102 protein-coding genes, 2 pseudogenes and 1 riboswitch (2 of these 105 only partly in view) are annotated in these 112,601 nt (G+C 71.0%); of the genes and pseudogenes, 57 read left to right on the top strand and 47 right to left on the bottom strand.

From position 1 onward, the window contains the following. From rsrA to ACIRVK_RS01405, 7 genes are all read left to right on the top strand, one after another. Positions 1-81: the 3' end of a mycothiol system anti-sigma-R factor gene (rsrA, locus tag ACIRVK_RS01375; RefSeq protein WP_404242723.1), read on the top strand. 231 nt of this gene lie to the left of the window's left edge; only the last 81 of its 312 coding nucleotides appear in the window; the start codon falls outside the window, past its left edge; the stop codon is at positions 79-81. Positions 82-238: 157 nt separating this feature from the next. Continuing rightward, the gene (locus tag ACIRVK_RS01380) at positions 239-1,552 is read left to right on the top strand and encodes an HD-GYP domain-containing protein (RefSeq protein WP_404242725.1); all 1,314 of its coding nucleotides are present in this window, start codon (positions 239-241) and stop codon (positions 1,550-1,552) included. 32 nt (positions 1,553-1,584) lie between these two features. Beyond that, a complete protein-coding gene (locus ACIRVK_RS01385) occupies positions 1,585-2,841 on the top strand; it encodes an HD-GYP domain-containing protein (protein WP_404243135.1) in 1,257 nt (418 codons plus the stop codon). 107 nt (positions 2,842-2,948) lie between these two features. Next, positions 2,949-3,929, top strand: a complete 981-nt coding sequence (locus ACIRVK_RS01390; protein ID WP_404242727.1) for a tetratricopeptide repeat protein — start codon at positions 2,949-2,951, stop codon at positions 3,927-3,929. A 100-nt stretch (positions 3,930-4,029) separates the two neighbouring features. Continuing rightward, positions 4,030-4,680 carry a peptide deformylase gene (gene def / locus ACIRVK_RS01395; protein WP_404242729.1) on the top strand — a complete coding sequence of 217 codons (651 nt, stop codon included), beginning with the start codon at positions 4,030-4,032 and terminating at the stop codon, positions 4,678-4,680. A 300-nt stretch (positions 4,681-4,980) separates the two neighbouring features. Then, positions 4,981-6,066 (top strand): epi-isozizaene synthase, encoded by a 1,086-nt coding sequence (gene cyc1, locus ACIRVK_RS01400; RefSeq protein WP_404242731.1) that lies wholly within the window; start codon positions 4,981-4,983, stop codon positions 6,064-6,066. Continuing rightward, positions 6,063-7,445 carry a cytochrome P450 gene (locus ACIRVK_RS01405; RefSeq protein WP_404242733.1) on the top strand — a complete coding sequence of 461 codons (1,383 nt, stop codon included), beginning with the start codon at positions 6,063-6,065 and terminating at the stop codon, positions 7,443-7,445. Before cyc1 ends, ACIRVK_RS01405 begins: the two co-directional genes overlap by 4 nt. A gap of 3 nt (positions 7,446-7,448) precedes the next feature. Here ACIRVK_RS01405 and ACIRVK_RS01410 read toward each other — a convergent pair whose 3' ends face one another. Next, a complete protein-coding gene (locus ACIRVK_RS01410; RefSeq protein WP_404242735.1) occupies positions 7,449-8,414 on the bottom strand; it encodes a GlxA family transcriptional regulator in 966 nt (321 codons plus the stop codon). Positions 8,415-8,507: 93 nt separating this feature from the next. Between ACIRVK_RS01410 and ACIRVK_RS01415 the strand changes: the two genes are divergently transcribed. Beyond that, positions 8,508-8,732: a hypothetical protein gene (locus ACIRVK_RS01415; RefSeq protein ID WP_404242737.1), complete on the top strand. Its 225-nt coding sequence runs from the start codon at positions 8,508-8,510 to the stop codon at positions 8,730-8,732. Here the strand turns inward: ACIRVK_RS01415 and ACIRVK_RS01420 are convergent. The 8 genes and pseudogenes from ACIRVK_RS01420 to ACIRVK_RS01455 form a co-directional block, all read right to left on the bottom strand. Beyond that, a complete protein-coding gene (locus ACIRVK_RS01420) occupies positions 8,699-9,178 on the bottom strand; it encodes a hypothetical protein (RefSeq protein WP_404242739.1) in 480 nt (159 codons plus the stop codon). The two genes, ACIRVK_RS01415 and ACIRVK_RS01420, sit on opposite strands and share 34 nt — an antisense overlap. 122 nt (positions 9,179-9,300) lie before the next feature. Further along, complete coding sequence (locus ACIRVK_RS01425; protein WP_404242741.1) at positions 9,301-11,373, bottom strand: putative Ig domain-containing protein; 2,073 nt, start codon at positions 11,371-11,373, stop codon at positions 9,301-9,303. 259 nt (positions 11,374-11,632) lie between these two features. Next, positions 11,633-11,898 (bottom strand): annotated as a pseudogene (locus ACIRVK_RS01430) (nucleotidyltransferase family protein); the annotation flags it as partial. An 18-nt stretch (positions 11,899-11,916) separates the two neighbouring features. After that, on the bottom strand, positions 11,917-12,927 hold the full coding sequence (locus ACIRVK_RS01435) for a ribonucleotide-diphosphate reductase subunit beta (RefSeq protein ID WP_404242743.1): 1,011 nt from the start codon (positions 12,925-12,927) through the stop codon (positions 11,917-11,919). After that, positions 12,927-15,296 carry a ribonucleoside-diphosphate reductase subunit alpha gene (locus ACIRVK_RS01440; protein ID WP_404242745.1) on the bottom strand — a complete coding sequence of 790 codons (2,370 nt, stop codon included), beginning with the start codon at positions 15,294-15,296 and terminating at the stop codon, positions 12,927-12,929. The genes ACIRVK_RS01435 and ACIRVK_RS01440 overlap by 1 nt, the downstream gene beginning before the upstream one ends. A 116-nt stretch (positions 15,297-15,412) precedes the next feature. Continuing rightward, positions 15,413-15,553: riboswitch (cobalamin riboswitch) on the bottom strand. Between the two features lie 159 nt (positions 15,554-15,712). Further along, a complete protein-coding gene (mctP, locus tag ACIRVK_RS01445) occupies positions 15,713-17,341 on the bottom strand; it encodes a monocarboxylate uptake permease MctP (RefSeq protein ID WP_404242747.1) in 1,629 nt (542 codons plus the stop codon). After that, entirely contained in the window at positions 17,338-17,592 is a 255-nt protein-coding gene (locus ACIRVK_RS01450) for a DUF3311 domain-containing protein (RefSeq protein WP_404242750.1), read from the bottom strand. The genes mctP and ACIRVK_RS01450 overlap by 4 nt, the downstream gene beginning before the upstream one ends. A 159-nt stretch (positions 17,593-17,751) precedes the next feature. Further along, positions 17,752-18,516, bottom strand: a complete 765-nt coding sequence (locus ACIRVK_RS01455) for a GntR family transcriptional regulator (RefSeq protein WP_404242752.1) — start codon at positions 18,514-18,516, stop codon at positions 17,752-17,754. 308 nt (positions 18,517-18,824) lie between these two features. Here ACIRVK_RS01455 and ACIRVK_RS01460 point away from each other — a divergent pair, with 308 nt between their 5' ends. From ACIRVK_RS01460 to ACIRVK_RS01475, 4 genes are all read left to right on the top strand, one after another. After that, positions 18,825-20,105, top strand: coding sequence for an extracellular solute-binding protein (locus ACIRVK_RS01460; protein WP_404242754.1), 1,281 nt, complete (start codon positions 18,825-18,827; stop codon positions 20,103-20,105). 105 nt (positions 20,106-20,210) lie between these two features. Continuing rightward, positions 20,211-21,203, top strand: coding sequence for a carbohydrate ABC transporter permease (locus ACIRVK_RS01465; RefSeq protein ID WP_404242756.1), 993 nt, complete (start codon positions 20,211-20,213; stop codon positions 21,201-21,203). Then, a complete protein-coding gene (locus tag ACIRVK_RS01470; protein WP_404242758.1) occupies positions 21,200-22,045 on the top strand; it encodes a carbohydrate ABC transporter permease in 846 nt (281 codons plus the stop codon). The genes ACIRVK_RS01465 and ACIRVK_RS01470 overlap by 4 nt, the downstream gene beginning before the upstream one ends. 9 nt (positions 22,046-22,054) lie before the next feature. Continuing rightward, positions 22,055-23,542 carry a glycoside hydrolase family 3 protein gene (locus ACIRVK_RS01475; RefSeq protein WP_404242760.1) on the top strand — a complete coding sequence of 496 codons (1,488 nt, stop codon included), beginning with the start codon at positions 22,055-22,057 and terminating at the stop codon, positions 23,540-23,542. Between the two features lie 146 nt (positions 23,543-23,688). On the opposite strand, the gene nagB is transcribed toward ACIRVK_RS01475, so the two are convergent. Continuing rightward, positions 23,689-24,474 (bottom strand): glucosamine-6-phosphate deaminase, encoded by a 786-nt coding sequence (gene nagB, locus ACIRVK_RS01480; RefSeq protein WP_404242762.1) that lies wholly within the window; start codon positions 24,472-24,474, stop codon positions 23,689-23,691. Positions 24,475-24,673: 199 nt separating this feature from the next. Between nagB and ACIRVK_RS01485 the strand changes: the two genes are divergently transcribed. Then, positions 24,674-25,744 (top strand): SIS domain-containing protein, encoded by a 1,071-nt coding sequence (locus ACIRVK_RS01485; protein WP_404242764.1) that lies wholly within the window; start codon positions 24,674-24,676, stop codon positions 25,742-25,744. 408 nt (positions 25,745-26,152) lie between these two features. Further along, positions 26,153-27,619: a sensor histidine kinase gene (locus ACIRVK_RS01490; RefSeq protein ID WP_404243137.1), complete on the top strand. Its 1,467-nt coding sequence runs from the start codon at positions 26,153-26,155 to the stop codon at positions 27,617-27,619. A gap of 183 nt (positions 27,620-27,802) precedes the next feature. Here ACIRVK_RS01490 and ACIRVK_RS01495 read toward each other — a convergent pair whose 3' ends face one another. Together ACIRVK_RS01495 and ACIRVK_RS01500 are read right to left on the bottom strand one after the other, a co-directional pair. After that, complete coding sequence (locus ACIRVK_RS01495) at positions 27,803-28,060, bottom strand: WhiB family transcriptional regulator (protein ID WP_006142322.1); 258 nt, start codon at positions 28,058-28,060, stop codon at positions 27,803-27,805. A 321-nt stretch (positions 28,061-28,381) separates the two neighbouring features. Continuing rightward, positions 28,382-29,350: a diacylglycerol/lipid kinase family protein gene (locus tag ACIRVK_RS01500; RefSeq protein ID WP_404242766.1), complete on the bottom strand. Its 969-nt coding sequence runs from the start codon at positions 29,348-29,350 to the stop codon at positions 28,382-28,384. Between the two features lie 181 nt (positions 29,351-29,531). Between ACIRVK_RS01500 and ACIRVK_RS01505 the strand changes: the two genes are divergently transcribed. Beyond that, positions 29,532-29,984 (top strand): hypothetical protein, encoded by a 453-nt coding sequence (locus ACIRVK_RS01505; RefSeq protein ID WP_404242768.1) that lies wholly within the window; start codon positions 29,532-29,534, stop codon positions 29,982-29,984. 606 nt (positions 29,985-30,590) lie between these two features. Here the strand turns inward: ACIRVK_RS01505 and ACIRVK_RS01510 are convergent. The 3 genes from ACIRVK_RS01510 to ACIRVK_RS01520 all read right to left on the bottom strand — a co-directional run bounded on the left by ACIRVK_RS01510 (position 30,591) and on the right by ACIRVK_RS01520 (position 32,616). After that, positions 30,591-31,667: an RNA polymerase sigma factor SigF gene (locus ACIRVK_RS01510; RefSeq protein WP_404242770.1), complete on the bottom strand. Its 1,077-nt coding sequence runs from the start codon at positions 31,665-31,667 to the stop codon at positions 30,591-30,593. A gap of 17 nt (positions 31,668-31,684) precedes the next feature. Continuing rightward, positions 31,685-32,098: an anti-sigma regulatory factor gene (locus ACIRVK_RS01515; RefSeq protein WP_004925829.1), complete on the bottom strand. Its 414-nt coding sequence runs from the start codon at positions 32,096-32,098 to the stop codon at positions 31,685-31,687. 257 nt (positions 32,099-32,355) lie between these two features. After that, a complete protein-coding gene (locus ACIRVK_RS01520) occupies positions 32,356-32,616 on the bottom strand; it encodes a UBP-type zinc finger domain-containing protein (RefSeq protein WP_404242772.1) in 261 nt (86 codons plus the stop codon). Between the two features lie 62 nt (positions 32,617-32,678). Here ACIRVK_RS01520 and ACIRVK_RS01525 point away from each other — a divergent pair, with 62 nt between their 5' ends. Then, a complete protein-coding gene (locus ACIRVK_RS01525) occupies positions 32,679-34,274 on the top strand; it encodes a Na+/H+ antiporter (RefSeq protein ID WP_404242774.1) in 1,596 nt (531 codons plus the stop codon). A 183-nt stretch (positions 34,275-34,457) separates the two neighbouring features. On the opposite strand, the gene ACIRVK_RS01530 is transcribed toward ACIRVK_RS01525, so the two are convergent. Continuing rightward, positions 34,458-35,351, bottom strand: coding sequence for a 1-aminocyclopropane-1-carboxylate deaminase/D-cysteine desulfhydrase (locus ACIRVK_RS01530; RefSeq protein WP_404242776.1), 894 nt, complete (start codon positions 35,349-35,351; stop codon positions 34,458-34,460). Between the two features lie 204 nt (positions 35,352-35,555). Between ACIRVK_RS01530 and ACIRVK_RS01535 the strand changes: the two genes are divergently transcribed. The 5 genes from ACIRVK_RS01535 (at position 35,556) to ACIRVK_RS01555 (ending at position 39,706) form a co-directional block, all read left to right on the top strand. After that, positions 35,556-36,962, top strand: coding sequence for a family 2B encapsulin nanocompartment shell protein (locus ACIRVK_RS01535; RefSeq protein WP_404242778.1), 1,407 nt, complete (start codon positions 35,556-35,558; stop codon positions 36,960-36,962). A gap of 116 nt (positions 36,963-37,078) precedes the next feature. Continuing rightward, on the top strand, positions 37,079-38,176 hold the full coding sequence (locus tag ACIRVK_RS01540) for a family 2 encapsulin nanocompartment cargo protein polyprenyl transferase (protein WP_404242780.1): 1,098 nt from the start codon (positions 37,079-37,081) through the stop codon (positions 38,174-38,176). 298 nt (positions 38,177-38,474) lie between these two features. Then, positions 38,475-39,143 carry a GNAT family N-acetyltransferase gene (locus ACIRVK_RS01545; RefSeq protein WP_404242782.1) on the top strand — a complete coding sequence of 223 codons (669 nt, stop codon included), beginning with the start codon at positions 38,475-38,477 and terminating at the stop codon, positions 39,141-39,143. Between the two features lie 9 nt (positions 39,144-39,152). Beyond that, positions 39,153-39,467 (top strand): DUF952 domain-containing protein, encoded by a 315-nt coding sequence (locus ACIRVK_RS01550; protein WP_404242784.1) that lies wholly within the window; start codon positions 39,153-39,155, stop codon positions 39,465-39,467. Beyond that, positions 39,464-39,706: a hypothetical protein gene (locus ACIRVK_RS01555; protein ID WP_404242786.1), complete on the top strand. Its 243-nt coding sequence runs from the start codon at positions 39,464-39,466 to the stop codon at positions 39,704-39,706. The genes ACIRVK_RS01550 and ACIRVK_RS01555 overlap by 4 nt, the downstream gene beginning before the upstream one ends. On the opposite strand, the gene ACIRVK_RS01560 is transcribed toward ACIRVK_RS01555, so the two are convergent. From ACIRVK_RS01560 to ACIRVK_RS01570, 3 genes are read right to left on the bottom strand one after another with little or no spacing between them, the layout of a single operon-like run. Then, positions 39,693-40,454: a VOC family protein gene (locus tag ACIRVK_RS01560; protein WP_404242788.1), complete on the bottom strand. Its 762-nt coding sequence runs from the start codon at positions 40,452-40,454 to the stop codon at positions 39,693-39,695. The two genes, ACIRVK_RS01555 and ACIRVK_RS01560, sit on opposite strands and share 14 nt — an antisense overlap. Beyond that, entirely contained in the window at positions 40,451-40,864 is a 414-nt protein-coding gene (locus ACIRVK_RS01565) for a VOC family protein (RefSeq protein ID WP_404242790.1), read from the bottom strand. Before ACIRVK_RS01565 ends, ACIRVK_RS01560 begins: the two co-directional genes overlap by 4 nt. A gap of 15 nt (positions 40,865-40,879) precedes the next feature. Continuing rightward, positions 40,880-41,284, bottom strand: coding sequence for a helix-turn-helix transcriptional regulator (locus tag ACIRVK_RS01570; protein ID WP_404242792.1), 405 nt, complete (start codon positions 41,282-41,284; stop codon positions 40,880-40,882). Between the two features lie 102 nt (positions 41,285-41,386). On the opposite strand from ACIRVK_RS01570, the gene ACIRVK_RS01575 reads away from it, so the two are divergent. Genes ACIRVK_RS01575 through ppk2 form a run of 3 tightly spaced genes read left to right on the top strand, consistent with a single transcriptional unit; the run spans position 41,387 to position 43,732 of the window. Further along, positions 41,387-42,541, top strand: a complete 1,155-nt coding sequence (locus ACIRVK_RS01575) for an anion permease (RefSeq protein ID WP_404242794.1) — start codon at positions 41,387-41,389, stop codon at positions 42,539-42,541. A 39-nt stretch (positions 42,542-42,580) separates the two neighbouring features. Then, positions 42,581-42,811, top strand: coding sequence for a hypothetical protein (locus ACIRVK_RS01580; protein WP_404242796.1), 231 nt, complete (start codon positions 42,581-42,583; stop codon positions 42,809-42,811). A gap of 18 nt (positions 42,812-42,829) precedes the next feature. After that, positions 42,830-43,732, top strand: a complete 903-nt coding sequence (ppk2, locus tag ACIRVK_RS01585) for a polyphosphate kinase 2 (protein ID WP_404242798.1) — start codon at positions 42,830-42,832, stop codon at positions 43,730-43,732. A 451-nt stretch (positions 43,733-44,183) separates the two neighbouring features. Here the strand turns inward: ppk2 and ACIRVK_RS01590 are convergent, their stop codons facing one another. After that, positions 44,184-45,140: a hypothetical protein gene (locus ACIRVK_RS01590; protein ID WP_404242800.1), complete on the bottom strand. Its 957-nt coding sequence runs from the start codon at positions 45,138-45,140 to the stop codon at positions 44,184-44,186. A 192-nt stretch (positions 45,141-45,332) separates the two neighbouring features. Beyond that, on the bottom strand, positions 45,333-46,784 hold the full coding sequence (locus ACIRVK_RS01595; RefSeq protein WP_404242802.1) for an amino acid permease: 1,452 nt from the start codon (positions 46,782-46,784) through the stop codon (positions 45,333-45,335). 204 nt (positions 46,785-46,988) lie between these two features. On the opposite strand from ACIRVK_RS01595, the gene ACIRVK_RS01600 reads away from it, so the two are divergent. The 3 genes and pseudogenes from ACIRVK_RS01600 to ACIRVK_RS01610 form a co-directional block, all read left to right on the top strand. Then, positions 46,989-47,699: a FadR/GntR family transcriptional regulator gene (locus tag ACIRVK_RS01600; protein WP_404242804.1), complete on the top strand. Its 711-nt coding sequence runs from the start codon at positions 46,989-46,991 to the stop codon at positions 47,697-47,699. A 75-nt stretch (positions 47,700-47,774) separates the two neighbouring features. After that, entirely contained in the window at positions 47,775-49,247 is a 1,473-nt protein-coding gene (locus tag ACIRVK_RS01605) for an APC family permease (RefSeq protein ID WP_404242806.1), read from the top strand. Between the two features lie 325 nt (positions 49,248-49,572). Continuing rightward, positions 49,573-50,638 (top strand): annotated as a pseudogene (locus ACIRVK_RS01610) (tyrosine-type recombinase/integrase); the annotation flags it as partial. A 7-nt stretch (positions 50,639-50,645) separates the two neighbouring features. Here ACIRVK_RS01610 and sodN read toward each other — a convergent pair. After that, entirely contained in the window at positions 50,646-51,041 is a 396-nt protein-coding gene (sodN, locus tag ACIRVK_RS01615) for a superoxide dismutase, Ni (protein ID WP_037937753.1), read from the bottom strand. 145 nt (positions 51,042-51,186) lie between these two features. Between sodN and sodX the strand changes: the two genes are divergently transcribed. After that, a complete protein-coding gene (sodX, locus tag ACIRVK_RS01620) occupies positions 51,187-51,618 on the top strand; it encodes a nickel-type superoxide dismutase maturation protease (protein WP_404243139.1) in 432 nt (143 codons plus the stop codon). Here sodX and ACIRVK_RS01625 read toward each other — a convergent pair. Beyond that, entirely contained in the window at positions 51,522-52,151 is a 630-nt protein-coding gene (locus tag ACIRVK_RS01625; RefSeq protein WP_404242808.1) for a CGNR zinc finger domain-containing protein, read from the bottom strand. The genes sodX and ACIRVK_RS01625 overlap by 97 nt on opposite strands. Positions 52,152-52,280: 129 nt before the next feature. Between ACIRVK_RS01625 and ACIRVK_RS01630 the strand changes: the two genes are divergently transcribed. Further along, positions 52,281-53,054 (top strand): class I SAM-dependent methyltransferase, encoded by a 774-nt coding sequence (locus ACIRVK_RS01630; RefSeq protein ID WP_404242810.1) that lies wholly within the window; start codon positions 52,281-52,283, stop codon positions 53,052-53,054. Between the two features lie 121 nt (positions 53,055-53,175). Here the strand turns inward: ACIRVK_RS01630 and ACIRVK_RS01635 are convergent, their stop codons facing one another. The 3 genes from ACIRVK_RS01635 to ACIRVK_RS01645 are packed head-to-tail and all read right to left on the bottom strand — an operon-like array spanning position 53,176 to position 55,876. Then, positions 53,176-53,964 carry an amino acid ABC transporter ATP-binding protein gene (locus ACIRVK_RS01635; protein WP_404242812.1) on the bottom strand — a complete coding sequence of 263 codons (789 nt, stop codon included), beginning with the start codon at positions 53,962-53,964 and terminating at the stop codon, positions 53,176-53,178. Continuing rightward, the gene (locus tag ACIRVK_RS01640) at positions 53,961-54,887 is read right to left on the bottom strand and encodes an amino acid ABC transporter permease (protein ID WP_404242814.1); all 927 of its coding nucleotides are present in this window, start codon (positions 54,885-54,887) and stop codon (positions 53,961-53,963) included. Before ACIRVK_RS01640 ends, ACIRVK_RS01635 begins: the two co-directional genes overlap by 4 nt. A 29-nt stretch (positions 54,888-54,916) precedes the next feature. Then, a complete protein-coding gene (locus ACIRVK_RS01645) occupies positions 54,917-55,876 on the bottom strand; it encodes an ABC transporter substrate-binding protein (RefSeq protein ID WP_404243141.1) in 960 nt (319 codons plus the stop codon). Between the two features lie 592 nt (positions 55,877-56,468). Here ACIRVK_RS01645 and ACIRVK_RS01650 point away from each other — a divergent pair. The 4 genes from ACIRVK_RS01650 to ACIRVK_RS01665 all read left to right on the top strand — a co-directional run bounded on the left by ACIRVK_RS01650 (position 56,469) and on the right by ACIRVK_RS01665 (position 59,740). Further along, positions 56,469-57,692, top strand: coding sequence for an NADP-dependent malic enzyme (locus tag ACIRVK_RS01650; protein ID WP_404242816.1), 1,224 nt, complete (start codon positions 56,469-56,471; stop codon positions 57,690-57,692). A 195-nt stretch (positions 57,693-57,887) separates the two neighbouring features. Beyond that, a complete protein-coding gene (locus tag ACIRVK_RS01655; RefSeq protein ID WP_404242818.1) occupies positions 57,888-58,853 on the top strand; it encodes a zinc-binding dehydrogenase in 966 nt (321 codons plus the stop codon). A gap of 108 nt (positions 58,854-58,961) precedes the next feature. Beyond that, a complete protein-coding gene (locus ACIRVK_RS01660) occupies positions 58,962-59,171 on the top strand; it encodes a helix-turn-helix domain-containing protein (protein ID WP_404242820.1) in 210 nt (69 codons plus the stop codon). Next, complete coding sequence (locus ACIRVK_RS01665; protein ID WP_404242822.1) at positions 59,171-59,740, top strand: Clp protease N-terminal domain-containing protein; 570 nt, start codon at positions 59,171-59,173, stop codon at positions 59,738-59,740. Before ACIRVK_RS01660 ends, ACIRVK_RS01665 begins: the two co-directional genes overlap by 1 nt. Positions 59,741-59,797: 57 nt before the next feature. Here ACIRVK_RS01665 and ACIRVK_RS01670 read toward each other — a convergent pair whose 3' ends face one another. Then, positions 59,798-60,850, bottom strand: coding sequence for a helix-turn-helix transcriptional regulator (locus tag ACIRVK_RS01670; RefSeq protein WP_404242824.1), 1,053 nt, complete (start codon positions 60,848-60,850; stop codon positions 59,798-59,800). Position 60,851: 1 nt separating this feature from the next. Further along, positions 60,852-61,820: a DUF4097 family beta strand repeat-containing protein gene (locus tag ACIRVK_RS01675; RefSeq protein WP_404242826.1), complete on the bottom strand. Its 969-nt coding sequence runs from the start codon at positions 61,818-61,820 to the stop codon at positions 60,852-60,854. A 54-nt stretch (positions 61,821-61,874) separates the two neighbouring features. Here ACIRVK_RS01675 and ACIRVK_RS01680 point away from each other — a divergent pair, with 54 nt between their 5' ends. After that, the gene (locus ACIRVK_RS01680) at positions 61,875-62,735 is read left to right on the top strand and encodes a hypothetical protein (protein WP_404243143.1); all 861 of its coding nucleotides are present in this window, start codon (positions 61,875-61,877) and stop codon (positions 62,733-62,735) included. A 9-nt stretch (positions 62,736-62,744) separates the two neighbouring features. Here ACIRVK_RS01680 and ACIRVK_RS01685 read toward each other — a convergent pair whose 3' ends face one another. Next, on the bottom strand, positions 62,745-62,924 hold the full coding sequence (locus ACIRVK_RS01685) for a DUF6104 family protein (RefSeq protein ID WP_028420339.1): 180 nt from the start codon (positions 62,922-62,924) through the stop codon (positions 62,745-62,747). A gap of 178 nt (positions 62,925-63,102) precedes the next feature. Between ACIRVK_RS01685 and ACIRVK_RS01690 the strand changes: the two genes are divergently transcribed. The 8 genes from ACIRVK_RS01690 (at position 63,103) to fxsT (ending at position 75,885) form a co-directional block, all read left to right on the top strand. Further along, positions 63,103-63,495: a CU044_2847 family protein gene (locus ACIRVK_RS01690; protein ID WP_404242828.1), complete on the top strand. Its 393-nt coding sequence runs from the start codon at positions 63,103-63,105 to the stop codon at positions 63,493-63,495. Beyond that, positions 63,495-65,582: a trypsin-like peptidase domain-containing protein gene (locus ACIRVK_RS01695; protein ID WP_404242830.1), complete on the top strand. Its 2,088-nt coding sequence runs from the start codon at positions 63,495-63,497 to the stop codon at positions 65,580-65,582. Before ACIRVK_RS01690 ends, ACIRVK_RS01695 begins: the two co-directional genes overlap by 1 nt. A gap of 61 nt (positions 65,583-65,643) precedes the next feature. Next, positions 65,644-66,675: an AAA family ATPase gene (locus ACIRVK_RS01700; protein ID WP_404242832.1), complete on the top strand. Its 1,032-nt coding sequence runs from the start codon at positions 65,644-65,646 to the stop codon at positions 66,673-66,675. Positions 66,676-66,742: 67 nt separating this feature from the next. Then, positions 66,743-69,967, top strand: a complete 3,225-nt coding sequence (locus ACIRVK_RS01705) for an SAV_2336 N-terminal domain-related protein (protein WP_404242834.1) — start codon at positions 66,743-66,745, stop codon at positions 69,965-69,967. Positions 69,968-70,050: 83 nt separating this feature from the next. After that, positions 70,051-70,251 (top strand): FxSxx-COOH cyclophane-containing RiPP peptide, encoded by a 201-nt coding sequence (gene fxsA / locus ACIRVK_RS01710; RefSeq protein ID WP_404242836.1) that lies wholly within the window; start codon positions 70,051-70,053, stop codon positions 70,249-70,251. Positions 70,252-70,313: 62 nt separating this feature from the next. Beyond that, on the top strand, positions 70,314-71,573 hold the full coding sequence (locus tag ACIRVK_RS01715) for an FxsB family cyclophane-forming radical SAM/SPASM peptide maturase (protein WP_404242838.1): 1,260 nt from the start codon (positions 70,314-70,316) through the stop codon (positions 71,571-71,573). After that, positions 71,567-72,826, top strand: coding sequence for an aKG-HExxH-type peptide beta-hydroxylase (locus ACIRVK_RS01720; RefSeq protein ID WP_404242840.1), 1,260 nt, complete (start codon positions 71,567-71,569; stop codon positions 72,824-72,826). The genes ACIRVK_RS01715 and ACIRVK_RS01720 overlap by 7 nt, the downstream gene beginning before the upstream one ends. Positions 72,827-72,891: 65 nt before the next feature. Continuing rightward, complete coding sequence (gene fxsT, locus ACIRVK_RS01725) at positions 72,892-75,885, top strand: FxSxx-COOH system tetratricopeptide repeat protein (protein ID WP_404242842.1); 2,994 nt, start codon at positions 72,892-72,894, stop codon at positions 75,883-75,885. Between the two features lie 80 nt (positions 75,886-75,965). Here the strand turns inward: fxsT and ACIRVK_RS01730 are convergent, their stop codons facing one another. The 4 genes from ACIRVK_RS01730 to ACIRVK_RS01745 all read right to left on the bottom strand — a co-directional run bounded on the left by ACIRVK_RS01730 (position 75,966) and on the right by ACIRVK_RS01745 (position 82,700). Next, positions 75,966-79,745, bottom strand: coding sequence for a multifunctional oxoglutarate decarboxylase/oxoglutarate dehydrogenase thiamine pyrophosphate-binding subunit/dihydrolipoyllysine-residue succinyltransferase subunit (locus ACIRVK_RS01730; protein WP_404242844.1), 3,780 nt, complete (start codon positions 79,743-79,745; stop codon positions 75,966-75,968). A gap of 301 nt (positions 79,746-80,046) precedes the next feature. Then, the gene (locus ACIRVK_RS01735) at positions 80,047-81,156 is read right to left on the bottom strand and encodes an ATP-binding protein (RefSeq protein ID WP_404242845.1); all 1,110 of its coding nucleotides are present in this window, start codon (positions 81,154-81,156) and stop codon (positions 80,047-80,049) included. After that, a complete protein-coding gene (locus ACIRVK_RS01740) occupies positions 81,153-81,890 on the bottom strand; it encodes a response regulator transcription factor (RefSeq protein WP_404242847.1) in 738 nt (245 codons plus the stop codon). The genes ACIRVK_RS01735 and ACIRVK_RS01740 overlap by 4 nt, the downstream gene beginning before the upstream one ends. Before the next feature lie 132 nt (positions 81,891-82,022). Continuing rightward, complete coding sequence (locus ACIRVK_RS01745; protein WP_404242849.1) at positions 82,023-82,700, bottom strand: spermidine synthase; 678 nt, start codon at positions 82,698-82,700, stop codon at positions 82,023-82,025. Positions 82,701-82,897: 197 nt separating this feature from the next. Between ACIRVK_RS01745 and ACIRVK_RS01750 the strand changes: the two genes are divergently transcribed. From ACIRVK_RS01750 to ACIRVK_RS01765, 4 genes are all read left to right on the top strand, one after another. After that, the gene (locus ACIRVK_RS01750; RefSeq protein WP_404242851.1) at positions 82,898-83,674 is read left to right on the top strand and encodes a rhomboid-like protein; all 777 of its coding nucleotides are present in this window, start codon (positions 82,898-82,900) and stop codon (positions 83,672-83,674) included. A 410-nt stretch (positions 83,675-84,084) separates the two neighbouring features. Next, positions 84,085-86,499 carry an endopeptidase La gene (gene lon, locus ACIRVK_RS01755; RefSeq protein ID WP_404242853.1) on the top strand — a complete coding sequence of 805 codons (2,415 nt, stop codon included), beginning with the start codon at positions 84,085-84,087 and terminating at the stop codon, positions 86,497-86,499. 155 nt (positions 86,500-86,654) lie between these two features. Continuing rightward, complete coding sequence (locus ACIRVK_RS01760) at positions 86,655-87,146, top strand: MarR family winged helix-turn-helix transcriptional regulator (protein WP_404242855.1); 492 nt, start codon at positions 86,655-86,657, stop codon at positions 87,144-87,146. A gap of 127 nt (positions 87,147-87,273) precedes the next feature. After that, the gene (locus ACIRVK_RS01765) at positions 87,274-87,801 is read left to right on the top strand and encodes a hypothetical protein (RefSeq protein ID WP_404242857.1); all 528 of its coding nucleotides are present in this window, start codon (positions 87,274-87,276) and stop codon (positions 87,799-87,801) included. A gap of 1 nt (position 87,802) precedes the next feature. Here the strand turns inward: ACIRVK_RS01765 and ACIRVK_RS01770 are convergent, their stop codons facing one another. Continuing rightward, positions 87,803-88,591 (bottom strand): hypothetical protein, encoded by a 789-nt coding sequence (locus ACIRVK_RS01770; RefSeq protein ID WP_404242859.1) that lies wholly within the window; start codon positions 88,589-88,591, stop codon positions 87,803-87,805. A 379-nt stretch (positions 88,592-88,970) separates the two neighbouring features. Between ACIRVK_RS01770 and ACIRVK_RS01775 the strand changes: the two genes are divergently transcribed. Genes ACIRVK_RS01775 through ACIRVK_RS01795 form a run of 5 tightly spaced genes read left to right on the top strand, consistent with a single transcriptional unit; the run spans position 88,971 to position 94,504 of the window. Further along, positions 88,971-91,697, top strand: coding sequence for a nitrate- and nitrite sensing domain-containing protein (locus ACIRVK_RS01775; protein WP_404242861.1), 2,727 nt, complete (start codon positions 88,971-88,973; stop codon positions 91,695-91,697). Then, positions 91,694-92,191, top strand: coding sequence for a roadblock/LC7 domain-containing protein (locus ACIRVK_RS01780; RefSeq protein WP_404242863.1), 498 nt, complete (start codon positions 91,694-91,696; stop codon positions 92,189-92,191). Before ACIRVK_RS01775 ends, ACIRVK_RS01780 begins: the two co-directional genes overlap by 4 nt. Continuing rightward, positions 92,188-92,607, top strand: a complete 420-nt coding sequence (locus ACIRVK_RS01785; protein ID WP_404242865.1) for a DUF742 domain-containing protein — start codon at positions 92,188-92,190, stop codon at positions 92,605-92,607. Before ACIRVK_RS01780 ends, ACIRVK_RS01785 begins: the two co-directional genes overlap by 4 nt. Continuing rightward, positions 92,588-93,223, top strand: a complete 636-nt coding sequence (locus ACIRVK_RS01790) for a GTP-binding protein (protein WP_404242867.1) — start codon at positions 92,588-92,590, stop codon at positions 93,221-93,223. The genes ACIRVK_RS01785 and ACIRVK_RS01790 overlap by 20 nt, the downstream gene beginning before the upstream one ends. Before the next feature lie 27 nt (positions 93,224-93,250). Continuing rightward, the gene (locus ACIRVK_RS01795; protein ID WP_404242869.1) at positions 93,251-94,504 is read left to right on the top strand and encodes a styrene monooxygenase/indole monooxygenase family protein; all 1,254 of its coding nucleotides are present in this window, start codon (positions 93,251-93,253) and stop codon (positions 94,502-94,504) included. Here the strand turns inward: ACIRVK_RS01795 and ACIRVK_RS01800 are convergent. The 4 genes from ACIRVK_RS01800 to ACIRVK_RS01815 all read right to left on the bottom strand — a co-directional run bounded on the left by ACIRVK_RS01800 (position 94,477) and on the right by ACIRVK_RS01815 (position 97,618). Beyond that, positions 94,477-95,544, bottom strand: a complete 1,068-nt coding sequence (locus ACIRVK_RS01800) for an NlpC/P60 family protein (protein WP_404242871.1) — start codon at positions 95,542-95,544, stop codon at positions 94,477-94,479. The genes ACIRVK_RS01795 and ACIRVK_RS01800 overlap by 28 nt on opposite strands. Positions 95,545-95,650: 106 nt before the next feature. Then, on the bottom strand, positions 95,651-95,971 hold the full coding sequence (locus tag ACIRVK_RS01805) for a hypothetical protein (protein ID WP_404242872.1): 321 nt from the start codon (positions 95,969-95,971) through the stop codon (positions 95,651-95,653). Beyond that, positions 95,964-96,611, bottom strand: coding sequence for a TetR/AcrR family transcriptional regulator (locus tag ACIRVK_RS01810; protein ID WP_404242874.1), 648 nt, complete (start codon positions 96,609-96,611; stop codon positions 95,964-95,966). The genes ACIRVK_RS01805 and ACIRVK_RS01810 overlap by 8 nt, the downstream gene beginning before the upstream one ends. A 68-nt stretch (positions 96,612-96,679) precedes the next feature. Then, a complete protein-coding gene (locus tag ACIRVK_RS01815; RefSeq protein WP_404242876.1) occupies positions 96,680-97,618 on the bottom strand; it encodes a diiron oxygenase in 939 nt (312 codons plus the stop codon). An 87-nt stretch (positions 97,619-97,705) separates the two neighbouring features. Between ACIRVK_RS01815 and ACIRVK_RS01820 the strand changes: the two genes are divergently transcribed. Continuing rightward, the gene (locus ACIRVK_RS01820; protein ID WP_404242878.1) at positions 97,706-98,854 is read left to right on the top strand and encodes a ferritin-like domain-containing protein; all 1,149 of its coding nucleotides are present in this window, start codon (positions 97,706-97,708) and stop codon (positions 98,852-98,854) included. Here ACIRVK_RS01820 and ACIRVK_RS01825 read toward each other — a convergent pair. The 6 genes from ACIRVK_RS01825 to ACIRVK_RS01850 form a co-directional block, all read right to left on the bottom strand. Next, a complete protein-coding gene (locus tag ACIRVK_RS01825; protein WP_404242880.1) occupies positions 98,851-100,308 on the bottom strand; it encodes a peptidoglycan D,D-transpeptidase FtsI family protein in 1,458 nt (485 codons plus the stop codon). The genes ACIRVK_RS01820 and ACIRVK_RS01825 overlap by 4 nt on opposite strands. Next, positions 100,305-101,666, bottom strand: a complete 1,362-nt coding sequence (locus ACIRVK_RS01830; RefSeq protein ID WP_404242882.1) for an FtsW/RodA/SpoVE family cell cycle protein — start codon at positions 101,664-101,666, stop codon at positions 100,305-100,307. The genes ACIRVK_RS01825 and ACIRVK_RS01830 overlap by 4 nt, the downstream gene beginning before the upstream one ends. 43 nt (positions 101,667-101,709) lie before the next feature. Next, positions 101,710-102,132 carry an SH3 domain-containing protein gene (locus ACIRVK_RS01835; protein ID WP_404242884.1) on the bottom strand — a complete coding sequence of 141 codons (423 nt, stop codon included), beginning with the start codon at positions 102,130-102,132 and terminating at the stop codon, positions 101,710-101,712. Between the two features lie 111 nt (positions 102,133-102,243). Next, a complete protein-coding gene (locus ACIRVK_RS01840; RefSeq protein WP_404242886.1) occupies positions 102,244-103,482 on the bottom strand; it encodes an ATP-binding protein in 1,239 nt (412 codons plus the stop codon). Then, complete coding sequence (locus ACIRVK_RS01845) at positions 103,479-104,198, bottom strand: hypothetical protein (protein WP_404242888.1); 720 nt, start codon at positions 104,196-104,198, stop codon at positions 103,479-103,481. The genes ACIRVK_RS01840 and ACIRVK_RS01845 overlap by 4 nt, the downstream gene beginning before the upstream one ends. A 109-nt stretch (positions 104,199-104,307) precedes the next feature. Further along, positions 104,308-104,814, bottom strand: a complete 507-nt coding sequence (locus tag ACIRVK_RS01850) for a dual specificity protein phosphatase family protein (protein WP_404242890.1) — start codon at positions 104,812-104,814, stop codon at positions 104,308-104,310. 107 nt (positions 104,815-104,921) lie between these two features. Here ACIRVK_RS01850 and ACIRVK_RS01855 point away from each other — a divergent pair, with 107 nt between their 5' ends. Continuing rightward, complete coding sequence (locus ACIRVK_RS01855; RefSeq protein ID WP_404242892.1) at positions 104,922-105,725, top strand: nuclease-related domain-containing protein; 804 nt, start codon at positions 104,922-104,924, stop codon at positions 105,723-105,725. Between the two features lie 81 nt (positions 105,726-105,806). On the opposite strand, the gene ligD is transcribed toward ACIRVK_RS01855, so the two are convergent. Continuing rightward, positions 105,807-106,688: a non-homologous end-joining DNA ligase gene (gene ligD, locus ACIRVK_RS01860; protein ID WP_404242894.1), complete on the bottom strand. Its 882-nt coding sequence runs from the start codon at positions 106,686-106,688 to the stop codon at positions 105,807-105,809. A gap of 72 nt (positions 106,689-106,760) precedes the next feature. Between ligD and ACIRVK_RS01865 the strand changes: the two genes are divergently transcribed. Next, positions 106,761-107,846: a Ku protein gene (locus ACIRVK_RS01865; protein ID WP_404242896.1), complete on the top strand. Its 1,086-nt coding sequence runs from the start codon at positions 106,761-106,763 to the stop codon at positions 107,844-107,846. 65 nt (positions 107,847-107,911) lie between these two features. Here ACIRVK_RS01865 and ACIRVK_RS01870 read toward each other — a convergent pair whose 3' ends face one another. Next, entirely contained in the window at positions 107,912-108,067 is a 156-nt protein-coding gene (locus ACIRVK_RS01870; protein ID WP_404242898.1) for a DUF6131 family protein, read from the bottom strand. Positions 108,068-108,153: 86 nt separating this feature from the next. Further along, the gene (locus ACIRVK_RS01875; protein WP_404242900.1) at positions 108,154-109,773 is read right to left on the bottom strand and encodes a serine/threonine-protein kinase; all 1,620 of its coding nucleotides are present in this window, start codon (positions 109,771-109,773) and stop codon (positions 108,154-108,156) included. 263 nt (positions 109,774-110,036) lie between these two features. Between ACIRVK_RS01875 and ACIRVK_RS01880 the strand changes: the two genes are divergently transcribed. From ACIRVK_RS01880 to ACIRVK_RS01890, 3 genes are all read left to right on the top strand, one after another. Continuing rightward, positions 110,037-111,584 (top strand): hypothetical protein, encoded by a 1,548-nt coding sequence (locus ACIRVK_RS01880; RefSeq protein WP_404242902.1) that lies wholly within the window; start codon positions 110,037-110,039, stop codon positions 111,582-111,584. 339 nt (positions 111,585-111,923) lie between these two features. Beyond that, complete coding sequence (locus ACIRVK_RS01885; protein WP_404242904.1) at positions 111,924-112,178, top strand: hypothetical protein; 255 nt, start codon at positions 111,924-111,926, stop codon at positions 112,176-112,178. 271 nt (positions 112,179-112,449) lie between these two features. Then, positions 112,450-112,601: the beginning of a hypothetical protein gene (locus ACIRVK_RS01890; RefSeq protein ID WP_404242906.1), read on the top strand. Its footprint extends 1,588 nt past the window's final position; only the first 152 of its 1,740 coding nucleotides appear in the window; the start codon lies at positions 112,450-112,452; the stop codon falls past the right edge of the window.

The raw sequence follows: 112,601 nt of genomic DNA on the forward strand, positions 1-112,601 counted from the left end.
CGGATCGAGCTGATCCGCTCCGGGCAGGCCGTGCCCGAGCACGAGGTGACGGCCGCGCCGGTGACGCCCCAGGAGTCCTGAGCCCCTGCGCCGAGGTCGTCGCGATCCCCGAGGATCGCTCACCCGAACGGGCTAATCCTGGGGCTATATGCCCGCAGATTCCCCCATAGCGGCTCCCGTGCCGCATCCCTCGCCCTAGGCTCCGTTGCCGGGACGGGCGCGACGGGAGGGCGTTGGCGTGGAGGCGGTACCGGCACGGGCGCGAGCGTACGTGACCGGTCTGGCCATCGCCGCCCTGTGCTGTCTGTTCCCGCTGCCCTCGACCGGTGCGCCCTGGTGGGCGGTCGTGCTGCTCGCCCTGGTGTACGCGGGCTGCGAACAGGCCGCCGCCCGCCGGCGTTTCGGCGGAACGTTCTACCCCGTCCTGCTCGCCGCGGCCTTCCTGCTGCCCCCGCCCGCCGCCGCGCTGGTACCGGTGCCGGGCGCGCTGCTGTCGCCGGTCGAGCACCACCCGCACGTGCTGCGGCGGGTGTGGCGCGCCGCCCGCCTGGTGCTCGCCGTCTGGGCCGCGGGGTCGGTGCACTGGGCACTCGGCGGACGGGACGCGGTCGCCATGTCCGACTTCCCGTACGCGCTGGTTCCCGCCTCAGCCGCCCTGCTCGCCTTCTGCCTGGCCCTCGCGGCCCTGGACGGCGGGCTCCTCGCGCTCGTCGAGCGGATCCCGGTACGGCGGGCCTGGCACGGTCTGTTCGTACGCTCCCTCGCCCCCGTCGCCGTGCACGGCCTCGCCGGACTCATGATGGCCGTGCTGTGGCGCAGCCCGTACGGCCCCGTCGCCGCGCTGCTCGTGCTGCTGCCGATGTGTGTGTCCTGGTGGGTGTTCGCGCAGTACCACCGGGAGCAGGCCGCGCATCAGGCGACGATCCGGGCGCTGGTCCAGGCCGTCGACATCAAGGACGAGTACACCCGCGGCCACAGCGAACGGGTCGGACAGGCCTCGATGATGATCGCGCGCGAACTCGGCATGGACGACGCCCGCGTCGAGGTGCTGCGGTTCGCCGGGATCCTGCACGACGTCGGCAAACTCGGCGTGCCCACACGGCTGTTGCGCAAGGACGGCCCGCTCACGCCCGAGGAGCGCCGGGTGATCGAGCTGCATCCCGAGTACGGGCACGAGATGGTGCGCGGCATCGGGTTCCTCGGCGAGGCGCGGGCCGCCGTGCTCCACCACCACGAGCGGCTGGACGGCAGCGGCTACCCGTACGGGCTGAGGGGCGGTCAGATACCGGAGTCGGCACGGGTGGTGGCCGTCGCCGACGCCTTCGACGCGATGACGTCCACCCGCTCCTACCGGCGGGCCCGGCCCGTGCCCGCCGCGCTGGAGGAGCTCGAGCGGTGCGCGGGGACGCAGTTCGACCCGCGGATGGTGGCCGCGCTGGCACGGGCCCTCGCGCGCGAGGGCTGGCACCCGGCGGTGACCGCGGACGAGGACAGGGCCCCCGGCGTCCCCCGGCCGCCGTCCGTCCCGGAACGCCCGGGAGCACGCAGATGACGGCCACCGCCGGCCGCCCGGCCGCCGTACCCATGGCGGCAGGCCGACGCCTGCGCCGCCCCGCGCTGACCACCCTCCTCCACGCCTGCGCCGCGCTCCTCGCCCTCGGCTGCCTCGCCGTCACCCTCTGGACCGGTCTCGAGGAGCGCCCCACCGCTCTCGCCTTCGGGGTGCTCGTCACCGTCGGTGAGCTCGACCGCTGGACCGGCGCCCGGGTCCGCGAGGCCGCGCCGCTCGGGGCCGCCGCCGCGCTGTCGTACGCGCTGCTCGGGGCCGACGCCGGGCAGCCGACCCGGCACGGGGTCGCCCAGGTCGTCGCCGTCGTGCTCGCCGCCGCGCTGCTGGGCTGCGTGCCGCACGTGGCGCGCGGGCAGGGGCCCGCCCTCGACCACCTCGCCCGCCGCCTGCTGTGCGTCGCCTTCGCCGCGGTCTGCTTCCAACCCCTCTACCACCGTGGGGCGTTCGACCACTGGAACGGTCCCGCCTACGCCCTGCTGCTGCTCGCGCTGCTCGCCCTCACGGTGCTGTGCGACTGCGTGCTCGCCGCCGCCCTCGCCCACTCCCGTACCGGCTGGCCCTTCGGCCCGCTGCTGCGGGACGAGCTGCGCGCCCTGCTCGGCATCGGCTCGGCCGTGTGCGCGACCGGCGCGGTGATGGCCCTGGCGGTCGCCGTCGTCGGCCTGTGGGCGCTGGCGGTGTTCTCGCTGCCGCTGCTGCTGACCCAGCTGTCCTTCAAGCGGTACGCGGCCGTGCGGACCACCTACCGGCAGACCATCGCCTCCCTCGCCCGCGCCACCGAGATCGCCGGCTACACCCCGGTCGGCCACGCGCGGCGGGTGGCCGAGCTCAGCCGGGCCGTCGGCCGCGACCTCGGGCTCACCCGGCCGGAGCTGGCCGTGCTGGAGTCGGCGGCCCTGATGCACGACATCGGTCAGCTCAGCCTGGTCGACCCGGTGCCCGCCGGTGCAACGGCCGCCCTGCCGGGCGCCGAGCAGCGGCGGATCGCGCTGCTCGGCGGGGCCGTCGTACGGCAGACGGGGGTGGACCCGTCCGTCGCGGTCGTCGTCGAGCGGCAGGCCGACCCCTACCGGGAGCAGCCGGTGGCGGCGAGAATCGTGCGGGCCGTCAACGCGTACGAGGAAAAGGTGCGTGATGCCGGTCCCGGCGGGCCGCTGACGGCGCTGGAGGAACTGCGGCTCGGCACCGCCGACGACTACGCGCCCGACGTGGTGGAAGCCCTCGGCCGGGTCCTGGCGAGGGACTGTCTGACCCTCCCCTGGGCTGGGTAACCCATGGGTAATGAGCGCCCTTCAAGGCGCACGTGGTTGGATGCGAATGAGAGGGTGTCCGGGGGCGGTACAGCCAGCCCACTCCACGGAACTGGCAGGCGGGAATCGTGAGGATCTTCGGCAAGGGACGGCACCGGCCCTCCGCCTCCTGGCGGCAGGCCACCGATCGCGCCTTCACGCTGATCGGGGACGGCCGGTACGAGGACGCGGGCGCGCTGCTGACGCGGGCCGCCGATCTGGAGCCCTGGCTGTCCGAGTCCTGGTTCAACCTCGCCCTGCTGCACAAGTTCCGGCACGACTGGGAGCAGGCCCGCGCGGCCGGACTGCGCGCCGTCGCGCTGCTCGACCGGCAGACCGGGGCGCCCGACTGGTGGAACGTCGGCATCGCGGCCACGGCCCTGCAGGACTGGCCGCTGGCCCGACGGGCCTGGCAGGCGTACGGGCTGCGGGTGCCGGGCGTGGCCACGGCGTCCGGGGAGCCGCTGGGCATGGACCTCGGCAGCGCGGCCGTACGGCTGTCCCCGGAGGGGGAGGCCGAGGTGGTCTGGGGGCGGCGGCTGGACCCGGCCCGGATCGAGGTGCTGTCGATCCCGCTGCCGTCGTCCGGACGGCGCTGGGGTGAGGTCGTGCTGCACGACGGGGTGCCCCACGGCGAGCGCACCACCGCGGCCGGGCACGCCTACCCCGTCTTCGACGAGATCGAGCTGTGGGCGCCCTCGCCGGTGCCGACCTGGGTGGTGCTGCTGGAGGCGGCGACCGAGGCGGACCGGGACGCGCTGGAGCAGCTCGCGGCGGATGCCGGGTTCGCGGCGGAGGACTGGTCGTCGTCCGTTCGGCTGCTGTGCCGGATGTGTTCCGAGTCGCGGATGCCCTCGGACGAGGGGGACGGGGAGCACTTGGACCCCCACGATCACAGCGAGCCGGGGCACCCGGGGCCACTCGGTCACCGGACCGACGGGCAGATGTGGGTTCCCGAGCGGGAGTGTGGGGTGGCTGCGCCTGCCTCGCTGGTACGGGGGCTGTTGGACGGGTGGGTTGCCGACAGTCCGGACTCGCGGGACTGGCGGGATCTCGAAGAGGTGTGCTGAGGACTGGTGCCGGGTGCGGGCTCGTCGTGGCTGGTCGCGTAGTTCCCCGTACCCTGTATCAGCAGCATCCCCCTGTTTTCTAGGAAGGCATACGTCGGTCATGGCGCAGCAGGACACCGATCAGCAGCACGCGGGCGTGCTTCCCGTGGACGACGAGGGCTTCGTCATCGACACCGGGGAGGCCGAGGAGCGGGAGCAGGCGTGGCGTGAGGCCGGGACCTCGCGGCCGATCACCGTCGTCGGGAACCCGGTGCTCCACAAGGAGTGCAAGGACGTCACCGACTTCGGCGACGAGCTCCAGCAGTTGGTCGCGGACATGTTCGCCAGCCAGCGCACCGCCGAGGGCGTGGGCCTGGCCGCCAACCAGATCGGCGTCGACCTGAAGGTCTTCGTCTACGACTGCGGGGACGACGAGGGCCTCCGGCACGTCGGTGTGGTCTGCAACCCCAAGCTGGTCGACCTGCCCGCCGACAAGCGCCGTCTGGACGACAGCAACGAGGGCTGCCTGTCCGTGCCGACCGCGTACGCGCCGCTCGCCCGCCCGGACTACGCCGAGGTGACCGGCCAGGACGAGAAGGGCAACCCGATCAAGGTCCGCGGCACCGGCTACTTCGCTCGGTGTTTGCAGCACGAGACCGACCACCTCTACGGCTATCTCTACATCGACCGGCTCTCCAAGCGCGAGCGCAAGGAGGCGCTGCGCCAGATGGCCGAGAACGAGCCCCGCTACCCCGTGGTCGCCAACGACTGACACCTCACGATCATCGGGAGTACTCCCAACCCCCTTGCGCACGGCGCCTGTTCAGGTTCACCTCCCTGACCAGGCGCCGTTCGTCTGTCCGTCGCACGTTCGATCGTATGCGGGGCTCGTAGCGCTCCATAATCAGTCACACAAGGGGAGATTCTCGGCATCCGGGGGCAATGAATGGAGCAAATCCGTTCCCAGATCCGTCAGTTGTGGTGCTGAATGGAAGCGCGGGGATACGCAACGGCGCACACCCGGCACGGCGGGAGGGGTGGGCGTCAACTGGCGGCTGAGAGGGGTTTGTTCGTGCCTGCTTTCCCACACAGCACCACATCGACTGTGACCGCGATCGCGGTCCCACCGTCGCTCTCCCTCCCGGTGATCGAGGCCGCGTTTCCCCGGCAACTGCACCCGTATTGGCCTCGGCTCCAGGAGAAGACCCGCACCTGGCTCCTCGAAAAACGGCTCATGCCGGCGGACAAGGTGGAGGAATATGCCGATCGACTTTGCTACACCGACCTCATGGCGGGGTACTACCTGGGCGCCCCGGACGAGGTCCTGCAGGCGATAGCCGACTACAGCGCGTGGTTCTTCGTCTGGGACGACCGGCACGACCGCGACATCGTCCACCGGCGGCCCGAGTCCTGGCGGCGGCTCAGGTTCCGGTTGCACGCGGCCCTGGACGCCCCCGAGGAGCACCTGCACCACCGGGATCCGCTGGTCGCGGGGTTCGCGGACAGCATGGTGCGCCTGTACTCGTTCCTGCCGGGCACCTGGAACGCGCGCTTCGCCCGGCACTTCCACGCCGTGATCGAGGCGTACGACGAGGAGTTCCGCAACCGCACCGAGGGCACCGTCCCCACCGTCGAGGAGTACCTGCGGCTGCGCCGGCTCACTTTCGCGCACTGGATCTGGACCGACCTGTTGGAGGCGAGTGCGGGAGTCGAACTTCCGGACCGGGTGCGGAAACACCCGGCCTATCGGCGGGCGGCACTGCTGAGTCAGGAATTCGCCGCCTGGTACAACGACCTGTGCTCGCTCCCGAAGGAAATCGCGGGCGACGAGGTGCACAATCTCGGAATCAGTCTCATCACACACGAGGGACTGACTCTGGAAGAAGCCGTAGCCGAAGTCAGGCGACGCGTCGAGAACTGTGTGTGTGAATTCCTGGTGGCGGAACGCGGCGCTGTGCTGCTGGCCGACTCGCTGGCCGACGGTACCGTACACGGAAAAGAACTGAGTGCTGCCGCGAGGGTCTGCGTCAGCAATATGCGGAACTGGTTCAGCACCGTCTACTGGTTCCATCACGAGTCCGGCCGGTACATGGTCGACAGCTGGGACGACCGGTCCACGCCCCCGTACGTCAACAACGAAGCGGCAGGTGAGAAATGACCGTCGAGTCCGTCGAACCAGAACCGCAGATATATGCGAAAGGGCCCGGGGCGCCGCACGAACCGCCGCTCGCCGAGGGCGGGGTCGTCCTGCTCGGCCACGGCTGGAAACTGGCCCGCGACCCGCTGGCCTTCCTGGTCCGGCTGCGCGACCGCGGCGAGGTCGTACGGCTGCGCCTCGGCCCCAAGACGGTGTATGCCGTCACCGCCCCCGAACTCACCGGCGCCATCGCCCTCAGCCCCGACTACATCATCGCCGGGCCGCTGTGGGAGTCCCTGGAGAGCCTGCTCGGCAAGGAGGGTGTGGCCACCTCGAACGGTCCGCTGCACCGGCGCCAGCGGCGCGTCATTCAGCCCGCCTTCCGGCCGGGCGCGATCGCCGCGTACGGGCCGGTCATGGAGCAGGAGGCCGCCGCGCTGATGGCACGCTGGCGGGCGGCCGGGACCATCGACGCGACCACGGAGGCCTTCCGGGCGGTCGTCCGCATCGCGGTGGGCTGCCTGATGCACGGCAGCTGCACGGACGCGCGGGCGGAACGGGTCAGTGCCGCGCTCACCACCCTGTTCAGGGGTATGTACCAACGCATGGTGGTACCCCTCGGGCCGCTTTATCGGCTGCCGCTTCCGGCCAACCGCGAATTCAACCGGGCACTGGCCGATCTGCACCTCCTGGTGGACGAGATCGTCGCCGACCGACGGGCATCCGGTCAAAAGCCGGACGATTTGCTGACGGCTTTGCTGGCGGCGACCGACGAGAATGGCGACCCCATCGGGGAGCAGGAGATCCACGACCAGGTCGTCGCCATGCTCACCGCCGGCGGTGAATCCGTCGGATCGGTGCTCATCTCACTGCTCCTGGTGCTCACCGAGCACCCCGACCTGGCGGACAAGATCCGGGCCGAGGTGAATACGGTCGCTGGCGAGGGGCCGGTCGCATTCGAGGACGTGCGGAAGCTGACGTACACCGCGAATGTGGTCGTCGAGACAATGCGCCTGTATCCGTCCGTGTGGATATTGACCCGGCGCGCGGTGACCGACACCGAGCTCGGCGGATACCGCATTCCCGCCGGCGCCGACATCGTCTACAGCCCCTACGCGATCCAGCGTGACCCGCGTTCCTTCGAGCGGCACGAGGAGTTCGACCCCGACCGCTGGCTGCCCGGGCGGTCGGCCGAGGTGCCGAAGTACGCGATGAGCCCGTTCAGCGTCGGCAACCGCAAGTGCCCGGCCGACCACTTCTCGATGGCCGAGCTGACGCTGCTCACCGCGGCGGCGGCCCGCGCCTTCGCCTTCGAGCACGCGCCCGGCTCCGACGCCAGGCCCCGCATCGGCATCACCCTGCGCCCACGGCGGCTCAGGCTGCGGCCGGTGCCGAGGTGAGCGTCAGGCGGCCTGCTCGGGCCCCCTGAACGTGCGCCGGTAGGCGTTCGGGGTGGTCCCGACCGACTGGACGAACTGGTGGCGCAGCGCGGCCGCGTTGCCGAAACCCGTCCGCCAGGCGATCGCGTCCACCGTCTCGTCCGTCGCCTCCAGCAACCGCTGGGCCTGCAGCACGCGCTGGCGCAGGATCCAGCGGTAGGGAGTCGTCCCCGTCTCCTGCTGGAAGCGGCGGGCGAAGGTGCGCGGCGACATGTGCGCGCGCTGGGCCAGCTGCTCCACCGTGACCTCCTGGTCCAGATGGCGCTCCATCCACACCAGCACCTCGCCCACGGTGTCGCAGGAGTTCGTGGGCAGCGGCCTCTCGATGTACTGCGCCTGCCCGCCGTCCCGGTGCGGCGGCACCACCATGCGCCGGGCGATCTTGTTGGCGACCTCCGGCCCCTGCTCCTTGCGCACGATGTGCAGACAGGCGTCGATGCCGGCGGCCGTGCCGGCGGAGGTGATCACCGGGTCCTCGTCCACGTACAGGACGTCGGGCTCGACGGTCAGCCTCGGGTAGGCCCGCGCCAGCTCGTCCGCATGGTGCCAGTGCACCGTGCAGCGCCGGCCGTCCAACAGCCCGGCGGCGGCGAGCACGAAGACGCCGGAACAGACGCTGAGCACCCGCGCGCCCCGGTCGACCCCGCGCCGCAGGGCCTCGAGCAGCTCGGGCGGGAACTCCCGCGTCTCGTAGCAGGCACCGGCCGGCACGGCGATCAGGTCGGCCTCCTCCAGCCGCTCCAGGCCGTGGGCGACCTGCAGGGAGAAGCCCGCGCGGGTGCTCAGCACCGGCCCTTCGGCGGAGGCGACCGCGAAGTCGTACACCGGCAGCCCGTCGTCGCTGCGGTCGGTGCCGAACACCTCGCACACGACGGCCAGTTCGAAGGGGTTCACGCCGTCCAGCAGGACGGCGGCCACATTCTGCAGCATGTCCCCAGTATGCACCGCCCTTGGCAGCATTTCGAGGGTCTACGGCAGTGCTGCCACTGTTGGTAAGCAGCTACCGGCGCGACAGTGGTGTCCATGGATACGGCACACATCGAAGGACTGATCGGCATGCTGACCGTTCTCGCTCTCCTCGTCCTGCTCGCCCTCCCGGCCCTGAGCGGCATCGCCCACGACCGTCGCATGGACCGCCAGATCCGCGAGGCCGAACGTGCCCGCCGGGAGACCGAAGGCCTGGGGACACGGGAACGCCCCGCCCACCGGCAGCGCTACTTCACCACCACGGTGACCCACCACTCCTGAATCCCCAGGCACGAGACCCGGCCGGGTTGCGTGGCGCACAGCGGCCGCGTGGACTCCAGCCGGGTCCTGCCGTCCCGCACGGCCTTGAAGGCGGCACTCGCGTCGCCGGGCTGCAGGACGAAGCCGCTGTTGGTGGCCTGCAGTCCGGATCCCTTCGCGGTGACCGGCTTCCAGGGCCGCTTGGCCGTCCCGTCGAGGGTGATCCGGAGCGTGTCACCGACGGCCAGGCACACGGTTCGGCCGCTGTCGCGGGCGCCGAGCGTGGTCGCCGCCGTGCACCCCGGGGGACTCGTCGTAGGGGTGGGGGAGGTCGTGCGGGTGCTGGTGGGGGACGAGGACACGGTGCCGCTCGCGCCCGTGCCACTGCCGCTTCGGCCGCCGCAGCCGGCGAGGACGAGGGCGATCGCGGCGACGGCGAGGGTCGTGTGGGGGATCGATCGACGCATGGGGGCCTCCTCTCCCCTTTGACGTGTCACCCACACAACGGGATCCACGCCGGAACCCGCGCCGGGAAACGCCGGAGCCCCGGCCGCGAAGGCGGCGGCCGGGGCCCGGGGTCATGCCGTGCTCAGCTCGTGGTGACGGCGGTGTCGTCGACGACGAAGCTGGTCTGGAGCGAGGAGTCCTCGACACCGCTGAACTTCAGGGTGACGGTCGAGCCCGCGTAGGAGCTCAGGTCGAAGGACTTCTGCACGTAGCCCGAGGCGGCGTTGACGTTCGAGTACGTCGCCAGGGTGGTCGAACCGGCGCTGACCGTCAGCTTGTCGTACGCGGTGCTGCCGGTCTCGGCGGTGTCGATGTGCAGGTAGAAGGTGAACGTGGCCTTGCAGCCGCTCGGGATGGTCACCGACTGGGACAGCGTGTCGGTGTGGCTGGAGCCGTACCCGTCCAGCCAGGCGTAGTAGGAGCCGCCGTGGGCGCTCTCGCTGGTGGAGTTGGTGATCACACCGCTGGACGCGGCCCAGGTGGTGTTGCCCGACTCGAAGCCGGGGTTGCCCAGCAGCTGCGAGGAGGTGCAGCCGCCGCTCCCGCCGGAACCGACCGTCCAGGAGAAGGAGGCCGAGCCGGAGGCGCCGGTGGAGTCCTTGGCGGTGACGGTGACCTGGTAGGTGCCCGCGGTGGACGCCGTACCGGAGATCAGGCCGGTGGAGCTGCTGATCGACAGCCCGGTCGGCAGGCCGCTCGCGCTGTAGGTCAGGGCCGCCCCCGCGCTGTCGCTCGCCTTGATCTGCAGGCTGACCGAGCTGCCGGTGGTCGTCGACTGGCTGCCCGGGTTGGTGACGGACACCGTGTTGCCGGAGGCGCTGCCGGCCGTGAAGGCGGTGGTGCCGTTGGGCGTGCCCCAGCCGGTCGGGCCGTCGTAGCCGCTCTGGGCGGTGCAGAAGTACGCCGGGGAGCAGGAGCCGTTGTTGCCGCTGGTCACGTCGTACAGGTTGCCGGTGTGGCTGTAGGGGTACTTCGCCGGGTAGTCACCGGAGCCGGGGGTGCCGGCCAGCGCGTACACGCCGGCGATGATCGGCGACGAGGCGCTGGTGCCGCCGTAGACCGCCCAGCCGGAGCCGCCGTAGGTGTCGTACACCGCCACACCGGTGGCCGGGTCGGCGACCGCGGAGACGTCGGCCTCCATACGGGTGCTGCAGCCGCTGTCGGTCTGCCAGCTCGGCTTCGGGTCGTACGCCGAGCAGCCGGAGCCGGTGCCCTCGGTGGAGCTGGTCTTCCACACGGACTCGGTCCAGCCGCGGGAGTTGGAGGACGTGGACAGGGCGGTGCCGCCGACTGCCGTCACGTACTGGGAGGTCGCCGGGTACTCGGCGCCGTAGGCGGAGTCGCCGGCGGAGACGGTGATGGCGACACCCGGGTGCTTGAAGTACGAGGTGTCCTCGCTGGTCTGCGCCGAGGACTCGGAGCCGCCCCAGCTGTTGGAGACGAACTTCGCGCCGAGCGCGACGGCCTCGTTCTCGGCGGCGCCGAGGTCGGCGTCGGTGGCGGAGTTGGCCTCGACGAGGATGATGTTGCAGTTCGGGCAGACCGCGCTGACCATGTCGATGTCCAGGGCCTCTTCACCGGCCCAGCCGGTGTCGTTGCTCGGCAGCGAGGTCGTCGAACCGGTCTGGCTGACCTGCTTGAAGCAGCCGCTGGCGACCGTGCAGGCGGACAGGCCGTAGGTCGAGCGGTAGGTGGCCAGGTCGGAGGCCGCGTTCGGGTCGTTGTAGGCGTCGACCACGGCGACCGTCAGACCGGAACCGCCCGTCGAGGGCAGGTTGTAGGCGCTGTGCAGGTTGGCCGGGCTCAGGCCGGAGGGTGTGGCGGCGGCGACCGCGGAGGCCAGCCGCTGCCTGATGTCCGTACGGCGCTGGGCGAAGCAGGACGCGTGACCGGGGGCGGCGGTGGCGCACAGGTGCTCGGTCGGCACCTTCTGGCCCGCCTTGCCGGTGACGTGGAACGTCTGCCGGGCGGGGGAGGTGAGCGCCTTGGCGTTCTGCGCCACCTTGGAGGTGGCGGAACTGGTCGCGGCGGGAGTCGTGGCCTGGGTCTGGGCCTGGGTCGTCGGCGCGGCGACGAAGCCCGCCACACCGAGGGCGAGGGCGGGTATGGCGGCGGTCAGGAGTCTTCGCAGACTCCGGCGGGACTTCTCACGCATGGGGGTACTGCCTCCGTCGTTGGAGTGGGGTTCTCGACGCGGGTGGCAGGCCTGTGACGCGCGTAGCGGCGGCGGTGCGCGTTCCGTCATGGGCATGACACATTGAGCTCACATGGATCGTCCTGTGACGCTGATGTGGTGATGTTGTGGGTGACATGACAGGACGGCAGGAACGTAGCCGGGGCGTAGCTGAACCGAACAGATGCGCAGGAAGAACTTTGCCGGTCCATAGGGACTCCATGGCCGGCGGATGGAGCCCCTATGGCCAGTCCAACACGGTCAGCTCCGGCCACTGCTCCCGCCGGCGTGCGGACTTGGTCTCGTAGACGGCGCGCGGCACGCGAGCACGGACGACGGCGTCCTCGGCTTCCCAGGACAGGTCACCGGCGTCGATGCGGAAGACGTCGCCTGATGCCGTGGGTGGGCGGCCGACCGGTGACGACGTTTCCAGACGGTCTGGAACAGGCTCCCGGCCGTCAGATGCCACCTGGGCAGCTCCAGCCCTGCGGTGCGCGCCGGCACCTCCGTCACAGGCGACGACGGTCAGAAGTCCTCGTCGAATCCGACCGTGCCCTCCACCGCGACCTGGTACGCCGACGGGCGGCGCTCGAAGAAGTTGGTCAGTTCCTGCACGCCCTGCAACTCCATGAAGGAGAAGGGGTTCTCGGAGCCGTACACCGGCGGGAAGCCGAGGCGGGTGAGGCGTTGGTCGGCGACGCACTCGAGGTACTGGCGCATCGAGTCGGTGTTCATGCCGGGAAGCCCGTCACCGCACAGGTCCCGCGCGAACTGGAGCTCCGCCGCCACGGCCTCGCGCAGCATGTCCGTGACCTGCCGGCCGAGTTCGTCGTCGAACAGGTCCGGCTCCTCCTTGCGGACGGTGTCGACCACGTCGAAGGCGAACGACATGTGCATGGTCTCGTCGCGGAAGACCCAGTTCGTGCCGGTCGCCAGGCCGTGCAGCAGCCCCCGGCCGCGGAACCAGTACACGTACGCGAAGGCGCCGTAGAAGAACAGGCCCTCGATGCAGGCGGCGAAGCAGATCAGGTTGAGCAGGAAGCGGCGGCGGTCGGCCTTGGACCCCAGGCGGTCCAGCTTCTCCACCGAGTCCATCCACCGGAAGCAGAACTCCGCCTTCTCACGGATGGAGGGGATGTTCTCGACGGCCGCGAACGCGGCGTTCCTGTCCTCTGGGTCGGGGAGGTAGGTGTCCAGAAGCGTCAGGTAGAACTGGACGTGGACGGCCTCCTCGAAGAGCTGGCGCGACAGGTACAGCCGCGCTTCGGGGGAGTTGATGTGCTTGTAGAGCGTGAGCACGAGGTTGTTCGCCACGATCGAGTCACCGGTCGCGAAGAAGGCGACCAGACGGCCGATGAGGTGCTGCTCGGCCGGCGTCAGCTTCGCGAGGTCGGCCACGTCCGAGTGGAGGTCGACCTCCTCCACCGTCCAGGTGTTCTTGATGGCGTCCCGGTAGCGCTCGTAGAAGTCGGGGTAGCGCATGGGACGCAGGGTGAGCTCGAAGCCGGGGTCGAGCAGGTTTCGGGTGCTGGGCATCACTGGCAGGCCTCGCAGGACTCGGGGTTCTCAAGGGAGCAGGCGACCGCGTCGGGGTCGGCCACCCGCGGTACGGGGACGGTGGCCCGGGCCGCTCGGGCGATGCGGGTCGCCGGACGCGAGCGGAGGTAGTACGTCGTCTTCAGGCCCCGCTTCCAGGCGTACGCGTACATCGACGAGAGCTTTCCGATGGTCGGGGTCTCCAGGAAGAGGTTCAGGGACTGGGACTGGTCCAGGTAGGGCGTGCGCGCCGCCGCCATGTCGATCAGCGCGCGCTGCGGGATCTCCCACGCCGTGCGGTACAGGCGCCGTACCTCCTCGGGGATCCACGCGAAGTCCTGCACCGAGCCGCCCGCCTCACGCAGCGCCTCCCGGGTGCGGGCGTCCCAGACGCCGAGGTCCTTCAGCTCCCGCACCAGGTAGGAGTTGACCTGCAGGAACTCGCCGGACAGCGTTTCGCGCTTGAAGAGGTTCGACACCTGCGGCTCGATGCACTCGTACACGCCCGCGATCGACGCGATGGTCGCGGTCGGCGCGATCGCGAGGAGAAGGGAGTTGCGCAGCCCGACGGCGGCGACGCGCTCGTGCAGCGCGGCCCAGCGTTCCGGCCAGGCGCGGTCCGTCGCGTAGTGGTCGGGGTGCAGGACACCCTGAGCGGTACGGGTCTTCTCCCAGGCAGGCAGCGGCCCGTCACGCTCGGCCAGGTCCGCGGAGGCCTCGTACGCGGCGAGCATGACGCGCTCGGCGATACGGGTCGACAGCCGCTGGGCCTCCGGCGAGTCGAAGGGCAGGCGCAGCTTGAAGAAGACGTCCTGGAGGCCCATCGCGCCGAGTCCCACCGGACGCCACATGGCGTTGGAGCGGCCCGCCTCCTCGGTCGGGTAGAAGTTGATGTCGACCACACGGTCGAGGAAGGTGACGGCCGTGCGGACCGTCTCGTCCAGCCGCTCCCAGTCCAGCTCGTCGCCGGCCACGAAGGCTGCCAGGTTCAGTGAACCCAGGTTGCAGACCGCGGTCTCACCGTCGTCGGTGACCTCCAGGATCTCCGTGCACAGGTTGGAGGAGTGGACGACGTGACCGGGGGTCGCCGTCTGGTTCGCGGTGCGGTTCGCGGCGTCCTTGAACGTCATCCAGCCGTTGCCGGTCTGCGCGAGGGTGCGCATCATCCGGCCGTACAGGTCACGGGCCGGCAGGGTCCTGCGGGCCAGCCCCGCCGCCTCCGCCCGCCGGTAGGCCGCGTCGAACTCCTCGCCCCACAGGTCGACCAGCTCCGGCACGTCGGCGGGGGAGAAGAGGGACCACGGCCCGTCGGCGTCGACCCGGCGCATGAACTCGTCCGGGATCCAGTGCGCGAGGTTGAGGTTGTGCGTGCGGCGGGCGTCCTCACCGGTGTTGTCGCGCAGCTCCAGGAACTCCTCGATGTCCGCGTGCCAGGTCTCCAGGTAGACGGCGGCGGCACCCTTGCGCCGGCCGCCCTGGTTCACGGCCGCCACCGAGGCGTCGAGGGTCTTCAGGAACGGGACGATGCCGTTCGAGAGGCCGTTGGTGCCCCGGATCAGCGAACCCCGGGCGCGGACACGGGAGTAGGCGATGCCGATGCCGCCGGCGTGCTTGGAGAGACGGGCGACCTGGTGGTAGCGGTCGTAGATGGAGTCCAGCTCGTCCTTCGGGGAGTCGAGGAGGTAGCAGGACGACATCTGGGGGTGCCGGGTGCCGGAGTTGAACAGGGTGGGGGAGGAGGGCAGGTAGTCGAGGCGGCTCATCAGGCCGTAGAGGGCGGCGACTTCGTCCAGGGCGCGGATGGTGTTTCCCCCACAGGGGGCACCCCCATCGGCGAGACCGCACGCCACGCGCAGCATGAAGTGCTGGGGTGTCTCGATGACCTTGCGGGTGATCGGATGGCGCAGGAGATAGCGGCTGTGGAGCGTGCGGAGCCCGAAGTAGCCGAAGCGGTCGTCGGCGTGCGGGTCGATCAGCGGGTCGAGGCGGTGGGCGTGCAGCCGTACGAACTCCGCCGTGCGGTCGGCGATGAGCCCCTCGCGGTGGCCGACGGCGACGGACTCCGTGAACGACGTGACGCCCTGCGAGCCGGCCTCGGCGGCGATGCCGAGGGTGAGGAGCCGGGCCGCCAGCCTGCTGTACGCCGGGTCCTCGGAGATGAGGCCGGCCGCCGCCTCCGTGGCCAGCTCGCGCAACTCCGTCTCGTCCGCATGCGCGGACCGGCCGCGCAGGGCGGCGGCGGCGATCCGGCCGGGGTCGGCGTCGGGGAGGTCGGCGGTCAGCTCGGTCAGGGTGCGCAACAGTGCGGCACCGTGGCCGTCGGTCTCCGGCTCGGTCGCTGAAGCCGGGTCGGCTGGCGCGATGGTCACGTGGGGCTCTCCCTCGCTCGGCACGGGGCCTTGCGGGCAGGGGGCAGCACGGACGCGCGCAGCGTCGCGTCCACCGGCCCATTCCACGAGGCCCGGACGTCGGCACCCGGGCCGGGGTGGCCGGGTGCGCTGTCGGCAGGTCCTCGGACTGGGTCGTGCACGGGCGTGCACGAGTTCACCGTTGCGGGACAGTTCCGGATTCGCACCGGATTCCCCTGCGGCGACAGCGAGGTTGAGCATACATGTTGTGTCGTGTTCTGGCGGCACCCCTAGATGTTGTGTTGCCGTGTCTCGGGCACAAAAGAGCGGGCCGCCGAGGGTCGTTCTCTCGGTGGCCCGCTGCGGATTGTGTGTGGCTGGTCGCGCCCACGCGGCGGAGCCGCATATTGATACAGCCTCGCGCCCCTAAAAGCGTTTCAGTGGGCGCTTCCTGCAGTCGCTGGCGGAAGTTCCACCTCCACCCCCGGGTCTCCCGCGTCCGCCGTGTAGTCCTCCGGGCTGGTTTCGTCGATGCCCTCGGGGGCCTTCGCGGCCTTCAGGACGAAGGTGAGGACCACCGTCACCACCACGTTCAGGACGAACGCCGTGAGGCCGATGTAGCCGATCTCGCCGATGCCCGGGATCTCCTTCGACGAGCCGCCGAAGTGGGCCTGGGTCGGGGAGGCCACGCCGTACGCGGCGACCGTGCCGTAGACCATGCCGACCGCCCAGCCGGCGAGCAGTGCCCAGCGGTGGAACCAGCGGGTGAACAGGCCGCCGACCAGGGCGGGGAAGGTCTGCAGGATCCAGATGCCGCCCAGCAGCTGGAAGTTGATCGCGACCGTCTTGTCCATGGTCAGGACGAAGACCAGGGCGCCGACCTTCACCAGGAGCGAGACCAGCTTGGAGACCCTGGTCTCCTGCTCCGGTGTCGCGTCGGGCTTGATGAAGTCCTTGTAGATGTTGCGGGTGAACAGGTTCGCGGCCGCGATGGACATGATCGCCGCCGGCACCAGCGCGCCGATGCCGATCGCCGCGAAGGCGACACCCGCGAACCAGCTCGGGAACATGTCCTCGAAGAGCTGCGGGATCGCCAACTGGCCGTTGGTGACCTTGACTCCGGCCGCGATCGCCATGAAGCCCAGCAGCGCCAGCAGGCCGAGCATCAGCGAGTACAGCGGCAGGATCGTGGTGTTGCGGCGGATCACCTCACGGTTCTTCGAGGAGAGCGTCGCGGTGACCGAGTGCGGGTACATGAACAGCGCGAGCGCGGAGCCCAACGCGAGCGTGGCGTACGTCCACTGGGAGGCCTCGCCCGGGACCAGCGCCCCGCGTGGCTTCCCGGTCGCCTTGTTGGTCTGGGCGAAGGCGTGGCTCGCCTTGGCGAAGATGTCGTCGAAGCCGCCCAGCTTGATCGGGATGTAGATGATCGCCACCGCGATGACGATGTAGATCAGCGTGTCCTTCACGAACGCTATCAGCGCGGGGGCCCGCAGGCCGGAGGAGTAGGTGTAGGCCGCGAGGACGCCGAAGGCGATCAGCAGCGGCAGGTCCTTCACGAACCAGTTGGTGTTCTCGCCGCCGCCCACGCCCATCACGTCGAGGACGGCCTGGATGCCGACCAGTTGGAGCGCGATGTACGGCATCGTCGCGAGGATGCCGGTCAGCGCCACCGCCAGGGACAGCCCCTTGGAGCCGAAGCGCCCGCGCACGAAGTCCGAGGTCGTCACGTATCCGTGGCGGTGCGAGACCGACCACAGGCGGGGCAGGAACGTGAAGATCAGCGGATAGACCAGGATGGTGTACGGCACCGCGAAGAAGCCCGCCGCGCCCGCCGCGTAGATCGCCGCCGGCACGGCGACGAAGGTGTACGCCGTGTACAGGTCGCCGCCGAGCAGGAACCAGGTGATCCAGGTGCCGAACGACCGTCCGCCCAGGCCCCATTCGTCGAGGGAGTGCTCGTTCTCGGCCCTGCGCCAGCGCGCGGCGACGAAGCCCATGACCGTCACGGCCACGAAGAAGAAGATGAAGACGCCGAGTGCGACGCCGTTCACGCCGTTCTTCACCTGCCCTCACCTCCCTTGCGGGCACGCTGGTCACGCTGCCACAGCTTGTACGCGGTCATCGTCAGCGCCGTGGAGATCAGCACCCAGAGCATCTGGTACCAGTAGAAGAACGGGATGCCGATGAAGGTGGGGGTCGTCCTGGTGTAGGAACCGACCCACAGCATCGCCACGAAGGGCGCGACCAGGCAGACGGCGATGATCACGCGGAGTGGGGTCACCACCGGTGGTCTCACTTCGGGTACTTCGGACATACGGCGGCTCCGTCCCCTCACGATCACCTGTGATCACGTCTGTGTAATGCGCAGGCAATGTAGGTCACGGCGTCGTGGCAGTGGAAGACCCCATCGGGATATCGGTATGTCGATTCCGTGAAGACCGCGGGGGCGGTGGAATCGCCGCCCCCGCCCGCCTCAGTCGACCGGCCTCTTCAGCCTCGCCACGAACTTGTACCTGTCGCCCCGGTACACCGACCGCACCCACTCCACCGGCTGTCCCTCCCGGTCCAGCGAGTGGCGGGAGAGCATCAGCATCGGCAGACCCACGTCGGTGCCGAGCAGGCCGGCCTCGCGCGGGGTGGCCAGCGAGGTCTCGATGGTCTCCTCGGCCTCGGCGAGGTGGACGTCGTACACCTCGGCCAACGCCGTGTACAGGGACGTGTACTTGACCAGCGACCTGCGCAGGGCGGGGAAGCGCTTGGCGCTGAGGTGGGTGGTCTCGATGGCCATCGGCTCGGCGTTGGCCATGCGCAGGCGTTCGATGCGCAGCACCCGGCCGCCGGCGGTGATGTCCAGCAGCTCGGCGAGGCGGTCGTCGGCGGTGATGTAGCCGATGTCCAGCAGCTGCGAGGTGGGCTCCAGGCCCTGCGCGCGCATGTCCTCGGTGTAGGAGGTGAGTTGGAGCGCCTGCGAGACCTTGGGCTTCGCGACGAACGTGCCCTTGCCCTGGATCCGCTCCAGCCGCCCCTCGACCACCAGCTCCTGCAGGGCCTGTCGCACGGTGGTGCGCGAGGTGTCGAACTCGGCGGCGAGCGTGCGCTCGGGCGGTACCGGGGTGCCGGGCGACTGCGTCTCCGTCATGTCGAGCAGGTGCTTCTTCAGGCGGTAGTACTTGGGCACGCGCGCGGTACGGACATTCGCCCCACCCTCGTTCTCCGCACTGCTGACGTCGGTACTCATTCTCTGCCTTCCCGGCTCCGGACGCGGATCACGTCGTGATCCCTTCTGTATACCGTCGCCGCCAGTTTTGGTCTAGTCCACAGAGGCCAAGTGGTCTAGCGGACGAGACTACTCCGGCGCCGCTGATTTCGCTGGCTTCTTACTTAAAGGTTCCTGCATATGTAGGTCGCATAACGGCTGGTCAGAGCCTTTTCGAGCACTCTTGACAGGCTCCGTGGTCTGGTCCAAGCTCCGACCTACTGGTCTACACCATTGGTTCAGGTCCCGGCGTGGGGCGGGGAGGTGTGGGCATCCCTGAGGAGGGTGGCGTGAAGCGCAAGCTGGCAGCCGCGATCGGTATCGCGGGCATGATGGTCTCGGTCGCTGCGTGTGGGGGCAGCGGCAGCAAGAGCTCGACTTCCGGTGCCGACGCCAAGGAGCTGACCGTCTGGCTCACCGTCGACGCCCAGAACAACTGGCCGAACCTGGTGAAGGCCGCGGACGCGGCGGTCGAGAAGGCGCACCCGGGCCTCAAGATCAACCACGAGTACTACGGCTGGCCGGACAAGAACACCAAGCTCGACGCCGTCCTCGCCACCGACAAGGTGCCGGACGTGGTCGAGATGGGCAACACCGAGATGCTCGGCTACATGGTCAAGGGCGCCTTCGCCCCTGTTGACCCGGCCAAGTTCACCAACTCCTCCGCCTGGCTGGACGGCCTCAAGGCCTCGGTGACCTACGACGGCAAGACCTACGGCGTCCCATACTACGCGGGCGGCCGCGTCGGCAACTGGCGCAAGGACGTCTTCGCCTCGGTGGGCGTCAAGTCCACGCCGAAGACCTACGCCGAGCTCACCGCCGACCTCGACAAGGTGCAGGCGAAGGAGGGCGACAAGTTCTCCGCCTGGTACCAGCCCACCCGCGACTGGTACGCGGCCATGTCCTTCGTCTACGACGCCGGCGGCTCCATCGCCACGCAGGCCGGCGGCCAGTGGAAGGGCAACCTCTCCTCGCCGGAGTCCATCAAGGGACTCACCGAGTTCAAGAACGTCATCGACAAGTACATGCACGGTGACAAGACCAAGGACGAGTCCGACCGTTACATCGTCTACGGCCAGGGCAAGTCCGGCATGATCTTCGGTGCCGCCTGGGAGGGCGCGACCTCCGCCGACCCGAAGAACGACAAGACCGGCAAGCTCAAGAACAACCTCGTTAACTTCGTGATGCCGGGTCCGTCCGGCAAGAACCTCCCCGTGTTCCTGGGCGGTTCGGACCTCGCCGTCCCGGTCAAGTCGAAGGCGCAGGCCCTCGCCGCCGAGTGGATCAACGCCTTCACCGGCTCCTCCGGTCAGAAGGGCCTGATGGCGAAGGGCAACCTGCCGAACAACAAGACCGACCTCGCGACCCTGAAGAGCGACCCCGCGACGGCGGTCCCGGCCACCGCGGCCGAGTCCAACTGGTTCGTCCCGATGGCGCCCGGCTGGGGCCAGGTCGAGAAGGCCCAGGTGCTGCAGACCATGCTGCAGAACATCGGCACCGGCAAGCAGTCGGTCGAGGCCGCGGCGAAGGCCGCCGACGCCGCGATCGACAAGGTCATCAACACCAAGTGACCTGAGAGCAGGGCCCTTTCGACCCCGGGGGCAGTTCGGGGCGGGGGCCCTGCTTCTCGTACGACCGTACGACGTACGACCTGAGGGACCGCTGAGGAGCGCGCGATGAGTGCCGCAGACACCACCACCCCTGCCAAGGTGCCGCCGCCGCGGCAGGCGCCGCCGTCACCACCGTCCGCCCCGAACCCGCCACGCAGAGGCCGCACTTCGGGCGGCGCCGCCACACCGTGGCTGCTGCTCGCCCCCTGTCTGCTGATCCTCGGCCTGGTCATGGGCTATCCGCTGGTCCGCCTGGTCACCCTGTCCTTCCAGAAGTTCGGGCAGTCCCAGCTGTGGGGCTTCCAGCCGGCCGAGTGGGTCGGGTTCGCCAACTTCAGCGGGGTGCTGAGCGACAGCCAGTTCTGGCAGGTCGTGCTGCGCACGATCCTCTTCGCCGCCGGCTCGGTCATCTTCACGATGGTCCTCGGCATGCTGGTCGCGCTGCTGCTGCAGCGGGTCTCCGGCTGGGTGAAGACGCTGGTCAACATCGTGCTGGTGGCCAGCTGGGGCATGCCGATCATCGTCGCCACGACCGTCTTCAAGTGGCTGTTCGACAGCGACTACGGCATCCTCAACGCGCTGCTCAGCAAGCTGCCCGGGGTCCAGCTGATCGGTCACAACTGGTTCGCGAGCGGCCCGCAGGGCCTGGCCGTCATCATGCTGCTGGTGGTGTGGGGCGCGGTCCCCTTCGTCGTCATCACGCTCAGTGCCGGACTCACCCAGGTCCCGGCCGAGTTGGAGGAGGCGGCCCGGCTGGACGGAGCGGGCGCGTGGGGCGTCTTCCGGTACGTCACCCTGCCCATCCTCAAGCCGATCATCGTGATGCTCACGACCCTGTCGGTCATCTGGGACATGGGCGTCTTCCCGCAGGTGTTCGTGATGCGCGGCGGCCACCCGGAGGACGAGTTCCAGCTCCTGACCACCTACTCCTACGACCGCGCCTTCCAGGTCAACGACTACGCGCAGGGCTCGGCGATCGCCCTGGTCACCGTGCTGTTGCTGCTGGGCGTGGTCGCCGTGTACATGCGCCAGATGCTGAAGATCGGAGAGGTGGAGTGAGCGCGATCACCACGGGGCGGAAGCCCCGGAAGTCCAAGGTCGGCTGGAACCTCCTCGGTCTCCTCGTCTTCCTCACGGCCGGCTTCCCCGTCTACTGGATGCTCAACACGGCCATCAAACCGGCCAAGGACACCATCGACCCCAACCCGAGCCTCTTCCCGACCGGCTTCACGCTGGACAACTTCCGCCGTGCGCTGGCCATCGCGGACTTCTGGGGCCCGGTCGGCCGCAGCCTGATCGTCTCCCTGGCGGTCGTGGTGATCGGCATCGTGGTCGGTCTGCTGGCGGCGCTCGCCATCTCCCGGTTCGCCTTCCGCGGCCGCAAGGTCGTCATCGTCGGCATCCTCGCCGTCCAGATGGTCCCGCTGGTCGCCATGATCATCCCGGTCTTCCTGCTCCTCAACGACCTGCAGCAGTACGACAAACTCTCCGGCCTGATCATCACGTACCTGACCTTCATCCTCCCCTTCACGGTGTGGACGCTGCGCGGCTTCATCGTCAACATCCCTCGGGAACTGGAGGAGGCGGCGATGGTCGACGGCTGCTCCCGCACCGGCGCCTTCGTCCGCGTGGTCTTCCCGCTGCTGGCCCCCGGCATGGTCGCGACCTCGGTCTACGCCTTCATCCAGGCCTGGAACGAGTACATCTACGCCCTCATGCTGCTCAGCCAGCAGCACCAGACCGCGACCGTCTGGCTCGGCAACTTCACCACCAAACACGGCACCGAATACGCCCCGATGATGGCCGGCGCCACCATGATGGCCGTGCCCATCGTCGCCCTCTTCCTCCTCGTCCAGCGCAAGATGGCCGCGGGCCTGACCGCGGGCGCCGTGAAGGGATAACGCCCCCCGATGACGACAATCGCCAGCGGAACAGACACCCTGACCCGCGACGCCCTCACGGTCCTGCAACCCGGCTTCACCGGCACCACCGCCCCCGACTGGCTGCTGCGCCGCCTCGGGCAGGGCCTCGCCTCGGTCGGCCTCTTCGGCCGCAACATCGCGTCCCCCGAACAACTGGCGGCTCTGACCGCACAGTTGCGCGCCGAACGCGACGACGTCCTCGTCGCCATCGACGAGGAGGGCGGTGACGTCACCCGCCTGGAGGTGCGCACCGGCTCCTCCTTCCCCGGCAACAACGCGCTGGGCGCGGTGGACGACGTGGAGCTGACCAGGCAGGTGGCCGCCGAACTGGGCCGCCGCCTCGCCGTCTGCGGAGTGAACCTCAACTGGGCCCCCTCCGCCGACATCAACTCCAACCCCGCGAACCCGGTCATCGGCGTCCGCTCCTTCGGCCCCGACACCGACCTGGTCGCCCGGCACACGGCGGCCTACGTCACCGGCCTCCAGTCCGCCGGAGTGGCGGCCTGCACCAAGCACTTCCCGGGCCACGGCGACACGGCCGTCGACTCCCACCACTCCCTGCCGCGCGTCGACGTACCCGCCGAGACCCTGTCCTCCCGCGAACTCGCTCCCTTCCGCGCGGCCATCGCCGCCGGCACCCGGGCGATCATGACCGCGCACATCCTGATCCCCGCCCTGGAGGCGGACCACCCGGCCACCCTCTCCCGCAGGGTCCTCACCGACCTGCTGCGCGGCGAACTCGGCTACGACGGCCTGATCGTCACCGACGGCATGGAGATGCAGGCCATCGCGGCGACCTACGGCATCGAACGCGGCAGCGTCCTGGCCATCGCCTCCGGCGCGGACGCCATCTGCGTGGGCGGCGGTCTGGCCGACGACGAGACGGTACGGCGGCTGCGCGACGCCCTGGTCTCGGCGGTCCGCGCCGGCGAACTCCCCGAGGAACGCCTGGCGGACGCGGCGCAGCGGGTGCGTGCCCTGGCCCGCTGGACGGCCGCGGCGGGCGCCTCCGACGCGGAGACGCCGGCCGACGAGGAGGTGGGCCTGCGCGCGGCCCGCCGAGCGGTGAGGACGACCGCCGCCCAGCCCTTCACCCCCCTGACCGAGCCGCCCTACGTCGCCGCCCTCACCCCCGTCGCGAACATCGCCGTCGGCGACGAGACCCCCTGGGGCGTCGCGGCGGAACTCTCCCGCCTGCTCCCCGGCACCGAGACCGGCACCTTCACCGACGAGCACGCGGGTCTGGCCGCCCTCGCCGCGGCGGGCCCCCGCCGTATCGTCGCCGTGGTCCGCGACGAACACCGCCACCCCTGGATGGCCAGGGCCCTGGACACGGTCCTGCGCACCCGCCCCGACACCATCGTGGTCGAAATGGGCCTCCCCCAGTCCCCACCCCGAGGCGCCCTCCACATCGCCACCCACGGAGCGGCCCGCGTCTGCGGCCGAGCGGCGGCGGAGATCATCGCTGGGGAGTAGCCAGGGGTTGTTCGAGTCGAAGGCGCCGGCCCTTTTCAAGGACCGGCGCCTACAAGGTTGTTTTAGGGGCGCGGGGCTGTATCGATGTGCGGCTCCGCCGCGTGGGCGCGATCAACCCCCACTACCCGCACCCCGCGACGAACCCTCTAGATCCCCTGCCAATCCGGCTTGCTGGCAAACGTGTGCCGAAAGTAGTCAGCCAACTTCAGCTTGGAAGCCGCACCCTCATCAACAACGACCGTCGCATGCGGATGCAGTTGCAACGCCGACGCCGGGCACATTGCAGCAACGGCCCCCTCCACACTCGCGGCAACAGCGTCAGCCTTGGCTTCCCCCGTCGCCAGCAACACCACATGCCGCGCCTCGAGAATCGTCCCGATCCCCTGCGTGATCACATGATGCGGCACCGCGTCGACGTCACCGTCGAAGAACCGCGCGTTGTCCACCCGGGTCTGTTCCGTCAGCGTCTTGATCCGCGTCCGCGAGACCAGCGAGGAGCACGGCTCGTTGAACCCGATGTGCCCGTCGGTCCCGATCCCGAGCAACTGCAGGTCCACGCCCCCCGCCTCCGCGAGCGCCCTGTCGTACGCCTCGCACGCCCCCTGCACGTCCTGAGCGGTCCCGTCGGGCCCCATGAACGCGTCCATGCCGATGCCGAGCGGCTCCAGCACCTCGCGCCGCAGCACGGAGCGGTACGACTCCGGGTGCTCGGCCGGCAGCCCCACGTACTCGTCGAGCTGCGCTATGCGAGCCCGCGAGACGTCCACGTCCCCGGCGTGGACATGTGCCGCCAGCGCCTCGTAGACCGGCAGCGGCGTGGACCCCGTGGCCACCCCGAGCAGTGCGTCCGGCTTGCGCCTGAGCAGCCGCGCCATGGCCTCGGCGACGAGCTCGCCGCCCGACTTGGCGTCCGGAACGATGACAACTTCCACGCTGGGCCTGCCGATCTGAAGCGCTATGTGGTTTAGACCAATCTGTGGGTGTCAATCTAACAGAGCAGGACCGCCCGGCCCAGGGTGGACCGGCCCTCGAGGCTCCCCGTGCGCACGCCGTTCACGCTCGACGGGCACCATGGGGCCCGGGGGAGTGCAATGGGTACCGCACCGCAGCCCGAACCAGGAGGAGCCCACCATGACCGCCACCGCACCGGACCCCCAGAGCGACGTCCCGGGCCGGATCATGGCCCGCGAGATGGCCGAGCAGCCCGCCGTCCTGCGGCGGATCCTGGACGAGGGCGGCCCGGTGATCCGGCAGGTGGCCCAGGAGATCGCCGCCCGTAACCCTCGCTTCGTCCTGCTGACCGCCCGTGGCACCTCCGACAACGCCGCCCTCTACGCCAAGTACCTCCTCGAGATCCGTCTCGGCCTGCCCTGCGGGCTCGCCTCGATGTCCACCACCACGGCTTACGGCGCCCGCCCCGATCTCACCGACGTCCTGGTGATCACCGTCAGCCAGTCCGGCGGCTCCCCGGACCTGGTGGCCTCGACCCGTGCCGCCCGGGAGGCCGGCGCGATCACCCTCGCCGTCACCAACAACCCCGACTCACCGCTGGCCGGCGTCTCCGAGTACCACCTCGACATCATGGCCGGACCGGAGAAGGCCCTCCCCGCGACCAAGACGTACACGGCCTCCCTCCTCGCGCTCTACCTCTTCGTCGAAGGCCTGCGCGGCGGCGACGGCGGAGCCGCGAAGGCGCTCCCGGACCTCGCCGAGCAGCTCCTCGCCCGGCAGGACGAGGTGCGCGCCCTGGCCGCCCGCTACCGCTTCGCCGAGCGCATGGTCATCACCTCCCGCGGCTACGGCTACCCCACGGCCAAGGAGGCCGCCCTCAAGCTGATGGAGACCAGCTACATCCCCGCCCTCTCCTACTCCGGCGCCGACCTGTTGCACGGGCCGCTCGCCATGGTCGACAACGTCTCCCCGGTCATCGCGGTGGTCACCGACGGCAAGGGCGGCGAGGCCCTCCAGCCGGTCCTGGACCGGCTGCGCGGCCGGGGCGCCGACCTGTTCGTGGTCGGGCCGCGGGAACAGGTGGAGCGGGCCTCGGCGGGGTTCGTCCTGCCCACCGGGGGCGTCGCCGAGGAGGTCCAGCCGATCCTGGAGATCATCCCCCTCCAGCTCCTCGCCTACGAGGTCACCATCGCCCGCGGCCAGGACCCGGACGCTCCCCGCGCCCTGGCGAAGGTGACCCAGACGCACTGAACCGAAATTGCATGGCCAACTGGCCCCGCACAGGAACCCACACGGGTTAGGCTGCGTGGAGGATGCCCGGGCGTCCGCGTAGTCCGAGAGCCGGTCGGGAAATAACAACAACCAACAGGCTCCAACGCATGGACACGCACAGTGGTCTAGTCCACAATTGACAAGAACTTCCGCCCTCCCCGCACAGGAGGACGGACGGAGGAACCGGAGCTCTCTGCCCTGACTGCCCCGGCTCCTCGACCTTCGGCCGAGACCGGGACCGCACACCCCGCGGCCGTTGCTGCTCCGGGCTGCGGTGCCGGGTGGGTTGAGGGTCCCTCCCAGGCGCCGCGGCCCGCGGGTGTTTCCGGGCCCGCGCGCGATTCGGTGCCGTACCGACCGCCAGGTACGCTCACACGCGTGCCCTCCATGAACGAACTGGTCCGCCAGCACACCGCCCTCGACGACTCCGACCTCGAGTGGCTCCATCTGCTGGTCTCGGAGTGGCAACTGCTCTCCGACCTCTCCTTCGCCGACCTGGTGCTGTGGGTCCCCACCCACGACGGCACGCGCTACGTCTCGGTCGCCCAGATGCGTCCGAACACCGGTCCCACCTCCTACCAGGACGACATGGTCGGCCACCTCGTCCCGCGCGGCCGGCGTCCCCTGCTGGACGCGGCCCTGGACGAGGGCCGGATCGTGCGCGAAGGCGACCCGGAGTGGCGCGAGGAGGTCCCGGTCCGCGTCGAGTCGATCCCGGTACGGCGTGAGGGGCGCGTCCTCGGTGTCATCGCCCGCAACACCAACCTGCTCACCGTGCGCACCCCGAGCCGTCTGGAACTGACGTATCTGCAAAGCGCCTCGGACCTCGCGCAGATGATCGCGGCCGGTTCCTTCCCCTTTGCGAACCAGCAGGTGGACATGGACGCCGCGCCGCGCGTCGGCGACGGACTGATCCGGCTCGACGCGGACGGCATCGTCCAGTACGCCTCCCCGAACGCCCTGTCCGCGTACCACCGCATGGGCCTCGCCTCCGACCTCGTCGGCCAGCACCTCGGCCGGACCACCGCCGAACTCGCCCCGACCCGCGGCCCGGTGGACGAGGCGCTCGCCAAGGTGGCCAGCGGCTGGGCGCCCCGCGAGTTCGAGATCGAGGCCCACGACGGGGTGATCCAGTTCCGCGCGATCCCGCTCAAACCCAAGGGCACCCGCATCGGTTCGCTGGTCCTGCTCCGGGACGTCACCGAACTGCGCCGACGCGAGCGCGAGTTGATCACCAAGGACGCCACCATCCGGGAGATCCACCACCGGGTCAAGAACAACCTCCAGACGGTCGCCGCCCTGCTGCGCCTCCAGGCCCGCCGCATCGAGTCCGACCGCGGTCGCGAGGCCCTGGAGGAGGCGGTACGGCGGGTCGGCTCGATCGCGATCGTGCACGAGACGCTGTCCCAGAACCTGGACGAGCGCGTGGAGTTCGACGAGATCGCCGACCGGGTGCTGGCGATGGTCGCGGAGATCTCGCCGGGCAAGGTCACCGGCCGGCGCAGCGGACGCTTCGGCATCCTGGACGCGGAGGTCGCCACCCCGCTGTCCATGGTTCTCACCGAAGTCCTGCAGAACGCCCTCGAACACGGCTTCCGCGAGGGGGAGACCGGCACGGTGGAGGTCTCCGCCGTCCGCGGCGGCACCACCAAGGAGGCCCGCCTCCTGGTCACCGTCCAGGACGACGGCGTGGGCCTGCCCGAGGGCTTCGACCCGCACACCGCCGGCAACCTGGGCCTGCAGATCGTACGGACCCTGGTGGAGGGCGAGTTGGGCGGCACGTTCGACATGGTGCCGGCGCCTGGGCGGGGGACCCGCGTGATCTTCGACGTACCGGTGCGGGCGCACAAGTGATCCCCCCGGGGCAGGGGAGTGGGAGCACAGCAAAGAGCCCCGGATCCTGAGGATCCGGGGCCAGTCGCTCGTTGCTGCTCTATTACTAGGCGCACCGGGGATACTGCGCGCTGCGGCTCGGGGGCGGGAGATGCGTACTCGCTGTACGCGCCGCCAAGCTCAGGCTGTGCGGGGCGGGTGGTGTCAGGCGGAGGCCTGACGGGCCCGGTTGCGGGCGGCGCGGCGCTTCATGGCGCGGCGCTCGTCCTCGCTGAGGCCACCCCAGACGCCGGAGTCCTGGCCGGACTCGAGCGCCCACTGCAGACACTGATCCATGACGGGGCAGCGACGGCAGACGGCCTTGGCTTCCTCGATCTGCAGCAGCGCAGGACCGGTGTTGCCGATGGGGAAGAAGAGCTCGGGGTCTTCCTCGCGGCAAACGGCGTTGTGACGCCAGTCCATGGCTGCTACCTCTCCTTGGTATTACATGCAGGTTGCTTGTGAATGTGAACGCTTTCACGAATCCCTCAACAAGTGAAGGGCCGTCCGCCGAGTCTTCCCCGGCGTGGTCCTGTGGGTTGAAGAGGGGTTCCGGTGGCCTGTGGACGCTGGTGTTGCGGGCTGTCCCGACCGCCACGTAGAGACTCGCAAACCTCAGCGGCGGATACAACCCCTTCCGGAAAGTTTTTTTTGATTCCTCGGTGTCGACTAGGTCACAGCCGTACTTCCATGGGGTGGACCCTGGCCTAAACGTTCGAGTGAAAGGACTTTGGCCCCTTCTGCTCACACAATCACACGCAGTGCACGGCGTACGCCTGTGAACGTCACGCTCGTACGCAGTCCGAGGTGGTCTCCGTCCATCTGGAGGGGGAGAGGCGCCTTCGATTGCAAGGTGAACCCGTCCAGGTCGTGCAGGGCCACGACGTGCTTGCCGTGGGGGCCGCGCTCGGGGGACGAAGTGAGCAACTGCGTGGCATACCGGACACCGGTGACCGCGGACATGCGGGTGACGCCGAGTACGTCCAGCCCGTTGTCGAACGAGGCCTTAGGTGACGCGTACACCGGACGATTTCCCAGATACGTCCACGGAGAGGTGTTGCAGATTATGGACATCACCAAATCGGTCACCGGTTCCTCGCCCGGCCTGGCCAGCGTGATGGTGCCGTGGCGCCGGTTGGGTTCGTGCAGGAACTGGCGGGCGACCTGGCGCAGGTAAAGGGTGTGCGTGGACTTCTTGCCGAGTTCACGCTGCTGCTCGACCCGTCCGACCACGCCGGCGTCGAAACCGAGCCCCGCGCAGAAGGTGAACCAGCGGGACGGCACCGCCTCGTCCTCGGTGCCCGGCGTGCCGGTGGCCAGGCCCATCCCCACCGCGCGCTCGCGGCCCTCGTACAGGGCGTCCAGCACGGCACCGGTCGCCTCGACGGCGTCGTTGGGCAGGCCCAGGGCGCGGGCGAAGACGTTGGTCGAGCCGCCGGGGACCACGGCGAGCCGGGGCAGGCCCTCCGGGTTGGGGCCGGCGTGCAGCAGGCCGTTGACGACCTCGTTGACCGTGCCGTCGCCGCCGAGGGCCACCACGAGGTCGATGTCGTCGCTGTCGGCCGCCTGCCGGGCCAGGTCGCGTGCGTGTCCGCGGTACTCGGTGGTGACCGCCTCGAGCTTCATCTCGCTCGCCAGCGCGTGGATCAGCACATCGCGCCTACGTGCGCTTGTGGTGGTAGCCGCCGGGTTGACCACGAGAAGTGCACGCATGGGTTGCAGCGTACCTACTGGGTGGTACCGGGCACAGCGCGAGGTAGGGATCAGGTAAGAGGGGAGGGCGTGAGTCTCGCCACGGGGCGAATTCCCGTGCGTTCTCAACCCGCCCCGGTACCCGTGCGTCCCCAGGTCCGCCCCCCGCTCGGCCCCCACCTCCCAGGGCTACCCTTCAAAGGTGACCACTGACCAGACCTCCACCACCGACGAAACCACCGGCCCCCGTCCACGGCGCCTCACCTACGCCGCCGGGCTCGCCGCCCTGGAGGGGCTGGCGCTGGCCGTCGGGGGCGTGTGGATGCTCGTGGAGGGCCTCGCGGGGCACCCCGAGGACCGCGGGTCCGCCGTGACCGGCGGCATCACCCTGCTCGTCCTCGCGCTGCTCCCGCTGCTCGCCGCGCGCGGACTGCTCGCACGGCGGAGCTGGAGCCGTGGCCCGGCCGTCATCACGCAGATCATGGCACTGCCGGTGGCCTACAACCTGCTGCAGGCCGACAGCGTGGCCATCCCTGCAGGCATCGCACTCGCAGCCGTCGCCCTAACCTCCCTGATCCTCCTGGTCAACCCCGCCACCACCCAGGCCCTGGGAATCAAGGGCCCGGGCCGCACCCAGGACGACAGCAGCCGCTAGCGCCAGGGCCGCCCGTGCTGGGCTGGGGCCTCGCAGGGCGGATGCAGATGGCCGTGGGCCCGGCGGACGCGGGACGGCGGCGGTGAACGCCGACGGCAGCGTCCCGGCGCCCGTGGAGCCCGGAAGGCGACCGCGCCGAGGCGGTGATCCAGTGGCCGTGGACCTCGCCGCGGCCTACGGCGAGCGCGGTCAGTCGGCTCCTGCCCCTCTGCCGGCGACGCAAGGAGCGTGTCGACGTCGCCCGGTGGATCCTGGTGGCCGTGGGCCAGTGGCCCTTGGACCCGACGGCCGTGGGGCGGCGGCGGTTGATGCCGGCGGCAGCGTCCCGGAGCCCTTGGGCCCGGAGGGCGTCGGCACTGTGGCGGTGGAGCCGGGGCGGTGCACCCTCGGGCCTGTGGAACCCGGAGGTTTGGGGCCTGGTAGTGGGACGCCGACGGCGGAGCCCCGGGAAGCCGGACGCCGTGGGCTCGAACCAGTGGATCCCGGAGCCGGAGCCCGACGGTGGATGCCGACGGCAGTGCGGAGCCCATGGACCCCGGAGGCCGTCGGCGCGGCGGCGCCTGCGTCACCGGGCCCGTGGGCCCCGGCGGCGTGGATCCCGGCGGCTTACTCCTCCACCAGCAGCTTCTCGCGGAGTTGGGCCAGGGTGCGGGCCAGCAGGCGGGAGACGTGCATCTGGGAGATGCCGACCTCCTGTGCGATCTGCGACTGGGTCATGTTGCCGAAGAAGCGCAGCAGCAGGATCCGCTTCTCACGAGGCGGCAGGTCCTCCAGGAGCGGCTTGAGCGACTCGCGGTACTCGACGCCCTCCAGGGCCTCGTCCTCGGCGCCCAGGGTGTCCGCGACGGCCGGCGACTCGTCGTCGGTATCGGGGACGTCCAGGGACAGCGTGGAGTAAGCGTTGGCGGACTCCAGGCCCTCCAGGACCTCCTCCTCCGAGATCGCCAGCTTCTCGGCGAGCTCGTGCACGGTCGGGGAGCGGCCGTGCTGCTGGGACAGCTCCGCGGTGGCGGTGGTGAGCGCCAGGCGCAGCTCCTGCAGGCGTCGCGGCACCCGCACCGCCCAGCCCTTGTCACGGAAGTGACGCTTGATCTCGCCGACGACCGTCGGAGTCGCGTACGTCGAGAACTCCACCCCGCGGTCCGGGTCGAAGCGGTCGACCGACTTGATCAGGCCGATGGTGGCGACCTGGGTGAGGTCGTCCAGCGGCTCGCCGCGATTGCGGAAGCGGCGCGCGAGGTGCTCGACGAGCGGCAGGTGCATCCGGACCAGCTTGTTGCGCAGCTCCGCGTACTCGGGGCTGCCGTCCTTGAGCGTGCGCAGCTCGACGAACATCGCACGCGCACCACTGCGGTCGTGTGCGTCGTGCCGCGGGGCCTGCCGCACGCTCTGCGCGTCCTGCTGGTCGTCTCGCTCGTGCTCGCTCATCGTCCCGCCCGTTGTCCTTCGCCGAGAGCTCGCCTCCATGCCGGCCGGGGAGATCCCGTTCCGCCCGTCCGGCGGCGTGCCCGGCGCGGCGCCTTCCCGGTCCCGCTGCCCGTCCTCGGGGTGCGGCCGGGCCTGCTCGGGGATGCCCGCCATGCCCGCCGTGACGTCCGTGCCGTCGGTGGGGTCCTCCATGCGCCGGGACCCGCCCGCGCCCTCGGCCGGCAGCTCCCGTGTGCCGCGCTCTTCGTCACGCACCGGCCCGTCCCCTGTCCTCACGCCGGCCCGGGTCCCGCGCCGCGCTGTTTGTAGAGGCTGATCGAAACGGTTTTGTCCTCGTCCACGGCGGAGGAGACCTTGCCCGCGAGAGCGGACAGGACGGTCCAGGCGAAGGTGTCCCGCGAGGGGGCGTGACCGTCCGTGGTCGGGGCCGAGACGGTGACCTCGAGAGAGTCGTCGACGAGCCGGAAGACACAGCTGAGTACGGAGCCGGGCACGGCCTGCTGGAGCAGGATCGCGCAGGCCTCGTCCACCGCGATGCGCAGGTCCTCGATCTCGTCGAGGGTGAAGTCCAAACGGGCCGCGAGACCGGCCGTGGCCGTACGCAGCACCGACAGGTAGGCACCCGCGGCCGGCAGCCGGACTTCCACGAAGTCCTGGGTCGCGGGCTCGCCTGCGATCTGGGACACCCTCACCTCCAAGGTGGTACAAGCTTTACGGAGCCGAGGGTCGCCCCCCGGGGTAACGCGATGTGTGTTCAGCGGTGACGCTATCGCGCTCTCGGCTTTCCTGTCCCCAGGACCCCGACCCTTGCCGTCACTCACAGTAAACCTGCGGACACGCTCCGTGTCTAGGGGTCTGCGGCTCCAATTGGGAAGAGCGCGCGCCGGGTTGACGTACCCAGACGTCAGACGGTCGAACCGTCCTGGAACCCGGTCGTCCAGGGTCACACAAGTACGTGGTCGACGAAGCACCAACGCCAGTTCTCACCGGGCTCGAACGTGCGCATGATCGGGTGGCCGGAGTCCTTGTGGTGCTCGGTGGCGTGCCGCCCCGGCGAGGAGTCGCAGCAGCCGACGTGGCCGCAGCTGAGGCACAGCCGCAGCTGGACCGGGTGCGTGCCGTCCCGCAGGCACTCCGGGCACGTCTCGCTGAGCGGATCGGGTTCCGGGAGCGGAAGCGCGTCGGCGTGCGTGCACTGTTTCATGATTGCCAGATTACGACGCCCGTGCGGACGACCGCGCGGAAAAACGAGGGTGGGCGAGGACGATGGACGTGATGCCACTGCTGTTGCTGGTGGCGGGCAGTGCCGCGGTCGCCGCGGCCGCGCGGCGCACCCCGGTGCCGGCCCCGCTGTGGCTGGTGGCGGTGGGGCTGGTGGTGTCCTACGTCCCAGGGGTGCCCCGGTACACGCTCGATCCGGACATCGTGCTGCCGCTGGTGCTTCCCCCGCTGCTGCACAAGGAGGCCGTCGAGAGCTCGTACCTCGACCTGCGGGCGAGCATCCGGCCGGTGGCGCTGCTGTCGGTGGGCTACGTCCTGTTCGCGACCTTCGCCGTCGGCTGGGCCGCCTATCTCGTCGTACCGGGGCTGCCGCTGCCGGCGGCCCTCGCGCTGGGGGCGGTGGTCGCGCCGACGGACGCGGTCGCGGCGGCCGCCGTAGCCCGCCGGGTCGGGCTGCCCTCCCGGATCACCACCATCCTGCAGGGCGAGTCCCTGCTCAACGACGCGACCGCGATCACCGCGTACCGGGTGGCTGTCGCCGCCGCGGTCGGTGAAGGCGCCTCCTGGATCGGCGGGATCGGCGAGTTCCTGCTCGCCGCGGGCGGCGGGGTCGTGGTCGGACTGGTCCTGATGGCACCCATCCACTGGCTGCGCACGCACGTGAAGGAGGCGTTGCTGCAGAACACCATGTCGCTGCTGATCCCCTTCGTCGCCTACGCGGTCGCCGAGCAGGTGCACGCCTCCGGTGTGCTCGCGGTCGTGGTCGTCGCCCTCTACATCGGACACCGCGCGTGGGAGGTCGACTTCGCCACCCGCCTCCAGGAGGAGGCGGTGTGGAAGGTGGTCGCCTTCGTGCTGGAGTCGGCGGTGTTCGCGCTCATCGGCCTGCAGCTGCCGGTGGTGCTGAGGGGCCTCGGGGACTACCGGGGCGTGGACGCCGCCTGGTACGCGGTCGCCGTCTTCGCGGTGGTCGTCCTGACCCGGTTCGTGTGGGTGTACCCGGGGACCTTCGTGCCCCGCATGCTGTCCGCGCGGATCAGGGAACGCGAGGACAATCCCACGTGGAGAGGGCCGATCGTCACCTCCTGGGCCGCCATGCGGGGCGTGGTCTCCCTCGCCATAGCCTTCTCGATCCCGCTCACCGTGCACGGCGGCGGCCCCTTCCCGCAGCGCAACCTGATCCTCTTCCTGACCTTCACGACGGTCATCGGGACCCTGGTGGTGCAGGGGCTCACCCTGGCTCCGTTGATCCGGCTGGTGAAGTTCCCCGCCCGGGACGCGCAGGCCGAGACCCTCGCCGAGGCCAACGCCCAGGCACAGGCCTCCCGGGTCGCCGAGCAGCACCTGGACGAACTGCTCACCGACGACCGCAACGCCCTCCCGCCGCCCCTCGCCGACCGCCTCCGCCAGGTCCTGGAGCGCCGCCGCAACGCCGTCTGGGAACGCCTCGGCCAGACCAACCCGGTCACCGGCGAATCCGTCGACGACACCTACCGCCGCCTGTCCCGGGAGATGATCGGCGCCGAACGCGCCGTCTTCGTCCGCCTGCGCGACGGCCGCTACATCGACGACGAGATGCTGCGCACCCTGCTGCGCCGCCTCGACCTGGAGGAGGCGGCGGCCTACCGGGAAACGGCGTAGCGGCAACCCCGCGCCACCAACCCTTCCAGAGAGGCTGCGGCGCCCGTGACTCCGGGGGCTTCGTCCGGTGGGGCCTCTTGGTACGCCGGGCGTCACGACGAAGCGCGCTGCCGTGCCGTTTCGCCCGTCGTCTGACTGCCTCGCGCCAGGGGAAGGGCCTCCGCCAGTGGAAACGCCCTCCCGTCAGGGGAACGGCCGTCCCGTGATCACCGCGGCTATCGTCGTCCCGCGCGGGTGGGCGTTCTCTTCCGCGAGGGTGACAAGGGCATAGAGCAACTTGGCCACATAGAGACGTTCGACAGGCACCCCGTGCCGTTGTTCGAAGTCGTCGGCGAAGGCTTCGAGTTCGGGGCCGGTGCGGCCGTAGCCGCCGAAGTGGAAGCGGTCGTCGAGGGTCCAGTCGCCACGGCGGCCCCCGAAGGCCTCGGCTTGCAGCGCCTCTATGCCGGCGGCCAGGAAACCGCCTCTGAGCACCGGTATGCCGAGCACCCGCTGGTCGGGGGCCAGCCCCGCGGCGAGCCCCGCCAGGGTGCCGCCCGTGCCGCAGGCGACGCCGACGACGTCCGCCCGCCCCCGCAGTTCCCCGCCCAGGGCCCGGCAGCCGCGCACGGCCTCGGCGTTGCTGCCGCCCTCCGGGACGACGTACGCCCCCTGCGCGCCCGCCGCGCGCAGCACGCGCGCGAGGACGTCCGGTTCGGTCTTGCGGCGGTACGTGGACCGGTCGACGAAGTGCAGCCGCATCCCGTCGGCCGCGCACCGCGCCAGGGAGGGGTTGAGCGGCCGCCCCGCCAGCTCCTGCCCGCGCACCACTCCGACCGTCGGCACTCCGAGGAGCCGCCCGGCGGCCGCCGTGGCCCGCAGGTGGTTGGAGTAGGCGCCGCCGAAGGTGACCAGCGGCCGCCCGCCCGAAGCCCTGAGGTTCGGCACGAGCTTGCGCCACTTGTTGCCGATCAGCTCGGGGTGGACGAGATCGTCCCGCTTGAGGAGGAGCCGCAGGCCGTGGCGGGTGAAGCGGGGATCCGACAGTTCCTGCAGAGGGGAGGGGAGACGGGGGCGCAGGGGGTCGAGGCCGGTCACGGCACCATTGTCGCCCGGTCAGGCGGCGGGCACCGCGTCCGGGGCCCTTGGGCGAAGCCCCATGTGTGCCCAGCCGTCCGAAGATCCAACCCCGCTCTTTCGTGTAATAGCACCGGCACGGACCGTGATGGAACGCTGGTGTGTGCAGATCGCGATGCGGCGGCGCCGACCGTGCGGCCGCATGACCGGGAGGGCAATTCTCATATGTCGGTAGGCGAAGAGGTCCGTTCGGAGCAGGGCAAGCCGCAGCAGAGTCTCGGCACGGCCGCCGCGCGGAACCTGGCCACCACGACCAAGTCCGCACCCCAGATGCAGGAGATCAGCTCCCGCTGGCTGCTGCGGATGCTGCCCTGGGTCAACGTGCAGGGCGGCACGTACCGGGTGAACCGGCGGCTGACCTACGCGGTGGGGGACGGCCGCATCACGTTCGTGAAGACCGGCGACCGGGTCGAGGTCATCCCCGCGGAACTGGGCGAACTGCCGGCACTGCGCGGCTACGAGGACGAGGAGGTGCTCTCGGAGCTCGCCCAGCGCTGCCGGCAGCAGGAGTTCGCGCCCGGTTCGATGATCGCCTCCTTCGGCAGCCGGACCGACGAGGTCTACCTGCTGGCGCACGGCAGGGTGGAGAAGGTCGGCACCGGCCCCTACGGCGACGACGCGGTCCTCGGGGTGCTCGCCGACGGCGCCCACCTCGGCGAGGCGGCGCTCCTGGACCCGGAGGCCATCTGGGAGTACACGGCCCGCGCGGCCACCGCGTGCACGGTGCTGGTCCTCTCCCGCCAGGACGTCGACCAGGTCGCCGAGCGCTCCGACTCCCTGCGCGACCACCTCCGGCAACAGCGCTCGATCCCCGGGCAGCGCACCAACAAGTACGGGGAGAAGGCCGTCGACCTCGCCGCCGGCCACAGCGGTGAGCCGGACATCCCGCACACCTTCGTCGACTACGAGGCCAGGCCCCGCGAGTACGAACTGAGCATCGCCCAGACCGTGCTGCGCATCCACTCGCGCGTGGCCGACCTCTACAACCAGCCGATGAACCAGACGGAGCAGCAGCTCAGGCTGACCGTCGAGGCGTTGAAGGAGCGCCAGGAGCACGAACTGGTCAACAACCGCGAGTTCGGGCTGCTGCACAACTGCGAGTACGACCAGCGGCTGCAGCCGCACGCGGGTGTGCCCAGCCCCGACGACCTGGACGAGCTGCTCAGCCGGCGCCGCGGCACCAAGCTGCTGCTCGCCCACCCTCGCGCCATCTCCGCGATCGGCCGCGAACTCAACAAGCGCGGACTCGTCCCCGAGACCATCGAGGTGGCCGGCAACCGCATCCCGACCTGGCGGGGCGTGCCGATCTACCCCTGCAACAAGATCCCGGTCAGCGAGGCCCGTACGTCCTCGATCATCGCCATGCGGACCGGCGAGGCCGAGCAGGGGGTGATCGGGCTGCAGCAGGCCGGCATCCCGGACGAGATCGAACCGAGCCTGTCCGTCCGCTTCATGGGCATCAACGAGCAGGCGATCATCAAGTACCTCGTGACGGCGTACTACTCGGCCGCCGTGCTCGTCCCGGACGCGCTGGGTGTCCTGGAGAACGTCGAGATCGGCCGGTGGAGGTGACGTTTCTGCACCAAGGAGCCGTGTCCCCGCACGTCGGGCGGGGTAGTACACCCCGGTCGTATGTGCCAGGCCCGAGCGGAAGCGCCACCGTCCGCGAACTGACCGAGGGGGACCTCATGGCCGAGTTCTTGACGGAGGCGAAGCGCCGGCCCGGCGGGCGCGGGCGGGGCCCCATGGACCCGGGCGGGCCGGACGGGTCCGAGGCGACGGCGATCCTGGAGCGCACCCGGACCTCCGTCGACCCCGAGATGCGCGCCGCCCTCGACTCGTTGCCCGGGTCCATGCGCCGTATCGCGCTGTACCACTTCGGCTGGGAGCACGCCGACGGCACACCGGCGGCGGGCAACGCGGGCAAGGCGATACGTCCCGCGCTGGTCCTCACCGCGGCCGCCGCGCTCGGCGGACCGGCGGCCGCGCAGTCGGCGGTGCGCGCGGCCGCGGCGGTGGAGCTGGTGCACAACTTCACGCTGCTGCACGACGACGTGATGGACCGCGACACCACCCGCCGTCACCGGCCCACCGCGTGGACCGTCTTCGGCGACGCCGACGCGACCCTCGCCGGGGACGCCCTCCAGGCGCTGGCCTTCCGGCTGCTCGCCCAGGACCCGCACCCGGCGTCCGCGGCGGCCGCCGCCCGGCTCGCGGCCTGCGTGGTCGAGCTGTGCGCCGGGCAGCACGCGGACACGGCGATGGAGCTGCGCCACCCCGCCGAGGTCACCCTCGACGAGGTGCTGACCATGGCCGAGGCCAAGACGGGCGCGCTGCTGGGGTGCGCCTGCGCCCTGGGCGCGCTGTACGCGGGCGCGCCGGAGGAGGACGTCGACGCGCTGGACTCCTTCGGCCGGCAGGCCGGTCTGGCCTTCCAGCTCATCGACGACGTCATCGGCATATGGGGCGACCCGGGCCGCACCGGCAAACCGGCCGGCGCCGATCTCGCGGCCCGCAAGAAGTCCCTCCCCGTGGTCGCCGCGCTCACCTCGGGCACCCCGGCGGCGGCCGTACTGGCCCGGCTGTACGAGGTGCCGTACGAGAAGGAGGATCTGGAGCCGACGGCGCGGGCGGTCGAGCAGGCCGGCGGGCGGGACTGGGCGCAGGCCCAGGCCGCCGACCGGATGGCCCTTGCGATGCAGGAGCTGTCCCGCGCGATCCCCGCCCCGGACGCGGCGGGCGGTCTGCTCGCGCTGGCGGAGTTCGTCACCCGGCGCAGCAGCTGACGCGTCCCGAGGACCCCGGTGTGGCGGGGGCCCGGGGGGGCCCGGCCCCCCCCCGGGCCGGGCGCCGGGGGACGCCCCCCCCCCCCCCCCCCCGGGGCCCGGCCCCCCCCCGGCCCCTGCGGGGCCCGGCCCCGGCCCCCCGGGGGGGGGGGGGCCGGGGGCGCCCCCCCCCCCCCCCGGCCCCCGGCCACTCCGGGACGGCGGGTCCCGCACATCCCCACGGTGTGCGGGCCCTGCGCCGCGCCCGGTAGGCTCAACGCCCGGACCGGCAAAGGTGGTTGAGGCGGAGGGGCGGCCCATGGGTGTGGCGATCCGGACGGCGGGCGAGGGTGACCGGGAACTGGTCGTGCGGCTGCTGGACGCGGCCTTCCAGGACGATCCGGTCAGCAACTGGGTCTTCCCCGAGGAGGAGCACCGCCGCACCACGCACCACCGGTTGATGGCCGCCTTCACCGATCTCGTGCTCGCCGAGGGGCGCGTCGACGTCACCGAGGACGGCAGCGCGTCCGCGCTCTGGCTGCCCGTGCAGGCCGGCCCCCACGCCGCCGCCGATTCCGACGAGGACGGTGCCGCGCAGCTGCGGGCCGCCGTCGACCCCGACAACGAACGCGTCGAGCTGATCGCACGACTGACCCAGGACATCCATCCCGTGGGCCGCGCCCACGCATACCTGTGGATGATCGGAGTGCGTCCGGGCCGCCAGGGCGAGGGCCTCGGTTCGGCGCTCATCCGGCAGGCCCTCGACCGCTGCGACCGCGAGGGCCTGCCCGCCTATCTGGAGGCCAGCAGCGCACGCAGCCGCGCCCTGTACGAGCGCCTCGGCTTCGAACCCACCGGCACCCCCCTCGCCCTCCCCGACGGCCCGCACATGTGGCCGATGTGGCGCGAACCCGGCGGCGTCCCGGAGGGCGGTGAGCCCGAGGACCAGCGTTTGTCGCAGGAGCGGGCAGTTCGTCCGACGTCGTAGCGTGATCCCATGACCGACCACATCCTGCATCTCACCGAACGCTCCCACTGGGAGGCGGCCCGCGCGAAGGGCACGTACGAGATCTCGACCCGGGGCAAGACCCTCCAGGAGGAGGGCTTCATCCACTTCTCGACCCGCGCCCAACTGCCGGGCACCGCCCGCTTCTACGAGGGTCTGGACGATCTCGTGGTCCTGGTGGTCGACCCCGGGCGGCTCGACGCACCGCTGAAGTGGGAGGCCCCGGAGCCCGGCGCCGAGGCGTTCCCGCACGTGTACGGGCCGATCCCGGTGGACGCCGTGGTGGCCGTGGAGCCGTGGACGTGAGCGGTTTAGCACGGCGGAAGGCGTGGCGCTGGGCCGTGGCCGTATGGCTGGTCGCGGTCGTCGTCGGGGGCGGCCTCACCCTGTGGCTGCAGGACTCGGCGGAGCCCCCGCCGGCGGCCCGATGGGAGCAGAGCAGTCCCACTCAGTCGCCACCGGAAGGGTGGCAGAGCCAATGCCCGACCCTCACGCCGGACGCGGACGGTCACGCGGCCGTGCTCTGCTTCATCAGGACGCGCTAGTGCCGGACCGGCTCGGCAGTCCGCCCGTTTCCGGATCGCGTCCCGTCAGGCAGTACAGGCCGCCCGTAGGGTCCCGCAGCACCGTCCAGTTCGCGCCCCGGGCGACGAACTCGGCGCCCAGGCGCTCGTGTTCGGCTCGGGTCGCCGCGATGTCGGCGCACGCGAGGTCCAGGTGGGCGGTCGTCCGGCGTTCCTCGCCGAGACGTTGGAGGAGGACGCGGACCGGGAGACCGTGCGGGGGCTGGAGGACATGGAACTCGGGGAGGGAGCCGGGCCGGGACTCCCAGTCGTCCAGGAGGGCGCTCCAGAAGGCGACTTCGGCGTCGTACGCGGACGGCGCGAGGTCGACGCAGACCTGATCGAGGCGGCTGCCGCGCACGACCGGCGGGCGGACCGACTGACCGCTCCAGGGCATGGTGCAGAACACCTGCCCGGCGGGCGAGCGCAGGACGGCCCAGGACCCGTGGTCCGCGACCACCTCCGCCCCCAGTCCCACCGCCGCGCCCCTGAACTCCGGTTCGTCCTCCACGGCGAGGTCCAGATGCGCGCCGCCCGGCCCGGACGCGACGCCCTGCACCTTGACGCAGGCATCGGCGCCGTCGTGCAGGAGGGTCGTGAACTCCTTCTCATCGCCTCGGAGTTCGGACAGACGCGTGCCCGTGACGGCCGTCCAGAACGCGCAGGCGCGGCCGAAGTCCTCCAGCGGCCGGTCGATGAACGCGTACGTCCACAGGACCCGTCGGCTCACCCCGCCCGCTCCATGAACCGCAGCATGTTCCCCGCCGGGTCCCGGAACGCGCAGTCGCGCACCCCGTACGGCATGTCCATCGGTTCCTGGATCACCTCGGCGCCCGATTCCCGGACCCGGGCGAAGAGGGCGTCGCAGTCCTCGGTGGTGAAGTTGACCCCGCGCAGCACGCCCTTGGCCAGCAGCTGCTCCATGGCCTCCCGGTCGGCCGGGGAGAGGTCCGGGTTCGCCGCGGGCGGCTCCAGCACGATCGACACCTCCGGCTGCAGCGGCGACCCGACGGTCACCCAGCGCATCCCCTCGTACTTGACGTCGTTGCGGACCTCCAGGCCCAGGACGTCGCAGTAGAACTCCATCGCCTTGTCATGGTCGTCGACGGCGATGAAACACGTGGTGAGTTTGAGGTCCATTGCTCCAACCTAAGGTCAAAACTGCCGGTACGCCCGGGTCGGGCGGGTGTACGCCCGTACCACGCAGGGCGGGATCTCCGCGCTCTCCTCGTGCGAGCGGGCCCGGTAGGCGCTCGGCGTCTCGCCGACCAGCTCGGTGAAGCGGGAGCTGAAGGAGCCGAGGGAGGTGCAGCCGACCGCGAAGCAGACCTCCGTGACCGTGAGGTCGCCGCGGCGCAGCAGGGTCTTGGCACGCTCGACGCGGCGGGTCATCAGATAGCTGTACGGCGTCTCGCCGTAGGCCTCGCGGAAGCTGCGCTGGAAGTGGCCCACGGACATCAGGGCGGTGCCGGCGAGGGCGGTCATGTCCAGGGGCTCGGCGTACTCGCGGTCCATGCGGTCGCGGGCCCTGCGCAGCCGTACCAGATCCTCACGGTTCACCACGTCAGGATCGCACGATCCGCACCGGCCGGGCGCAGGAACCTGGAGCGCGCTTCGCCTGGGGTTCGCCTCCCGTACGAAAGCGCTTGTTCCCATGGGGCCATGGACCACATCACGTTCCTCGTGGCGGTCGTCATCGTCACGGCACTGGCCTTCGACTTCACCAACGGGTTCCACGACACCGCGAACGCGATGGCCACCTCCATCGCGACCGGCGCCCTCCGGCCGAAGACGGCGGTCCTGCTGAGCGGGGCCCTCAACATCGCGGGGGCCTTCCTGTCCACCGAAGTCGCCAGAACGATCTCCGGCGGCATCGTCGACGACACCCTCGTCAGTCCCGGGATGATCTTCGCGGGGCTGGTCGGGGCGATCCTGTGGAACCTGCTGACCTGGCTGGTCGGACTGCCGTCCAGTTCCTCGCACGCCCTGTTCGGCGGGCTGATCGGGGCCGTGTGGGTCGGCGCGGGCTCGCACGGGGTGCACGTCGACAAGGTGGTCGAGAAGATCCTGATCCCGGCGCTCGCCTCGCCGCTGGTGGCCGGTGTCGCCGCCCTGATCGCGACCTACCTCGCCTACAAGCTCACCGCCCGCGCCCGCAAGGACTCCGTCACCAAGGGCTTCCGGCTCGGGCAGATCGCCTCGGCCTCCCTGGTCTCGCTCGCGCACGGCACCAATGACGCGCAGAAGACGATGGGCGTCATCACACTCACCCTCATCTCCGCGGGCGCCCTCGGCCACGACGCCGGCCCGCCGGTGTGGGTGATCGCCTCGGCCGGTCTCGCCATCGGCCTCGGCACCTACCTGGGCGGCTGGCGGATCATCCGCACCATGGGCAAGGGCCTGACGGAGATCCAGTCACCGCAGGGCTTCGCCGCCGAGACGGCCTCGACGACCGTCATCCTCACCTCCGCGCACCTGGGTTTCGCCCTGTCCACCACGCAGGTCGCCTCCGGAAGCATCCTCGGCGCCGGGCTGGGCAGGCGGCTGGCGGAGGTCCGCTGGGGCGTCGCGGGCCGGATGGTGGCCGCATGGCTGATCACGCTGCCCGCCGCCGCGCTGGTCGGGGGCATCTCGGCGAGCGCGGTCAAGCACGGCGGCGACGTCGGCACGGTCGTCGTGGCGTTGGTCGGTGCCGCGCTCGCGGGCGGCATCGTGCTGCTCTCGCGCCGCAACCCGGTGCACGCGGGCAATGTCAACGACGCCCACGAGGTCACCCTCCGCGCCGAGCAGCCGGCCACGGTCGGCACGGCCGCCTGAGACCCCCTGAGACACGCTGAGACATGAGGAGTTGTGCACATGAGTCTCGACTGGGCCGCTCTCGGCCAGGTCACCGCGGTGAGCATAGGCGTCACCGTCGCCGTGGTCGTCGTCTTCGCCCTCGGGGTCCTCGGCCTCGCCCGCCACGAGGGGGCCCGTGCGGGCGGCGGCACCTCGGCCGCCGGCTTCGCGCAGGCGGGCCTGTGCTTCCTCGCCTGCGCGGCCGTGGTGGCGTACGGGATCTACCTGATCGTTCCGCAGTTCCACTGACCTCAGCCAGGAGCACCCATGACGACACCGCCCCTGCTGTCCGAACTGGCCGACCTGAAGGTCGACTACACCGACCCCGACGACCCCGTCCTCATCCGGCCGGACGGTTCCCCCATCGACACCTGGCGGGAGAACTACCCGTACGCGCACCGCATGGAGCGCAAGGAGTACGAGTGGCACAAGCGGCTGCAGCAGATCGAGCTGCTGAAGCTGCAGAACTGGGTCAAGGCGACCGGCCGTCGGCTCGTCGTCGTGTTCGAGGGACGGGACGCGGCCGGCAAGGGCGGCACCATCAAGCGGTTCACCGAGCACCTCAATCCGCGCGGTGCGCGGGTGGTGGCGCTGGAGAAGCCGACCGAGCGCGAGAGCGGCCAGTGGTACTTCCAGCGCTACGTCCAGCACCTGCCCACCGCGGGTGAGATCGTCCTGTTCGACCGCTCCTGGTACAACCGGGCCGGGGTCGAGCGGGTGATGGGCTTCTGCTCGGACGACGACTACCGGCGCTTCATGCGCCAGGCGCCCCTCTTCGAGCGGATGCTGGTGGACGACGGCATCGACCTGGTGAAGTTCTGGTTCTCGGTCTCCCAGGGCGAGCAGCGCACCCGCTTCACCATCCGCCAGGTCGACCCCGTACGGCAGTGGAAGCTCAGCCCCATGGACCTGGCCTCACTGGACCGCTGGGACGACTACACCGCCGCCAAGGTCGCCATGTTCCGCGCGACGGACACCGACCACGCCCCCTGGACGGTGGTCAAGAGCAACGACAAGAAACGGGCCCGCGTCGAGGCCATGCGCAGCGTGCTGGCGCGCTTCGACTACACCGACAAGGACGAGCAGGTCGTCGGCCGCCCCGACCCCCGCATCGTGGGCGCGGCGGCGGGCCTGCTGGAGGCGGGCGAGGACGACGGGGACCGCCCCTGACGAGGATTCCGACGAGGAGGGCCGGGGCGACGAAGGGGCCCGGTCGGACCGAAGTCGACGGGGCCCCTGGGAAGTTCGTCGGGCTCAGGCCTTCTTGGTCTCCTAGTAATGAGGCGGGTCGGTGAGCTGCGGCGTTGGGTGTCGCAGGTCGCTGACCCGGCCTTTGGTGATGGCTGGCGATGGGGTGCGACGGCCTTGATCGGGTGTCCTGCGGACTGTGTGCGGACCAGGCAGGGGCTGATGCGATATCAGTGCACGGTTCTCGACGGGTGCGGGCGCGCTCGACGGTTGCGGGACTCACCGCTGTCGGCCAGGCCGGCGGGCAGTGTCGCGGCAGCACCGCCGACGGCGTGATCGATCGGGAAGCCGCTGATGGAGAACACGACGCGTGCCGGCCGGGCCGCTCGGACGGCGGTGAGGAACCCGCAGCGTCAAAGATCTTCGGATGGTGTCACCGGCCGGCTTCGGCACGGGCCTGCGCCCGTTGGAATGCGGTCAGCGGGTCTCCTTCGAACCGCCAGGGCCAGGTGGTGACCGCACCGCCGATGGCCCGGAAGACGGGAAGGGCCTCACGGTGGCGATCGGCGGACATCAGCGCGTAGGCGAGTGTATTGAGGTCGGCAAGCGCGGCTGCATGGCTGAGGAACGAGGGCTGTGTCCAGTGCTGCGAGGCACGGTCGAGCGCTGCTGTGACATACACATCGGTCCAGTAGGTTCGTGCCATGAGACCCTCCACTCCTCCCCGGGTCCGGATCGATTGATAGTGCAGCACTTGGGAGGTGAGTTCCGTAGCCGCGCAGGGCGCATGGGCGGGCATGCGCGACCGGAGGGAGTCGACGAACTCCAGTACCTGCAGTCGCGAACCGGCCTCGTCCGGGGTCAGGTAGCGCATCATGCTCAGGTAGGCATCGCGGTTCCAGCGGTCGCGGAGCAGTAGCTCGTTCCAGACGTAGAAGGTTTCAGCTGCGCGGTGGCGCTCCAGGCGCGCTAGCTCCAGCAGGACGATCCACGGGGTGGGGTCCAGCGGGGCGAGATCCGCAGCGCGCAGGCAGTTCGTGCTTGCTCGCGAGGCACCTCCCGCTTTCCCCGTTGCACGCGCCCGGAAGACCTCGGACCAGGCGTGCAGAACAAGGGCAGTGGCGCTGTCCGGCTCCCGCTCAGCCCACCTCGAGGGCACCGGCGTATCCGCCAGGAAATGCGCCAGGACCGCCAGGCGGAACGTGTGGCGGTCCCAGTCCTGGGAGTGGTGCTTCAGGAAGTCGGCGATCTGCACCACGCGCAGATCCGTGCTCGCGATCGCGCCCGATCGCGTCGTGGCGCGCAGCGACTTGAGAAGCTTCCCAAGGTGCACGTCGTCAAGCTCAAGGACGATGCGGGAGGCCTTGCGGCGAGTCGACAGGAATGACATGCGGGTCAACCTAGGAGAGTGGGGACTCGGGCAAGACCTGCTCGCTGACCCTCACGTGAGGCGCAGGAAGCAAAGCGGTCCCGGGTGCGGTTCTGCATCAGCGGTCCGGGCCGTATGGGGCGGCGGCGGTGCGGGGGGAGCGCACCACCGCCGCCGGTCGAGGGCCGGCTGTCGCCCTACAGAGCCCGGTCCCTAGGACGGGGTCACTTCATGCGTACCTCTCCGGGCCACCCGCTCGCGGACCAGTGCGAAGGCGACCACACCGAGGGCGACCAGGGTGGACAGGACCACCTGGTCGCGTCCGCCGCCGTTGGCCGTGTCGGTCAGCATGTAGCCGAGGACGAAGGTGATCAGGGCGATGGTGGCCCAGGTCAGGTAGGGGTAGAGCCACATCCTGACGACGAGCTTCTCCGGCGTCTCCCGTTCGATGATCCTGCGCATCCGCAGCTGCGAGAAGCAGATCACCAGCCATACGAACAGGGCGATCGCACCGGAGGAGTTGAGCAGGAACTGGAAGACCGTGTCCGGCCACAGGTAATTGAAGGCGACCGCGACGAAGCCGAAGACCACCGAGGCCAGGATGGCCGCCTGCGGCACACCGCGCCGCGTGGTGCGGCCGAAGGAGGCGGGGGCGTCGCTGCGCCGGGCCAGCGAGAACGCCATGCGCGAGGCCGTGTACAGGCCCGAGTTGAGACAGGACAGCACCGAGGTCAGCACGATGGCGTTCATGATCTGCGAGGCGTGCGGGATGCCGATGGAGCTCAGCGCGGCGACGTAGGAGCCGTCCTTGAGGATGGCCGGGTCGTCCCAGCGCAGCAGCGAGACCACGATCAGGATCGAGCCCAGGTAGAACACGGCGATACGCCAGATCACGCTGTTGGTGGCCTTGGTGACGGCGCCCTGCGGGTCGGCGGTCTCGCCGGCGGCGAGCGTGACGATCTCGCTGCCCATGAAGGAGAAGACCACCATCAGCACGCCGGTGAGGATCGCTCCGGGCCCGTGCGGCAGGAAGCCGCCGTGGCCGGTCAGGTTGGAGAAGCCGGACGCGGGGTGGTCTGAGCCGGGCAGCAGGCCGAAGATCGCGAGAGCGCCGACGACGATGAACGCGGCGATGGCGACGACCTTGATGCCGGCGAACCAGAACTCGAACTCGCCGTAGGAGCTGACCGAGGCCAGGTTGGAGGCGGTCAGCACGACCATGACGATCAGTGCCCAGCCCCACTGCGGGACCGCCGGTATCCAGCCGGCCAGGATCTTCGCGCCGGCGGTCGCCTCGACGGCGAGCACCACGACCCAGAAGAACCAGTACAGCCAGCCGATGGTGAAGCCGGCCCAGCGCCCCAGGGCACGGTCGGCGTACGCGGAGAACGAGCCCGAGGTGGGGTTGGCCGCGGCCATCTCGCCCAGCATCCGCATGACGAGGACGACGAGGACGCCGACGAGGGCGTAGGAGATGAGGATGCCGGGGCCCGCGGCGGCGATGCCGGAGCCGGAGCCGACGAACAGGCCGGCGCCGATCACACCGCCGATGGCGATCATCGACAGATGGCGGTTCTTCAGGCCGGCCTGAAGACCGGATCCTGCGGAGGCGGACCCGGTGGTGGTCACCGGGTCCGGAGCGGAAACAGGGGGACGTGTGGTCATCTCGACATCCATTGAGGGAGAGCGGACGAGGGCTGCAGGTGCCGAGACCGGAAATTAGTTCACTGCGATCTAAAAAAACAAGACATGGTCGTCTTGTTTAAGTGTTCAGCATGCTCTATTTTTTGGCGCATCGCGGAACCGGCCCCCTGGGAGCCCCTATGCGCAACACCGTGACCCCGCTCAGCAGGCCGTTAAAGTGGCGCCGTGGTGAATGCAGCGGGCAAGTTCGGACCGTACGGCGGCGGGGACACCCGTCTCCTGCCCGGGAGGGGTCCGACGGGCTCGGAACTCGTCCGATCGCGGATCGCCCTGCGGGTGCGTCTGGGGTCGGTGTCACCCCGGGACCGGCTGCCGGACGCCGGCGTCCTCGCCGAGGAGCTGGGGATCAGTGAGATCACCGTGCGCCGTGCGCTGGAGGGCATGTGCCAGGACGGTCTGCTCGACCGCCGGCGGGGCCGCGCCGGCGGGACCTTCGTGGCGGAGGGATGGGACGCCGTCGTAGCCCTGATGCACGACGCCGAGGAGACGGCTTCGCTGGACGCCTTCCACCTGCTGCTCGAGTGCGGTCTCGTGGCGCACAGCGCCGACGAGGTACCGGCCGCGCCGCTTGAGGAACTACAGGCGCTGGTCGACGAGATGGACCTGACCGACGACCCGGCACGACTGCTCGAACTGGAGACGCTCTTCCACCTCGACCTCGCCGAGGCTCTCGGCGGCCCCGGGGTCCGTGAGTTCGCCTCAGACCTGCTGGGCCGGCTCAGCCTGCTGGCGCCCGCACCGACGCCCGAGGTGATACGGGCGCGGAACCGCTGCCATGCCGAACTGCTGGCAGAACTCGGCCGGGGAGCGATGGATCCGGCCGTGCGGGCGGTGAAGGCACACCAACAGATCCACCAGGAGGCCCAACCCAGCTGACATCGGGTTGTTGCCGACCCGCAGCCCCCCCGCGCCCCCACTGCGCACCGCCACACCGCACAAGGAGACGCTGCCATGCCCAACCCCGGAGCCGTCGGCCCGCCGCCGACGTCGGGACCCGCCGCCGGGGCGCCCCAGCGCCTGCGGGGCGGAGTTCTCGGCATGGCGGACATCGCCGCCGCCACGATGGCCAACGTCGGCCCGGCCATGAGCTTCTTCTTCAGTTTCGCCTTCCTGGCCACCACCGCGGGTGAGGGGTCTCCGCTGACCATCGTCGCCGCGGGCGTCGCGGTCGCGCTGCTCGGCAACACGCTCGCCGAATTCTCCCGGGCGCACCCCTCGGCGGGCAGCTTCATCACCTTCGTCGGCACGACGTTCGGGCCGGTCAGCGCGGTGACCACGGCTCTGCTGGCGACGCTGGGCTACATCGTCGCGATGGCCGGTGTCATCTCGATCTCCGGCGGGTTCGTGCAGATCACCCTGCACCACTACACCGGCGTCGACCTCCCCTGGATCATCTGGACGCTGCTGCTGACCGGTCTGGCCGTGGTGTTGATGCTGCGCGGCGTCGTGGTCTCCACCAAGTGGGCCGGCTACTTCTTCGGCGTGGAGATGCTGATGCTGGTCGTCGTGTCGGTCGCGGCGATCGTCGAACAGCGCGGCGATCTCTCGGCCGCCCCCTTCCTGCCCGGCCACATCAGCCACGGCTTCAAAGGCCTGGCAGCGGGCTTCCCCCTGGCGGTGTATATGTTCGTCGGCTGGGAGAACTCCGCGGCACTCGCAGAGGAAACAGAGAACCCGCGGCGCAACGTCGGCCGCGCCGTGTTCTCCTCCGTCGCCATCATGACCGTCAGCTACATCCTCTTCGCCTACTCCACCTTGACCGGCTTCGGCTACGACGTGGCCCGGCTCGGCGATTCCCCCACGCCCTTCATCGACGTCGCCCACCACACCCTCGGCGCGCTGGCGTTCCTCGCCTACCTCGGCGGCCTGACCTCCACCCTCGGCGTACTGATCGCGGGCATCAACTCCCAGGCCCGCCTGGTGTTCAACGCCGGACGCGAGGGACTGCTCCCGTCCTTCCTCGGCTACGTCCACCCCATCCGCCGTACACCGAACAAGGCGATCGTCACCTTCACCGCCACCTCTCTGCTGATCGTCGGAGGCTGGGCCCTGGGCCACCTGCTCGGACCCGACGGCGGCTCGATGAACCCGGTGGTCTTCTTCACCGAGTCCTCGACAATGGGCGCCATCCTGATCCTGCTGGTCTACCTCGCGTCCAACATCGCGCTGCCGCTGTACTACCGCCGATACCGCCCCCAGGAGTTCCGGAAGGTACGGCATCTGGTACTGCCCGCGCTCGGCACGGTGGCCATCCTGGTCCCGCTCTACTACCTCGCCAAGCCCGGCCAGCCCGCACCGTACAACTGGTTCCCCTACGCCGCCCTGGCCGCACTCCTCGCCGCCGTCGGCTACGCAGCCCTCCTGGTCCGCCGCGACCCGAGCCTGGCTGAACGCGTCGGATCCATCGTCGCCGATGCCGACTGACTTGCGTGTCGGCGGATTCCAATAGTGGTTGCGAATCACCTGGTCAATGGGCCCGTGGGGCATTCACTCATGGCCTCGGCGGGGCTCTTGTCGCCGAGCGCGATGCGGGTCGGTGGTTGGGCTGCCGGGCGACGTCGCGGAGCTCTTGGGCACTGTGGACGGATAGGGCGGTGTCCCTGGGTGCTTCTGTGTTTGTCAAGCTGGTTGGGGCGGTGGCGTAGGCTCGGTTTTGGCGGGTTTGGGAAGTGACTTGTCCGAAGAGCTGACCGTCCGGGTTGGGACGGCAGGCTTCATCCCCCAGTCGTGAGAAGAGTGGCGGGTCTGCCGCAAGATCGACGCTCAGCGCTTGCTGGACGAGGTCACGGCCAGCATCGTGACCGGCCAAGACGTCGACCCGCTGGCCGGACGGATCACCTTCGAGAAGTACGCGAAGAAGTGGGAGGAGTCGCTCATCGCCAGCGAGGCGGGCGAGCGCGTCACCGACAACGCGCTCCGGCTCCACCTCGTCCCGGCGCTCGGCCCCCGCGCCATGGCGGCGATACGCCGCAACGACCTCCAGGTGCTCTTCAAGAGCCTGTTCGAGCTGCTCGGCCCCGGCAGCGTGCGCAACGTTTGCGACGTCCTCGTGCGCCTCATGACCGCGGCTGTCGAGGACAAGGTCATCGCCTCCAGCCCGTGCCGCCGGATCACCCTTCCGCCCATGCCGGACGAGGAGGTCACCCCGCCCACGGTCGTGCAGGTCGAGGCCATGGCCCGCGTGATGCGCCGTACATCCGCGCGGCCATCGTCACCCTTGCCGGATCAGGCTTGCGAATAGGCGAGTTGCTCGGCCTCAAGGTGTCGGACGTCGACTTCGAGGCCGGCGCCATCCGCGTCGAGCGGCAGCGCCTCCAGTCCGGGAAGATCGGCCCGCCGAAGACCGCCAAGTCCCGGCGTACCATCACAGTCGGTGAGGTGGTCACAGACGCCCTTCTCACGCACCTCGCCGCACGCCCCTCCAAGGAATGGCTGTTCACGATGGAGGAGGGCGAACCCCTCAACTACCGTCGCTGGAAGACGGAGTGGAACTGCGCTCGCAGGACGCTCCAAGCCGCGGAGAACGAGGCGGCCGAGCGCGAGGGCCGCAAACCCGTCGAGTTGCCGACAAGGTGACCCACGATCTGCGCCACTTCTACGCATCCGCCCTCACCGCCGGCGGGGCAAGTGTCAAGCAGGTCCAGCTCGTCCTCGGCCAGGCGTCCGCCGTCATCACGCTGCGGATCTACGCGCACCTGTGGCCGGGCGAAGAAGACCGCACCCGGACCGTCATGGACGCCGTTCTCGGCGGCCTGCGGACCGGGTGCGGACTGGGAGACGCTGCAACCAAAGAAATCGCAGGTCAGAAGGCATGATTAAAGATCAAGCCTTCTTGGTCTCCCAGAAGATCTTGTCGATCTGGGCGATGTAGTCCAGAGCCTTCTGGCCGGTGGCCGGGTCGGTGGACGCCTTGGCGGCCGAGAGGGCCTTCAGGGTGTCGTTGACCAGCTGGTGCAGCTCCGGGTACTTCTCGAAGTGCGGGGGCTTGAAGTAGTCGCTCCAGAGCACCGAGACGTGGTGCTTCGCGAGCTCGGCGCGCTGCTCCTTGATGACGGTGGCACGCGCCTGGTAGTGCGGGTCGTCGTTGCCGGCCATCTTTTCCTGGACGGCCTTCACGGACTCCGCCTCGATGCGGGCCTGGGCCGGGTCGTACACACCGCAGGGCAGGTCGCAGTGCGCGCTGACCTTGACCTTGGGGGCAAACAGGCGGGAAAGCATGAAGCGTTCCTTCCTCGTGATCGTCTTCTCAGGTGCGACATTACTCCTTGGAGAAGGCGTTTTCGCGAGTGCCCCCTAGGGCTTAGGACAAAAGTCCGGGGTCAGACTGAGACTGGTGGAGGAACGTACCGGGGAGGTGCCGGGCATGCCGGAGCTGTCGCAGGACATCGAGCGCGGGAGGCCGCTGCTGCCCTTCGGGGTGGCCGAGGTGACCGGTCCCTCGATGGTGCCCACGCTGCACCACGGGGACCGCCTCGTCGTGCAGTACGGGGCCAGGATCCGCCCCGGGGACGTGGTCGTCCTGCGCCACCCCTTCCAGCAGGACCTGCTCGTCGTCAAGCGGGCCGCCGAGCGCCGCGAGGGCGGCTGGTGGGTGCTCGGCGACAACGCCTACGCGGGCGGTGACAGCACGGACTACGGCACCGTCCCGGAGGACCTGGTGCTGGCCCGGGTGCGCTTCCGCTACCGGCCGCTGCCCGCTCAGCGCTCGCCGTTCGCGCTGGTGCGCTGGGCGCTGTCGGCCGCCAGGCCCGTCCTGTCCGACCGGTCGGCCTCCAGGCGTTTGCGGGCGCGGTAGGCGGCCACGTTGGCGCGGGTGGCGCAGCGGTCGGAGCAGTAGCGCCGGGAGCGGTTGGTGGAGGTGTCCAGGTAGGCGTTGCGGCACGGCGCCGCCTCGCACAGGCCGAGCCGGTCCACGCCGTACTCCGTCAGGTGGAACGCCAGGCCCATCGCCGCGATCGCCGCGTAGCCCGCCGTCGCGTTCGACGGGTGGTCGGCCAGGTGCATGTGCCACAGCGGGCGTCCGTCGTCGTCCCGGAAGTTGTGCCCGGAGATCTGGGGGCTCACCGGGAACTCCAGCAGCAGCGAGTTCAGCAGGTTCACCGCCAGCGTCTCGTCGCCGCCGTCCGCCGCCTCGAAGACCGCCCGCAGCCGTGCCCGGACCGAGCGGAAGCGGGTGACGTCCGCGTCGGTGGCCCGCCGGCCCGCCTCCTGGTTGGCGCCGAAGAGGTCCCGTACGGCCTCGATCGAGGTCAGCGAGTCCTTGCCCCGGGCCGGCTCCTCGGTGTTCACAAGGCGTACGGCGTAGTCCGAGTAATAGGCCAGTTCCACTTGTAGTCCTTACGGAGGCGCTCTATGGTCGTGGGCGGAAGAAGGTAACGGCTGCCTGCGCTCCCAGGGTATTACGCGACGGGCGTTCAGCGGCCGAACGCAGCAGCGGCGCACGGAGAAGGGGACTCCATGACCACCATCACCTCAACCGGTACGACGGGAACCGACTGGCAGGCGTGGCAGCAGAGCTGGGACCGGCAGCAGGAGTGGTACATGCCGGACCGCGAGGAGCGGTTCCGGACCATGCTGGACATGGTCGAGGCCTTCGTCGGCCCCGAACCGCGCGTCCTCGACCTCGCCTGCGGCACCGGCAGCATCACGGCCCGCCTGCTCGACCGCCTCCCGAACGCCACCAGCACCGGGATCGACCTCGACCCGGCCCTGCTCACCATCGCCCGCGGCACCTTCGAGGGCGACGACCGCGTCACCCTCCTCGAGGCCGACCTCAAGGACCCGCGCTGGACGCAGGCGCTGCCGTACGACTCGTACGACGCGGTGCTCACCGCCACCGCCCTGCACTGGCTGCGCACCGAGCCGCTCGCGGCCCTGTACGGCCGGATCGCCGAACTCGTCCGGTACGGGGGTGTGTTCATGAACGCCGACCACATGCCCGACGACACCACGCCCCGGATCAACGCGGCCGAGGCCGCCCACAGCCGCGCCCGGATGGAGCGGGCGATGCGTGACGGCGCCCTCGACTGGGCCGAGTGGTGGGCCCTGGCCGCCAAGGACCCGGTCCTCGCCGCCCCCACGGCCCGCCGCTTCGAGATCTACGGCTCCCACGCGGACGGCGAGATGCCCTCGGCGGCCTGGCACGCGCGCGTGCTGCGCGAGGAGGGGTTCGGGGAGGCGCGAGCGGTGTGGGCGTCGCCGTCGGACACGCTGCTGCTGGCGCTGAAGTAGCGGCGCCGATCAGAGGGCGTAAACAGCTACGTGTCCTTCATGGGCTTCACTCGTCCTTCGCTGTGCCGGGACACCGTCGGGGGCCTGCGTTTCGAACACGGAGCGCAGGCCCCCGCTTGGTTCACAGCACCTTCGAGAGGAAGGACTTCGTGCGGTCGTGCTGAGGGTTGGTCAGGACCTCGCGTGGGTGGCCGGACTCGACCACCACGCCGTCGTCCATGAAGACCAGCGAGTCGCCGACTTCGCGGGCGAAGCCCATTTCGTGCGTCACGACGATCATCGTCATGCCGTCCTCCGCCAAATCCCGCATGACGTCCAGGACTTCGCCGACGAGCTCAGGATCGAGCGCCGAGGTGGGCTCGTCGAAGAGCATCAACTTCGGCTCCATTGCCAGTGCTCGGGCGATGGCGACGCGCTGCTGCTGGCCGCCGGAGAGCTGGGCGGGGTACTGGGCGGTCTTGTCCACGAGGCCGACACGGTCCAACAGCCGCTGTGCCCGTTCGCGGGCGACGGCCTTGGATTCGCCCCTGACCTGGATGGGCGCCTCCATGACGTTCTCGAGCGCCGTCATGTGGGGGAAGAGGTTGAATCGCTGGAACACCATGCCGATGTCCCGTCGTTGTGCCGCGACTTCCCGTTCCTTGAGCTCGTACAGCTTGTCACCGCTCTGCCGGTAGCCGACCAGGTTGCCGTCGACATACAGGCGGCCGGCGCTGATCTTCTCCAGGTGGTTGATGCACCGAAGGAAGGTGGACTTGCCTGAGCCGGACGGGCCGATCAGGCAGAACACCTCCCGTGCGTTCACCTCCAGGTCGATGCCCTTGAGGATGTGCGCCAGCCCGAAGGACTTGTGGACACCCTCGGCCCTGACCATCGGACGGCCGCCCGTGTCCTTGCTGAGACCGTTCATGGAGTCACCTCCGGACGGCGGAACGAACCGAACAGGCGGAGGTTCTTCCTGAGCCTTTGCAGCGGGGTCGGCGGCAGGCTGCGCGTCGAGCCGCGGGCGTAGCGGCGCTCGAGGTAGTACTGGCCGACGCTGAAGACGCTGGTGAGGATCAGGTACCAGACCGACGCGACGAAGTACATCTCAACGACCGCGAGCGAGGTGCTGGAGATGTCCTGGGCACGCTTGATGAGTTCGTTGAACTGCACCGCGTACGCGAGGGACGAGGTCTTCAGCATGTTGATGAACTCGTTGCCGGTCGGCGGCACGATCACCCGCATGGCCTGCGGGAGGACCACTCGCCTCAGCGTCTGGCCGTGGGTCATCCCCAGGGCGTGCGAGGCCTCCGTCTGGCCCTCGTCCACGGACTGGATGCCCGCCCGGACGATCTCCGACATGTACGCGGCCTCGTTGAGGCCGAGGCCCAGCAGAGCAGCCAGGAACGGGGTCATCACCTGGTTCATCTCGTTCTTGTAGAACCCCAGGTTGAGGATGGGGAACACGAGCGAGATGTTGTACCAGAGCAGCAACTGCACCAGGACGGGCGTGCCCCGGAAGAACCAGACGTACAGCCAGGCCACAGTGCTGGTGACCGGGTTCGTGGACATGCGCATCACGGCGAGGATCACGCCCAGCACGAGCCCGACGACCATCGCGAGCACGGAGATGTACAGCGTGTGCCAGACGCCGGACAGGATCGTCCCGTCCTTCAGGTAGGTCGGGATGATGCTGTAGTTGATCTTCGCGTTGGAGAAGGCGATCCCGATCAGCACCAGGACGGCGATGACCGCGGCGGCGGCCACCCAGCGGCCGTAGTGGCGCACCGGGATGGCCTTGATCTGCTCCGGCGGTACGGCCGCCGGAGCCTTGTCGAGAGTGTCAGTCACAGTGACTGCCCTTCAGCGTTGCGCGAGGCTCAGGAGCCGCCGTTGATCTTTGCCTCGGTCACCGCGCCGTCAGTGACGTTCCACTTCTGCAGGATCTTCTGGTACTCGCCGTTCTTGATGATCGCGTTCACGGCCGCCTGGAGGGCGTCACGCAGCTGGCTGCTCTGCTTGCTGATGCCGATGCCGTACGGACCCGCCTCGATCTGGGAGCCGGTGACCTCGAAGTCCTTGCCGCCGCCGGAGGTCTTCGCGTTGTAGGCGGCCACGGGGAAGTCGTTGAGGTCGGCGACGGACGCACCCTGCTTCAGGCGCAGCAGCGCCTCCGGGTCGGTGTCGAAGGTCTGCAGGGTGATGGCCTTCTTGCCGCTCTGCGTGCACTTCTTGCTCTGGTCCTTCGCGATGCCCTCCGAGGTGGTTCCCTGCTGGAGGGCCACGACCTTTCCGCACAGGTCGTCCAGGGACTTGATGCCCTTGGGGTTGCCCTTCTGGACCAGGATCGAGGTGCCCGCCGTGAAGTAGTCGACGAAGTCGATACCGTTGCCCACCTTCTTGCCGGTGTCGGTGTCGATACCGTTCTGGCGGTCCTTGGTGTCGCTCATCGCGGACATGATCACGTTGAAGCGGTTCGCCTGAAGACCCACGATGAGCTGTGCGAACTTGCCGTTCTGGAACTGGAACTTCACACCCAGCTGCTTGCCGAGGGCGTCCGCGATGTCAGGGTCGATGCCGACCGCCTGGCCGCTCTGGATGTACTCGACCGGCGGGTAGGCGATGTCGGAGCCCACCTTGATGACGCCTGCCTTGCGGATGTCGGCCGGCAGCTTGGAGGCCAGGGGTGCCGTCGACGAGGACGTCCCCGAGCTGCTGCTGCCCTTGTCGGTGTGGTCACCGCAACCGGTGAGAATCAGCGCGCCTGCGACCGCGATCGCACCGACCGCGGCCAGACGGTGATGCGCGGCGGTGGTACGACGGGTGGAGCTTGCGGTCATCTTGGGTTCCTCCGGCGGATGGGTGGAGTTGCCGATGAAGTCGGCGAGGACACTCACCATGACGAGAACACAGACCATGGGGTGCCGCGACCTCGTGGGTTTACCGCATCCTGCCATTCGGACGGAGCCGTTCAGGGGGCCGGTGGGGTCAAAATCGGATAACGGGTGATCCGCGAACCGGCCCAGGTCCGGACAAGATGACGGGATCATCTGCGGGAATCCCTCATTCCGGCCGCAGGATCTTCGGTGCTGTCTCGGGATGTGGACGAGGGGTTGCGAGGTCTTGGTCACTGTTTGACCGGCGGTCAGCCGAAGGCCGCGGACGGGTGTACACAATTCGTGACGAATCTTGTCGCCGAGACGTGACCTTTCGGCGCCGGGATGTGACCTTCCGCTTATGGACTCGTCCTCGGCGCGGTCTGTCCGGTAAGAAGGTTCTTTACACCCCTCATCCGGGGCTCGAGGCGCGTGTGCGGCGCGCCCGTCGCGTATGACCCGTACGCATCAAGAGATCGGGGCATGCGCGGTCCCGCCCACTTCTCACCAGGAGTGGCCACCCTCAGACCAATGAAGATTTAAGGGGTAAAACAAAGTGGCAGCGGAGATCGTCAATCCTCGCAGCGACAACACAACGGACCAGGACGGCGGGGCCGAGCCCCTCGATTCCTTCGATCCGGCGTTCGCGCTGCACCGTGGCGGCAAGATGGCCGTGCAGGCCACCGTGCCGGTCCGGGACAAGGACGACCTGTCCCTGGCGTACACGCCCGGCGTGGCGAAGGTGTGCAGCGCCATCGCCGAGCAGCCGGAACTGGTCCACGACTACACATGGAAGTCGTCCGTGGTGGCCGTCGTCACCGACGGCACGGCGGTGCTCGGACTCGGGGACATCGGCCCCGAGGCCTCCCTCCCGGTGATGGAGGGCAAGGCGATTCTGTTCAAGCAGTTCGGTGGCGTGGACGCGGTGCCGATCGCGCTGGCCACCACGGACGTCGACGAGATCGTCGAGACCGTGGCACGGTTCGCGCCGTCCTTCGGCGGCGTCAACCTGGAGGACATCTCGGCACCCCGGTGCTTCGAGATCGAACGCAAGCTCCAGGAGCGCGTCGACATCCCGGTCTTCCACGACGACCAGCACGGCACGGCCGTCGTGACGCTGGCGGCCCTCAGGAACGCGGCCCGGCTCACCGGGAAGGGGCTCGCCGACCTGCGGGCCGTCATCTCCGGCGCCGGCGCGGCCGGTGTCGCCATCGCCAGGATGCTGGTCGAGGCCGGCATCGGCGACGTCGCCGTGGCCGACCGCAAGGGCATCGTGTCGGCCGACCGGGACGACCTGACGGACGTCAAGCGCGAGCTCGCCTCCTTCACCAACAAGGCCGGCCTCAGCGGGTCGCTGGAGGACGCCCTGGCGGGCGCCGACGTCTTCATCGGCGTCTCCGGCGGTACGGTCGCGGAGCAGGCCGTCGCCTCGATGGCCGAGGGCGCGTTCGTGTTCGCCATGGCCAACCCGAACCCCGAGGTGCACCCCGACGTCGCGCACAAGTACGCGGCCGTCGTGGCGACCGGACGGTCCGACTTCCCGAACCAGATCAACAACGTGCTGGCGTTCCCGGGCATCTTCGCGGGCGCGTTGCAGGTGCGGGCCTCCCGGATCACCGAGGGCATGAAGATCGCCGCGGCGGAGGCGCTGGCGGGGGTGGTGGGGGACGACCTCGCCGCGGACTACGTGATCCCCTCGCCGTTCGACGAGCGGGTCGCGCCGGCGGTCACCGCCGCGGTCGCGGCGGCGGCCCGGGCGGAGGGCGTCGCCCGTCGCTGATGTCGGCAGATCGGCCCCGCCCGTCCGGGCGGGGCCGATCCTTTGCCTCAGGTCCACCTGTTCGGGTGAACGAGGGCGGGTGTCTTCCGGGTTTTGGGGTTCGCCGAACGGTGCCGACGGCGTCGGTGGCAAGAGGGCGTGTGTCACAAGCCCATACGGTTCCGTCGGTTCGGGCGGGCGCCTATCGTCAAGGTCATGTTCGCCGTCTACGCCGCCCGAATCGACCGCGACCAGCCGCTCAACGGCCTTGAGCTCGGGGACCGTCCGGCTCCCGAGGCCCGGTCCGGCTGGAGCACCGTCAACGTCAGGGCCGCCTCTCTCAACCATCACGACCTCTGGTCGCTGCGGGGCGTGGGTCTGCCCGAGGAGCGACTGCCGATGATCCTCGGCTGTGACGCCGCCGGGGTCGACGAGGACGGCAACGAGGTCGTCCTGCACTCCGTGATCGGCCAGAGCGGTCACGGGGTCGGCCCCAGGGAGCCCCGCTCCATTCTCACCGAGCGCTATCAGGGGACGTTCGCGGAGCAGGTCGCCGTCCCGACCTGGAACGTGCTGCCCAAGCCGCGGGAGCTGTCCTTCGCCGAGGCCGCGTGTCTGCCGACGGCCTGGCTGACGGCCTACCGCATGCTCTTCACCAACGCCGGTGTGCGGCCCGGCGACTCCGTCCTGGTGCAGGGGGCCGGCGGCGGTGTCGCCACGGCCGCGATCGTGCTCGGCAAGGCGGCGGGGCTGCGCGTCTTCGCGACCAGCCGGGACGAGGCCAAGCGGAAGCGGGCCGTGGAGCTGGGCGCCGTGGAGGCGGTGGAGTCGGGGGCGCGGCTGCCGCAGCGGGTGGACGCCGTCATCGAGACGGTCGGCGCGGCCACCTGGTCGCACTCGATCAAGTCCCTGCGGCCCGGCGGCACGCTCGTCATCTCCGGTGCCACGAGCGGTGACCGGCCCTCGCACGCCGAACTGACCCGCATCTTCTTCCTGGAGCTCAAGGTCGTCGGCTCGACGATGGGCACCAAGGACGAGCTGGAGGACCTGCTCTCCTTCTGCGCCGCCACGGGGGTGCGTCCCGTCATCGACGAGGTGCTGCCGATGGACCGGGCCCGAGAGGGCTTCCAACGGATGGAGTCCGGTGAGCAGTTCGGGAAGATCGTGCTCACCAACGACTGACGGTGCCCCCTTCGCCCTGTGCCGACGGCCGGCCCGGTTTCCGGGTCGGCCGTCGGCATTTGTCAACCAGGGTTGACGGGCGGTGGGATGTCAACGTAAGTTGACAGTATGACCGAAGCAACGGATCTCGCCGAGCGGGCGGGCGACCGTGACCCACTCGTCGGGCTGCGCGCCGTCGCCGCCCTGCGCAGGCTGCTGGAGCAGTTGGAGGCCGTGCAGGTGCGCAGCGCGCGCCATCAGGGGTGGTCGTGGCAGGAGATCGCCGCGGAACTCGGAGTCAGCAGGCAGGCCGTGCACAAGAAGTACGGGAGGCATTGATGTTCGAGCGGTTCACCAAGGACGCCCGCGAGGTGGTGCGCAGCGCGGTCGAGCAGGCGGAACGGTCGGGGGAACGCACCGTCGGCCCCGAGCATCTGCTGCTCGCGCTGCTGGAACGGGACGCGAGCAGGGGCTCGTTCGCCCTCCTCGCACTCGGTCTCGACGAGGAGCGGAAGGAGTCGGTGCGGCGGGCGTTGACCGAGGCGCGGCGCCGGGCGGGGCTGTCCCGGGCCGAGGCCGGCGCCCTCGCCGGTCTGGGGATCGACGTGTCGGAGGTCGTCGCCCGGGTCGAGGAGGTGCACGGCGCCGGGGCGATGTCCGGCGACCGCGGGAACAAGGGCTGGTGGTCGGGGCGCAACACCTTCGGGCGGGGCGCCAAGCAGGTCCTCGAACGCGCCCTGCGTACGGCCGTCGCCCACGACGACCGGCACATCGGCGACGAACACCTCCTCCTGTCGCTGACCCTCCTGCCCGGGTTCTGTGCCGAGGTGCTCGCCGATCACGGGGTGACGTACGAGACGCTGTCCCGGGTGCTCCACGGCGGAGGCGGCGAGGCGAAGGCCGGCTGAGGAGCTGGGCCGACGCCGGTACGCCCGACATCCGCCCGCGCGGGCGCCCCGGTCACGTCAGCTTCTCGGCGTGTGCAGTATCGCGCTGATGTGGGCCGCCGCCGTCGACAAGTGGCCGCGGGCGGCGCGGAGCTGGTCGTCCGTGACGCCGTGGTCGCGGGCCGCGTCGCGGATGTCGTCGCGGAACCGGTCGAGCAGACGGTCGAGGTCGCGGGCCGGGTCGCCGGTCGCTGCCTCGTGCGCCCAGGCGGGCTCGTACTGGGCCGGGAAGTCCTCGGGCGTGTGCGAGTACTCGGCCTGTGCGGCGGCGCTGTCGGTGCCACCCCGCCCGAACCCGAGGTCCTTGCCGAACTCCTTGCCGAAGTCCATTCCGAAGTCGCCGAACTCCTTGGCCAGTTCGGTCAGTCCCTCCCGCACCCCCGTCGGCCAGTCGCCCCGCGAGAAGTGGTCCTGCACCCTGTCCTGCACCCGCTTGGCGATGCGCTGCACCTCCTCCGCGGCCTGGGCCCGCGCCCGCTCCTGCGCCTCCTTGGCCTGGCGCCGGGCGCGCTGGGCCTCCTCGCGCGACCGGCGGCTCTCGTCCTTGGCGCGCCGGGCCTGCTCCTTCCACTCCTGCTTGGCCCGCCGCATCTCCTCCTTGGCGGCGCGCCACTCGTTGTCCGCGTGGCCGAAGTCTCCCGGGGAGCCGTCCTGTTCGCCGCGTCCCCCGGTGGCGCCCCCGCGCCGGGCCTCCGAGGCCGCCGCCCGCATCTCGCGCCGCAGGTCGCCCGCGGCGCCGCGCACATCGGCCCGGATCTCGGCGGCCAGCTCCGCCACCGACTCGCGGATCTCCAGCTCCAGGTCGGCCAGCTCGCCGCTGCGGTCGGCCAGTTCGGCGCGGCCCGCGTCCGTGATGGCGTACACCTTGCGGCCCCCCTCGGTGGTGTGGGTGACCAGGCCCTCGGCCTCCAGCTTGGCGAGGCGGGGGTAGACGGTGCCGGCCGACGGTGCGTACAGCCCCTGGAACCGCTCCTCGAGGAGGCGGATCACCTCGTAGCCGTGGCGCGGGGCCTCGTCCAGCAGCTTCAGCAGGTAGAGGCGGAGGCGGCCGTGGGCGAATACGGGAGGCATGTCAGAGCACCTTCTTGTCGGTCGTGCCGTCGGCCGGCGCGTCGCTCGCGTCGTCGCCCCGGCCGGAAACGGAATTGTCCCCCGACTCGCTGTGCGCCCCGGCCGCCGGGGTGTCCTCGACCAGTGGGCCGATGTCCTCCGGTGCCACGTCCCAGGGCTCGTCCTCGACGGCGGGCCGGCGCAGCAGGGCGATCGAACCGGAGACCGTCGTGGCCTTCAGCCTGCCGTTGCCCGCGCCGAGCCGGCCGGTGATCCGCTTGGCCCCCCACTGGCCGCCGACCCGCAGGTCCTCGAAGGCGTTGGAGACCGAACCGCTCGCGGTGTTCGCCTCCACCTGCGCGTCCGCCGGATGCGGCAGCCGGATGGCGATCTCGCCCGATACGTTCGTCAGGCTGATGTCGGTCGGCCGGCTCGTCGGGTCCAGGTCGACGATCATCGACCCGCTCACCGAGTCCGCCTTGACCGAGGAACCCGCCTCGACCACGGTCAGATCCCCGGAGACGGAGTTGAAGCGCAGGTCCCCGCGCAACGCCTGCGCCTCCACGTTCCCCGAGACGGTGTCCGCCCGGACGGCCCCGGTCAGCCGCACCAGCGTGGTGTCCCCGGTGACGCCCTTCACCTCCGTGCGCCCGTCGATCCCGGAGACCACGGCCGCGGCACCGACCACGCCCACCTCCACGCGGGTGTCGGCGGGCACGGCGAGGGAGACGACGGCACTGCGCCGCCAGCCCTTGCGGTCGAGCCATTTGAGGAAGCCCTTCCAGGGCAGGTCGTCGTAGGCGACGGTGAGGGTGCCGCCCTGCTGGGTGACGATCAGAGGAGGTCCCTCGATCTCGGAGACCTCGAGGCGGGCGGAACCTTCCTCGGTGCCCACCACGTTCACCGTTCCGTTGACGATGCGAACGTGCAGTTCCTTCACGGGTGTGTCGAACGTGAGCTTCCTGGGCTCCCCGACGGACCACTCGGACATGATGCTGACCTCCCCGTCCCAACGCGCCATATCGCGTCTTCTCTCATTCACGATATATCGCGGACACGGAAAGTCAAGACATCCGTTTCGGGGACGTCCGCGCCTCGAAGAGGACGCACAAACACCCCAAACACCCCAAATCGCCTAGCGTGTGGCCATGCCGCTGCCCGGCTCCTCGCGGAGCACACGACGCTCACCCGGGGCGGCGACGACTGGAGCGTCCTCGTCCCCGAGGGCACGCCCTGGCTGCGCGGTGGCGAACCCGTCGACCGCGTCCTGACAGGCTGGGCCACCGCCCTCGCCGTCGGCGCCCCCTGGCCCGTCCTCGCCCTGTGGTGGGACGCCGACCGGGCCGGCTACATCCTCGCCTCCGGCTTCCGCCGCCCCGTCGGCTACGTCTGGCTCGCCAACGGCACCCCGGCCGGCGAGGACGAGGCGATGCGCACGTTCGCCGCCCGTCTGGGCCTGGATCCGGTCCTCGACGTACCGGCGCTCGACCGGCTGACGGAACTCGATCCCTCCGCCGACGCCCGCGCCCGCCTGCGCGGCCTGATCGCCGTCCTCAGGCTCGCGGGAGTGTCGCTGCCGGAGGGCCTGGCCCCCGGACAGCCCCCCGAACGCCTCCGCGAGGCGGCCCGCGTTCAGCCGGACGCTCAGACCGTGGAGCGGCCGGAGCCACCCGAACCGGTCCGCGCGGTCCTCGACGGGGCGGCCGACGGCCACCACGCCCCCTGCCTGCCCTGGTCCGGCACCCCGACGTCCCACGCCCTGGCCCTCGCCCAGGTGGCGACGGGCCTCCCGCTCGCGCTGTGGGGCCTGCGCCGCCGCAGTGCCGGCTGGATCACGGCGGGGGCGCTGCTGCCGGCGCACGGCGCGCTCGGGCTGTCGTACGAGCTGATCCGGCCGTGGGACTGACGGCGGCGGCTACTCGTCGTCCTCGTCGTCCAGCCTGGCCAGCCAGGTCGCGAGCCGTTCGACGGGCACCTCGAAGTCGGGGTTCAGGTCGACGAACGTGCGCAGCTGCTCGGCGAGCCACTCGAAAGTGATCTCTTCCTCGCCGCGCCGCTTCTCCAGTTCCTCGATGCCGCGGTCGGTGAAGTACAAGGTGAGCTCCGTGCAGGGCGATGGTCCGGTTGCCGCCAGCATAAACGGGTGGTGACGTTCTCTCCCTCAGACAAACACCCGGGGGCTAGCCTGGAGAGTCCAACCCTGCTGTTTCCAGGGATGGTTGGTGGAGCGGGGGCCGCTGCCACGGGGGTGGCCGGAGCGAGGGGACGAAGCCATGGCCGGTCTGGAGACGGCGCACGAGGACGACGTCGTGCGGCTCGACATCGGAGGCAGACCCGTCCTGGTGCGGATGGCAGGCGGAGCGTCGCTGCCCGCCGTACCCGCCCAGGGCAAGTACGCGGACTCCGGCCGCTTCGCCGACCGGGTCGCCCGCGGCGTCGAGGGCCTGGACGACCTGGTGCACGGCGTCGCGGTCGCCCTGCGCGACGCGACGGCCGCGGTGCGGCCCGACGAGGTGTCGGTCTCGTTCGGGGTGGAACTCTCGGTCCAGGCGGGAGCGGTGGTCTCGCTGCTCGCGAACTCCGAGGCCAAGGCCAGCGTCACCGTGAAGCTGACCTGGCGGGGCGGGCAGCGGCCCGGCGATCCCACGCCGCCCGAGGGCGAGTAGTGCGGGAGGACGCCATACCGGACTCGCCTGCGCCCGAGCCCGCGTACGCCTACGAGGTCCTCGAACACTCCATCCTCGCCGCCTGTGTGCGCGTTCACGCGCACCGCCCCGGGTATGCACAACCCGGGGCGGACGACACCTGGGGCTCCGGCTTCTTCGTGGCCCCCGGGTGGGTGATCACCTGCGCCCACGTGATCGGCGAAGGGGTACGGACCGACGGGACAGCCGTGAGGGGGGAAGACGGGGTGAGGCTCGTGGGCAGCGAGGTCGGCATCTCGTTCACCGACGACAACGGCACGCCCGGAACCACCACCGGGCTCGTCGAGTGGCTGCTGCCGACGGAGCCTGAGGACCGCAAAGGCCCCTGGGCCGCCCCCGACCTGGCGCTCGTCCGGGTGCGGGACGCCGTCTCGCACGCCAGCGTCTGGCTCAGCGACCGGCCCCGCCCGCGCTTCCAGGAGGTCGCGTACTTCGGCTGCACCGACGAGTTCGGCGAGCCGGAGATCACCGGCCGTCGCACCACCCTCATCGGGGACGCGGCCCGCGGCGCCTTCGCCCGGCTCGGGACGGCGGACGAGATCGAACCCGGCATGTCCGGCGGCCCCGTGGTGGACCTCCGCCGCGGCGAGGTGATCGGCGTCGTCAAGGCCCGGCGCACCGCCGGGGGCGGCGGCCTCGCCGTGACCGTCACCCAGGTGCGCGCCGCCCCCCGCTACCAGGAGATCATCCGCGCGCACGATCGCTACCACCTCGACCGTCACCTCGACACCCGACCCGTACCGGGCTGGGCCGAACTGCAGCGCGAGTGCCGGCCCGCGGGGCGTCGCGGGCTCGCCCCCGACGACCGGGCGACGCTGCTGGGACTGCTCGCGGAACTGCCGCCGCCGGCCGGCGCCGACGTGGCGAAACGCCTCGTGGACGCCTCCCGTGGCGAGGAGTTCGGCTCGGGCCTGTGCCCGGCCCCGCTCGCCTGGCGCGACGGCATGGGCATGCTCTACGACCCGCCGGGCGGCGACGAGACGGCCACCGTGCTGCGGTACGTGACGGCCGTGGCGGCACTCGAGCACCCGCGGCCGCCCGCGCCGGACCTCGAGGAGCGGCTGTGGGAGGTGGTGCTCGAGCTCGCCGGCCGGCACAGCCGGGCACTGCGCCGGCAGATGGCCGACCGGTACGCCGCTCTCCAGCAGCAGCGCGCTGTGCGCCGGGCCGTACCGGCGGGCGGCCTGCCGAGTCCGCCCGCGCCCGCCCGGCCGGTCCCCGACAGCGCCGGAGCCGATCCCGACGCGGTGGTGCACGCGCCCACCGTGCTGCTCGAGGCCTGGCGGGACACCTGGGAGGGGACGTACACCTGGCAGGTCTCCGTACTGCGCCGGGGCGGCCGGGCCGAGCCGATGTACAACGGCCAGGCCGCCACCGAGGACGATCTGCGGACCGGACTGCGCGATCCCCTCGTCCAGGCGTTCCGGTCGGTCGACGCCGGGGACGAGCACCGGGCGCGCCTCGATGTCGCCGTGCTGCCCGAGCTGTTCACCCTGCCCGTCGACGAGTGGGAGGTCAGCGACGGCGAACCGCTCGGCGTCCAGCGGCCCGTCGTCCTCAGGTATCCGAGCTCCCTGGCCGTCGCCCAGCGGGCGCTGCAGCGCAGCAGGGCCCGCTGGAACCGGCTGCGGGAGGGCCCGCTGGAGGGCCAGCCGGTCGACTGCGCCGGCGGCCGGCCGCGCACCGTGGACCAGGACTGGCTGGACCGGCTCGCCGAACACGCGGTGCCGGTGCACTGCCGCGGCGCCGACGCCCAGCCCACCCTGGGCACCCTGCACGCCGTCCGGGAAACGGGGTACGCGGTGGCCGTGTGCCGAAGACCGGCGCCGGGTTCGGCCGACGGGGCGTGCGCGGGCTTCCACCGCGGAGTACAGCGGGAACTGGAACGCGCCGCCGGAGCCTGGCAGTTGCCGGCCCGCCTGCGACAGGTCCGCTCGGAGGCGTTCACCAAGGAGTACGACGCCTACTGGTCGCTCGGGGTGGGGCTGGTCTACGACGACCCCGACCATCCGCTCCCCTCCGGCGCACCCCTGAACGGAGACCTGTGACGCAGCCGCACCCGCGGCCGGGACGCCGCACCACACGCCGCTCACCCACGAGGAGCAGGACATGAACGAATGGCTCATCTACCGCGGCGTCGGCGTTCCCCACGACGGCATCGAGCGGCTGCCCGCGCCACCGCCCTGGCGCGCGTTCGACGGCGGGGCGCCCGCCGACGAACCACCGGACGACGACGCGCCACCGGAAACCACGACGCACGAGGGCGACAACGCCACGCTGCGCCGCCTCGGCAGCCGGCGCCAGGACGTGCGCCTGGACGGCCCGGACGCCGAGGAACTCGACGTCATCAACGCCGCGCTCTACCTGCGCCGCCCCCTGCTGGTGACCGGCCGCCCCGGCACCGGCAAGTCCACCCTGGCGCACGCCGTCGCCCACGAACTGAAACTGGGCAGGGTGCTGCGCTGGCCCATCGTCTCGCGCAGCAGCCTGCAGGACGGCCTCTACCGGTACGACGCCATCGCGCGCCTCCAGGACGTCCAGATCGCCGCCAACGCGGGCCGCCCCGAACACGTGCCCGGCATCGGCGACTACATACGCCTGGGCCCCCTCGGCACGGCACTGCTGCCCGGGGCCCGCCCCCGTGTCCTGCTCGTCGACGAGCTGGACAAGAGCGACATCGACCTGCCCAACGACCTGCTCAACGTCCTGGAGGAGGGCGAGTTCGCCATCCCCGAACTGGAGCGGGTGGCCGAGCGGGAGCCCGAGGTCCACGTCCTGACCGACGAGGGCCGCAAGGTGGCCGTGCGCGGCGGCCGGATCCGTTGCCGTGCCTTCCCGTTCATCGTGCTGACCAGCAACGGCGAACGGGACTTCCCGGCGGCCCTGCTGCGCCGCTGCATCCACCTGGAGCTGGCCCCGCCCGACGAGAAGCGGCTGAGCGCGATGGTCAAGGCCCACCTCGGCGACGAGGCGGCGGAGCGAGGCAACGACCTGATACGGGAGTTCCTGGCCCGCGCCCAGCACGAGGTGATAGCAGCCGATCAGTTGCTCAACGCCATCTTCCTCACCCACTACGCGGCCCCGCCGACCCGGGAGAGCCTCGCCGATCTGCTCGTCCAGCGACTCGACCGGGCCAGGTGAGGGGGATGAGCGGCGATCGGGCGGGGACGCCGGGGCGGCAGGCGCCGACCGAAGGCGACGTGGCCCGGTGAGCGGCGCTCCCGACGAGATCGCGAAACTGGCCGGGCTGCTGCACGCGACCGGTCTGCAGACCACTGCCCAGGAGCTGGCCGACGCCCTGTGGCTCGGCGCTCACCTCACCCCGTCCCCACAGGCGGCGACGTCCGTCACGCCCGCCTCCGCCGCCGAGACCATCACCGGCAGGGAACCGGTGGGGGACGAGGACGCCTCGGCCCAGGACGACGCAGTACCGCGCCGTCCGCCGCGCCACCGTGCCGCCGTCTCGCTCTTCGCCGACGGCCGCGGCCCGGGACCGCCCTCCAGGGCGGCCGGTGGCACGCCCCCGGCGGTCCAGGTGCGCGCGCCGGCACCACCGGCGCTGCCGGGCCACCTGGAGTTCCAGCGCGCCCTGAGGCCGCTGCAGCGCCTCCAACTGCCCGCTCCGCCGCGGCGCCTGGTGCTCGACGAGGAGGCCACCGCGGACGCCAGCGCCCGTGCCATGGGGCTGGTCGTGCCCGTACTGCGCCCCGAGGGGCGACGCGAGGCCACGCTGCACCTGGTGCTCGACGCGTCGCCGTCCATGGTCGTCTGGCGCGAGCTCTTCGCCGAACTGCGCCGCGTCTTCGAGCGCATCGGGGCCTTCCGCGACATCCAGGCCCACTACCTGCACAGCCGCCCGGACGGCACCGCCTTCCTCGGCCGCAGCCCCGACCCGAACGGCGTCGGCGGCTCGGCGGACCAACTGCGCGACCCGTCCGGACGCTCCCTGACGCTGCTCATGACCGACTGCACCGGACCGCTGTGGCGCCAGGGCTGGGCGCAGCGCATGGTGCACCGCTGGACGGAGTACTCGCCGACCGTGCTCGTGCAGCCGCTGCCGCACCGGCTGTGGAGCCGCACCTGGCTGCCCGCCGAGCCCGGCACCCTGCAGCGGGGCGAGGGCCGGGGCGTGCCCCTGCGGTTCCTGGCCCGCGGCCCGGCCCGCACCGGCGGCCGCTGCGTGCCGATGCTGCCGCCGAGCCCGATGGCCATGGGGGCCTGGGCGCGGCTTCTCGCCGGCCTCGGCGGACGCCCGGTGCCGGCCGCGACGGGCCGCGTGCACGCCGACCACCCCGCGGCGCCGACGCCCGAGGTGGACGCCCCGCAGCCCGGCCCGGAGGAGCTCGTCAGCCGGTTCCGCTCCACCGCCTCGCCGCACGCGATGAACCTCGCGGTGTTCCTGTCGGCGGCCCCGCTGGTGCTGCCGGTGATGCGGATGGTGCAGCACACCATGCTGCCCGGCTCCGGCCCCTCCGATCTGGCCGAGGTGCTGCTCAGCGGCCTGCTGCGGCGCAGTGGGGAGGAGCCGGGCGACTGGTACGAGTTCGTGCCCGGCGTGCGGGACGTCCTCCTCGGCCCGCTCGACCGCGACGACGCCAGGCTGGTGCTCAAACACTGCTCCGACTACGTGCGCCGCCACTTCGGCCGCGGCGCGCGGGACTTCCCGGCGCTCGCGGTCGCCCAGCTGGACCGGGCCGGGCACCTGCCCCGGCCGGAGCCGGCCGCCGCCGAGGTGCCGGTGCCCCGGCCCTTCGCCGAGGTCCCGGCCGCGGTCGTCCGGCGGTTCCTGGAGCCCGTCCGCGAGGAGCCGCCGGTCGGGGAGGACGCCTCGCCCGCCGCCACCGACCTGGCCTGGCCGGTGCAGACGGCGCGGACCCTCGTCGCCGACTACGAGCGCGACGGCAACCAGAACGGACTGCACACCGCGGCCGCGGTGCTCCGCCGGGCCGCGGAGGGACTGCGCGACGACGTGCCCGGGAACGGGCCCGGCGGCGAGGTCCGGTTCGAGCTGGGCCGGGTGCTGCTGAAACTGTGGGCCGTGCAGCACGACCCGCGCCTGCTCGAGGAGGCCGAGACGGTGCTGCGCCGGGTGACGGCCGTACCCGGGATGGTGCGGGCGCGCGCCGTGCTCGGACAGGTCCTGTACGAGCAGGCGCTCGCCGCCCGCCCGGCACCGTCGGCGCAGGCGCTGAGCGAGGCGGAGCAGGAGTTCGCCGCGGTCTGCGTGACCGAGGGCGTCGAGTACGAACTCGGCCGGGACTGCGCCGTGCGGCGGGCCGAGATCCTGCTGCGACTGCACCGTCTGCAGGGCGCGCCGGGCTATCTGAGGGACGCGGTGGCCACCCTGGAGGAGTTCGAACGCCGCGAGGGACGCCAGCGCGGCAAACCCGACAGCACCCTGCACCTCGTCCTCGGCCAGGTGCTGCTCGCCCTCGCCGAAGCCGACCCGCAGCCGGCCTCCGCCCAGGCCGCCGCCGACCAACTGGCCGTCGGCCTCGCCGTGCTGGACCCCGAGGCCCCCGCCACCCGACGGGCCCGCGCCCGGCTGGACCTGGCCGACGCGCTCAGCCGGGTCCCGGGCCGCACCGACGAGGCGCTCGACCACCTCCGACGGGCCCTGACGGAGGCGACCGGCGACCAGCCGCTGCGGCTGGCGGTGCTGATGCGGACGGCCCGCGTGCACCGCGCCCGCTACGCCACCGGCCGGGACCCCGCCGATCTCCACGCGGCGGCCGCCGCCTATGCCGCCGCCCGGCCGCTGGCCGCCCGCGACGACGACCGGTACGCGGACCTGCTGCCGGAGTGGGGCGAGACGCTGCTGGAGCTGGCCGCGACCGCGCACGGCGCCGGCCATGTCTCCACGGCCGTACAGGTGCTGCGGGAGAGCCGCGCGGCGCTGCCGCGCACCGACCCCGAGTCCGCGCGGCGGCTGCTGGCCCTCGCCCGCGGACTGCGGCTGCGCTACCGTCACGAACGCGACATGGTCGACCTCTGGGAGGCCGAGCATCTCCTCTCCCTCGCCGCCAAGGCCCCCGGCCACCCGCTGCTGCGCGCCCGGGCCTGGCGGGAGCACGGCGACGTGCAGCTGGAACTCCACGACAGGACGGCCGACTTCGGATGGCTGGAGCACGCCGCCGACTCCTACCGCAGAGCCTGGCGGGCGGCGCTCGACGCGGGCGGGGAGCGGCGCCGGGAGGGGCTGCGGTACGCGGCGCGGCTGCAGCAGTTGCGGGGGCAGGTCCTGGAGCGGATGGGACGGCCGCGCGGCGCCCTGGACGCCTACCGCATCGCGTTGGACCTGTGGACCGAGGCGGAGACGGAAGCACCTCAGCCGGACGGGGAAGCGACGGAAGGGGCCGAAAGGGCGGCAGAGGCGTACGAGTTGGACACAGTGGGACTTCAGGAACGCATCCGCGCCCTGCAGACGCCCTGACCCGGCCGCTGGCCCCGGGTGCCGTTTCCTGCCTTGGGCGGAGGGGGAGAAGGCACGGGACAGCCGGAAAAGGAGCCGAACCGATGAAGGACCCGAACGACTCGGCGGTCGCGGTGGACGACGCGACCGCAGGCACGGGCCGACTGGTGGACCTCTCCGGGGTCGATCTGGCCGCCCTGCGCGGGCTGGACCACCCGGTACTGGCCGAAGTGATCGAGGACCTGTTGGTGCGGGTCACCGATCCGGCCGGCGTCCTGGCCGAGTACGACCAGAAAGCGGGCTGAGGGCCGACCGGCCGCAGCATGCCACACAGGCCCGGGGGAGGGCCCGACGGGGAGGGCACGACATGGAGGCCCAGCAGCAGGACCGGTGGGCGACGCACCTCGCTCGCGCGCCCTGGCCCTACGCGGCGCTGGACGTGCCGGCGCTGAGGGCCGCCGGCCGGCGGGCCCGGCCGTTCCGCCAGTTCGTGCTCAAGGTGAACAGCCGCTGCAACCTGGCCTGCACCTACTGCTACATCTACACGATGGCCGACGCGACCTGGCGCGAGCGGCCACCCGTCATGGACGCCGCGACCCGCGCCCTGACCGTCCGTCGCATCGCCGAACACGCCCGGCGCCACCGCCTGCCCGGCGTCGACCTGGTCCTGCACGGCGGCGAGCCCCTGCTCACCCCGGCCGCCGAACTGGCCGAGCTGGTCCGGCGGTTACGGCAGCGGCTGCCGGCCCACTGCGCCCTGTCGGTCACCGTGCAGACCAACGCCACCCTGCTGACCGCCGGCCGCCTCGACGCGCTCGCCGCAGCGGGGATCCGGGTCGGCGTCAGTCTGGACGGCGGCCCCGGACACAACGCCCGGCGCGTCGACCACGCCGGGCGCCCCTCCTGGCCGGCGGCGGCGCGAGGGCTGCGGCTGCTCTCGGGGCGTCCGGAGGTGTTCGCCGGGCTGCTCAGCGTCGTCGACCTCGAACAGGATCCCGTCGAGACCTACGAGTCCCTGCTGCGGTTCGCGCCGCCCACCCTCGACCTGCGGCTGCCCCTGGCCAACTGGAGCAGCCCGCCACCGGGCCGGCGGCCCGGCCGGACCCCCTACGCGGACTGGCTCCTCGCCGTCTTCGACCACTGGTGGGGGGCCGGGCGCCGGCGCACCCGGATACGGCTGTTCGAAGAAGTGATCGCGCTGCTGTTCGGCCTCCCCACCGGCACCGAGGTACTGGGTCCGGCCGCCTCGGTGACGGCCGTGGTCGAGACCGACGGAGCGATCGAGCTGACGGACGCCCTCAAGTCCGCCTACGAGGGCGCGACGCACACCGGACTGCACGTCGCCCGCGACGGATTCGACGAGGCGCTGGACCATCCCGGCTTCGTCGCCCGGCAGTTGGGCACGGACGCCCTGGCCCCCGTCTGCCAGGCCTGTGACCTCGTCGCCGTCTGCGGGGGCGGCCACTACGTCCACCGCTTCCGCGACGGCCAGGGCTTCGCCAACCCCTCGGTCTACTGCGCCGAACTCGACGCGCTGATCCGGCACATCGCCGCTCGACTGCACGCCGCCGTACCGGCCCGCCCCACGCCGCAGGCGCAGCCACGGGCGGGAGCACTGCCATGCTGACCGCCGCCCCGCCACGGCCCGCACGCGGGGCCCGCCGCCTGGAGGTGTCCACGGCCCGGTTACGGCAGCTCGGCACCACAGCCCCCGACGCGTACACCGCCGGTCTGCTGCTCACCGCCCGCCACAGCAAGCGCCTTCTGCTGCTACGCGGCATCCTGGACGCCCTGCCCCGCGGTGGCGAGAGCCACGACCACTGGGCGCTGCTGGAAGAGGCCGAGCGCACGGCGCCCGGGGCCGTGCACACCGTGCTCCACCACCCCACGATCGGCACCTGGGCCGAGGAGACCCTGCGCAGGCTGCACGCCCCCCGCTCCGAGGCGCCCACCGACCTCGCCCACTTCGGGGCGCTGGCCGCCTCGGCGGCACTGAGCGCGGGCCTCGACTTCACCCTGCTGCTCAGGACCGGAGGCCGGCTCCTCACGCTCCCGGCGCTCGGCGCGCTGCGCCGCGACCGGCCCGGTGCCCTCACCGTCACCGGTACGTCCTGGCGGCAGCCGCCGGAAGGCACCGAGGCCCTGCCCCTGCACCGGATCGCGGACCCGGCCGTCGTCCTCGACGACCTCGACCCCTATCGCACCCCCCGCCCCTCGGCCTCGCTGCGTCCGTCCCGCCGTCTCGGCCCCGGCGGCCAGGCCCGCTGGGACGCGCGCCTCACCGGGGCCCTGGCGGTCCTGGAGCGCGTGGACCCGGCCCGGGCCGAGGAGATCCGCACGCTCCTGTCCTGCGTGGTACCGCTGGCCCGCACCTCGCCCACGGCGGGAGCGACGGCCCCCGCCGCCCACGGCGCCGTGCTCCTGCGGCCCCGTCCCCGGGGCGAACTGGCCGCGGCGCTGGTCCACGAGGTGCAGCACGGCAAACTCGCCGCCCTGAGCGACCTGGTACGGCTGCACACCGCGGACCCCGAGCCGCGCCACCGGGTGCCGTGGCGTCCCGACCCGCGCCCCTTCGAGGGCGTGCTGCAGGGGGCGTACGCCCACCTCGCGCTGGCCGACTGGTGGGCTCGCGCCGCGTTCGCCGGGGTGACGGGGGCCTGGGAGGCGCACATCCGCTACCGGCAGCAGGTCGCCGCGGTCCTGCCCGATCTGGTCGGGTCGGCCCATCTCACCCCAGCGGGGCGCGAGTTCACCCTCGCCATGGCGGCCACGGAACGCGGATTCGGACCGCCGGGGCACGCCCCGAAGAGCCGGTCGCGCATCACCGATCAAGAAACGACGCCGGAACGCCGACACATTCACCAGGCGTTAATCCGCTGAACGGAACGCCGACAGGGCAGGACACGACGGACGCGAGCAACTCGTGTGGACGAAGAGAGACGGCAGTGACTAGGGCAGCAGCAGACAACGACGCCGAGCCGCAGCACTTCCTGGTCAGTTATGTGGGCTACGACCGCACCTGGGCCCGGTGGATCGGCCACCGTCTGGAGGAGCACGGCCACCGCATCACCCTGCGGCCCCTGGACCCGCTGGCCAGTGCGACGCTCACCGACGCCCTGACCGACCTGGGCCGGGCCAGCGGCAAGGTGATCATGGTGCTCAGCGAGCGGTACTTCAGCCGCGGCGGTCACACCACCGCGCAGTGGAACGAGGCCCTCGGCGCGGTCACCGAGCGGCACCCCGGCCGCTACGTGGGGGTCAGTCTGACCAGCGGCAGCACCCCCGGCGCCAGCGCCGCCCTGGAGCCCGTCGAACTGTGGGGCATCGACGCCCGCGAGGCCGAGTTCCGGGTGCTGCGCAGGCTGGGCCTGCCGGTCGAGCACCTCGGCGTGAGCAGCGGCCGCCGCGGCCCCCGCTTCCCCAACGACCCGCCGGAGGTCTGGGGCGGCGTACCGCGCCGCAATCCCCGCTTCACCGGCCGCATCGAGGTCATGGACCGGCTGCGGGACCAGCTCCAGGAGGCACCGCCCGGAGCCAAGGTCGTCACCCTCCTCGGCATGTCCGGCGTCGGCAAGAGCCAGATCGCGGCGGAGTACGCCTACCGGTACGCCTCCGAGTACGACGTCGTGTGGTGGGTGTCCGCCGAGGACCGGGCCAGCCTGCGCGAACGCCTCGCGGACCTGGCCCCCGCCTTCCAGCTCGGGGCCGAGGCGTCGAGCTACGGCGAGCGCATCCGCACCGCCCTGGAGGCGCTGCGCAAGGGCCGCCCCTACAACCGCTGGCTGATGATCTTCGACGGGTGCGACGAGCCGGACATCCTCGTCGACCTGCTGCCGTCCGGCGCGGGCGACGTCATCATCACCTCGCGCAACCGCGACTGGGCCGTCCGCAACACCCAGCTCGTGGAGGTACCCGTCTACACCCGGCGCGAGAGCGTGATCTTCATCCGCCGGCGCGCCCTGCGGCTCGGCGCCGAGGAGGCCGAGCAACTGGCGGGCGCGCTGGGCGACTTCCCCCTCGCCCTGGACCAGACCGCGGGCTGGCTGGCCGACTCGCCGATGACGGTCCCCGCCTATCTGGAGCTGCTCAAACGGCGCCTGGACGCACCGGACATGCTGCGGGTCTCGGAGGAGTTCCCCACCCCGTTCCCGCAGTCGATCGCCATACTCCTCAACAGCATCCGCGAGGAGTTCCCCGACGCCCGCGCCCTGCTGCGGCTGTGCGTGTTCTTCGCCCCGGGGCGGGTCCCGCTGCGGCTGCTGCGGCAGATCCCCGCGACGGACCTGCCCGAGGAGTACACCGGCCTGATGAACGACCAGGTCCGGTGGAACGCGGCACTGAACAAGCTCGTCCAGTTCTCGGTGGCCGGCCTGGAGTACTCCGAGCACTCGGTGGACGCGGGCGGAAGCGTGGAGACCGTACAGCTCCACAACATGGTCTACGAGGTGGTACGGCAGGACGTCGCCTCCGACGACGCGGTGCAGTTGCAGCGGGCCGTGCGGCGGGTGCTCGCCAAGGCCGACCCCGGTGGCCCCGAGGAACCCCGCAACTGGCCCCGGTATGCCGAGCTCATCCCGCACCTGGCTCCCTCTGGTGCTCTGACCAGCAGCAACCCCGAGATCCAGAACTTCGTGCTGCGCTGTCTGCGCTTCCTCAACTTCAGCGGCGAGTACCGCACCTGCCTCCCCCTGTGCGAGGAGGCCGACGCCCAGTGGCGCGCCAAGCTCGGCGACAACCACGCCCAGGTCCGCGAACTCGGCTACACCTTCGGCGCCGCGCTGCGCATGCTCGGCCAGTTCCGGCGGGCGGAGCAGCTCAGCCGGCGCATGGTGGAGCAGCTCACCGAGAAGCGCGGGGAGCGGGACCTGGAAACCCTGCGGGCGATGAGCATGCTCGGGTCCGTGCTGATGCGCACCGCCAAGTACGTCACCGCGCACGAGCTGTTCGAGCACTGCTGGTCGACCTACCGCGCCCTGCTCGGCGAGGACGACGCCACCACCCTCGCCGCCCAGAACAACCTCGCCGTGGCGCTGCGTCTGCTGGGGCGCTACCAGCAGGCCTACGACCTCGACCTGGACACCCTGCGCCGCCGGGAGCGGGTGCTGCGGGCCCGGCACCTCAACACCCTCAGCTCCGGCATCTCGTGCGCGCTCGGCCTGCGTCTGATGGGACGCTACGGCGAGGCTCTGTCCCACCAGGAACAGAGCCTGCGGCTCAACCGGGCCCTGCTCGGTGAGAACCACCCGCTCACCCTGCTCGCCGAGCACAACCTCGCCCTGTGCCGGCGCCGCAGTGGCGACCTCAACCGGGCCGGCGACGCCCTGCAGGACGTCTACGAACGCAGCCGACGCGTCTTCGGCAACGACTACCCGGCCACGCTGATGATCGCCTCCGACCTGGCCACCTACCTGCGCGAGTACGGCAGCCTCGAGGAGTCCCGGCGGATCACCGAGGACGTGGTCAGCGCCTACCACCGCCAGCTCGGCCTGGCCCACCCCTTCTACCTCGGCGAGGTCAGCAACCTGGGGCTGGTACTGCGCGCCCAGGGCGAGCGGGAGGAGGCGCACAGCCTGTGCGAGCAGGCGCTCGTCGGCATGGACAACGCGCTCGGCTCCCGCCACCCCTGGACCCTGGGCTGTGCCGTGAACGCCTCGGCCGGCCGCAGTTTCACCCGGCGGTTCGCCGAGGCGTACGCCCTGTCCGTGGTGACCTACGACGGCTGCCGGGCCGTCCTCGGCGAGGACCACCCGATGACGCTCACCGCCCAGGTCGCTCTCGCCTGCGACCTGCGCGACGCCCAGCGCGGCGACGAGGCCGATCCACTGGAGCAGGACGCGCTGCGCCGGCTCGCGACGACTCTCGGCCCCCAGCACATCCACACCGTCTCGGCCCGCGAACGGGTGCGCCCCTACTGGGAGTTCGAGCCGCAGCCGGCCTGACGCCACGCTGTCCCGGACAGCCGGAAGGCCCGCACCCCCGTTGTCCGAGGGGGCCGGGCCTTCCGCGGTGCCGTCGGGGCCTACGCCTCGAACACCTCGCGCACCAACTGCTCCTGCTCCGCCTGGTGGCGCTTGGCCGAGCCCACCGCCGGGGACGAGGAGTGCGGGCGGGAGATCCGGCGCAGGCGCTCGCCCGCCGGGATGTCCGCGCCGACCGCCAGGTCCAGGTGGTCGATGAGGTTCAGGGCGATGAACGGCCAGGCGCCCTGGTTGGCCGGCTCCTCCTGGGCCCAGAGGTACTTCTCGGCGTTCGGGTACTTCGCGATCTCCGCCTGGAGCTCGGCACCCGGCAGCGGGTACAGGCGCTCGATGCGGATGATGGCGGTGTCGTTGACGCCGCGCTTGGCCCGCTCGGCCTCCAGGTCGTAGTACAGCTTGCCCGCGACGAAGACGACCTTGCGGACCGCGGCCGCCTCCACCGTCGAGTCGCCGATGACGGGCCGGAACTGACCCGAGGTGAACTCCTCCGTCTTCGACGCGGCGGCCTTCAGGCGCAGCATCGACTTCGGGGTGAAGACCACCAGCGGCTTGTGGTGCGGGTTGTGCACCTGCCACCGCAGGAGGTGGAAGTAGTTCGACGGGAGGGTCGGCATGGCGACCGTCATGTTGTTCTGGGCGCAGAGCTGCAGGAAGCGCTCCACACGGGCCGAGGAGTGGTCCGGGCCCTGGCCCTCGTAGCCGTGGGGGAGGAGCAGGACGACGCCGGACGTCTGGCCCCACTTCTGCTCCGCCGCCGAGATGTACTCGTCGACCACGGTCTGCGCGCCGTTGACGAAGTCGCCGAACTGCGCCTCCCACATCACGAGGGCGTCGGGGCGGGCCAGCGAGTAGCCGTACTCGAAGCCCATGACCGCGTACTCGGACAGCAGGGAGTTGTAGACGTTGTAGCGGGCCTGGTCCTCGGCGAGGTACTGCAGCGGGGTGTACTCCTCGCCCGTCTCGCGGTTGATGAGGACCGCGTGGCGCTGGCCGAAGGTGCCGCGCTGGGAGTCCTGGCCGGACAGCCGGACCGGGGTGCCCTCCAGCAGCAGGGAGCCGACGGCCAGCGTCTCGCCCATGCCCCAGTCGATCGTGCCGTCCTCGACCATCGCCGCCCGGCGCTGCAGCTGCGGCAGCAGACGCGGGTGGACGTGGAAGGTGTCGGGGATGTTGACCTGGGACTCGGCGATCCGCTTCACGGTCTCCGTGGAGATCGCGGTGTTCACGGAGACCGGGAACTCGGCCTGCGGGTCCGACACCGGGCCGCCCGCCGGCTGGGAGGTGACGGCCTCGCGGACCTCCGTGAAGACCTTCTCCAGCTGGCCCTGGTAGTCCTGCAGGGCCTGCTCGGCCTCCTCCAGGGTGATGTCGCCGCGACCGATCAGGGACTCGGTGTACAGCTTGCGCACCGAGCGCTTCTTGTCGATCAGGTCGTACATCAGCGGCTGGGTGAAGGCCGGGTTGTCCGACTCGTTGTGACCGCGGCGGCGGTAGCAGATGAGGTCGATCACCACGTCCTTGTTGAACGCCTGGCGGAACTCGAAGGCCAGCCGGGCGACGCGGACGACGGCCTCGGGGTCGTCGCCGTTCACATGGAAGATCGGGGCCTCGATCATGCGGGCCACGTCCGTCGCGTACATGGAGGAACGCGAGGACTCGGGGGCCGCGGTGAAGCCGACCTGGTTGTTGATGACGATGTGGACCGTGCCGCCGGTGCGGTAGCCGCGCAGCTGCGACATGTTCAGGGTCTCGGCCACCACGCCCTGGCCCGCGAAGGCCGCGTCGCCGTGCAGGGCGACCGGCAGGACGGTGAAGTCCGTGCCGCCCTTGTTGATGATGTCCTGCTTGGCGCGGGTGATGCCCTCGATGACCGGGTCGACCGTCTCCAGGTGGGAGGGGTTCGCGGCCAGCGAGACGGTGATCTGCTCGCCGTCCAGGCCGGTGAAGGTGCCCTGGGCGCCCAGGTGGTACTTCACGTCGCCGGAGCCGTGCATCGACTTCGGGTCGAGGTTGCCCTCGAACTCGCGGAAGATCTGCGCGTAGGACTTGCCGACGATGTTGGCCAGCACGTTCAGCCGGCCGCGGTGGGCCATGCCGATGACGACCTCGTCCAGGCGGGACTCCGCCGCGCTGTCGAGGACCGCGTCCAGCAGCGGGATGACGGACTCGCCGCCCTCGAGGGAGAAGCGCTTCTGGCCGACGTACTTGGTCTGCAGGAAGGTCTCGAAGGCCTCCGCCGCGTTCAGCCGGCGCAGGATGCGCAGCTGCTCCTCGCGCTCCGGCTTGGTGTGGCCGCGCTCCACGCGGTCCTGGATCCACTTGCGCTGCTTGGGGTCCTGGATGTGCATGAACTCGATGCCGGTGGTGCGGCAGTACGAGTCGCGCAGCACGCCGAGGATGTCGCGCAGCTTCATCATCGACTTGCCGGCGAAGCCGCCGACGGCGAACTCGCGCTCCAGGTCCCACAGGGTGAGGCCGTGCTCGGTGATGTCCAGGTCGGGGTGCTTGCGCTGGCGGTACTCCAGCGGGTCGGTGTCGGCCATGACGTGACCGCGGACCCGGTAGGAGTGGATCAGCTCGAAGACGCGGGCGGCCTTGGTGACGTCGTCGTCGTGGCTGGCGTCGATGTCCTTGAGCCAGCGGACCGGCTCGTAGGGGATGCGCAGCGCCTCGAAGATGTCGTCGTAGAAGCCGTTGTCGCCGAGGAGGAGGTTCGCGACGGCGCGCAGGAACTCGCCGGAGGCGGCGCCCTGGATGACCCGGTGGTCGTAGGTCGACGTCAGCGTCATGACCTTCGAGATGCCGAGCTTGTTCAGGGTGTCCTGGCTGGTGCCCTGGAACTCCGCCGGGTAGTCCATGGAGCCGACGCCCATGATCACCGACTGGCCGGGCATCAGACGCGGCACGGAGTGGACCGTGCCGAGGCCGCCCGGGTTGGTCAGGGAGACCGTGACACCGGTGAAGTCGTCCATCGTCAGCTTGTTGTCGCGGGCGCGACGGACGATGTCCTCGTAGGCCTGCCAGAACTCGAAGAAGTTCAGCGTCTCGGCCTTCTTGATGGCGGCCACGACGAGCTGACGGTCGCCGTTGGGCTTCACCAGGTCGATGGCGAGGCCCAGGTTGACGTGCGCCGGCTTGATCAGGGTCGGCTTGCCGTCCTTCTCGCCGAACGACCAGTTCATCGACGGCATGGCCTTGATGGCCTGCACCATCGCGTAGCCGATCAGGTGCGTGAAGGAGATCTTCCCGCCCCGGGCGCGCTTGAGGTGGTTGTTGATGACGATCCGGTTGTCGAACAGCAGCTTCACCGGGACCGCGCGGACCGAGGTGGCCGTCGGCAGCTCCAGGGAGGCGTTCATGTTCTTCGCGACGGCGGCGGCGGGGCCGCGCAGCGTCACCAGCTCGGGGCCGTCCGCGGGGGCGGCCGGCTCCGCCTTGGCGGCCGGCTGGGCGGCGGCCGCGGGCTTCGCCGGGGCGGGCGCGGCCGGAGCCGGGGCCGGGGTGGCCGGCTTCGCGGGGGCCGGGGCGGCGGCCGCGGGCTTGGGCGCCGCGGGGGCGGCCTGGGCCGGCGCGGGCACGGACGGGGGCGCGGCGGGCGCCGGAGCCACCGAGGTGGTCTCCGCGGGAGCAGGGGTGGCGGCCGCCCCTGGCTTGTAGTCGGCGAAGAAGTCCCACCAGGCTCTGTCGACCGAGTTCGGGTCCTGGAGGTACTGCTGATAGATCTCGTCGACGAGCCACTCGTTGGGACCGAACGCGGCTACGGGGTTCTTCCCGTGGTCCTCGGTGGAGACGCTCGAGTTACTGGGGGACTGTGGCGACACGGCGGCAACCGCCCTCTTCCGCTTCACAAGGTGATGGACAGCGGAAATAAAGGCTACGCCCCCATGGCCGGTCAGGTCAGGCCGAGCAAGGTCATCGTCGCGTAAGTCACACCGGAAACCGTGTTTCGGGGCTGGAAATGGCGGGAAACAAGCGAGGTTCCGCTGTGTGGCGGGCGCGTGCGGGCGGGTCCGGATGCGACGACGAAAGCCCAGCACGCGGTGCGCGTGGGCGGGTGCCTGATCACACGGGTCCGGCAGCGCCGCCGCGGATGGATCTTGAGGCTCCGGTTCGGACTTTACGTCAACTTGGCACGGATGTCTCTCCCGGAAGGGTGACAAGAATCCGGCAGCCCCGCTGGGATTCGGCCACTCCGATCCGGCCTCCGTGCAGATCGACCGCCCAGCGGGCGATCGCGAGCCCCAGACCCGTACCGCCGTCCCCGCCCTGGCCGTTGGACGCGCCCGCGCCGCCCCGGTTGAAGCGCTCGAAGACGCGGTGCCACTCCGCGGGCGGGATGCCCGGACCCTCGTCCAGCACCTCCAGCTCCAGCGACTCGGGCAGCGCGCCGCGCCGGGCCTTCACGACCACGCGGCCGTGCGGCGGGCTGTGCTTGACCGCGTTGTCGATGAGATTCGCCACAACCTGGTGGATGCGCTCCGGGTCCGCGTGCGCGGTCAGCTCCGGCGGTGAGACGTCGAGGTGCAGATGGACGTCCGTGCGGGTGTGGCTGCCGGAGCCCGAGGCGATGCCCGCGCGCGCGGGCACGGCCATGTTGGCCTCCTTCAGGACGCCCGAGAGGTACGGCCACACCTCGAAGCGCCGCTTGCGCAGCGGTACGACGCCGTTGTCCAGCCGGGACAGGTCCAGCAGCGTCTCCACCAGCCGGCCGAGCCGCTCGGTCTGCTTCAGGGCCGTGCGCATGGTCTCGGGGTCGGCGCTCGTGACGCCGTCGACGATGTTCTCCAGCACCGCGCGCAGACCGGCGATGGGCGTGCGCAGCTCGTGCGAGACGTTCGCCACCAGCTCCTTGCGCTGCCGGTCCTGCGCCTCCAGGTCGTCGGCCATACGGTTGATGGTCTGGGCGAGGTCGCCCAGCTCGTCCCTGCGGTTCTCGCGCACCCGGCGGGTGTAGTCGCCGTGCGAGATGGAGCGGGCGACCGCGTTCATGTCGTCCAGCGGCGCGGTGATCGAGTGTGCCACGAACTGCGTTATCAGCAGCGTGGCGATCATCGAGAAGACCGTGATGAAGCGCAGCTCGGTGGCCGTGCGCATCGCGATCATCATCAGTCCGGTGGTGATGAGGACCGCGATGACGACGAGAGTGCCCAGCTTCGTCTTGATCGAGAACGGGCGGACGCTGCCCCAGGGCTCCTTCCCGGGGCCTGACCGCGCGGGCGGCCCGCCACTCATGGCGTCGGGGTCTCCAGCGCGTAGCCCACACCGTGCACGGTGCGGATCCGCTCTGCGCCGATCTTCCTGCGCAGCGCCTTGATGTGGCTGTCGACGGTCCGGGTGCCCGAGGCGTCCGCCCAGTCCCACACCTCCGCAAGGAGCTGCTCCCGGGAGAGAACCGCGCGCGGGGTGTTGGCCAGGCACACCAGCAGGTCGAACTCGGTCGGCGTGAGGTGGACGTCCTCACTGCGCACCCGCACCCGGCGCTGCGCGTGGTCGATCTCCAGCTCGCCGAGCCGCAGGATGCCGCTGCGCGGCGTCGCTGCGGCCAGCGCCGCCCGCTCGACGCGGCGCAGCAGCACGTGCACCCGCGCGGCCAGCTCCCGCATGGAGAAGGGCTTGGTCATGTAGTCGTCGGCGCCGACACCGAGCCCGACCAGCATGTCGGTCTCGTCGTCGCGCGCGGTGAGCATCAGCACCGGCACCGGACGGGCGGCCTGCACCCGACGGCAGACCTCCAGCCCGTCGAAGCCCGGCAGCATGATGTCGAGGATCAGCAGATCGGGCTGCCAGGCCTCGGCGGTGTCGACGGCGGCCGGGCCGTCGCCGGCGGTCTGCACGAGGAAGCCCTCGGCGCGCAGGCGGGCCGCGATGGCGTCGACGATGGTCGGGTCGTCCTCGACCACCAGCACCCGGCGCTGCGCGCCCTGGGTCGCCGTCGTGCCGTTGTGGGAAGTGTGGGTCTGCTCCATCGCCCGCCCCTGAGTTGCTTTCCGGAATGGTGGGGGTCATTCCGCTGACTGGCTATGCCTGCGCATGCTTGCGATTGACGCTTGAATGATCCGCGTCAGGGAAGCAGGGTACGGGGAGTAACCGCGCTTCGGCTATCCAGGTCGGACGGCGAGATGCACGACGTCGGGAACGCCCCGGGCAACCGGGATCTCTTCGGTACGCACCTGTTGGAACCCGGCATTCCGCAGTGTTCCTTCAAATTCCGGAGACGGCTGCGCGGACCACACAGCGAGCACGCCGCCGGGCTTCAACGCCCTTGCGCAGCTTGCGAGTCCGGCCGGTGAGTACAGCCCGTCGTTGTCCTCGGTGACAGTCCAGCCGGGCCCGTTGTCGATGTCCAGGCACAGGGCGTCGTACGTGGCGGATGTCTCACCGAGGTGTGCGACGAGGTCGGCTTCCACGATCCGGGTGCGCGGATCCTCGAGGGCCCGGGCGGACAGGTCCGCGAGCGGGCCGCGCAGATGCCAGTCGATGATCGCGGGTTCCCGTTCCACGACGGTGATCGCGCCCCAGCGCGGATCCGCCGCCGCGTGTGCGAGCGAGAAGCCGACGCCGAGGCCGCCGATCAGCACGTCAGGGGCCTCGCGGCCGCCCAGGGCGGCCAGCGCCGCGTCGATCAGCAGCCGCTCCGAGCGGCCGTCCGAGGTGTCCATCAGGAAGCAGCCGTTGGCGATGATCTGCAGCAACTCGCCGTGCCGGCGCAGCACGACCTCGCCGTACGGGCCCTCGCGACGGTCCAGGACCACAGGGGTGTCGTAGGGGGCGGTCATGGCCCCATCCTGCACGAACCGGCGTTTCGGGCCCTGGGAATTACGCGGGGTCACGCGGTGGCGGACGGGCTGACGGCCCATGAGATGTTCGTCAACACGCTGAGAGGTTGCTGAGAATCGGCCTCCTCGTGGTGTCCGTCATAGACAGTTGCTCCAGGGATCCCGAATGGTGGGGGCAACGGAAGGAGCAACACGGCGTGGAACAGACCGCGACGGCCGACACGAAGTCCTCGGTCGCGCCCCTTCCCGAGGTCTTCGACCTGCTGGACGGCATGCCGCGGCAGCGCGGCTCGGCCACCGCCTGCGCGGCCGCCGTACCGGCAGCGGTCCCGGCCCCCGGAATCCGCTTCCCCCGCGTCTGGAGACTGCTCCCCACCCCCACCGGCACGCCGTTCACCTTCGGCTACGCGGCCCTGCTGGCCGTCACCTCGCTGTTCGCCACCTATGCCTCGTCGCCCCTCGTCAACGCGCTGTACCAGGCCTCCAGCACCGATGTGGCGCATCTCGTGCGCGAGCCCGGGGAGGTGCTGGTGGCCAGTGCGCTGTGGGTCGCGGGCGGGTTCACCTCGCCGTACGTGGCCTGCTTCCTGCTCGTGCTGACCGCGCTGGAGCGACGGGTGGGCGGGGCGCGGACGGCCGTGGTCTTCGTGTTCGGGCACGTGCTGGCCACGCTCGCCACCGAGGGCACGGTGGGCGTCTCCGTGCTGGTCGGCGACCTTCCCGGCACGTCACTGCACCGCCTCGACTTCGGCATCAGCTTCGGCGTCGCCACCAGCCTCGGCGCCCTGGCCGGCCTGCTGCCCCCGTGGCTGCGCTGGCCGATGCTGACGCTGTTCGCCGCCATGCTCATCGACGACCTGAGCACGTTCACCGACCCGATGACCGACTGGGGCCACCTGATCTCCCTGGCGATAGGCGTCAGCACCTGGCCCCTGCTCCGCCGCTGGCAGCGCACCCGCCGGGCCGTCGCCTAGGCGGCACTGCTCGGGCCGAGCCGGCCCACCAGCCGCACGTCTGCGGCGCCCGCAGCGCACGGGATCAGCCGCCGGTCGAGGAAGACGACGGCCGGTTTCCGAGTTCGTACAGCCATGCCCACCTTCAGCCGGACCCAGTGCCGCGGCAGGCAACGTCTGCCCGGGAAGGAGGGGCGACGTGGGGCCCCTCCCGCTCGAGCGAAGTCGAGAGTGGGGGAGCGTCCTCTCGGCGTGCCGGGCGGCGCGACGGGGCGAACGTCGCCTGCCGCGGCATTAGCACCCCCCGGACTCCCCGTGGGGGTGTCGGCGTTTCTGATCGCCGTCAGCGAACGGCGGCTGCCGTGGGGAACATTCGGGAAGCCTCCTGCATTGAGTCGGCATAGCTCAACTTGGTTGTAGGAAGGAAAATCATGGCTTCGACGTCCACACCGCTCACCCTGCCTGTGCTGCCGCTCGACGACGAGGTCGTGCTGCCCGGAATGGTGGTTCCGCTGGACCTGAACGACGCCGACGTGCGCGCCGCGGTGGAGGCGGCTCAGGCCGCCGCGCGCAACGAGCCCGGAAAGCCGAAGGTCCTGCTGGTCCCCCGTGTCGACGGGACGTACGCGAGCACCGGTGTGCTCGGCACGGTCGAGCAGGTCGGCCGGCTGGCCGACGGTGACCCGGGCGCCCTCATCCGCGGCCGTGGCCGCGTGAAGATCGGCGCCGGCACCACCGGCCCGGGTGCGGCGCTGTGGGTCGAGGGGACGAGGATCGACGAGAGCGTGCCCGAGCCGCTGCCCGGCCAGGTCGCCGAACTGGTCAAGGAGTACAAGGCCCTCGCCACCGCCTGGCTGCGCAAGCGCGGCGCCTGGCAGGTCGTGGACCGTGTGCAGGCCATCGACGACGTGTCCCAGCTCGGCGACAACTCCGGCTACTCGCCGTTCCTGACCACCGAGCAGAAGATCGAGCTGCTGGAGACCGCCGACCCGGTGGCCCGCCTCAAGCTCGCTACCCAGCAGCTGCGCGACCACCTCGCCGAGCAGGACGTCGCCGAGACCATCGCCAAGGACGTCCAGGAGGGCGTCGACAAGCAGCAGCGCGAGTTCCTGCTCCGTCGTCAGCTGGAGGCCGTCCGCAAGGAACTGCGCGAACTCAACGGCGAGAAGGACGGCGAGGAGTCCGACGACTACCGCGCCCGCGTGGAGGCCGCCGACCTGCCGGAGAAGGTGCGGGAGGCCGCCCTGAAGGAGGTCGACAAGCTGGAGCGGTCCAGCGACCAGTCGCCCGAGGGCTCGTGGATCCGCACCTGGCTGGACACCGTCCTCGAACTCCCCTGGAACGAGCGGACCGAGGACGCCTACGACATCCAGGGCGCCAAGGCGGTCCTGGACGCCGAGCACGCGGGCCTGGAGGACGTGAAGGAGCGGATCACCGAGTACCTGGCGGTGCGCAAGCGCCGCAGCGACCGCGGCCTCGGCGTCATCGGCGGCCGGCGCGGCGGTGCCGTCCTGGCCCTCGTCGGCCCGCCCGGCGTCGGCAAGACCTCGCTGGGCGAGTCCGTGGCCCACGCCATGGGCCGCAAGTTCGTCCGCGTCGCCCTCGGCGGCGTGCGCGACGAGGCCGAGATCCGCGGTCACCGCCGTACCTACGTCGGCGCGCTGCCCGGCCGGATCGTCCGCGCGATCAAGGAGGCCGGTTCGATGAACCCGGTCGTCCTGCTCGACGAGATCGACAAGGTGGGCTCCGACTTCCGGGGCGACCCGGCGGCCGCCCTGCTCGAGGTCCTCGACCCGGCGCAGAACCACACCTTCCGCGACCACTACCTGGAGGTCGAACTCGACCTGAGCGACGTGGTGTTCCTCGCGACGGCGAACGTCCTGGAGGCCATCCCCGAGGCCCTGCTCGACCGTATGGAGCTGGTCCGCCTGGACGGCTACACCGAGGACGAGAAGGTCGTCATCGCCCGGGACCACCTGCTCCCGCGCCAGCTGGAGCGGGCCGGCCTAGACAAGGACGAGGTCGCCCTCGACGAGAGCGCGCTGCGCAAGCTGGCCGGCGAGTACACCCGCGAGGCGGGCGTGCGCACCCTGGAGCGCTCGATCGCCCGGCTGCTGCGCAAGGTCGCGGCCCAGCACGAACTGGGCGAGCGGGAGCTGCCGTTCACCATCCGGGACGAGGACCTGCGGGCCCTGATCGGCCGGCCGCACCATGTGCCCGAGTCCGCCCAGGACCCGGCCGAGCGCCGTACCGCGGTGCCCGGCGTGGCCACCGGCCTCGCGGTGACCGGGGCCGGCGGTGACGTCCTGTTCGTCGAGGCGTCCCTCGCGGACCCGGAGACGGGCGGCGCGGGCCTGACCCTGACCGGTCAGCTGGGGGACGTGATGAAGGAGAGCGCGCAGATCGCCCTGTCCTTCCTCCGCTCGCACGGCGCGGAACTGGAGCTGCCGGTCGCGGACCTCAAGGACCGCGGCGTGCACATCCACTTCCCGGCGGGCGCGGTCCCGAAGGACGGCCCGAGCGCCGGCGTCACGATGACGACGGCCCTGGCGTCGCTCCTGTCCGGCCGTCTGGTCCGCACGGACGTGGCGATGACCGGTGAGGTCTCGCTGACCGGCCGTGTCCTGCCCATCGGCGGCGTCAAGCAGAAGCTGCTCGCCGCGCACCGCGCCGGGGTGACGACCGTCGTCATCCCCAAGCGCAACGAACCCGACCTGGACGACGTGCCCGCGGAGGTGCTGGACAAGCTCGACGTCCACACCGTCACCGACGTCCGCCAGGTGCTGGAGCTGGCCCTCGCGCCCGCCACGAGCGACGCGACGCCGGAGGTTCCGGCGGCGGCGTGACGGACGCTGCCGGACAGGGAAGGCCCGGGTCCCGTGAGGGAGGCCCGGGCCTTCCGCGTGTCACCGTCCGGACCTGCGAAATACTTGACCTGCCGCGGTGACGACGGGGTCCGGCGGAAACTTCACGAGCGGGACGAACCGAGGCAGGGGCTGACGTGCACGGAGGCGGAAACGGGGACGAGGTCCGAGGACCCGCGGGCTCGGCGTCGAGCGGTGCGGACCAGGAGTACCTGTCACTGGAACGCGAGATGACGGTCCTGCTGCGGCGCGCCCGCGCCAGCCAGGGCGAGATGGCCCGCGAGGTCCACCCCGACCTGGAGTCGGCGGCCTACGGCCTGCTCATCCGCCTCGACGAATGCGGACGCCAGCGCGCCACCGAGCTCGCCGGCTACATCGGCGTCGGCAAGGCCACCATGTCCCGCCAGTTGCGCGCCCTGGAGGACCTCGGCCTGGTCGCCCGCGAGCCCGACCCCGCCGACGGCCGCGCCTGGCTGGTCCACCTCACCGAGGAGGGCCACCGGCGGGTGACCAAGGTCCGCGAGGCCCGCCGCGCCCGCTACGTCAGCCAGCTCTCCCACTGGGACCGCCGTGAGGTGGCCGAACTCGCCCGTCTGCTGGCGCAACTGAACCGTGGCATGGAGCGGTAGCCGGCCGGGGAGGTGCGGGGGCGGTGGTCAAGAGTGCGTCATGTGGCACCGGCGACTGAGAGGGCGGGAGGCGCAGGCCGTACCAAGGGAGTGACCCGACGGCGACTCCCGTAGGAAAGGCACCTCCGTGATCCCGCACCGCATCGTCCTCGCTTCGGTCGCAGGGCTCGTATCCGCGTTCCTGTTGGCGGCGTGCGACTCCTCCTCGACCACCGCCGCCGGCGCCGCCCCGGTCGTCCCGGCCACGACCGGCCCGGTGGCGTCGGCCGCCCCCGCCACGCCGGCCCCCGCGACCACCCCCGCGCCCGCCGGGGCCCCGGTGACGATCGCCGTGCGCGGCGCGGACGGCGTGGTCACCGACGGCAGGGGGATGACCCTCTACCGGTACGCCAAGGACAGGCCGAACCCGTCCAAGTGGACCTGCTCCGGCGCCTGCGTGAAGACCTGGCTGCCCGTCATCGTGCAGGATCCCGTACGGGCCCAGGGCGTCCACGCCAGCCTGCTCGGCACCGTCCACCGCCACGGCCAGAAGCAACTCACCCTCGCCGGGTGGCCGTTGTACCGCTATGTCGGCGACACCGCGGCCGGACAGACCAACGGCCAGGGGAAGGACGGCCAGTGGCACACCCTCACCGCTTCAGGGACGGTCGGCTAGCTCAGAGTTCGGCGTACACGACGGTCGCGTCGTCGTGGGTCTTGCTGCGCCTGAGGAAGGTCCGTTCCTCGCTGTCGGCGCGCTCCAGTTGCCGTACGCGGTCCACCAGCGCCTGTGCCCCCTCCTTCTGGACCAGGCGCAGACAGGCCTGCCAGTCGCCCTCGCGGAACCTCTCCACCCACCGCGCCGCTCCGTCCGTGAGGCCGAGCAGGGTGCGCACCTCGGAGCGTGCGACGGTCCGCGTCACCGCCCGCCGGGCAACCGACGGGTCCGCCGCCGCCGTGAAGAAGCCGCCCTCCTTGTTGCGGACCGACGCGTCGATGAAGGCGTCGGTGGCCAGGGAGGACCGGGGGAGCCGGGAGAGGCGGTCGTCCAGGACGGGGGTCACCGTGCCCGACGGCGCCTCCAGCAGGAGCGCCGAGTCGGACAGGACGAGACAGTCGACGGTCTCCTGGGACCACCGCGCCACCACCACTGTTGCCTGCGGGGTGCGTGGGTGAGAAAGGTCACAAGTGGCGGAATGTGTGTCAGCTGTGCGGGAGATGGCGCGCGCGAGGACCTCGGTCAGCGGAACATCCGGGAGGGAAACGGTCAGTTCGGTCAGCGCGCCGCCGAGCCGGGCCGTGTACCAGGGGACGGAATGCAGACAACCCGTCCCGCCCCGGGGCGGGGTCACCCCGTCCAGGATCACGAGGGCGCCACCCTGGCCGGAAGCAGGGAGGGCGACCGCCGCGAAGTCCTCGTTGGGGCGGTTCGCGTCGCCCGGCTCCGAAACAAGTTCCGTACGCATTCGGCCAGTCTGCACGACGTCTTCACGCGGTTCACCAAAGGCCCCCATCGGTTGCCGAATTGGCGCACCCGCGCAGGTCAGACGCCTGATTTGGGGTGGAATTCGATGTTCCGGGAATGCGTGGCGGCACATAGTGCCATCGGTCGCCGGGGACGTCCAACCGGCCCACCCCGCAAGGTCGCTGCAACCCCCAGAGAAACTTGCCCGCCCACTCGCCTCCGATGTTCACTCCTTCGGGTGGCGGGCCCGGCGATGCGGGGCCACCGCCCACCGGCACTGGGAGGGTCGGGGACCGTACCAGGTGAACGCGCAGTCCGTGGAAGTTGACGGAGCGTCACCCGGGCCCAATGAGTATCACGAGTCAGGAATGCGAGCACCGGTGCAGAAGACGCGGCCTCGTCGCCCAGGCAAGCAGACGGCCTCCGGAGCGGGTGCGCCCGCCCCTGCCACTGTCACCGGCAAGGGCCGCCCCACCCATGTACGCAACCGGCTCATCGTCGCCGTCGCCGTGGTGGCCGCCGCCGTCGCCGGAGCCGGAACCCCCTCCGTCCTCGCCGCCTCCGGCGACCTGAACGACTCCCAGAACCTGGTCACGCTCGCCGGCCAGACCCAGAACGCGCTGGCCCTCGCGCACGCGCTCGCCGACGAGCGCGACGAGGTGGTCCCCTACATCGCCGCCGGGCGGCCGAAGTCGAAGGCACCCTCGGAGCAGCAGAGCTCGCGGGTGGACCGGCAGGTCGAGGACATGCGCGCCGACCCGGACGCGCCGGCCTCCCTGCGCGGCGACCTCGACGGCATCGCCACCCTGCGCCGGGCCGCGCTCACCGGCAGGAGCAGCGCCCTGGAGGCGCACAACGCCTACTCCGCCGTCATCACCGACCTGCACCGGCTCGCCGACCAGCTGGCCGAGCGGACGCCGCCGCGGGCCGGCTCCGGCGCCCACTCCCTCGCCGAGCTCGACTCGGCCGTCCAGCAGTCGGCCGCCGCGCGGGGGCTGCTGCTGGCGGCGCTGAACGTGCCGACGTCGACCCGGACCGTCATCAGCCCCGTCACCGGCCTGCCGACCACCGCCACCACCTCCTCGGCCGCCGACGCCAGGACACGCAACGCCCTGACCGCCGCCGCCCAGCAGGCCCGCCTGCGCGCCGACGCGGCGCTCGCCGGCTTCCGCGACACCGCGCCCCAGGCGGCCGTGGACTCGTACGACAGCACGGTCACCGGTGCCGAGGTCAACTCCGCCGACAAGTACCTGGCGTCCCTCACCGCCCAGCCGACGCTGTCCACGGCCCAACTCGGCACCAGCGCGGCCAAGGTGGACGCCGCCCTGTCCGCCCGCGTCGACATGATGCGGGGCGTCGAGTCCGCGCTCTACGACCGCCGCACCAAGGACCTCGCCCACCTCCGCGACGACGACGTCACCGCGCTGGAGATCCGGATCGCGGTCCTGGGTGCCCTGATGCTGGTCGCCGTCGGCATCGCCACCGCCATGGCCCGCTCGCTCACCCGCCCGCTGTCCGTCCTGCGCCGGGGCTCGGCCCGCCTGGCGGAGTCCGGGAACCCGGCGGCCGAGGAGCCCATCACCTTCACCGGCCGCAACGACGAGTTCGCCCAGGTCGTCCGCTCCGTCAACGCCCTGCACGCACACGCCGCCGCCCTGCACGAGCGGATCGCCACGCTGGAGACCGACCGCAAGCACCTGGTCGGACAGCGGCAGCAGATGGCCGACACCCGCGCCGAACTGCGCGCCGAACTCGACGAGTCGGCAGCCCAGTTGGAGCGGCTGCGGGAGAGCATCGGCGGCACCTTCGTGAACCTGGCCCTGCGCACCCTGGGCCTGGTCGAACGCCAGCTGACGGTCATCGAGGGCCTGGAGGAACGGGAGCAGGACCCGGACCGCCTCTCCACCCTCTTCAAACTCGACCACTTCGCCACGGTGATGCGCCGGCACAGCGAGAACCTCCTGGTCCTCGCCGGCACCGAGCACGTCCAGCAGCACGCGGGCCCCGTCCCGCTGGTGGACGTGGTCCGCGCCGCCGTCAGCGAGATCGAACGCTTCGAACGCGTCCGCATCGCGGCGCTCCCGCCGCACGCCCACGTGGCCGGCTTCGCCGCGGACGACCTGTCCCACCTGCTGGCCGAACTGCTGGAGAACGCCACCGCGTTCTCCCCGCCGGACCTGCCCGTCGAGGTCTCCGGCTGGCTCCTGGAGAACGGCGAGGTCATGCTCTCCGTCCAGGACGAGGGCATCGGCATGACCGACGACCGCATGACCCGCCTCAACGCCCGCCTCGCCGAGTTCGACCCCGAGACCCCCTACGACCAGGAGGGCGAGGCGGGCCTCGGCCTCGGCCTGTACGTGGTGGCCCGGCTGGCCCACCGCCACGGCGTCCGTGTCCAGCTCCGCGAGCAGAAGCAGGGCGGGGTGGCGGCGGTCGTGGTCCTCCCGAACGCCCTGCTCTCCCCGTCCCCGGCCACGGCGGTCCCGTCCGCCACGCACACCCCGCCCACCCACACCTTCTCCCTCCCCGGCGCCGACGCCGAGGCCAACTCCAACGTCCTGCACGGCCGCTCGAAGCCCGCGGACCCCCTGGTGGCCCTGGCGGAGAAGGCGGTACGGGAGCGACCCACCGGGCAGGACGCGGAGGCGGCATCCCCGGAGCGCCCCGCCGAGACCACGATGGAACTCCTCATCCCGCCACCGGCGCCCGAGCCGCTGCCGGCAGCGGACCCGCTGGAGGAAGCCCACGCCCGGCCCGCGCCGGAACCGGACGCGTCCCCCACCCGCCCCGCGGCCGTCGACGGCGGCGACGACGGCGACGACGAGGCGACCCACGACCACACCCCCGACGTCCTGACGTCGAAGGGCCTGCCCAAGCGCACGCCCAGGATCACCGCACCCACCGCCGCACCCCGCCCCCGCAACAGCTCCGTCGACGCGGAAGCCCTCCGCAGGAGACTCGGCGGCTTCCGCCAGGGTGCCCAGGCCGGCTACCGCGACGTACAGGCGGAGATCGCCGAACAGACCGGCCAGACCAGGCAGCCGGCCGCAGGGCCGGCCACATCCGAAGAAGCCACGGGGGGCACCGTCGAGGAGGCAAGCAGTTGACCGCGCCCAGTACCTTCGGACTGAGCAGTGAAGCCCGTAACCTGCACTGGCTGCTGACGAACCTGGTCGAGGAGGTGCCGGGCATCCAGTCAGTAGCGGTGGTCTCCTCCGACGGCCTCCTGCTCCTGTCCTCCGACCCGGGCCGCAACGAGGAGGCCAAGGCCAGGCGGCAGCGCAGCGGCCCCCGCGGCTCCTCCGCCGACCTCGCCACCATCGTCTCCGGCATCGGCAGCCTCACCGTCGGCTCCGCGAAGCTGATGGGCGCCGGCGCCGTGAAGCACACGATGGTCGCCATGGACGAGGGCAGCCTGTTCGTGATGTCGATCAGCGACGGCAGCCTGCTCGGCGTCCACGGCTCCGCCGACTGCGACATGAGCGTGGTCGCCTACCACATGGCCCTGTTCGTCGGCCGCGCCGGCCACGTCCTGACCCCCGAACTCCGCAGCGAGCTCCGCAAGTCCCTGGAGCAGGAGTCCGCCGGGAGCCCCCGATGACCAGCGAGCAGCCGAAGAAGCACACGCTCCCGGTCCGCGGCGGCGACCGCAGGCCCGCCCGCGTCCGCCCCTACTCGCTCACCGGCGGACGGACCCGCTTCGGGCACGTCCTGCTCGTCGAGACGTTCGTCGCGGCGCTCGAGGCGCCCGAGGAGCGCAGGGAGCTGACGAAGAGCTCGCTCGCCACCCGGGTCATGCCCGAGATGCAGGCCATCGTCGAACTGTGCCGCCGCATGCGCACGGTGGCCGAGATCGCCGCGCTGCTGAGGATGCCGCTCGGCGTGGTGCGCGTGCTGCTGAGCGACCTCGCGGACCAGGGAAAGATCCGCGTGTACGGAACAGGTACCGGTCACGGCACGGGCCGCCCGGACCGCGCTCTGCTGGAAAGGGTGCTGAGTGGACTCCGTCGTCTCTGACGCCGTCGGCGTCGCCTCCTTCGTCGACCCCGACGAGACCCCGCGGTCCTGGCAGACGGACCGCACCCGCGCCCCCGTCGCCACGAAGATAGTCGTGGCGGGAGGCTTCGGCGTGGGCAAGACCACGCTGGTCACCGCCGTCTCGGAGATCACGCCCCTGCAGACCGAGGCCCTGATGACCGAGGCGAGCGAGGAGACCGACGACCTCACCGCCACCCCGGGCAAGCTGACCACCACGGTGGCCATGGACTTCGGCCGTCTCACCCTCGACGACGACCTGGTGCTCTATCTGTTCGGCACGCCGGGCCAGCAGCGGTTCTGGTTCATGTGGGACGACCTGGTGCGCGGGGCGATCGGCGCGGTCGTCCTCGCGGACACCAGGCGGCTCAAGGACTCCTTCCCCGCGCTGGACTACTTCGAGAGCTGCGGACTGCCGTACGTCGTGGCGGTCAACCACTTCGACGGCAGCGAGCTGTTCGAACCGGAGGACGTCCGAGAGGCCTTGACGATCCCCGCGCACATACCTGTCATGATCATGGATGCGCGGCGGAGGATCTCGGTGATCGAGACTCTCCTGTCCCTCGTCGGCCACGCGCTCGACGAGACCCCCGAGTAGTCGCCCCTCTTAGGAGTAGTCACCCGCATGCGGAAGATACTCGTCGTAGGAGCCGGCCAGTCCGGTCTCCAGCTCGCCCTCGGCCTCCAGTCGCACGGGTACGAGGTCACCCTGATGTCGAACCGGACCGCGGACGAGATCCGCTCCGGCCGGGTCATGTCGACGCAGTGCATGTTCCACACGGCCCTGCAGCACGAGCGCGATCTCCAGCTGAACTTCTGGGAGTCCCAGGCCCCGAAGATCGAAGGACTCGGGGTCTCGGTCGCCGCCCCCGGCTCGCACGACCCCGGTCCGACCCAGCGGGCGATCGACTGGGTGGGCCGGCTCGACGGGTACGCGCAGTCGGTCGACCAGCGGGTGAAGATGGCCGGCTGGATGGAGACCTTCGCGCAGCGCGGCGGCCAGCTGGTCATCCACGGCGCCGCGGTCTCCGACCTCGACTACTTCTCCCGCACCTACGACCTGGTCCTGGTGTCGGCGGGCAAGGGCGAGCTGGTCTCCATGTTCGGCCGGGACGCGTCCCGTTCCCCCTACAGCGAGCCGCAGCGCGCCCTCGCCGTCTCCTACGTCCACGGTCTGGGCCCGCGCCCCGAGCACCCCGACCACCACGCCGTTCGCTGCAACCTGGTCCCCGGCGTCGGCGAACTCTTCGTCATGCCGACCCTGACGACCTCCGGTCCGGCCGACATCCTGTTCTGGGAGGGCATACCCGGCGGCCCGCTCGACGTCTTCAACGGCGTCAAGGACCCGGCGGAACACCTCTCCCTGACCCTGGAACTCATGGAGAAGTTCACGCCCTGGGAGTACGCGCGGGCCACCAAGGTCGAACTGACCGACGCGGGCGGCACCCTGGCCGGCCGTTACGCCCCCACCGTCCGCAACCCCATCGGCCGCCTCCCCGGCGGCGGCCTGGTCCTCGGCGTCGCGGACGTCGTCGTCGCCAACGACCCCATCACCGGCCAGGGCTCCAACTCCGCCGCCAAGTGCGCCGCCTCCTACCTCGCGTCGATCCTCGAGAACGGCGAGAAGGAGTTCGACGAGGCCTGGATGCGGGCCACCTTCGACCGCTACTGGGACACCGCCCAGCACGTCACCAAGTGGACCAACGCCATGCTGGCCCCGCCGCCGGAGCACATCCTCAACCTCATCGGCGCGGCCGGCCAGCTGCAGCCGGTGGCCGACCGCTTCGCCAACGGCTTCGACGACCCCGCCGACTTCGAGAACTTCTTCTACGAGCCGGAGAAGGCAGGCGCCTACCTCGCCTCCGTGGCCGGTACCTGAGCACCGTCCGGTCGTACGGCACCGAGGACCGGGTAGCTCGCGACGGGCGAGACCTTGACCTGCTCACCGGTCCTCGGCGCCTGGATCACCATGCCCTCTCCCACGTACATCGCCACGTGCGTGGCCTCGGGGAAGTAGACCACCAGGTCGCCGGGGCGCAGGTCCTTCAGGGGGACCCTCGGCAGCCGCGCCCACTGCTCCTGGCTGGTGCGGGGAATCGGCGTGCCCGCGTGCCCCCACGCCTGGGACGTCAGTCCCGAGCAGTCGTACGACGCCGGTCCCTCGGCGCCCCACTGGTACGGCTTGCCCAGTTGCCTGACGGCGTACCGCACAGCCCGCTCGCCCGCCTGTGACGGCTCGGCGTCGGCGGCCGGCGCACCGGACGCCCCCATGAACCGCTGCTGCGCCCGGTCGACCCCGCCCTTCTCCAACCGGGCGAGTGCGGAGAGCTGTTCGGGCGTGAGGGACACGAGGAGTCTCTCCACGTCCTTGAGCCGCTTCTGCACGTCGTCCCGCTGCTTCTTGCGCCGCTCGGCGAGGGAGAGCTGGTCGTCGAGGGCCTTGCGCGCCTGACGGGCCAGGTCGCCGGCCTTCTTCTCACTCTTGGTCAGCCGCCCCAGCGTCTCGGCCCGCTCCCGCGCCAACTGCCCGATGACATGGCCCTCGTCGAGCGCCTGCTGGGGGTCCTGGGCGAGCAGCAGACGGACGTAGGAGGAGATGCCCGTGCCGCTCTGGTACTGCTGCCGCGCCAGCCGTCCGGCGGCAATCCGGCTGTCGTCCAGCAAGAGCCGGGCCCGGGCCAGCTCCTGGTCCAGCCGCTCGACCTCGGCCCGCTGCCTCGTCAGCTTCTTCTCGGTCGCGTCATAGCTCTCCGTGGCCTGCTCCGCCTCCCGGTACAGCCGCTGAAGGTCCGTCAGCACCTGGGAGACGGGACGCCCGCCCGGCTCCGGCTCGGGTACGGCCGACGCGGGCAGCGGTGCGAGAACGGTGCCGACCGCCACCGCGGCCGTACACACAAGACGCAGAAGCCTTCCTGACACGCCATCACCTCCGGTGCGGGACAGCCCCTCTGTCCCCGCACCGCGCAGTTTCAGGCGATCGCTCGGTCCTTCGCGAGCCGAGTGTGCGCGGTTCGGCGCAACCCCGTCACCCGTCGGTGTCGTCCGGCTTGCGGCCCGGCGTGGCGTCCGGCTTCGACCAGGGCCACCTGAGTCCGGTGTCCGCCCGGCCCTCGGGGTCGTACGCGTACTTCCACCCCTGCTGGATACCCAGCCGTCTGCTGTGCCCGCGCGGCACCCGCCGGTAGACGAGCACGGTGTCCGGTCCGCCGGAGGGGTCCGGCACCGGGATGCGGTAGATCTTGGGAGGCTGTCCGGTGGGTCCGAGCAGCACCGGCAGCACCCGGCCGTCCATCGGCCCGCCCTCGAACGGCGTGTTCTCGCTCTTCACGGCACCAGTGTCAGCCATCCTTCGCCAGCGCCCGCACCAGCGCGGCGGTCTGCGGGTCCCGGTTCGCCGTCACCGACAGCACGGCCACGAACTGCTCCACCAGCCAGTCCCGCAGCTCGTCGACGGGCGGCTGCTTGTCCTCGTCGAGCCAGATCAGCGAGGCCGCCTCCACCGCGGTGATCCACATCCGTACGGTCATCCGCAGCCGCAGGCCCGGCTCCCGCACGTCGAGGTGGCGCAGGATGTGCTCGGCGGCGGCCCGTCGCACCCCGTCCACGATGGCGGTCGTCCGGGACGTCTCCACGACGCTGCCGCCCTGGAGCAGTGCACTGAACCCCGCGTCGTGCTCGTCGACGAAGGCCAGGTAGCGGTCGAGGGCACGGGCAAGGCGGGGGAGGAGCGGCCCGTGCCGAGGCTCGTCGAAGCACTGCCGCAGCTCGTCCGCGGCCGACCGCAGCGCGGCCTCGTACAGCTGCTGCTTGCCACCGGGGAAGTACCGGTACACGAGGGGGCGGGAGACTCCGGCCGCCTCGGCCACGTCGTCGAGGGAGACGTCCTCGGGGGCGCGGTGCGCGAAGAGACCGAGGGCGGCGTCGAGGAGCTGGCTTCGTCGCTCCTCGACGCTCAACCTGCGGTAGGCGGGGGCGGCGGGCGTCATGCAGTGCAGCGTAATCGCAGGCTGCGCATGTCGCCCCAAAGGGGCGCGGGGCTGGTCGCACCCTGCCCTCAAGCCAGCAGCCCCGAGCTCTTCCACAGCCGCCGCCCGACCCCCCGAAGCACGCCAATGTCGTCCAGGAAGTCGGTCAACCGCTTGGCGCCGGTCTGCATCACCTCCCGTCGATGCCCGCTCGCCTTCACCTGTGCCAGAGCCTCCCGCTTGTCCAGGCCCACGTTCGTGTAGACCTCGGGGTTCACGAAGGCCACCGAGAACACGCGGGCGAACTCACCGGACGTCACCCGGGTGAACTCCTGGGACCACCGGGGCGCGGTCACCATCTGCCGCCGCAGCTCCTCACGCGCGTACCGCACATGGCGGGCCTCCTCCACGACGTGGATCCGCGTGACCCCCCGGATCAACGGCTGCACCCGCTCGTCGGGGAACGTCAGCCGCTGCATCCAGTCGAGCACCTCCTCGCCGAGCAGCGTCGCCGTGAAGGACCCCGGGGTGGTGGAAATGGTCTTGAACAGCCGCCCCAGCCGCTGGTGCGCCCGCGCCACCGGATACCAGGGCGTACCCCCTTGCGCGATCAGCCGCGCGAACATCTTGGAGTGACGGCACTCGTCCTCGATCTCGGTGAGCGCGTACCGGACATGCGCGCTCGTCGCCGCCTTGTCGTAGATGTGCCGTACCAGCAGCTGCATCAGGATGATCTCGAACCAGATCCCCAGCGAGGCCAGCGAGGCGGCCTCGTGCCGCGAGAGCAGGATCCGCTGCTCCTCGCCCATCCGCTTCCACAGCGGCGTGTCGTACAGCGAGACGAGCTCCGGCGGCCAGAACCACTTGCCCTCCTCGAAGGGCGCGTCCCAGTCGAGTTCCTTGTCCGGGTCGAAGGAGTGCTTCGCGGAGGAGGCGAGGAGCCGCTCGGCGACCTGCTCGCGGTCCTTGAGCAGCCCGAGGGCGTCGCGCAGGCCGTCGAGTGCGTCTGCTTCCGTGAGAGTCGTCATGGCAGTTATGAGACTGCCTGTCAGCAAGCTCGTCAATCCCTTGCACGGGACTTGTTGACTCCCCGTCTACATGTGAGCCTGCGGGGTATGCCAACCCATGAGCTGTACACCAACGACCCCGGTGACCACCTCTGGCAGGTCCCCGCATCCGGCGCGGCCCGTTTCAGCTGGGAGTACGACGACGGCCGCGAACGACTGCTCGCCCTCTACCAGAAGGGCAAGGACAAGCAGTGGGACGGGCAGCGGCGCATCGACTGGGATCTGGAGGTCGACCCGTACGACGTGCTGGGCACCCCGGACGAGTCCATCTCGCTGTACGGCACGCCGTACTGGGCGAAGATGAGTGAGCGGGAGCGGGGCGAGCTGCGACAGCACTACGCCTCCTGGCAGTTCAGCCAGTTCCTGCACGGTGAGCAGGGCGCGATGATCTGCGCGGCGCGGATCGTGGAGTCGGTGCCGGACCTGGACGCCAAGTTCTACTCGGCGACGCAGACCATGGACGAGGCGCGGCACGCCGAGATCTACGGCCGTTTCCTGCACGAGAAGGTCCAGATGGTCTACCCGATCAACGACAACCTCCAGTCCCTGCTGGGTGACACGCTCCGCGACAGCCGCTGGGACATGCCGTACCTGGGCATGCAGGTGCTGATCGAGGGGCTGGCGCTGGCCGCCTTCGGCATGATCCGGGACACGACGACCAAGCCGCTGCCGAAGCAGATCCTCGCCTACGTCATGCAGGACGAGGCCCGTCACGTGGCCTTCGGGCGGATGGCCCTGCGCGACTACTACAAGCAGCTCACCGACGCCGAACTGCGCGAACGCGAGGAGTTCGTCATCGAGGGCTGCTATCTCATGCGCGACCGGCTGCGCGGGGTCGAGGTCCTGGAGAACTTCGGCATCCCGACGGCCGAGGCGGAGGAGTTCAGCGAGCAGTCCGAGTTCCTCGCCCTGTTCCGGCAGTTGCTCTTCTCCCGGATCGTGCCGTGCGTCAAGGACATCGGTCTGTGGGGCAAGCGGCTGCAGCAGGCGTACGTCGACATGGGCGTCTTCGAGATGGGGGACTCCAACCTGGACCTGCTGATGGCCCAGGACGAGGAGATCGCCGAGAAACTGGACGCCGAGCGCTTCGCGACAGAGGAGGAGGAACGGGTCGCGGAGGTGGCGGAGGCGATCGAGGCGGGGGCGACGGCCGAGCCTCCCAGGAGTTGGGCGTCCCCAGGAGTTGGGCGTCCCTAGGAGTTGAGCACCGCCTCCATCACCGCCCGGGCGATCGGCGCCGCCACGCCGCCGCCGGTGATCTCACCACGGTGCGCCGAGCCGTCCTCCACGACCACGGCCACCGCCACCTTCGGCTCCAGGTCCTGCTCCCGCTGGGCCCAGGACACGAACCAGGCGTAGGGCGTTCCGGCGTTGCCGACGCCGTGCTGGGCGGTGCCGGTCTTGCCGCCGACGATCGCGCCGGGGATGGCCGCGTTCGTGCCGGTCCCCTCCGTCACCACGCCCTCCATCAGCTCCTTCATCAGGGCCGCCGTCGAGGGGCGCATCACCTGCCGGCCCGGCCGCGAGCCCGGCGTCCACATCGTGCCCCCGCCGGCCGTCGTCGTCCGCTCCACCAGGTACGGGTCGCGCAGCAGCCCGCCGTTCGCGACGGCCGCCGAGACCATCGCCATCTGCAGGGGCGTCGCCCGCGTGTTGTACTGACCGATCGACGACAAGGCCAGCTGCGCCTTGTCGACCGAGGTGTCGAAGGTGCTCTGCGCGACCGAGAAGGGAACGCGCAACCCCGTGTCGTCGAAGCCGAACGCCTTCGCCGTGGCCGCCATGCCGGTGACCCCGACGTCCACGCCGAGCTTCGCGAACACCGTGTTGCAGGACCACTCGAAGGCGTCCCGCAGCGTCGCGTCCTCGCACCCCTCGCCCTCGTTCACCAGCAGGGTCCTGGTACCCGGCAGTCGGTACGGGTCCGGTGAGTGCGTCGGCCGGTCGAGGTCCGTGACCACGCCGGCGTCCAGCGCTGCGGCCCCCGTGACCACCTTGAACGTCGACCCCGGCGGATACGTCTGCCGTACCGCCCGGTTGAGCATCGGTTTGTCGGGGTCGGCGTTCAGCTGCTTCCAGGAGCGTTCCGTGGCCTTCGCGTTCCCCGACAGGACCGACGGGTCGTAGGACGGGGTCGAGACCAGGGCAAGGATGCGGCCGGTCGACGGTTCCAGTGCCGCCACCGCGCCCTTGCGCCCGTCCAGCCCCTCGTAGGCCGCCTGTTGTGCCGCGGGGCTGAGGGTCGTCACCACGTTCCCGCCGCGGCTTCGGGTGCGCGTGAGGTCGTGCCAGATCGGGAGCGGCGTGAGCAGCGGGTCGGTGCCGGACAGGACCCCGTCCTGGGTGTGCTCGAGGAGGGTCGTGCCGTACACCTGCGAGGCGAAGCCGGTCACGGGGGCGTACAACGGGCCGTTCGCGTACGTCCGTTCGTAGCGCAGCTGCTCGCCGGAGTCCCGGGAGCCGGTGACCGGCTCGCCGGCGACCAGGATGTCGCCGCGCGGCTGGCCGTAACGGGCGATCGCCGAGCGCCGGTTGGCCGGGTTGGCGTCGTGGGAGGGGGCCTGGACGACCTGGACGCGCGCGGCGTTGACGAGGAGCGCGAGGAGCAGGAGTGCGCAGAACGCCGATGCGTGCCGGATGTACCGGGTCATGGGGCGACCTCTCCGTCGTACTGTCTGCGCGCCGAATGGCTCACCCGGATCAGCAGCGCCACGATCGCCCAGTTGGTGACGACCGAGGAGCCGCCCTGCGCGAGGAAGGGCATCGCCATGCCGGTGAGCGGGATCAGGCCGGTCACCCCGCCCGCGATGACGAAGACCTGGAGGGCGATCAGCGAGGCCAGGCCGACGGCGAGGAGGCGGCCGAAGGGCTCGCGCAGGGCGAGGCCGGCCCGGTAGCCGCGCTGCACCAGCAGGCCGTAGAGCAGGAAGATCGCGGACAGGCCCGCCAGGCCCAGTTCCTCGCCGGCCGTGGCCAGGATGAAGTCCGACTTCGCCGCGAAGCCGATGAGGACGGAGTGGCCGAGGCCCAGGCCGGTGCCCAGCACGCCGCCCGCGGCGAACGCGAAGAGGGACTGCGCGAGCTGGTTGGGACCCAGGCCCGCGTCGATGGACGCGAAGGGGTGCAGCCAGTCCTCCACCCGGCTGTGCACGTGCGGCTCCAGCCGGCTCACGGCCACCGAGCCGAGTGCCGCCAGCAGCAGCCCGACGGCGAGCCAGCCGGTGCGGCCGGTGGCGACGTACAGCAGCACGACGAACAGGCCGAAGAAGAGCATCGAGGTGCCGAGGTCGCACTCCAGGACGAGGACGCCGACGCTCAGCAGCCAGACGGCGACGAGGGGACCGAGGACCCGGCCGGTGGGCAGCCGTACGCACCAGATCCGGCGGCCCGTGTACGCGAGGGCGTTGCGGTTGGCGGCCAGGTACGCGGCGAAGAACACCGCCAGCAGCACCTTCGCGAACTCGCCCGGCTGGATGGAGAAGCCGGCGAGCCGGATCCAGATCCGGGCGCCGTTGACGGCCGGGAAGAGGATCGGGACCAGCAGCAGGACGAGAGCGGCGGCCACGCAGACGTAGGAGTAGCGCTGCAGCCAGCGGTGGTCGCGCAGCATCAGCACGACCACGATGAACAGGGCCACGCCCAGCGTGGACCACACCAGTTGGGCGGGAGCCGCCCGGTCGCCCGGGGTCTCCAGGTCGAGCCGGTAGATCAGCACCAGGCCGAGGCCGTTGAGCAGCACCGCGATCGGCAGCAGCAGCGGGTCGGCGTACGGCGCCCGCAGCCGCACCGCGAGATGCGCGAGCAGCGCGAGCACGCCGAGCCCGGCGCCGTAACCGGCGGCGCCGGGCGGGACGGTGCCGTGCTTGGCGAGGCCGACAGCGCAGTACCCGTACATGGACAGCAGGACGGCGAGGACGATGAGGGCCAGTTCGATGCCACGGCGCCGGGGGAGGCGTACCGCGGGAGCGGGGGGAGCCGCGGGTGCCACGGTGGTTCCGGCGTTGGTCATGTCCGGAACCTACCCAAATAGTGGGTCTTGTGACCTCAGGGTCTCAGCACCAGCGTGGCGGCGTGCCGATGGTCTTGATGTAGCGGGCCGAACCCCACGCCCAGGTGCCGTCCGTGAGGAGGTACCAGACGTGGTTGCCCTGGACCGGCTGCCCCGGGGCCTTGCAGAAGATCGAGACCCGCTCGCCCCGGTGGGCCACCCGGATCACCTGGCCGCCCCGGTTGGGCGCGCTGCGCAGGTTGAGCTCGCTCGCGGTGACGATGCCCCGCGCGAGGCGCGGGTTCTCGTGCCGGCCGCCGTGACCGCTCTCCGAGCCGTCCTCGTGCTGCTGGCTGCTGGCCGCCGACTGGTCACCGCTGCCGCCCCAGCCGTCGTCGGCGAGTGCGGGGGTGACGGCGGCGGAGGTGACGAGGGCGCCGCCGGCGGCGACTATGCCGACGCGGGCGAAGACGGAGCGCAGGGACATGGGTTACCTCCACGATGGGGACGAACCTGACTAACCGCCACGTTAGGAGGGAAGTCGGGCACCCGCTCGTCGCACTGGTCCACAAGAGCACCGACGCAGGCGCTGCCGCCCCTAAGCCAGCGTCAGAACCGCCACCGCGCCGCCGTCCACCGCGTTCACGAACTCCAACCGGGCGCCCAGGACCTCCGCCTGCCCCACCGCGATGGTCAGCCCCAGCCCGTGCCCCTTGGCCCCGCCCTCGGTGCGGAACCGCTGCGGGCCGTGCTCGAGGAGATAGTCCGGATAGCCGTCCCCGTGGTCCCGCACGGTCACCACCGGCCCGTCCACGGTCACCGACACCGGCCCGCGCCCGTGCTTGTGCGCGTTGGCGACGAGGTTGCCGAGCACCCGCTCAAGGCGCCGGCGGTCCGTCTCCACGAGCGCGTCCCGCAGCACGACGACCTTCGTGTCGGTCCCCGACATCCGCACCACTCGAGTGGCCAGCGCCCCCAGCTCCTCGGTGTCCAGCTCGAGCTGTTCCCGTCCGGTGTCCAGCCGGGAGATCTCCAGCAGGTCCTCGGTGAGCGTCCGCAGCGCGGCCACCCGGTCGCGCACCAGCTCCGTCGGCCGCCCCGGCGGCAGCAGCTCGGCCGCCGCGTGCAAACCGGTCAGCGGCGTGCGCAGCTCGTGCGCCACGTCGGCGGTGAACCGCTGCTCGCTCAGCAGCTTGCCCTGCAGCGAGGCCGCCATGGAGTCCAGCGCGGCGGCGACCGCGGCCACCTCGTCCGGCGGCCGGGTCGGATCCTGCGTGAGGGGGTCGCCCACCCGTGCGTCCAGGTCGCCCGCGCTGATCCGCCGGGCCACCTGGGCGGTGGTGTGCAGCCGCCGTGTCACCCGGGTCACCGCGAACGCGCCCACCAACAGCGTCACCCCGATCGCCAGCCCCGATGACCACAGGATCGACTGGTCGAGCGCCTCGATGGTGCGGGCCTGCTGCGCGTAGTCGACCTCGACGGCCAGCGCCCGGCCCCGGTCGGCGGGCCCCGCCGCCCACATCGTGGGCTCCCCGCGGTGCTCGGAGACCATCGTGCCGCGGTCCCCGGCCGCCGCCAGCGCCCGCAGCGAGTGCGGCAGCCCCGGCGGGTCCACGCCGGCCCCCGGCAGCAGCGTGTCGCCGGCCTGGTACGCCCGCGTCGCGTCCGCCAGCCGGGTCAGCGCCAGCTTGCGGGCCTGGCCGACGGTCTGGTTGGTCACCGAGACGTGCACCAGCACACCGAGCATGGCGGCGAGCCCGCAGCACATCACCGTGATGAAGACGGCGGCCTTCACGGCGAGCGTGCCGGCCCAGTGGGGGAGCGCGAGCCTCCTCATGGGGTCGCCGCGGAGGTGGGGAAACGGTGGTGGCGCTCCCGCTTGCCGATGTGCAGCATCTCGTCGTGGGTGAGCAGCATCACCTTCTGCTCCGGGTCCCAGGTCCACTGGAAGCGGTACTCGTAGTCCGCGAGGTCGGAGGGCGCGTGGATGATCACGGACCGCCCGGCCAGCTCCACCCCGCTCACGGCGTCGTCGTTGGCCATGATCTGCAGGACCTTGCCCCCCGAGGCCGTGTACACCCGTACGGCGGTCTGGCTGCCCGGCAGCAGCCGGAAGCCGATCGTCAGTTCCGGGCGCCCGTCGCCGGTGAGGTCGCGGTAGTACGCCTTGAGCAGGGGGCACCGCGGGTCCGCGGGCTGCTTGCCGCAGTACGCCATCCGGCGGGCCGTCTCCCGGTACGGCGCCTTCGAGCCCACGTAGTCGGCCGGGTGCCGGGCCATCTCCGCCTTCACGAGGGCCACCGGGTCCACCTGGCTGATGTCGTCGCCGGGCGCCGAGACGCCCTTGACGGCTTCCGACTCGCCGTTGTCGTAGTCCCACGCGGGGCTCGCGGCGGGGGCCAGCCCCGGCCACAGCTTGGCGGGGCTGGTCGCCGTCGGCGTCGCCCCCGCGGCCTTCAGCTCGCCCGCGTCGCCGCAGGCCGCGGCGGTCGCCGTCAGCAGTGCGACGACGAGCGCGGCGACGGCGGCGCGCAGCGGACGGGTGCGGGGCACGGTACTCCCAGGGGACGGATATGTGGTGCCCATACACCCTACGAGGCCAAAGAAACGATTACCTCGCTGAACGACCCGCGGGAAGAAACGCTTACCTTCCCCTTCCGCGTTACTCGGCGAGTTCTTCCAACAGCCGGGCCGTCGGCAGCCCCGCCCGCAGGTAGTCGACGAACAGGTCGTTGTGCAGCGCCCACGGCGAGCGACGGGACCGGATCAGCCGTATCGCCTGCTCCGCCGTGTGCCCCCGCCGCACGAGGGCGTGCGCCACGACCAGCCCCGAGCGGTTGTACCCGTGGTAACAGCGGACGAGGACCTTGCGGCCCCCCTCCAGTGCCTCGCTCGCGGACTGCGCGAGCCGGATGACCCCCGCCAGCTGGGTGCCGTCAAGCGGTCCGTCGGGTATGGGCCAGACATGGTGCTCCACACCCGGGTCGGGCCCGTGGCCCGGCAGCCTCAGCAAGGTCTGCACGAGATCGAACTGATCTCTTACGACAGCGAACTCCAGTTGCCCGGAATGCCCTCTGAACTCGTGCCCGCCCATCCACAGGCCGGGCACGATCTCGCTCCACGGGGCATCCGGAGCCGGTACGTCGGGTTGTTTCCTGCGGGTACGCAACAACGCCTCCCCATCCCCCTCCAGTGGGGCCCAACCGCTCTCAAAGGTAGCCGGGTTCTTGCCGATCGAGCACCCCGCCTGTTCCCATGGTCGAGGGGTGATGGTGCATGAACGGACTGCGCGTCATACCGACCGTGAGCCACGGCCAGGAACGGCTGTACGTGTGCCGGACGGACGGCCGGAACATCGCCTGGTACGACCGTGAGGCGGCCAGGATCAACCTGCTCAGCGACGACGAGCGGGAGGGAGTGCTCGAGGCCCTCGGCCCCTTCCTCACCGGCCCCGTCGCCGTCGGGCCGCCCCCCGTCCCGACCCCGGCCGAGCTGGCCCGGCTCGCCCTCCACCCGGACGACGACCTCGCGCCCAACCGGCCCGGGGAGGCACTGATCGTCTCCCTGGACCGCGACCCCGGACCGCCGCACCGGCTGCGCCCGGACCCGCGCCGCCGCGCCTTGACCGCGGAAGCGGCCGTAGGGGAGGCCCTGGACCGCCTGGACGGCGCCGGCTGGCACACCCTGCACTCCATCCCGCTGCCCGGCGGCGACCGCGTCCACCACCTCGCGATCGGCCCCGGCGGCCTGTTCGCCGTCCACACCGTGTACGCCCGCAAACAGCGGGTGACGGTCGCCGACCCCATGGTCACCCTGGGCCGCCGCGACCCCGAGCCCCTCCTGCGCCGCGTCCGCGCCACCGCCGACCGCGCCTCATACGCCCTCACCGCCGAGGTCCGCCCGCTCCTCGCCCTCCACGCCCCCACCGACGTGAACATCACCGCCCCCCTCCGCGCGGTCCGCGTCCTCCGGGACACGGAGGTCGAGTCCCTGTCCCGCACAGGTGGCGTCCTCAAGCCGGCCGACGTGGAGGCCCTGCACGCGATGGCCCGGGACCGGGGGACGTGGGGGCGGGTGTGAGGTGGTCCGTGGCCTTGGGGGTGCGGGGGACCGGCCGCCGGGTCTGTTGTGTGCGGGCGGCGGCGTGAGGGAGCCGTGGCCTCAGGGGAGTGAGCCGGCGGTGTCCGGATCGAGGAGTGGGGCCAGCAGGTCGCCGTAGTCCTGTACGCGGGGGCCGATGTCCGGCGCCTGGAAGGCGAGACGACCGGGTGCCCCGCACTCCTCGACCTCGCTCCAGGTGACCGGCGCGGAGACGGTGGGCTCGGGGCGGGCCCGCAGGGTGTACGGCGTGGCGGTGGTCTTCCGGGCGGCGTTCTGACTCCAGTCGACGAAGACCTTCCCGGGCCGCAGGCTCCGCGTCATCCGGTGCAGAACCAGCCGCGGCATGGCCCGCTCGGCCTCCACGGCGAGCTGCTTCGCGTAGTCACTGACCTGCTCGGACGGCGTCGGCCGGACGGCCGCGAGCAGATGCAGGCCCTTCGAGCCGGACGTCTTCGCGTACGCCTCGATCCCGTCCGCCGCGAGCCGCTCCCGCAGCCACACCGCGACCTCGCAGCAGTCGACGACGGTGGCGGGCGCACCGGGATCGAGATCGAACACGATCCGGTCGGCCATGCCGGGGTCCCGCACCACCCACTGCGGTGTGTGGAACTCGGTGACGAGATTGGCGGCCCACATCAGCGACGCCAGATCCTGTACGAGCACCATCCGCGCCGGCCCCTCCATCCGCGGCACCTCGGCGGTCGTGACCCAGTCGGGCGTACCCGGTGGGACGTTCTTGGCGAAGAACACCTGCCCGCCGGGCCCGTCCGGGTACCGCAGGAACGACACGGGCCGATCCCGCAGGTGAGGCAGCAGGACCTCGGCGTTGCCGGCGTAGTAGTGCAGCACCTCCCCCTTGGTGAACCCCGTCTCCGGATACAGCACCTTCTCCAGATTGCTGAGGGCGAGCCGTCTCCCCTCCACCTCCGTGATGGGCGTCATACGATGAGAATCCCACGCGAACAGGTGGAACTCGGGAGTAATCGGCGGAAAGCTACCGAAAGGGTGCAGCAGGTGAGATCCATATGGAACGGCGCCATCTCGTTCGGCCTGGTCAGCATCCCGATCAAGCTGGTCAACGCCACCGAGAGCCACTCGATCTCGTTCCGCCAGATCCACACCGAGGACGGCGGCCGCGTCCGCTACCGCAAGGTCTGCGAACTGGAGGACAAGGAGATCTCCTCGGCCGAGATCGGCAAGGGCTACGAGGACGCGGACGGCTCGATCATCCCCATCACCGACGAGGACCTGGCCCACCTCCCCCTCCCCACGGCCAAGACGATCGAGATCGTGGCCTTCGTCCCGGCGGACCGCATCGATCCGCTCCAGATGGACGCGGCGTACTACCTGGCGGCCGGTGGCGCCCCGGCGGCCAAGCCGTACACCCTGCTCAGGGAGGCCCTCAAGCGCAGCAACAAGGTGGCGATCGCCAAGTTCGCGCTCCGCGGCAAGGAACGCCTGGGCATGCTGCGGGTGGTCGAGGACGCGATCGCGATGCACGGCCTGCTCTGGCCGGACGAGGTGCGCGCTCCCGAGGGCGTCGCCCCCGACACCAAGGTCACGGTCAACGACAAGGAACTCGACCTGGCCGACGCGCTGATGGACACCCTCGGCGAGATCGACCTCGGCGACCTCCACGACGAGTACCGCGAGGCCCTCGAGGAGGTCGTCGCCGCGAAGGCGGCCGGCGAGGCCCCGCCGGAGTCCCCGGAGCCGGCCCGCGGCGGAAAGGTCCTCGACCTGATGGCGGCCCTGGAGAAGAGTGTCCAGGCGGCGAAGGAGTCGCGGGGTGAGGAAACGGCGGCCTCCGAGGAGGAACACGCCGAGGTCACCCACCTCCCGGCTCGTAAGTCCGCGCGGACCGCACCGAAACAGGCCACCGGCAGGAAGTCGACGTCGACGGCGAAGAAGACCGCCGCCGAGAAGACGACGGCGTCCGCGAGAAAGTCGACGGCGAGGTCGACGCAGAAGTCGACGCAGGGGACGAAGAAGGCAGCGGCGAAAAAGACCACCGCCAAGGCCGCCGCGAACTCCGCCGCAAAGAAGACGACGGCGAAGACGGCGGCGAAAAAGACGGCATCCCGCAAACGCACCGCCTGATCCGCACGCCGCTTCGTCCGCTGCGCCTCTTCGTCCCCTGCGTCCCGCAGGCCGCTGCTACGACGTCACCAGTAGTGCCGGCGCCCGGCGACGGCGTGCCCCATGGAACCCAGCAGCCACAAGGCGGCACCGATCACCAGAAGGATGACCCCGAGGGTCCACAGGATCGAGATGCCGGTCACAAAGCCGACTATCAGAAGGATCACACCGAGAGCGATCATCGTAGGCCTCCTTTGGCCTCCTAGAGGGGGTCTCCACTCCTGACTGTCCGGTTACCCCCAAAAGCGCGATCCCTGCCTGCCATATTTCACGGGCCTTTCAACTCGCTCGCGGTGAACCGCTCGAACCCCGCGTGGAAGGCCGTACCCCGCGGGTCGGTCGCGCTGTAGTGGAAGGCGGCGAGACCGCAGCCCCGGTCGTCGAAGGCGGCTCCGGTGTACGAGGCGACCCGCTTGCCGTCGACGGCGAGCTCGACCTTGATCAGGCCGTCGCCGGCCGGGGAACAGGTCATCGCCATGTCGACCTGCTGCCCGTTCCTCACCCGCAGGCCCACGTCCCCGAGACCCGCCTCGACGACCCGGTCGTGCTGGAAGGCACCCTTGTACCGGAACTCCCGCACGATCAACGCTTCCTGACCGGTGGTCACGTACGTCGCCCAGCGGGACCCCGTCCGGTAGTCCCCGGTGCCGTCGCACCACAGCCCGATCCCGCCCTCACCCCCGTACCACTCCGCCTGGGTGCTCAGCCGCACCGCGAACGAGGACGGCTCGAAGGGCGCCTGCGGCCACACCTCCAGCTCGGTGCGGGGATCCACCAGCATGGTCCCGCCCTGGTGCGTGATCCTCGCGAGGGCCGGGTCCTTGTGCGTCCAGTCGCCGGAGTCGGTCAAGTCGTCGGTGTAGGAGGTGAGTCGGGAGCCGCCTGCGGAACTCTTGATCCGCTGGGAGCCCGGGCCCCCGGAGGTGGTCCCCAGCACCACCGCGAGCAGCACCGCCACCGCGGCACTACCGGCGGCGAACCCCCACAGCCGTAACTGCTGGGCGCTGCGCCGGGAGCGGCTGCCGGCCCTGTCGTCCCCCTCCGGCGGATGCGGCTCGGGCGTGCCGGGGCCCGAGTCCGTCCGCACGCCTTCCGCCGCCTCTGCGAACCGGGTGACGAGCTGGGCGGCGGTGGGGCGTTCGGCCGGGTCCTTGCGCAGACAGTCGGCGATGACGGAACGGACCGGCTGCGGCACCGGCGTGAGATCCGCGTCGCCCTCGCACACGGCGAGGAGCACCTCGTAGTCGCTCTCCCCGCCGAAGGGATGCCGTCCCGTGGCTGCGAAGTAGAGCGTGCCGCCCAGCGAGAACACGTCGGAGGCGCTGGTGACCCGGTTGGACTTGACCTGCTCGGGCGACATGTACGCGGGTGAGCCGAGCACGCTGCCCGGCGTGGTGAGCGCCGACTCCAGCAGCCGGTCGTCGCGGGCGATCCCGAAGTCGATGATCCGCGGTCCGTCCGGGGAGAGCAGGATGTTGGACGGCTTGATGTCCCGGTGCACGACACCCGCCCGGTGCACCTGCGCCAACGCGTGCGCGACCGCGAGCGCCACCGACTGGAGCCGCCCCGGGGACAGCGGACCGCCCGCGGCCACGTGCTGGTGGATCGTGGGCCCCGGGACGAACTCGCTGACGATGTACGGATGCCTCCCCGACAGGTCGGCGTCGAGAACCCGCGCCGTGGCCAGTTCACCGACCCGGCTGGCCGCCCCGAACTCCCGGCGAACGCGGGCGAGCGCGACCTCGTCGTACTCCTTGCCCGGCAGCAGGAACTTCACCACGACCTGCCGCCCGTTCCGGTCCCGGGCGAGCCACACCACCCCCTGCCCGCCCCGGCCGAGCTCCCGCTCGCAGACGTACCCGCCCACCGACAGCATCCGTGGATCCATGCCCCCGCCCCCCAGCCCCGCCCCCGGTTCACGGCCACCTGCCAGCGTATCGGCTGCCCACCGCGCGGCACCCCTCTTCTCCACGGTCCCGCGACGGCCTCCGCAAAGCCCTTTGCCACACCTTGATCAGACGCACCTCCCGACCCAACCTGCCATGTCCGTGACACAGCTACGATGAGCCGACTTCGGGGCTCAAGGGGAAGTTGGGGAACGTGAAGGTGGGGGAGTCGATGATGCGACGAAGGTCGCTCACTTTCGTCGGCGTGGCAGCACTGGTGGTGTCCGCCGTCTCGGCGGCCTCCGCCCCGTCCGTGCAGGCGGCGTCGGCCTCGCTGACCGTCACCACGCTGGGGCGGCACGGCGCGCGGGTCTCGACGCCGGTCACGGTCGTCGCCCTGCCGTCCGGTCGGACCTACGGCGTCCAGTCCGGCAAGCGGCTGAGCCTGCCGTCCGGGCGCTACATCGCGATGACCGACATCTACGAGAGCGCCGCGGGCGGTCTGGGCACCGACACCATCGGGGCCCAGGTCGTCCAGGTGTCGGGCAACACGACGGTGACGCTCGACGCACGCAGGGGCAAGGCGGTCAAGGCGTCCCTGGACACACCCGCCGACGTGACCGCCCCTCCGCGGATCAGCGCGCAGGTGTGCGCCGCCACCGTCAGCACCATGCCCTCCGCCTTCAGCGCGGGCGGCTGGAACGACCAGGGCGCGATCTACGCCATCCCCAACTCCTCACGCCTGCTGCAGTTCGGGTACCTGGCGCAGTGGTCGGGCGACGACGGCTACGTCGCCGTGAAGAACTCCACGGGCATCCCGGCCGCGCCCGGCGGGACCTTCCGGCGGTCGCAGCTGGCGACGGTCCACTTCGCGGTGCGCGGCGGCACGCAGCTGGGCAGTCAGGTCTACACCGCAGTCCAGGCGGAACCGAAGACCTCCGACTGCACGACCGACCTGATGGCCGGGGTGCGCGACGACACCGCGCCCTACAGCGCCACCGTCCACGTGACCCCGGGCACCTGGCAGCCCCGCGACGACATCGCCACGAGCAACGGCGACGGCGTCGGCGGCGGTTTCCCGGCGACCCGCACCCTGACGGCGGGCCAGAGCTTCACCCAGTCCCTGGGCCGGGCGGTGTGGACCCCGATGCACTTCCTGCCGATGGTCGCGAACCGTTCCGTCACCTTCATCCCGGCCGCCCTCATCGGCGACCCCGATGTCGGCATCAGCGGGGCTGACCCGACGAAGGAAACGGTGGCCCTCACCAAGGGCACCGCCACCCTCAAGAAGCAGACGCTGACCAACTGGCGCAGCGGCGACGCCCAGTTCACCGCCGGCCTCCGCTCGGCCGGCTGGTACCACCTCACCGTCGACGCCCACCGCTACCGCCCGGGCATCACCTTCCCCGCCGGTCTGCTGTCCTCGCGCGTCACCCTCGACTGGTACTTCAAGGCAGACCCGGCCAGGTCGATGGTCGCCCCCGTCTTCCTGACCCGTTTCCTCCCCACCGGCCTGAACAGCCTCAACCAGGCCGCGCCGAACAGCACAACGACCGTCGACGTCACCGCGGGCCGCGGCTCCCAGAACCCCGACGTCAAGTTCACCGACGTGACCGCCAAGACCGTCCGCGTCTGGTCCTCCACCGACGACGGCCGAACCTGGCACCCGGCCCCGGTCACCCGCACCGGTACCACCTGGCAAGCGTCCATTCACAATCCGGCGTCGGGCGCGGTCGCCCTGCGGTCGGAGGTGACGGACGGGGCGGGGGACCGGTCGGTGGAGACGGTGTACCGGGCGTATGGGGTGGGCTGAGGGCTGCGCTTCTACGGCGTGAGCTTCCGAGGCCTGGGCCGCCGCGCCGGGTCGGGTCCGGAGATTCCGCGGGATGCGTGCGTGCGCGCCGAGTCGGGACAGGGCCTTGCCTGTCGAGCACCAGTGTGCCGCCGGGGACGGCGGGGGACGTGGTCACGCGGCGTTCGCCCCGCCTCGGCCCTGTTGTTCCCGAGCTTGCTGGATTTGGTCGCGCAGCGCCTGAATTTCCTCGCTGCGGGCCTTGGCGGCGCGAGTAGTGGTCGACGGCAGTGAAGGAAAGGTCGAGTCGATGGACAATTCCGCGGTTGTGTCCCGGTCCCGAAGGGGCTCGCGGAAAGGGTGATTCTGCGCAGCAACGGAACCTTCTCCGCACAGAACTCCTGCGGCTTCGGCCCGGAGGCCGCCCCGGGATCTGCAAACGGCACCTGGGCCATGGCGAAGTCGGGTGACTGGGGTCACGGGATGGGAGTGCAATTCGTATTCCACAAAGAATATCTCGGGCTCGGCGTCAGCAAGGAAGATGGATCGTTCGTGCTGTGGACGCACATCGGAGACCCGGACGAAGGTAATTACTGCAAGGTGAGAAAGCAGTAGACAGCGGGAAGCCCAGCAAGACCGGGGCCGGGCCGGACGAGGGTCGATCAGCTTCGGCGACCGCGCGGGCCCCGGTGTTTGGTACCCCTTCCAGCCTTGGAATAGATTCCATCAAGCCGGGCAGTCGGCCCACGGCCGGAGGAGGACCATGAGGGCACGGCGGCGTCTGTCGGAAAGACGCGGCAACTGGGATGACGTACCGCCTGGGCCGGGCACCCGGAGGGTGTTGAGGGTCGGGTCGCACTGCGCTGGGGGGTGCTGCGCCGCCGGGATGCTCGCCCTCCTGGTCTGGGGAGTCACCCAACGGCGGTGGGCCTGGCTGGGGTGGTCGGCCGGCGGGCTGGTGGTCGGCGGCCTTCTGCTGCTCGTGGTCGTCAACTGGTGCATGGACCACGCCGAACGGCTCGAACGACTCCTGGCTTA

The organism is Streptomyces sp. NPDC101152 (assembly GCF_044768275.1).
Taxonomy (GTDB): Bacteria; Actinomycetota; Actinomycetes; order Streptomycetales; family Streptomycetaceae; genus Streptomyces.

Excerpts from the sequence above, each read along its gene's own strand:
- ACIRVK_RS01385 (WP_404243135.1), top strand. The coding sequence starts at position 1,585 with ATGGCGGCAGGCCGACGCCTGCGCCGCCCCGCGCTGACCACCCTCCTC.
- def (WP_404242729.1), top strand. The coding sequence starts at position 4,030 with ATGGCGCAGCAGGACACCGATCAGCAGCACGCGGGCGTGCTTCCCGTG.
- ACIRVK_RS01405 (WP_404242733.1), top strand. The coding sequence starts at position 6,063 with ATGACCGTCGAGTCCGTCGAACCAGAACCGCAGATATATGCGAAAGGG.
- ACIRVK_RS01410 (WP_404242735.1), bottom strand. The coding sequence starts at position 8,414 with ATGCTGCAGAATGTGGCCGCCGTCCTGCTGGACGGCGTGAACCCCTTC.
- ACIRVK_RS01415 (WP_404242737.1), top strand. The coding sequence starts at position 8,508 with ATGGATACGGCACACATCGAAGGACTGATCGGCATGCTGACCGTTCTC.
- ACIRVK_RS01420 (WP_404242739.1), bottom strand. The coding sequence starts at position 9,178 with ATGCGTCGATCGATCCCCCACACGACCCTCGCCGTCGCCGCGATCGCC.
- ACIRVK_RS01425 (WP_404242741.1), bottom strand. The coding sequence starts at position 11,373 with ATGCGTGAGAAGTCCCGCCGGAGTCTGCGAAGACTCCTGACCGCCGCC.
- ACIRVK_RS01435 (WP_404242743.1), bottom strand. The coding sequence starts at position 12,927 with ATGCCCAGCACCCGAAACCTGCTCGACCCCGGCTTCGAGCTCACCCTG.
- ACIRVK_RS01450 (WP_404242750.1), bottom strand. The coding sequence starts at position 17,592 with ATGTCCGAAGTACCCGAAGTGAGACCACCGGTGGTGACCCCACTCCGC.
- ACIRVK_RS01455 (WP_404242752.1), bottom strand. The coding sequence starts at position 18,516 with ATGAGTACCGACGTCAGCAGTGCGGAGAACGAGGGTGGGGCGAATGTC.
- ACIRVK_RS01465 (WP_404242756.1), top strand. The coding sequence starts at position 20,211 with ATGAGTGCCGCAGACACCACCACCCCTGCCAAGGTGCCGCCGCCGCGG.
- ACIRVK_RS01475 (WP_404242760.1), top strand. The coding sequence starts at position 22,055 with ATGACGACAATCGCCAGCGGAACAGACACCCTGACCCGCGACGCCCTC.
- ACIRVK_RS01485 (WP_404242764.1), top strand. The coding sequence starts at position 24,674 with ATGACCGCCACCGCACCGGACCCCCAGAGCGACGTCCCGGGCCGGATC.
- ACIRVK_RS01490 (WP_404243137.1), top strand. The coding sequence starts at position 26,153 with ATGAACGAACTGGTCCGCCAGCACACCGCCCTCGACGACTCCGACCTC.
- ACIRVK_RS01495 (WP_006142322.1), bottom strand. The coding sequence starts at position 28,060 with ATGGACTGGCGTCACAACGCCGTTTGCCGCGAGGAAGACCCCGAGCTC.
- ACIRVK_RS01500 (WP_404242766.1), bottom strand. The coding sequence starts at position 29,350 with ATGCGTGCACTTCTCGTGGTCAACCCGGCGGCTACCACCACAAGCGCA.
- ACIRVK_RS01520 (WP_404242772.1), bottom strand. The coding sequence starts at position 32,616 with ATGAAACAGTGCACGCACGCCGACGCGCTTCCGCTCCCGGAACCCGAT.
- ACIRVK_RS01525 (WP_404242774.1), top strand. The coding sequence starts at position 32,679 with ATGGACGTGATGCCACTGCTGTTGCTGGTGGCGGGCAGTGCCGCGGTC.
- ACIRVK_RS01535 (WP_404242778.1), top strand. The coding sequence starts at position 35,556 with ATGTCGGTAGGCGAAGAGGTCCGTTCGGAGCAGGGCAAGCCGCAGCAG.
- ACIRVK_RS01540 (WP_404242780.1), top strand. The coding sequence starts at position 37,079 with ATGGCCGAGTTCTTGACGGAGGCGAAGCGCCGGCCCGGCGGGCGCGGG.
- ACIRVK_RS01545 (WP_404242782.1), top strand. The coding sequence starts at position 38,475 with ATGGGTGTGGCGATCCGGACGGCGGGCGAGGGTGACCGGGAACTGGTC.
- ACIRVK_RS01550 (WP_404242784.1), top strand. The coding sequence starts at position 39,153 with ATGACCGACCACATCCTGCATCTCACCGAACGCTCCCACTGGGAGGCG.
- ACIRVK_RS01565 (WP_404242790.1), bottom strand. The coding sequence starts at position 40,864 with ATGGACCTCAAACTCACCACGTGTTTCATCGCCGTCGACGACCATGAC.
- ACIRVK_RS01575 (WP_404242794.1), top strand. The coding sequence starts at position 41,387 with ATGGACCACATCACGTTCCTCGTGGCGGTCGTCATCGTCACGGCACTG.
- ACIRVK_RS01580 (WP_404242796.1), top strand. The coding sequence starts at position 42,581 with ATGAGTCTCGACTGGGCCGCTCTCGGCCAGGTCACCGCGGTGAGCATA.
- ppk2 (WP_404242798.1), top strand. The coding sequence starts at position 42,830 with ATGACGACACCGCCCCTGCTGTCCGAACTGGCCGACCTGAAGGTCGAC.
- ACIRVK_RS01590 (WP_404242800.1), bottom strand. The coding sequence starts at position 45,140 with ATGTCATTCCTGTCGACTCGCCGCAAGGCCTCCCGCATCGTCCTTGAG.
- ACIRVK_RS01595 (WP_404242802.1), bottom strand. The coding sequence starts at position 46,784 with ATGACCACACGTCCCCCTGTTTCCGCTCCGGACCCGGTGACCACCACC.
- ACIRVK_RS01605 (WP_404242806.1), top strand. The coding sequence starts at position 47,775 with ATGCCCAACCCCGGAGCCGTCGGCCCGCCGCCGACGTCGGGACCCGCC.
- sodN (WP_037937753.1), bottom strand. The coding sequence starts at position 51,041 with ATGCTTTCCCGCCTGTTTGCCCCCAAGGTCAAGGTCAGCGCGCACTGC.
- sodX (WP_404243139.1), top strand. The coding sequence starts at position 51,187 with ATGCCGGAGCTGTCGCAGGACATCGAGCGCGGGAGGCCGCTGCTGCCC.
- ACIRVK_RS01630 (WP_404242810.1), top strand. The coding sequence starts at position 52,281 with ATGACCACCATCACCTCAACCGGTACGACGGGAACCGACTGGCAGGCG.
- ACIRVK_RS01635 (WP_404242812.1), bottom strand. The coding sequence starts at position 53,964 with ATGAACGGTCTCAGCAAGGACACGGGCGGCCGTCCGATGGTCAGGGCC.
- ACIRVK_RS01645 (WP_404243141.1), bottom strand. The coding sequence starts at position 55,876 with ATGACCGCAAGCTCCACCCGTCGTACCACCGCCGCGCATCACCGTCTG.
- ACIRVK_RS01655 (WP_404242818.1), top strand. The coding sequence starts at position 57,888 with ATGTTCGCCGTCTACGCCGCCCGAATCGACCGCGACCAGCCGCTCAAC.
- ACIRVK_RS01660 (WP_404242820.1), top strand. The coding sequence starts at position 58,962 with ATGACCGAAGCAACGGATCTCGCCGAGCGGGCGGGCGACCGTGACCCA.
- ACIRVK_RS01665 (WP_404242822.1), top strand. The coding sequence starts at position 59,171 with ATGTTCGAGCGGTTCACCAAGGACGCCCGCGAGGTGGTGCGCAGCGCG.
- ACIRVK_RS01670 (WP_404242824.1), bottom strand. The coding sequence starts at position 60,850 with ATGCCTCCCGTATTCGCCCACGGCCGCCTCCGCCTCTACCTGCTGAAG.
- ACIRVK_RS01675 (WP_404242826.1), bottom strand. The coding sequence starts at position 61,820 with ATGTCCGAGTGGTCCGTCGGGGAGCCCAGGAAGCTCACGTTCGACACA.
- ACIRVK_RS01690 (WP_404242828.1), top strand. The coding sequence starts at position 63,103 with ATGGCCGGTCTGGAGACGGCGCACGAGGACGACGTCGTGCGGCTCGAC.
- ACIRVK_RS01700 (WP_404242832.1), top strand. The coding sequence starts at position 65,644 with ATGAACGAATGGCTCATCTACCGCGGCGTCGGCGTTCCCCACGACGGC.
- fxsA (WP_404242836.1), top strand. The coding sequence starts at position 70,051 with ATGAAGGACCCGAACGACTCGGCGGTCGCGGTGGACGACGCGACCGCA.
- ACIRVK_RS01715 (WP_404242838.1), top strand. The coding sequence starts at position 70,314 with ATGGAGGCCCAGCAGCAGGACCGGTGGGCGACGCACCTCGCTCGCGCG.
- ACIRVK_RS01720 (WP_404242840.1), top strand. The coding sequence starts at position 71,567 with ATGCTGACCGCCGCCCCGCCACGGCCCGCACGCGGGGCCCGCCGCCTG.
- ACIRVK_RS01735 (WP_404242845.1), bottom strand. The coding sequence starts at position 81,156 with ATGAGTGGCGGGCCGCCCGCGCGGTCAGGCCCCGGGAAGGAGCCCTGG.
- ACIRVK_RS01740 (WP_404242847.1), bottom strand. The coding sequence starts at position 81,890 with ATGGAGCAGACCCACACTTCCCACAACGGCACGACGGCGACCCAGGGC.
- ACIRVK_RS01745 (WP_404242849.1), bottom strand. The coding sequence starts at position 82,700 with ATGACCGCCCCCTACGACACCCCTGTGGTCCTGGACCGTCGCGAGGGC.
- lon (WP_404242853.1), top strand. The coding sequence starts at position 84,085 with ATGGCTTCGACGTCCACACCGCTCACCCTGCCTGTGCTGCCGCTCGAC.
- ACIRVK_RS01770 (WP_404242859.1), bottom strand. The coding sequence starts at position 88,591 with ATGCGTACGGAACTTGTTTCGGAGCCGGGCGACGCGAACCGCCCCAAC.
- ACIRVK_RS01785 (WP_404242865.1), top strand. The coding sequence starts at position 92,188 with ATGACCAGCGAGCAGCCGAAGAAGCACACGCTCCCGGTCCGCGGCGGC.
- ACIRVK_RS01795 (WP_404242869.1), top strand. The coding sequence starts at position 93,251 with ATGCGGAAGATACTCGTCGTAGGAGCCGGCCAGTCCGGTCTCCAGCTC.
- ACIRVK_RS01805 (WP_404242872.1), bottom strand. The coding sequence starts at position 95,971 with ATGGCTGACACTGGTGCCGTGAAGAGCGAGAACACGCCGTTCGAGGGC.
- ACIRVK_RS01810 (WP_404242874.1), bottom strand. The coding sequence starts at position 96,611 with ATGACGCCCGCCGCCCCCGCCTACCGCAGGTTGAGCGTCGAGGAGCGA.
- ACIRVK_RS01815 (WP_404242876.1), bottom strand. The coding sequence starts at position 97,618 with ATGACGACTCTCACGGAAGCAGACGCACTCGACGGCCTGCGCGACGCC.
- ACIRVK_RS01820 (WP_404242878.1), top strand. The coding sequence starts at position 97,706 with ATGCCAACCCATGAGCTGTACACCAACGACCCCGGTGACCACCTCTGG.
- ACIRVK_RS01825 (WP_404242880.1), bottom strand. The coding sequence starts at position 100,308 with ATGACCCGGTACATCCGGCACGCATCGGCGTTCTGCGCACTCCTGCTC.
- ACIRVK_RS01830 (WP_404242882.1), bottom strand. The coding sequence starts at position 101,666 with ATGACCAACGCCGGAACCACCGTGGCACCCGCGGCTCCCCCCGCTCCC.
- ACIRVK_RS01835 (WP_404242884.1), bottom strand. The coding sequence starts at position 102,132 with ATGTCCCTGCGCTCCGTCTTCGCCCGCGTCGGCATAGTCGCCGCCGGC.
- ACIRVK_RS01840 (WP_404242886.1), bottom strand. The coding sequence starts at position 103,482 with ATGAGGAGGCTCGCGCTCCCCCACTGGGCCGGCACGCTCGCCGTGAAG.
- ACIRVK_RS01855 (WP_404242892.1), top strand. The coding sequence starts at position 104,922 with ATGAACGGACTGCGCGTCATACCGACCGTGAGCCACGGCCAGGAACGG.
- ligD (WP_404242894.1), bottom strand. The coding sequence starts at position 106,688 with ATGACGCCCATCACGGAGGTGGAGGGGAGACGGCTCGCCCTCAGCAAT.
- ACIRVK_RS01870 (WP_404242898.1), bottom strand. The coding sequence starts at position 108,067 with ATGATCGCTCTCGGTGTGATCCTTCTGATAGTCGGCTTTGTGACCGGC.
- ACIRVK_RS01875 (WP_404242900.1), bottom strand. The coding sequence starts at position 109,773 with ATGGATCCACGGATGCTGTCGGTGGGCGGGTACGTCTGCGAGCGGGAG.